Genomic DNA, 115,343 nt, shown 5'->3' on the forward strand with positions numbered 1-115,343 from the left:
GTGACTGAAGCACAGTATGAGAAGCTGGATAAGCGTTTTATCATAAAAAGGAAGAGAGAAGGGTACGGCTACAGCTGCCTGACAAATGAAAAACAGTTTTACCTGGATAATTATCCGGATGCCACAATTGAACGCGGTAATATTGATGAAACAATAGCAATGATGATACGAGGTGAAGGAAAATGAAAGGGCTAATAATTAAAGATCTCTGTTTACTAAAAAATCAGCTGAATTTCTTTTATATTATATGTATTGTTGGTATCATGATGGCATTTACTAATATGAATCTGCTATTTATCATGAATTATATTACAATCATTTTCACAATGTTTATACTGACCACCATAAGTTATGATGAACTTGACAATGGAAGAGCGTTTTTATTTACGCTTCCCATTACCAAAAAAGGGTATGTCATCGAGAAATATGTGCTGGGGATTTTGATCGCTGCTGCGGCATGGGTGGTTTCAGGTGGAATCGTATTAGTATTTACCGTACTCCGGCATCCTGGGACAGATATTACGGAAAGCTTGATAAGCATGATATTTTATCTGATCATTGCAATTGTATTTCTGGATTTCACACTGCCTGTCCAGTTAAAATTCGGAGTTGATAAAAGCAGGATAGCAATTATCGGAGTGGTGGGAGCTGTATTTTTGGTGGTATTTGCCGTGGTGAAGCTTTTGGGGATGATGGGGATAGACCTGGTTCTTATAATTAACAGCCTCCCATCTGCAAGCCTTGCAGGGGCGGCGCTGTTTGCAGGCGTTGGGTGTATCCTGTTGACTGCGGTTTCCTATTTCGCGTCCTTAAAGATTATAGAGAAAAAGCAGTATTGACAAAGGTGGATGGCGGCTATTCCTTACTTTTGCTGGGTACATCCAATCGGTAGTTACTATGCATGGCATGGATCATAGGCCATGCATAGTGATTTGACTTTTGATAAATTTTCAAATATATGTTGACAATCAGACTAGGTTTAGTGTATATTAATATCGTTGCGTAAGTAACGCGCACAGGCTGTCGTGGCTCAGTCGGTAGAGCGTCGCCTTGGTAAGGCGGAGGTCGGCGGTTCGATTCCGCTCGACAGCTTTTCATTCTTTTCAACAGACTCCCTATCGGGAGTATTTTTTTTGCAGTAATTCCCGTACCACCAAACGAATCAATACGCTGCTCCCATCCCCCGTAAGTATAAGAAATAGTTTACAAGAAAAAACAGGGGACTCAGTACGTCATATTCCCCTGAAAGATATCATCTGTTTTGAGACGTCCTCCCGGACTCACCGGATTGTACTCTATACAGAAACGAAACGCCTGGATTTTATTAATTCCTCTGGGCATGTACCTGCTTGCAACGGCGCTTGCCAGTATTACAAGCTGCATTCTGGGCATGCTGCTCGGCATTCATCCCTTCTCTGGGAAAGATCTCAAAGTTCCTTTACACAGGAGTCGTCTCTGAGATGGTGTACTCCTATGCAGCCGGAACCGCATTTACCATGAAGGCCCTCCACATGATCGTTCTGGTTGGGGAAATTTTGCTCGCTTTTGTACTGTTCCTCGTTTGCTATAAAAAGAACGGGTATGAGAAAGAATAAGATTCGCGAACCGGGAACATCCTTGATGTATCAGCAAATATTAAGCGGCAGGAGTATGCTACAGATCCTCTGAATCCAAAATAATAGTAAAGGGACCGTCGTTGACGAGGCTGACTTTCATCTCTGCCCCAAAACTTCCGGTCTGCACATTGGGTACGGATGCCCTGCATTTTTCTATGATATATTCATAGAGGGCATTCGCCCTGTCAGGCTGGCCCGCTTCTATGAAGCTGGGGCGGTTTCCTTTTTTACAGTTCGCGTACAGCGTGAACTGTGAAATCAACAGAAGGCTGCCTTCCACGTCGGCCAGCGAGAGGTTCGTCTTACCACTCTCATCCTCAAATATTCTAAGTCCCGTCATCTTGCGAACCAGCTTGTCCGCGGTCGTCTCGGTATCTCTGTCGGATACTCCAATCAGTACAAGATATCCCTTTTCAATAGAACCAATTACATTGCCATCCACTGCTACTGATGCCTCAGATACTCTCTGTATCACAAATTTCATTTTTTTATTCCTCCGTTTTTACAAATCATCCAGTATTTATTCTATACTGAAGGCCGGATAAAGTCCAGACGGTATTGAAAAAACCTACGTGTATTTTACAGCGGCACATGAGACCCGTTTTCTAACCACTTGCCTTCCCTTTTTTACCACATGCGATATTTATATTTACAGGCCGGCTTATTTATGGTTAGATAAATGCGTGGAGAGGGAAATGAGATGAAAATACGAATTGAAATTGATGAGAACTTAACAGAGGAAGAGGTCATTATCAGAAGCAGCAGCCTGAATGACCAGGTACAGAAAGTGCAGAAGGCGCTGAGCGAAATCTCCAGGCAGGAGCAGCGGATCGTATTCTACAAAGAAGAAACAGAGTACTATCTGATGCTTACCGATATCCTTTTCTTCGAGACTGACGGAAAGGCAATCCATGCACATACGGCGGATGACATTTATAAAATCCGGCACCGTTTGTATGAACTGGAGGAAATTCTGCCGGGATATTTCATGAGAGTATCCAAGTCTACGATATTGAACACGAAAAGCATCTATGCAATCAACCGTTCCGTATCCACTTCCTGTGTGGTCCAGTTTAAGGAAACACACAAACAGGTATATGTATCCAGATATTATTACAAGCCGCTTCGCAACCGGCTGGAAGAAAAGAGGTAAAGACATGAAAAAAGAGCGATTATTCTGGGGAATATTTTTTATCATTGGGGCGGTGCTTCTGGTCATCAGCAGGCTGGGGATCCTGAATACGGGGATCAGTATCTGGATGCTGCTTCTGTCTGTGATCTTTGCAGCGACACTGATTAAGAGCGCGATCCACAGAAGCATACCGGGAGTATTGTTTTCACTGGCGTTTCTCTGCATTATCTATGCAGAACCACTGGGAATTACGGCGCTGACCCCATGGACGGTTCTGGGCGCGGCTCTTCTCGGAAGTATCGGTGCGGCATTTTTGTACCGCCCGGAGCGGAGCTGGCATCAGCACAGTACCTACTTTGACGACAGCTTCAGTGAGGTGGAGACGATAGACGGGGATGCGATGAGGATGGAAAGCTCCTTTGGCTCCAGTATTAAGTATATTAACTCCGAAGACTTCAGGGGAGCCGGTATCCATTGTTCCTTCGGCGCCATGAAGGTGTACTTTGACCATGCAGAAGTCCCCCAGGGGCAGGCAGCTGTTAAGCTGGATGTTTCCTTTGGTGGAGTGGAACTCTATATTCCACGCAGCTGGCAGGTAGTAAATCACTTGAGCGCAGCATTCGGTGGAGTTGACGAGAAGGGAAGATGCCAGCCGGACGGTACTGTTTCCCTGGTTCTCAATGGGAAAGTGAGCTTTGCCGGAGTTACAATTATTTATATTTAGTAAAGGCACATGAGAGGAAGTCAGCGAAAGCTTATCCGAATTGGAGAAGCTTTCGCTGGCTTTCTCCTTTTCATGCTGAGGGATGGGATTCCCAAAGAAGACCGAATCAGGAGGGGGGAACGAACAGGCCGGCTGCAGGAGGGTAATAAGTGAAGATGAGAAAGCATACGCCTGTTATCAGGACACATATGAAATAGAAAAAGGCAGGGCCCGACAGTCCGCGGCACTTCGTCCCTGGTTTTGTTTTGAATATTTTATCAAAAAGGGTATGTTCTATATGTCCGGGCAATAGAAGGGAGTGGCAGCGCACATAAAATGCGGTTAAGACGCTGAAGAGAAAGGTCAGTATATCCAGTGTCAGCGTATGGAAGCCCAAAATCCCTGTGTAAGTATAAAAGGCGACAGGAATCAGCCATGTTCCTGCCAGTATGCCGGCCAGATCCGCCCGGATCAGCCGTTGATAGTGTCCCGCCAGGAAGAAGTATTCCGCGGCACAGTATAACAGCATTGGGAAATAAAGCAGCTTCATATGTTCCCAGGTGGATTCATTTACAGGGGCAAAGAGCCCTACAATGAAGTGATTCCCTGTCCAGCCGTAGACGAAATGAAGCAGCGTTCCTGCTGCAGAGACAAAGATGGCTCCGATGATTGTACTTATATAAAGCCGCTTATTTCTTTTGTTAAAAGGTTTCATTAAGGCACCCTCCAAAAGGATATTTTTTCTAATAGTATGTACGGAATAACTGGATATATACGTGGTTTTTCCCGGACGCCACATTTTGTCGATTTTTGTTATAATATGTCGGAAAGTAGAGTGATTTCCATGAGATTATGCTATAATACAAAAAGATTCAGGGGTGATTTTTCGGTGCAGGCTTGAATGAGGGGGGTAATACCATGAAGAGCCTGGACAGAGAAGATCTTGTTCCGTTAAGAAAATGCCTTGATGAACTGTTGGATTTTATTCGTGAACTTCAGATGGAAGAGATTCCATATTTTTACAGGTGTCTTGAAAATATGAAATACAATCTGGAGATCTGTTTTCTTGTACAGTATGAGGGATGGGAACAGATGGAACAGATTTTAATACGGGACTGGAGCGCTGCAAATCATGTGCTGATTGGTATTCCAGGATTCGATTTTGCTGCAAAGAGTGCGGCGGAAAAGGCAGAATTAGACTGCCGGTTTATAGAACTGCTTGCCAACATTGAAACTTTTTTGGCATAGTTAAGCAAGAGTTCCCTGACTTCCAGGGGGAGGGTTCCTGTGTGCCATGGTCTGCAAGAGCCGTCCGGATCATATTATGCCGGTCTTCTGTAGGTCTGTGAGAACCAAGATCGAGGAGCAGAGAGAAAAGACAGGAGACTGGCAGAAACCAATGATGTCATAGGCTATAGTCTGCGGCAGGTGTGGAAACACCCACTTCAGAAGCTGAGGATTTAATTGGGGGATGTTACGGAAGCAGCAGTTTTTGTTTATATTCGGTAGGTGTCATGCCGGTATAATTCCGGAAGAGGGAGGAAAAAGTGTTAGGCTTTTGAAAACCGCACAGCAGGGCGATTTCCTTGATGGAGTAATTGGGATTCTCCAGCAGCAGCTGCGATTTGGCGATGCGCAGTTTTAAAAGATAATTGTAAGGCGTTTCCCCGACTGCTTTCTTGAATGCAGTTATAAAATAAGTGCGGGAAAGGCCGCACATGGCCGCCAGTGTTTCTACCTGCAGGTCATCCGCATAGTGCTGGTTCATATAAGAGACTATCTGATAGATTCCCTTTTGATACTGCGGGGGAGCTTTCAGGCGGTCTCTTTTTTTACTAAATTCGCAATCTGTGAACACAGAAGCAATAAGGGCCGAGAGATGAATCAGCTTGGAGAAATCTCGGTCATTTTGTTTAGAAAATTCCTCTTTAAAATAACGTATGTAGGTTCCGGCTTCTTTCGTAAGTTCAAAGCTCATATCAAACTCTTTTCCATAGCAGCCTTTTTCCTGCAGGATCTGTTCAAAAAAGTCCTTTTCAATTACAATATTATCATGGGCAATACTGGAATTGCGGTACCTGTATGCGTGCATCCGGCCGCTCTGCACGGGATATACACAGCCAGCCTCCCCGATATACACAGCGTCTTCATATATGATGAGTGGAAGAGGGCTGTATGGAATCATGAATTCGTAAGCATGGTGTGAATGGCAGAACGGACTGGAAAGATACTCAGTCGATTCCCCTGCGGAAGCAATCGATAGGACATCGCAGTAATAATGCTGACAGTTTCTGTTCAGAAAATTTCTATCTCCATAATGTGCACTGAACAGGCTTTCTAATTTATCGTTCATAACGGCATCCCCCTTTTTTATAGAATAACATGAATACGAACTAGCAAACATTGGAAGATAATCGAAATGTTAATGTTGTTTCGTAATATTACGATAAATTTCAGAAATTATTTGTTTCTTATTTATAAATTTTTAGCGGCAGTCTGAAACTATTTGCTGTCCCGGTACGTCTAATAAGTGAAAGACAATCATGCCGGCATTGATGAGGGGAAGGAGGTCTTCTGTTGAAATACCTTATTAAAAGAGCACAGAAGCACGACGATCAAGCTTTTGTGGAACTGATCGAACTGGTAAAGCAGGATATGTACAAGACTGCAAGAAGCTACCTGCATAAACAGGAAGACATTGCAGATGCCATACAGGAAACGATTATTACATGCTATGAGAATATCGGCAGGCTGAAAGAGCCCAAGTATTTTAAAACATGGCTGATACGTATTCTGATCAACAAATGTAACGACATTTTGAGAGCCGGAAAACGGGAATATCTCTCAAATACTGTTCCGGAACAGGAGGGTACATGTATGGCGCTTCAGAATTATGAATTTGAAGAACTGATGAACCAGATGGATGACAAGTATCGGATCGTTTTGCTTTTGTATTATTCGGAAGGTTTCAAGATCAGAGAAATTGCACAGATACTGGAACTGGAAGAGAGTACGGTCAAGACAAGGCTGGTCCGGGGGCGCAGGCAGTTTGAAAAAGTATATGGGCTGGAAGTGGCAGTTCAAAGGAGGTAGCAAAGTTGAAGAACGAATATTCAAAAAAGGAAATAGAACGAATTTTACGGCAGGATGTTGAAATCCCGGAGAATATAGAGGCACGGATTCAAGATACCTATGAGCAGCTCGGAATTGGAAAAAAGGTTACGATGAAGTATACGAAGAAGCGCCGTACCTGGGTAGCGGTAGCTGCAGTTGCGGTGATGGCAGCGGGGATGTCAGTTGTTACCCTGGCGGCTAATAAATTTCTTTCTGCAAACCTTGTGGAAAAGGAAGACACTGTGAACTATAGTTTTCATGTGGACCGGGAAAAGGAGGCACATATGATTTCTGTGGAGCCTACCTATATACCGGATGGGTATACGCTGTACGGAGAGGACAGCCCATACGGGGGCAAGTGGCATAATGAGGACAATGGCGGAGCCATCTCCATTATTTCGTATAATGCAGCGGATCTGGACAGTTTGGAGCGCACGGGCGGCGCGGATTTCATGTCCTATGCAAAGGATTCCCACATAGAATCTCTGGATATCAGTGGAATGAAGACCGATGTATTCGTCAATGACAGTTTTTACACAGACAGCGAGGAGACGGTAAAGCGTATTTATCTGTTTAATGAAGAGTATGGATACGGCGTGATGGTGTGGAGCGAAAGTGACCTTCCGGCGGAGGAAGTAATCAAGGTTGCAGAAGGGCTGAAGATTGAGGTTCTGGATGAGACGGTTGCCTATATGACAGACGAAGAACTGAAAAAGTTAGAAGCTGATCAGGAAGCTGATAAACAGAACAGTACCCGGACCTATCAGGCCGGAGTGGCGGCGGACGATATTTATGAAATCGGACAGGAAATCAAAGATCCTCTTGTTATGGGAGCCGACGGAGAGGAACTGGTACAGCAGGGTATAGTGGATGATGTCCGCTTTACGGTGCAGGATGTGGAGATCCTGGACGCGCTGCCGCTGTCAGAATATCCGGCGGAGAATTTTGCACGCTACGATGAAGTGTCTCCGTGGATGCAGGAAGACGGGACGCTGAAACCCCATGAAAGATATCGGTATACGGTTGGTGAAGGTGGTTTAGAATCTCAGGACGGTGTGCTTGAAACCGTACAGTCCAAATATGTTGTTGTTAAGATGAAGGCAAAGAACTGTTCAGATACGCAGTCAGAGAGCAATCAGATGATGGGCATTCCAATCGCCCCGGATCTGACCACACTGATTCCGAGAGAAGACGGCAGCTGTGCTTATCCGGCAGATAGTTTCAGAGCGGCGAATGAAGGGTATGGCATGCAGTGGATGTCCAATAATGGCAGCAGCTTCCCGTTCTATTTTGACGATATTTATTATACAGAAGGGATTCAGAGGCTGAAATCTGCATTTTTCCGGCCTATAGCAGCAGGCGAAGAGATAGAATATACTCTTGTCTATGTTGCAGACGAAGATCAGCTGGACCATTTGTACCTCTGGTTCTTCGGCGGCACCAGCGGTGTGAATCCGGACGGCAGCATAATTGCATCCCCATACGTAAAGATCGGCTAGAGCATGTCCGGAGAATGAATGAAGAAAGCAGCTGTTTACAGAAAGCATAAAATCTCATATAATAGAAAGACGGGACGGGGAAACATCCTCGTTCCGTCTTTCTATTACAGCTCAGAGTATATCACCTGAATGAACAAACTAATTATATGAGACAGGCAAATGCAGCAGGAGGAGAAACAGATGCCAACATTTTTGGAAGATATCACACCATTTTACGGGACCCATGATAAAAATCCGGCGGGACAGACGCTGGAGGACTTTCTGGAGGACTATGATCCTTATAAATATGAAAAACCAAGCTGTACAACGGATGCGGTTGTATTTTCTCACGACGGTGCGCTGTCGGAATCCCTCGAAGGGCTCAAGATCCTGATGGTGAAGCGCAGCAACCATCCCAGCATTGGCTTCTGGGCACTGCCCGGAGGTTTTATAGAGATGAAGGAGGATCTGGAGGACACGGCGAAAAGAGAGCTTATGGAGGAGACAGGTCTGAAAAATCCTGTCATGGAGCAGTTCGCTACGTTTGGAGCCTATAACAGGGATCCGCGCACCAGAGTCATAACGACAGCCTACATGGCAATGGTGGATGAAAAAGATGTCAATATAAAGGCCGGAGACGACGCGGCCGATGCGGCCTGGTGTAACGTGGAGATGGAACTGGCAGCAGAGAGCAATGAAAAAGAAGCAGTCAGAAGGACCTATATTCTGCATTTTGTGAACAAAGAGAAGTGTCTTGATACAAGGGCCGTGGTAGAACACACGCTGAGGCGGGGCCTGATCAGAGAAGAGCATTTTACAGTCTCCGAGCAGGGGATGATCGCAGTGGACCACGCAGGAATCGTGGCCCAGGCCATGACGATTCTGCGTGGGAGGCTGAAGGAGTAACCATGCGCGGTATAAACGGTGCCGGCACTGCCAATATGCCGGCATCGTTTACCTGTCGTTCCCCTTTTTCTTCCTTTTGCCCGTAACAAACAGTATCATTGCGAGGAAAGCTACCGCTATAAGCATCCAAATCACAAAGATAGCCGTGCTTTGTTTACTGAACATATCATAGTAGCCCTTCAGGTATATGATGACTACGATCCAGGGAAGGATGTAGGTCATGTAGCCCCGGACTTTTTCAGGAAACTTCATTCCCTGGCCGCTGTTGGCCTCCTGAATGAAGTTTTTCCATCCCCAGCCGTTTTTATGGGTACAGAAGAGCAGATAGACAACGGAACCCAGCGGCAGGATATTGTTTGATACAAGGAAGTCTTCCAAATCCATGATGTTTGTTCCGGTTCCAAGAGGCTGGAAGCCGGACCATACGCTGAATCCAAGGATACATGGAATACTTAAGGCAGCGATCAGCAGGATATTGATCCCGACCGATTTTTTCCTGCTGAAATGAAACAGATCCATTCCAAAGGACACGATATTTTCAAAAACGCCCACAATCGTAGAGAGTGCAGCACAAAACAGAAACAGGAAGAACAGGGACCCCCAAATTCTGCCTCCTGCCATCTGTGTGAAGATATTAGGCAGCGTGATGAATACAAGTCCGGGACCTGCGGCGGGCTCTACGTTAAACGCAAAGCATGCAGGTATAACGATGAGCCCGGCCATCAGCGCTACAAAAGTGTCCAGGATTACGATACTCAGCGATTCCCCTGTCAGAGAACGGGACTTGTCCAGGTAGCTGCCGAAGATAGCCATCCCGCCCATTCCGATACTGAGCGTGAAGAATGCCTGGCTCATGGCGCCGAAAATAACATTTCCGATTCCGTTTTCCACCATTTTATGAAAATCCGGCACGAGATAGAAGCGCAGGCCTTCGCTGGAACCGCTCAGAGTAACAGAACGGACTGCGAGAACCACCATAATAGCCAGCAGGCAGATCATGGTTACCTTCATAATCTTTTCCACGCCCTTTTGAAGTCCGATACTGCAGATTCCGAAAGCAATCAGAATGACAATGACGGTCCAGAGCATCAAAGTTCCCGGAGACGCCAGCATTTGGTCATAGTTGGCAGTCACCTGTTCCGATACGATACCGGAAAAATCACCTCTGGCCATGCGGAAGCAGTAGTAGAGCATCCAGCCGCCCACCATGGAGTAAAACATGACAAGTATGTAATTGCCGGCGATTGCGAACCAGCGGGTAAAATGCCACCTTGTGCCGTCCGGTTCCAGGGCGTTATAGGAAGTGGCGATGCTTTTCTGGCTGGCTCTTCCAACACTGAACTCACACACTATAATAGGAAGACCCAGGATCGCCAGGAATATCAGATAGATCAGAATGAATGCCGCTCCCCCAAACTTACCGGCCATGTACGGGAATTTCCATACGTTCCCCAGTCCGATGGCGCATCCAGCCGATACGAGAATAAAGCCAAGACGGGACCCAAATTTTTCTCTTTTCATAAACAACCTCCCAAATTATCTGAAAAAGGAGTGCAAGGGGGTCAGACCCCTCTGCAGAGGGGTCTGACCCCCTTGCACTCCTTTTTCGCTTTAAACCATAACAGTATATCATATTTCCGATGAAAGTGAAATGAAAATATTGGGCGGCAGTCCTTGTCGCGGTATACATTTTATGGTAAGATAATTGGCAGAATGTTACTACTTGAGGAGGAAACTATGGAAAACGAGACAGTTTCAAAGAATTTTATTGAGCAGGAGATAGACAAGGATCTGGCCGAGGGTGTGTATGACCATGTCTGTACGAGATTCCCGCCGGAACCAAACGGTTACCTGCATATCGGACATGCCAAGTCTATTCTTTTAAATTACGGACTGGCGCAGGAATATGGCGGACAGTTCAATATGCGCTTTGATGACACAAACCCTACAAAGGAAAAGGTCGAATTTGTGGATTCTATCAAGGAAGATATTAAGTGGCTGGGGGCAGACTGGAAAGATCATCTGTATTTTGCATCCGATTACTTTGAACAGATGTACGAGTACGCGGTTAAGCTGATTAAAAAAGGAAAGGCCTATGTCTGTGACCTGACACCGGAAGAGATCCGCGAATACAGGGGAACCCTGACCGAACCCGGCAAGGAAAGCCCTTACAGGAACCGTTCGGTGGAGGAGAATCTGGAACTTTTCCAGAATATGAAGGACGGCATGTATGCGGATGGGGAGAAGGTCCTTCGTGCAAAGATTGATATGGCATCACCGAATATAAACATGAGAGACCCGATTATTTACCGTGTCGCCCGTATGAGCCATCACAACACAGGAGATAAATGGTGTATTTATCCGATGTACGATTTTGCGCATCCGCTGGAGGATGCGATCGAGGGAATCACCCATTCCATCTGTACGCTGGAGTTTGAGGATCACCGCCCGCTCTACGAATGGGTGGTAAAGGAATGTGAGTTTGAACAGCCCCCGAGACAGATTGAGTTTGCAAAGCTGTACCTTACAAATGTCGTGACCGGCAAGCGGTATATTAAGAAGCTTGTGGAGGACGGCATAGTAGATGGCTGGGATGATCCGCGTCTTGTGTCAATCGCAGCTCTGCGCAGAAGAGGATTTACACCGGAGTCCCTTAAGATGTTCATTGAGATGTGCGGGGTATCCAAGAGCCAGAGTTCTGTGGATTATGCGATGCTGGAATACTGTATCCGTGAGGATCTGAAGATGAAGAGGCCGCGTATGATGGCTGTGCTGGATCCGATTAAGCTGATCATCGACAATTACCCGGAAGGACAGGTTGAATACCTGGACGTGGCAAATAATCTGGAAAACGAGGAGCTTGGAAGCAGGAAGGTTCCCTTCTGCAGAGAACTTTATATTGAAAGAGATGACTTTATGGAGGAACCTCCGAAGAAGTATTTCCGGCTGTTCCCGGGCAATGAAGTCCGCCTGATGCACGCTTATTTTGTAAAATGCGAGAGTTTTGTGAAGGATGAAAACGGAAAGATTACGGAAGTCCACTGCACCTATGACCCGGAGACAAAATGCGGCAGCGGTTTCACGGGCAGGAAGGTCAAGGGCACGATCCACTGGGTTCCGGCTCCCTATGCCGTGAAAGCCGAAGTGAGGTTATATGAGAATCTGGTAGACGAGGAAAAGGGCGTTTACAATAAGGAAGATGGTTCACTGAATCTGAATCCGAATTCTCTCACTATAGTGAAAGACTGTTTTGTAGAACCAAGTTTTGAAGATGCGGCACCTTATGACAGCTTCCAGTTTGTCAGAAACGGGTATTACTGCATAGATGCAAAAGATTCCAAGCCGGAAGCTCTTGTATTCAATCGTATAGTTTCGCTGAAAAGTTCTTTTAGATTACCAAAATAAACAGGAAAGGGGCAGGTCTATTAATCAGACCTGTCCCTTTGGCAATAGGGATTTCCGGGGAGCCCCGGTGTTGGAGGCATGATATGAACGAACTAACAATAAATCTTCAGAGTAAATCGAATATACCGCTGTACGAGCAGATTTACAGCTATATAAAAAAGGACATCCAGAGCGGCCGGATACAAAGCGGGGAAAAGCTTCCGTCCACCCGTTCCCTGAGCCGTTATCTGGAAGTAAGCCGGAGCACGGTAGAACTGGCATACGAACAGCTTCTCTCGGAAGGGTATGTGGAATCGGAACCGTACCGGGGCTTTTTTGTAGCGCAGATTGAGGAATTATATCAGTTGAAACAGAGCCAAAAGAGAATCCCGGGAGGACCCGTACGTGAAGAAAAGCGGTATTTGTATGATTTTACCCCAAACGGCGTTGATCTGAACAGCTTTCCTTATAATGCCTGGAGGAAGCTGTCCAGGGACTGCCTGATGGATGACCGGGCGGAGATGTTCCGTCTTGGTGAGCCGCAGGGGGAATACGGCCTTCGGGAAGCGATCTGTGACTATCTGCATCAGGCAAGGGGCGTGAACTGCCAGCCGGAACAGATTATCGTAGGGGCTGGAAATGACTACCTGCTTATGCTTCTCACGACGGTCATCGGCCATGAACACAAGGTGGCGCTGGAAAATCCCACTTATAAGCAGGCATACCGGCTGTTTAAAAACCTTTCCTATGAGGTCTGTACAGTTGATATGGATTCCAGGGGAATGGAGATCACAAAACTGACGGAATCTAACGCGGACATAGCTTTTGTCATGCCTTCCCATCAGTATCCCCTTGGAATCGTCATGCCGATCAAACGAAGGCTGGCACTTCTGAAATGGGCGAATGAGCAGGAGGGGCGCTATATCATAGAGGACGATTATGACAGTGAATTCCGCTATAAAGGTAAGCCGATCCCGGCGCTGCAGGGATATGACAGCTGTGATAAGGTAATATATATGGGCACCTTTTCAAAATCCATTGCTCCCGCAATCCGAATGAGCTACATGGTGCTTCCCAAATCCCTGTTGGTCTTGTATCAGGAAAAAAGCAGTTTTTTAAATTCTACCGTTTCCAAGGTAGATCAGCTCATTCTTCAAAAGTTTATCGAAGAGGGATACTACGAGCGGCATCTGAATAAAACAAGGGCCTTGTATAAGAGCAGACATGACACGCTTTTAGGGTGCCTGAAAAGCCTCCAGGACCGCTGTGAAATATCCGGGGAGAATGCCGGCGTGCACCTTCTGCTTCATTTTCATAATCATATGACAGAAGAAGAGCTGACAGCTCGGGCGGCCCAAAAGGGCGTCAGGGTTTACGGGCTGACGGAATATTATATAGAACCGCAGGCGGGAAAACAGGCGACCATCCTGCTGGGCTATGCCAATATGAATGAGGAGAAGATACAGGAAGCGGTCAGGATACTGGATGAGGCGTGGAAATAGAAAAAGAACCTGCGACAATAGTCCAGGTTCCGTGAGATATGAAATCTATTTTTTTTCTTCGACAGGAGCTTCGGCAGATCCTTTTTCTTCCTTGTCAGTTCCTTCCGATTTGTTGTCGGAAGCAGCATCAGATGTTCTGTTCAGCGGAACATATTCCCTGTCAGGAACGGGCTCCAGATCGCTGTCCAAGTCAAAATCATCCTCTTCTGTATCATCCTGGCTGTCATCACAGCTACCGTCACAGCATCTGCCTTTACAGAAATAAGCTATGATAAGGCCAATTGCAGAACCAATAGCTGCAAGACTTATGAACCATTTTAAAAACTTTTTCAATGTATAAGTCTCCTTTCTATGGGATAATAACTAAACTCATTTTCTATTGTAATACTTTTTGGACGCAATTACAACAATGTACTCAAAATTGTGCTCAAAAAATAAACTGCTGCAGACGTATTAATCATTACGATTCACAGCTATGAATAGTAACTATTAATCTACCATTCGTCCGTAGAATGTGTTAAACTGTTAAAGTATAAGCCAATTGAGGAGTGTGTGAGGGATTATGGAAAATAAAACTGCAGAAAAGGCGAAGAAAGGGGCGCTCAGTATTGTATTCAGCCGGACGGCTTTGATCCTGCTGCTCGTAGTGGTACAATTTTTGCTGATGCTTGGGATAGCAACGTATCTGAGAGATTATGTCGTATACGTATACAGTGCCATGAATATTCTGGGCGCCGTGATTGTGATATATATTATCAACCAGAGAGGGAATCCGGCATTCAATATGACCTGGGTGCTTTTGATCCTGATTTTTCCGGTGTTCGGATGCCTGTTCTATCTTTATGTCAAGTCCCAGCTGGGTACCAGATATATCGGAAAACGCCTCGGCAGGCTGAAACTGGATACATGGCAGTATATGGAACAAAAGCAGGAGATCATAGACGATCTGCGTCTGAGCAAGCCTGCCAATGCGAATCTGGCACACTACATGAAGCACCAGCTTGGGTTTCCTACATACAGAAATACAAAAGCAACTTATTTTGCATGCGGGGAAGAAAAGTTTTCCGTTTTATTAGAGCGTCTGGAGAAGGCGGAAAAATTCATCTTTTTGGAATACTTTATTGTAGAAGAGGGATATATGTGGGATTCTATACTCGATATTCTGAAGCGTAAAGTGCAGGAGGGCGTAGAAGTACGTTTCATGTATGACGGAATGTGCAGCATTTCCCTTCTTCCCTATAATTATCCTAAAACGATAAGAAAGTATGGCATCCAATGCAAGATGTTCAGCCCCATACGTCCGGTGCTGTCTACCACGCAGAATAACAGGGATCATCGGAAGATCTGTGTGATAGATGGAAAAACCGGTTTTACAGGAGGCATCAATCTGGGAGATGAGTATATCAACCGGAAAGTTCGTTTCGGGTATTGGAAGGACACTGCGGTCATGCTGGAGGGGGATGCAGTGCAGAGCCTGACCATGCTGTTTCTTCAGATGTGGAATGTGACCGAACTAAAGCCGGATCAGTATAAAAACTATGTAACACCCATGTCGGCCGAACTGCACCGCGAACTTGGCTTCATGATTCCATACGGAGACAGTCCCTACGACAACGAAGATGTGGGGGAAGAAGTCTATTTCCATATTCTGAATCATGCTAAAAAATATGTCCATATCATGACTCCGTACCTGATTCTGGACAATGAAATGCTCGATACATTGACAAGAGCGGCCAAGAGCGGGATAGAAGTATGCATAATCATGCCGCATATTCCGGACAAGTGGTATGCATTTGCAGTTGCCAAGACTTATTACCGGGAATTAATAGAAGCAGGCGTTCAGATCTATGAATTTACTCCCGGTTTTGTACATGCAAAGATATTTGTCTCAGATGACGACACGGCAACCGTGGGGACCATCAACCTGGATTATCGGAGCCTGTATCTGCATTTTGAGTGCGGCGTCTTTATTTACAACAATCCGGTTGTCAGAGAGATAGAGTCAGATTTCCAGAAAACTCTGGAAAAATGCCAGAGAATTTCCATAGCGGACTTGAACAAGACCGGCCCGCTTATGGCCATTTGCGGAAGAGTACTCCGGCTGATTGCGCCTTTAATGTAAAGTATTGCCGGGCAAAAAGGGATAGACCTCGATGTAAGAGGGGCTGTCCTTTTTTTCTGTCCTTTTTTGGTAAAATAATAATTTACATATTGGGAAAAATATAGTATAATTCATTAGGTGGTTCATTTATAAGGATTGCTAATGGTGACTTATAAGCAATAATACACACAGGAGGGTTTGACATGGTAAAAGCAGTAGTAGGTGCTAACTGGGGTGATGAAGGAAAAGGCAAGATTACAGACATGCTTGGAAAAGAATCCGATATCATTGTCCGTTTTCAGGGAGGAGCAAATGCAGGCCATACGATCATAAATGATTATGGGAAATTTGCACTGCATACGCTGCCATCCGGAGTATTTTATAACCATACAACCAGTATCATCGGCAATGGCGTTGCACTGGATATTCCAGTACTGTTTAAGGAAATCCAGTCAATTGTAGACCAGGGGGTTCCGAAGCCGAAGATTCTTGTGTCCGACAGAGCACAGATTATTATGTCCTATCACAAAAACTTCGATTCATATGAGGAGGAGAGGCTTGGCGGGAAATCGTTTGGCTCCACAAAGTCGGGGATTGCGCCGTTTTATTCTGACAAATACGCAAAAATAGGCTTTCAGGTAAGCGAATTGTTTGATGATGAACTGCTCAGGGAGAAGGTTGAGCGTGTGGCGGAACAAAAGAATGTTCTGCTGGAGCACCTATACCACAAACCACAGATCAATCCTGCGGATATATATAAGGAACTGAAAGAATATAAAGAGATGATAGAACCTTATGTGTGCGATGTCTCTCTGTATCTTTACAATGCTATGAAAGACGGGAAAAATATACTGCTGGAAGGACAGCTGGGATCACTCAAAGATCCTGACCACGGAATCTACCCAATGGTCACTTCCTCTTCCACGCTGGCGGCATTTGGCGCCATAGGGGCAGGTATTCCGCCTTATGAGATCAAACAGATTATCACGGTATGCAAGGCTTATTCCAGCGCAGTCGGAGCGGGTGCATTTGTCAGCGAGATTTTTGGAGATGAGGCAGATGAGCTGAGACGGCGCGGCGGTGACGGCGGTGAATACGGTGCAACCACAGGACGTCCGAGACGTATGGGCTGGTTTGACTGTGTTGCCTCCAAATATGGCTGCAGACTGCAGGGAACAACAGATGTGGCCTTTACCGTACTGGATGTCCTGGGCTATCTGGATGAGATTCCAGTCTGCGTGGGGTATGAGATCAACGGTGAGGTTACAACAGATTTTCCGGTAACCCATCTGCTTGAAAAGGCAAAACCGGTGCTTAAGACACTGCCGGGATGGAAAACGGATATCCGCGGAATTAAGTCATATGAAGATCTTCCGGAAAATTGCCGTAATTACATTGAGTTTATTGAGAAAGAGATTGGCTACCCGATCACTCTGATCAGCAATGGGCCGGGCAGAGAAGACATCATTTACCGTAATATAATATCAGAGTAGCAGTGCAGCAGGATTTTATTTTTTAAAATCCTGCTGTATTTTATGATATAGGTAATTCCTCTGGAATTTCCTATATCATAAAAACCCTTCGGGGGATGCACACGCTGCGATAAGGTATATAGCCGCAAAGCGGCATCGCGGCGGCGCCAAAGCGTGCAAGCCCCTCATGAGTGAGGGGGGAGTTGAGGTGGGCTTGCCCACTTTGTTCTAGTCAGGCAGATTCCGCAGAAGACCGTTATATCGAAAATTAACTGCATAGTTGTACAATTTCTTATAAGAATTAGATAATAAAATCTTTATATTTCTGCCATAACTCTGTCACATTTACACAGTAGAATATACATATGCCAAAAGGGGTGATGTATACCGGTAAAGCAGCCGCAGAAATTCGTTCTGAAGTAAGCCCCCGGATTACATTATTTGGCATATTTAAGGGTGAGTATACATATAATAATAAGGCTGAGGCTTATAAGAAAAGGAGGTATTTTTATGCGTCAGAGCAACAATGAAAGAACTCAAGAGATAATTTCGATGGAAGAATACCTGGAGAGAAGACAAGAAAAAAGAAGAACAGAATTCATGAAAGAACCGCAAAAAAGAAGAGCAGCAGAATGGAGCGCTGCCCTGGAAATTGCAACATTATTCGTGTAGAGGACTATTGATCCTCATCTGAGTCATCCGGTTTTTTCTTTTGGGATAAACGATAAACTAAAGTGTAGGCATACAGCAGAACCGGCAGTAATATCGTAGCAGCAATGGAAGCTTTCAGCAGGCCCGAGGATGCAGAACGGTCAACAAAAGCGAAAATCAAAGTACTGCCATACAGACATAGGAGAAGAACGGCACCGATTAGTGCTAAAATACGTTTCGATTTTTTCATTATAAATCCTTTCTATCATACATAATAAGATAGTTTTATTATAAGCGAAACAAAGACGTATTTCAAATAAGATTTCGGCAGTTGGTGCTTTTTGTGAAAAGCATCAATGTGAAATGTGAAACGGGATGTCCAGGCAGGCGTATCTGCCCGGAATGTCCCGTATTTTGTTTTTACTGTATAGGGGGCAATTGGGGAACAGTTCTGGCCTGCCCGAACTATTACATAATTGAAATTGAAATCCTGTAGTAGAGGATTGACCATAAATTCTTTACTAACCGTAAATTTTGTTATATAATGGGGACACGAGCGAAATTTTGAAAAAAGGAGTTATATACAATGAGTGAAAAAAGTTTACTGGATCAATGGCGGGATATAGCCTATAACAAGGAGCTGACAAAAAACCAGCTGGAAGAGTTCTGGGGCGGCTATTTTGATATTGAAAAGGGAATTTATGAACAACTTCTGGAGACACCGGATGAGGAAGTAAAGGGAACTGTAGAAGAGCTGGCTGCAAAATATGGACAGGACGTTATGACGATGGTTGGATTTTTGGACGGCATCAATGACAGCCTGAAGGTACCGAATCCGATTGAGACGATGACAGAAACAACAGAAGTCAGCTTGGCTTTTGATAAGGAAAAGTTATACAAGAACATGGTGGATGCAAAGGCAGATTGGCTGTACGAGCTTCCCCAGTGGGACAAGATCTTCGATGAGGAGTCAAAAAAGCGTCTGTTCCGCGAACAGAAACAGTCAGGAACTGTCCGTAAGGAAAAGAAGATTGGAAGAAATGATCCATGTCCATGCGGCAGTGGCAAGAAATATAAAAAGTGCTGTGGTAAGAACGCCTAGACTATGAAGAGGGGCGGCATACTTCGGCAGTATATTGTAAAAGAAATCCTCTGGGCACGGAAGCCGGAGGATTTTTGAATATCTGATTATAACTGGGAGAACTTAATGAGAATTTATTATTTGATAACCGGAGTTTTTTGCATCATGTATTATCTGGTGATGTATCTGTACACAAGAAAATGGGCCTCAACCTTTTCTCTGTTCTGGCCTGCTGCCGGGGCGCTGCACCTGTTACTGGCCTATCTTGATCCGGGAGAAACCGCCGGACAGCTTTTGTCCGTCATTGTGCTGATCTGCTGGGCTGTCTTTCTCTATACGGAGGCCTGGATCTGCAGGGCCATGCTGAGAAGGACCAAAGAAGAGGTGCCCTGTATTATCATTCTTGGAGCACAGGTAAGAGGAACCCAAATTACAAATTCCCTGAAACGCAGACTGGATGCTGCATTGGTTTACCTGGAGCAGTATCCGGAGACAAAGGCAGTTGTATCCGGAGGGCAGGGGAAAGGCGAGGACATAACAGAAGCGGAGGCAATGGCCGTGTATCTGGAACAGCAGGGGATTGACAGGAACAGAATTTTTCAGGAGGACAGTTCCACATCCACCTGGGAAAACATGAAAAACAGCGGCAGGATGATTGGAGATCTTGAACAGCCGGCTGCAGTTGTGACTAATAATTTCCATCTGTACCGCGCGCTGTTGATTGGGAAAAAGGCAGGTTTCACAAACCTTAAGGGAATCGCAGCAGGCTCAAATCCGGTTCTGCAGCTGAATTATCTTGTGAGGGAATTTTTTGCAGTTCTCTGGATAAAGATACGGCAGTAACATAAAAAGCATTGGATCCAAAACAATAAAAAATTAAAACAGTGCTTTGACAAAATAAAAAAATCTGTTAAAATAGAAATGGAATGAAGAAAAAGGCCATAATCCCCATATTCGTATATATGGCATATGATACCAATAGAAATAAGTCTTTAAGGCGTAGTCTATGAGTGTAAATTCAAAGATTATACGCCTTTTTCTTATATCTGCAGAATAATGCAGGACAGCAAATATGAGAAGGAGGGCTTATTATGCCAAAAACAAAATTTCAGCGGATTCTATATGGGGCACTCATGTCCATAACCATGGCTTATGGTATGGAAGTATACAATGTTGCAATTAAACAGGGGTATCATACAATGGCAGGCAGTTTCAGTAATATGACAAATCACGTTTTTCTGGAGGCGCTTATAGAAGTTTCGTATATGTGGATCCTTGTGTTTATCTTTTCAAATCTGTGGGGAAACAGAGTTGGACGCAAGCTCGCCGGAAAAATCGTTCGTCCTGAAATCGATAATCCATTTTATATGACACTTATGATGTCCGGATGTACAGTTTTGATTATGTGTCCTACCATGAGTTTGGCGGCATCCATACTGTTTAATATTATCCTGGGGCATGCGCCCGTGAGCCAGCTGCCGGCCATCTGGGCAGGGACACTGCTGAAGAATTTTCCCATGGCACTGCTTTGGAATCTGTTTGCAGCAGGACCGCTGACAAGGCTGCTATTCGGAGCATTCATGAAAATCAGGCACCCGAAAATTGCTGGAAATACGGCCGGATTAGATATAGAAAATATGGTTGACAAAAATAACCGTGATGTTATAATGAGTTTAGATTCAACAAGATAAGCCCACCTCTATAGGGGAGAGATGAATCACGAAAAACAAGATTAACGGCAATGGCGGGCGGAGAGGAATTGGTATCTCCCACAGACATTGTAGTCGTACTTTGTGAAATTACCTGACATGGATGGAAACATAATAATAACACGCAGACGAGACGAGTAGAGTGTGGAAGAGCGCCAGAGAGGGGAGCCAAGGCTGAAAACTCCCTGTTTCGGAAGCATTTGAAAACTACCTCCGAGTGGCTGAAAACAGTCCGGTGATTCCGTTATCATCATGAATAAAGTGGTTCTGGTATCAGTATACCAGCACAAATAGGGTGGAACCGCGAGAACTTTATAGACTCGTCCCTTTCTGCAGTTTTCTGTGGAAAGGGATTTTTTATATTCTATAATAAAAAATTTTAAATAATGTATTAGGAGGAAAAGAAAATGAAGATTTCTTTAAAAGACGGTTCAGAGAGAGAATACGCGGGCAGCAAGTCCGTGATCGAAATAGCCTCTGATATCAGTGAAGGGCTTGCACGCATAGCAACAGCCGGAGAAATAAACGGAGAAACAGCAGACCTGCGGACTGTGGTTGACAGTGACTGTGATCTGAATATTCTCACGTTTCAGGATGAGAAGGGAAAAAGTGCATTTTGGCACACCGCTTCACATATTATGGCACAGGCCGTTAAAAGATTATATCCGGATACAAAGCTGGCAATCGGACCTTCCGTGGCAGACGGTTTTTATTATGATATTGACCGTGAAACACCGCTCACAGCGGATGATCTTGATAAAATCGAAGCGGAAATGAAAAAAATTGTGAAAGAAGCGCTGCCTATCGAACAATTTACAAAACCGAGGGCAGAAGCAATCGCATATTTTAGAGAAAAGGGAGAACCATATAAAGTAGAATTAATTGAAGATCTTCCGGATGATGCTGTGATCAGTTTTTATTCCCAGGGCGAGTTTACAGACTTGTGTGCAGGACCGCATCTGATGACGACAAAACCGGTAAAAGCTTTTAAGCTGACAAGTCTGGCCGGAGCTTACTGGCGGGGCAGCGAAAAGAATAAGATGCTGCAGCGGATCTACGGAACCGCATTTCCGAAGAAGGCAGAGCTGGATGAGTATCTTACCATGCTGGAGGAAGCGAAGAAGCGTGACCACAGAAAGCTTGGAAAAGAGCTGGGCCTATTTATGATGAGGGATGAAGGCCCTGGTTTTCCGTTTTTCCTTCCAAAAGGAATGGTTCTGAAGAATACACTTTTGGATTACTGGCGCGAGATACATCAAAGGAACGGCTATGTGGAGATATCCACCCCGATCATGCTCAGCCGTCATCTTTGGGAGACTTCCGGCCATTGGGACCATTACAAGGATAATATGTACGCAACGGTGATCGATGAAGAAGATTTTGCGATCAAACCGATGAACTGCCCGGGTGGAATATTGGTCTATCAGTCGGAGCCGCGGTCTTATCGTGATCTGCCCCTGAGGATGGGAGAGCTGGGTCTGGTTCACAGGCACGAAAAGTCCGGGCAGCTCCACGGTCTGATGAGAGTACGCTGTTTTACCCAGGACGATGCTCATATCTTTATGATGCCGGAACAGATACGTGATGAGATTAAAGATGTTGCCAGGCTAATCGACGAAGTATACAGTCTGTTTGGGTTTAAGTACCATGTGGAACTTTCCACACGCCCGGAAGACAGCATGGGCAGCGATGAAGACTGGGATATGGCAACGGATGCGCTCAGGGGCGCACTGGATGATCTTGGCCTTTCCTATGTGGTGAACGAGGGTGATGGTGCGTTTTATGGACCAAAGATCGACTTCCACCTGGAGGACTCCATAGGAAGGACATGGCAGTGTGGAACCATTCAACTTGATTTCCAGCTGCCGCTGCGCTTTAACCTGGAGTATACCGGCGCTGACGGCGAGAAGCACAGGCCTATTATGATCCACCGCGTTGCATTTGGCTCCATAGAACGGTTCATTGGGATTCTGATCGAACATTTTGCGGGCGCATTTCCGACATGGCTGGCTCCGGTTCAGGTTCGGGTACTTCCGATATCCGACAAATATATGGATTATGGCAGAAAAGTACTTGAGGTTCTTAATAAATCCGGGATCCGGGCTGAAATTGATACCCGGGCCGAAAAAATTGGTTATAAAATCCGGGAAGCCCAGATGCAGAAGATTCCTTATATGCTTGTGGCAGGCGCAAAGGAAGAAGAGAACGGGCTTGTATCTGTGAGAAGCAGATTTGCCGGCGACGAGGGTCAGAAGAGCCTGGATGAATTTGTTGCTTCTATTTCCAGTGAAATTGCCGAAAAGACAGTTCGCGAGGCAGTAAAACAGGAATAATCTAAAGGGAGGCAGGGCATAATGATACTGATTTTATTATAAAAAGGAGGTATGATCATGCCAGAATTAAAATGTACCGTGCAGACATGTGTGCACAATAAGCAGTTTTTATGTGATCTTGACAAAATCGAGGTAGGCGGAAGCAACGCAAAGACACCCAGAGAAACATGCTGTGACAGTTTTCAGGAGAGAAAGAATGACAGCTCTACTAACAGTTATTCCAACAGTTATTCAAACAGCTACAGCGATGTAAACGGAAAGGCTTCAGATCGCAGCAATATCGATTGCAAGGCAGTAGAATGTATGTATAACTGTAACTGTGAATGCCACGCAGGAAAGATCAGTGTAGAAGGCAGCAATGCCTGTCATTGCGAGGGTACAGAATGTGCCACATTCAAATGTAAAGGTTGAGAAAATTAAACGCCGCACTTGGAAAAAGTGAAGCAGGAAGAGCAGGTATCCGGGTTAGAAACCGGTATACCTGCTCTTCTTGGTTGACTTGAGTACCTGCTAGGCGTTATAATCATAATATCTGCATAAAAATTGGAAGGACTCTGATGTGAATGAGGAAAGAAAAACAGAATCAGGTGTATAAAAAAACAGAAGAAAGCAGCGGATATTACGCAAAACGGCCTTCTTTCGGACAAAACGGACCATCAAAACTGAGGCAGAAGTTCAGCCGGGGGATGACTATTTTTGTAGTGATCGCTGCCTGTATCCTCTTTTATTTTGCGCTGTTAAGGCTGCCCGCGATTTCAGAAGTCCTAAAAGAAATATTCAGGGTCTTAAAACCAATTGTTTATGGGCTTGCAATTGCATATCTTCTGAATCCGATCGTCAAGTTTGTTGAGAGGCATTTAAAACCTTTTCTGGAAAAGAAATTACATGATCAGAGACGGATTCATGCGCTTTCAAGAGGCGCAGGAATCTTTGCGGCGGTTCTGGTGCTGCTGTTTATTATTGTCGCATTATTTAATATGATGATACCGGAATTATACGGAAGTATCAGGGATATGATTCTCACGGTACCAAGCCAGCTGAACCAGCTGGTGGACAAGGTTATGGAGATGAATTCACAGGATTCCACACTCGGCCAGCTTTTGAGCAATGTCTTAAAGGAAGCCACAGACTTTATACAGAACTGGATGCGCACCGACCTCCTGAATCAGATTAATGTCGTTATGTCGAATCTGACCGTAGGAGTCATCAATATTGTCAGCGAACTTCTGAATCTGGTCATCGGAATCATCATATCCATCTATGTACTGTTCAGCAAAGAAAAGTTCGCAAGACAAACCAAAAAACTGGTCTATGCAGTTTTAAAACCCTCTCACGCAAACATGCTTCTGCATCTGACCATTAAGAGCAACGAGATATTCGGGGGATTTATTATTGGTAAGATTATTGACTCGGCAATCATAGGAGTCCTTTGTTTTGTAGGGCTTTCCATGCTGAAGATGCCATATACGCTTCTTGTCAGTGTGATTGTTGGCGTTACGAATGTGATCCCGTTTTTTGGGCCTTATATCGGCGCAATACCGAGCGCAGTACTGATTATGCTCTCAGATCCAAAGATGGGGATTTATTTTATTATATTTGTACTGGTTTTGCAGCAGCTGGACGGAAATGTAATCGGGCCGAAAATACTGGGCGATTCCACAGGGCTATCCGCGTTCTGGGTCGTATTCGCAATCCTACTGGGCGGAGGCCTGTTTGGTGTCATCGGCATGATTTTGGGCGTGCCTACTTTTGCGGTTATCTACTATATAATAAATATGCTGATCAACCATATGCTTGAGAAAAAGAAACTGCCCACTGATACCGCGGCGTACGGAGAAATGAGCTATGTAGAAGCCGACGGGACTTATGTACATTCAGACGATAATGAAACAAATAAAGAAAAAGGGGAATAAAATATGCCAATACGAGTACAAAATGATTTACCGGTAAAAGAGATTTTAGAGCAGGAAAATATATTCGTGATGGACGAATCCCGTGCGGCGCACCAGGATATCCGCCCGATCAGTATCGGCCTTCTGAACCTGATGCCGCTCAAAGAGGATACAGAACTGCAGATCCTGCGCTCGCTTTCCAATACGCCTCTGCAGGTAGACGTGACTTTTGTGCGGGTGAGCAGCCATGTGTCCAAAAATACGTCCACCAGCCACATTTACAAGTTTTATGAGGCGTTTGAGACGATCAAAAGCCAGAAATTTGACGGTTTTATCATAACAGGCGCACCGGTGGAACAGATGCCTTTTGAGGATGTGGACTATTGGGAAGAATTGAAGGAGATCATGGACTGGACCATGACCAACGTTACGTCTACGCTCCATCTTTGCTGGGGAGCCCAGGCGGGACTCTATCACCACTACGGGATCAATAAAGTGCAGCTTCCTGAAAAGATGTTCGGCATATTCCCGCATCATGTCAGGAACCGTAAGATTCCTCTCCTCAGGGGGTTCGATGATGTGTTCTTTGCACCACATTCCAGACATACGACGGTTCCAAGAGAGCTGCTTGAGAAAGACGACCGGATTACGATTCTGGCAGAATCGGAGGAGGCCGGTGTATTTCTCTGCATGGCAAAGGAAGGACGCCAGATTTTTGTAATGGGGCATCCGGAATACGACAGAGTGACGCTGGATGCGGAGTATAAGAGAGACAGAGCGAAGGGGCTGGATATAAAAGTGCCTGTGAACTATTATCCAAACAACGATCCGGACAATAAGCCCGAACTGCTTTGGCGGTCCCATGCAAACAATCTTTATACGAACTGGCTCAATTATTATGTCTATCAGCTGACCCCTTACGACCTGTATGGGACGCCTTTTGAAGCTGGTGAAAAAGATTGGAATAATATGGAATAATTATCAGGCTTGTACATATACTTTAATATAGTACTATTAAAATACAAGATTTGACGATAGGAGAGAAGTATAATGGCAAGACAGAGAAAATCACTGGAAACACAAATTCATAATTTGGACGAGCAGATTAACAAACTGCAGGAAAAGCTGGATTCATTAGTACAGCAGAAGAAAGAACTATTGAATAAGAAGAGGGACGAGGAACTGAAGGAACTTTACGATTTTATGACAACAAATAATATGTCCATTCAGGATATATATAATCTGGTGGGGCAGGAAGAACATACAGAGCAGCAGACTGCTTAACCAAAGGAAAAAGCAGGGGTTCGGTTATAAAAGCCGGACCCCTTTCTTTGTTGCATCTGGGCGTAATATTTCCTCTGATCTGTTCACCGGTCTGATTCCGAAAGCTGACTGATTTCCTTCATAATGCGCTGATAGATTACATCCTCTTCCAGGTCGGCGGCTTCGTTGTTATTCAAATAATCACTCAGAAAATCAGGCGTCTCTTCAAAGAATCTTATCTGTTCCTCATCAGACAGATCTGCGATAAACTTATAAAAAAACTCGAAATCATCCATATACACAAAGTTCCAGAATTTCTTTTTTTGTTCATAATTCATATCAGGCAACAAAACGAATCCCTCCTTTGTGCTTATTATAGTCGCTTTATAGACTATAGTCAATTAAAGAACTGCATACTATCCTATAAAAAAGGAGAGATTGATATGATTGACTACAGTCCTTTCTGGATGACTCTTCAAAATTCGGACGAATCCACCTATACATTAATAAAAGATTACAAAGTATCCGGTTCTACAATAGACAGATTGAGAAAAAATGCACCGATCAGCACAGTCACACTAAATGATTTGTGCACGATTCTGGAATGTAACGTGCAGGATGTTGTACAGTACATAATGACGCCGGAGGATAAGCAGCGTTTTAAGAAATGATCGGAAACACCTGGCTAAATTTCAAATATTTCAAATCCCGTTGCCGCAGGCGGCGCGAATGCAAATGTATTCGCGCCAGCTGCGGCAAGTGCATTCACATATGCTGAAATACATGTTATAATACCTATATTGCAAAAGAGGAGGCACAAAGAATGGATCGTTTTCATTTTTCAGAAAAAGTCAATCATATTCAGCCCGGAATCTTTTCTGCGCTGAATCAGAAAAAGAATGAACTGCTTGCCCATGGGCGCAGGATATATAATTTATCGATCGGGACTCCTGATTTTAAACCGGCCCCGCATATCATGCAGGCGATGCAGGACGCCTGCAAAGATCCGGAGAATTACAAATACTCCCTTACGGATCTGCCGGAGCTGATAGAGGCGGTACAGTACAGGTATGAAAAAAGATTCGGGGTGCAACTTGAACCAGATGAGGTGATGTCGGTCTACGGGTCGCAGGAGGGGATGGCCCATATTGGCCTGGTCCTTTGTAATCAGGGGGAATCAATCCTGGTGCCTAATCCGGGGTATCCTCTGTTTGAGATGAGCGGTATCATGGCCGGTGCAACTGTTGAAACTTATAAGATAGAAGAGCGGAACGGTTATCTGCCTGATTTGGAGAGAATTCCGGAGGACGTGCTGGAAAGGACGAAATATATGGTCGTTTCCTACCCGCTCAATCCGGTTTGTGCGTGTGCGCCGGATGAATTTTATGAAAAGCTGATTGTGTTTGCCAGAAAACATCAAATCATTATTCTGCACGATAATGCTTATTCGGATATTATTTATACCCAAAAACAGGGACGATCCTTCCTTTCCTTTGAGGGAGCTAAGGAGGTTGGCATAGAGTTTTACTCTCTTTCAAAGTCCTATAATCTCACAGGCGCCAGAATTTCGTTTGTGGTGGGAAACAGGGAGATTGTAGAGAAGTTTAAGACGCTGCGCTCACAGATTGATTATGGGATATTCCTGCCTGTGCAGTATGCGGCCATCGCCGCACTGACCGGACCGGATGATTTTATCGAAGAGCAGCGTTTGGAGTATGAGAGAAGGAACAAAACGCTGTGCGCCGGATTGAGACGGATCGGCTGGGATGTACCAGACAGTGCGGGAACGATGTTTGTCTGGGCCAGGATACCGGAAAAATATGAGTCTTCATTAGCATTCTGTATGGAGCTGATGGAACGTACAGGACTGATTGTGACGCCGGGCAGTGCTTTTGGCAGCGAAGGGGAAGGATATATCAGAATGGCCCTTGTTGCAGGATCCCGGGAGATCGGGGAAATCCTGCAGGCTGTAGAAGCAGCGGACTTATTTTAAGAAGGATATGAGCGTGATTGAAACGGCTTGCGGCAAGCAATTTTCAATCACGCTTTTGACTTTATAATCTTCTCCTTAAGACGCATTTTATGTTGACTTCTAATTGGTATTATAATATAATACCAATTAGAAGGAGTACTATTTCTGACAGAAAAGAAAGGGCAATGTTATGCGGATATTTCAGAAAGGGTTTAACTATTCCCAGGATGGATACGGAAATAGGCTGGTCTATCATTTACAAGGGTGTAATATGAATTGCCCCTGGTGTTCGAATCCCGAAGGAATGAAGCGGGAAGGCGTACTAATAACAGAGGAAGAATGGCTCCTGGATGAAGTCTGCCCGCATCATGCGGTTCAAAACAAGAGGCTCGACAGGACGATATGCCGGGAATGCAGGGAAAAGGAATGTGTAACAAAGCATCGGACGAAGGGGATACGCCTTTCCTATGAAGAGATGGAGGTAGATGCTGTTGTAGAAGAGGTTACAGCGAACCGCCCTATGTTCTATGACGGAGGCGGGGTTACATTTACCGGGGGAGAGGCAACGCTGCAGTTTGATGAGCTGCTCGAGACCCTGGAACGCCTGCATGCAGCGGGAATACACACAGCATTGGAAACGAATGGCGCCAGTCCTCGCCTGAAGTTATGTCTTCCCTATATCGACCAGCTGATCATGGACTGCAAGCTGTGTGATGATGAAAAACACAGAATGGCAACCGGTATTTCCAATAAGCAGACCCTGGAGAATATAAGGCACGCTGCCAGAGTCCATCCCTGCCTGCATGTACGGGTTCCGCTGATCGGTGAAGTGAACGACAGCGAAGCGGATATCAAAGATTTTCTCGAATTCTTTCAAACCATCGGGGGAGATAATGTAACGTTTGAGATCTTGGCCTATCATGCGTTTGGAAAAAAGAAATGGGAACAGTGCGGGTGGGAATACCAGATGCCGGAAACGGCACATGTAAAAGAGGAGACAATCCAGCAGTTCAGGGAGAAAATCATGGAACTTGGCCTGAATTATATGCGTACATAAATTGATTTGCATATAAAAGTGTGTTTGAAAAGAGAGAAAGGAGCATCGGTTATGATGGCAGAAAAAGCATTAACGGCAGAAAAAATTACGGAACTTGCGAAAAAAAGATTTCAGGAGGAACGAAGCATAGACCATCTGGAAGGGTGGTTTCTGGCAAAAGAAATCATGAGAAGATGTGACAGTGAATTTAGGGAAGATCCGGATTCCATCCGCATTGCCAAAACTCTTGTGGAGATTGCCAGGGAACTTCCGCTGTGGATCAGCGACTATCACCTGTTTGCCGGAACCCAGGATGATTCCTTTGCGCGTTCCTACGCACTGATCAATCCGGCGTTCACGGTGGACTCTTTCAGCGGATACTGTGATCCGGTAGCTGTATTCGGAGATATCGACCCCATTGGTGATATCACCAGAGAAAGAATTGAGGATCTGCGGGAATATAACAATCACACGCAGTTTGCAGATGCTTTGCGCCGGGCCTATGATATAGCGGGTGACAGCACGAGTGAAGCCATATTTTTTATCGAACAGGTAACAGGACATCTGATTCCGGACGTACGGCCTATGCTGAAAGAGGGGATACATGGCGTTAAGGAGCGGATCCGGGAGCAGATGGCATCCGAAACAGACGAGGAGAAGAAGGTTTATTATACCGCAATGAATACGGCACTGGATGCGGCTCTCGTTCTTGCAGGCCGCTATGCGGATCTTGCCCATGAAAAATGGGAAAGTGCAGGGGAGGAGGATAAGCCAAGGTTTGCGATGATGGAAGATGCTCTGAGAAAGGTTCCGGGACGCGGGGCTGAGAATCTGTACGAGGCGGTTCAGTCCTTTATTCTAATATGGCAGACCATGTGTCTGGAGCAGACACCGAACCCCTTTGCATTTTCCGTGGGCAATGCGGACCGGATTTTCGAACCCTACCGGGCAATGGAAGGGACTGACCGGGAGACGGCAGCCGCTTTATTCAAGCATCTGCTTGTATTTTTCAATGTTGCGGACAGAAGCTGGGCGATCTCTCAGAATCTGATGATAGGCGGCAAATCAAATGAAGGGGAGGACCTGACAAATCCATCCTCTTATGCACTTCTGGATGCCTACTACGATATGAATCTGCCGCAGCCTATCCTCTCTGTTAAGCTTCATAAAAATACGCCCCAGGAACTATATGAGAGCATGGGCAGATTTTTCTTCACGCCGGGCTGCCTGACCCCATCGCTGTTTAATGACGATGCAGTATTCTGTGTCCTGAAAAACCAGAGCGGCGTGGAAGAAAAAGACCTGCAGGATTACTCGGTAGCCGGCTGCCAGGAGCCTTTGATCATGGGGAAAGACAATGGCAATACGACGAACAGCTGGCTGAATCTTGGCAAGATATTGGAGCTTTCCCTGAACGGAGGTGTCTCCACGATCACCGGCAGAAAGCTCGGTAAAAGCGACGAGGAGCTGGGATATGGGAATAAACGCGAGATTCTTGAAAATATCCGTTCCATATTTTATAGCAATCTGGAAGAATATACAGATAAGATGGTGGAATGTGCGAATGCGGCGTCAGAGGCGATTGGCCTGCTCCAGGTTCCATTCTTATCTTCTATGATGGGCGGAGTGGAGAGCGGGATCGATGTCAGAGACACGAAGCGCCAGGGAACAAGGTACAACGGAAGCGGCTGTCTGATTCACGGTCTGTCCGTAGTGGCGGATGCATTCACCGCCATTGACACACTGCTGGAGGAATGCCCCCAGGATGCGGACCGGCTGATCGAAGCGCTGCGCACGAATTATGAACAGGATCCGGAGATGCAGCAGTATCTTCTGACAGCGCCTAAATTCGGCAATAATATTGCAAAGGTGGATAACGAGGCCGCAGAGATCGCGAACCGTGTCAGTGACCTGATTGCATCCAAAAAGAATTATCTCGGCAACCCATTCCGGCCTGACTGGTCAACTCCGTCGACACATCTGCTTTATGGATACTGGGTAGGAGCCACGCCGGACGGCAGGAAGTCCAGAGAACAGCTGGGATACGGAGTGGATCCGCTGTATGGGGAAGCGCACCAGGGGCTTGGATTCAGGATGCTTTCTAATATGAAGCTTCCCTTCGATAAAATGAACGGCGGTTATGCTTCCCATCTGGGGATCAATCCGAATTATTTTAAAACCCAGGCGTTTGAGCAGAAAGGGAGGGAGTTCCGGGATAAGATAATATCCCCATTGTTCTATAATCCGCAGAAGGAGGGTGTATCTCCATTTTATCTGTACGTGAACGTAACAACACCCGACATGCTGCGCAAGGTACTGGCAAATCCGAAAAAATATGCCCCCAGCGGCGTATATATTATGAGAATCCATGGTACATTTGTTAACTTCCTGGATCTTTCACCGGATATTCAGGAGGATATTATTAAACGTCTGGATCTGGAGTCGACGAGGATGTAAAAAGGAGGTAACAGTTCAGACCTGTCTGAACGATTACAAAAGGAGGATCATATGCAGTATTATATAGGGATCGATCTGGGAACCTCCAGTGTAAAGTCTCTTCTTATGGAGGAAAATGGAAGGGCAGTGGAGACTGCACAGGAGGGGTATGAAATTATAAAACGGGAACAGCAGTATGCGGAGCAGGATATAGACCTGCTCTGTGATGCGGCCCTGCGTACGGTCAGGACACTGCTGGAGAAACATCCGGATGCGGGAGAGTGTATCAAAGGCGTGGGTTTTTCCGGACAAATGCACGGCCTGGTTGTAATTGGCAGAGACGGAAAACCCCTGAGAAATGCGATTATATGGGCCGATCAGCGCTCGCAGGAGGAGATTCAGAATCTATACTCCATCATACCAAAGGAGGAATATCACCAAATCTCGCTGAATTCCGTGAGCACCGGTTTTTTAATCAGCTCGCTGATGTGGGTGAAAGCGCATGAGCCGGAAGTCTATAATTCGATTGATAAGGTGATGCTGCCCAAGGACTATCTGCGTTACAGAATGTGCAAAGAACTGGGCACGGATATGTCCGATGCCTCTAGCACCGTTATTTTTGACACAAAAAGCAGGCACTGGGCCTGGGATTTCATAGACCGGCTGGGATTGGAGAGAGACTTCTTCGTACCGTGCCGCGAAGCCTATGAGACGGCAGGGGAATCAACTGCTGCGTGCGAGAGACTGACGGGACTGAAGGCAGGAACAAAGATCGTATATGGCGGAGGCGACAGCCTGATGCAGGCTGTGGGAAATGGAATTATATCACCGGGAACTTTATCGGCCAATATCGGGACGGCCAGCCAGCTGGCTTGTGCGGTCCGTACACCGTTGTATGACAAACTTTACAGGACAAACACATTTTGTCATGTACGAGAAGACAGATGGATGCTCATGGGTGCAAATCTGAGCGGAGGCGTGGCTTTGAAGTGGCTGATGAAAAATATTCTGGATATGCAGTCCTTCGATGAGATGACAGCCCTGGCTGAGACAGTTCCCGCCGGGAGCAGAGGCATTCTCTTTCTCCCCTATCTGAGCGGAGAGCGAACACCCTATAATGATCCGGATGCAAAAGGCATCTATCATGGCCTGACACTGAGTCATACTAAGGCAGAACTGATACGCAGCACAATGGAGGGGATTATCTTCGGACTGAAAAATTCTTTGGAAATCTTTCAGGATATGGGCGTTGAGTTTCAGCGTATCCTTGCATCCGGGGGCGGAGCAAGAGGCCGCCTCTTCCGGCAGATCCAGGCGGATATGTTCGGAAAAGAAATCTATACAAGCCTGATTCAGGAACAGGCTTGTATGGGGGCTGCCATCACGGCAGCAGTGGGCACGGGCGGCTATGCGTCATTTGAGGAGGCATGCGGCCGGATCGTCCGGCTCAGCAGCGATGTTGTGGTTCCGGATCCGGAAAATCAGAAAGTCTATGAGGAAAGATATCAGATCTATAAAGAGCTGTATCCCAGAAATAAAGAGCTGTTTTAACAATTTTCAGAATCAGGGGCAGAAAACAGGAATTTCCGGTATTGCATCGAAAATGCAGAAGGGCTATAATTGTTTGCATGAGTGAAGAAAATTTATACATCAACGTAAAAAACAGAATATGTGACATGATCTTTAACGGAACCTACCAGGAAGGGGAGCGGATACCTTCCGAACGCATACTGGCGGAGACCCTGGATGTGAGCCGGGTGACTGTGCGGAAGTCGCTGGACCTTTTGGAAAGTGAGCATCTGATTGTCAGGGAAGTCGGAAGCGGGACGAGAGTCTGTTTCCATAATTATGGCACCGCCAGCAGTATGGATATGATCGTACTGATAGCCCCTGCTAAGAATCCGTTTTTTGCAGAGTTTATCGCACATTTCCAGACCTATGCGGAACAGGAGGGATCCATGCTTCTCTATGTGGAAAAGCCGCGCACGGAAACCCTGGAGAACTGTCTCTACCGCCTTTATAAGCGGGGGCTTCAGAACACGGTGATATGGCTGGAAGATCTGCCGGTGGACATGGAAAAGCTGAAACGCCTCCGTGCGCTGGGCATGAACATGGTTTTCTTTGATACAGACAAAGGTCTTCCTTTCGCGGACTGTGTAGCGCTGGATAATGACGAGGCAGTGCGTACGCTCTGCGGCGAGCTGCAAAAAGAGGGCTGCAGGGACATCCGTTATGCAGGCTGGGACCGCCGGGACATATACAGCATCGCATGCCGTGAAGCGGCATGTCTGAAAGAAACAGGTGAAGAGGTACCTTTTCTTCATCTTCCGTGGGAATGCAGGCACAATGTAAGTGAATTTGTCCTGAATTATCTAAGGAGTTACAACAAACCCCTGCCTGACGCCATTGTCTGCGGTGACCGGGAAATCGCGGCGGCCGTGTCCTATTCGGTCCGGCGGCTGAAGGCGGTGCAGACCAAGGTGGCGGGGATTGATGATTTCCCGGAGGCCGGGAGGAGGCAGGTTGTCACATACAGGCAGAACCTGGAGGAGAGCGTGAAACAGATTTTTTACTGTCTGGCTATGCAGAACCAGAAACAGACTGAGTGGAAGGCAGCGCTCTGTAAGGTGGAAGGAACGCTCACTTGTTATTGATGAATAAATCCAGAAGTGCTATACTATAACGTGTTTGAAAATTCGTACCCGCAGGGCATTGCGCAGCATATGCTCTGCGGGTGTCTCTGCGGATGGCCGCAGAATTCTATCAGAATGGGAGAAAATGAATATGGAGTACAGTGAAGTAATCAAAAATGCAAGATCATGTATGGGCCCTTACTGCAAGGCATGTAATATCTGTAATGGAGCTGCCTGCAGAAATACAATGCCGGGACCGGGCTCCAAAGGAGTCGGTGACCTCGCAGCACGAAATTACCAGAAATGGCAGGAGATCCGTATCAATATGGATACCCTCTGTGAGCAGAAGCAGGTGAAGACAGAGACCGAATTGTTCGGAAAAGAATTCTCCGCCCCGTTTTTTGCCGGCCCGGTGGGCGCTGTGAAGCTGCACTACGGCGATAAATATTCGGATCAAGAGTATAATGATATATTGGTTTCCGCCTGTGCACAGAATGGAATAGCGGCGTTTACGGGGGATGGGACAGATTATAATGTCATGATAGAAGCCACAAAAGCGATCACGAAACTTGACGGCATGGGCATTCCCACTGTTAAACCGTGGGATATGGGAACAATCAGAGAAAAGATGGAGCTTGTGAAGAAGTCAGGTGCATTTGCGGTGGCAATGGATATCGATGCGGCCGGTCTTCCTTTTTTGCAGAATCTGAATCCTCCTGCAGGAAGCAAGTCTGTGGAAGAATTGAAAGAGATCGTGAAGATTGCAGAGATCCCGTTTATCTTAAAGGGCATTATGACGCCCAGGGCTGCTCTTAAGGCAAAGGAAGCCGGAGTCCGGGGTATCGTCGTATCCAACCATGGGGGACGCGTGCTGGATCAGTGCCCGGCGACGGCGGAGGTCCTGCCGTCTATTGCCGAAGCAGTGAAGGGGGACATGACGATTTTTGTTGACGGTGGAATCCGGACAGGGATCGATGTATTTAAAGCACTTGCACTCGGGGCAGACGCGGTCCTGATTGCCCGTCCGTTCGTGACCGCGGTATACGGCGGGGAGGAAGACGGTGTCAAAGCGTATATCAACAGGATTGAAGCAGAACTAAAAGATACCATGTCTATGTGCGGGGCGTTCACTCTTTCAGATATCCGGCGTGATATGATCTGGAACTAAACATTGTTTCCAGAAGTTACCAGTTTATTTTTTAACAAAATTTCATTCGTTATGCTCCTCCTTTTTTGTGAAAGATTTTGTATTGACGATGCAGGCTGTATGGTGGTAGTATTGTTTGTACGGCACAGGATATAGTTTGTGAATTGCGCAGTGAATACTAAATATAGAATAAATGACAACAGGAAAGGAAGAAGACAGCATGATGCATGTAGTAAAAAAGGACGGAACAAAAGAAGATTTTAACGTGCATAAAGTGGTTGTTGCGGTGAACAAATCGGCCTACCGCGCACTCATCAAGTTTACGGATGAAGAACTGGATTATATCTGCCGCTTTGTGGAAGAAAAGGTACAGTCCATGGCTATAACGGACATCCCGATCGCTGAGATGCACAATGTAGTGGAGGGAGCGCTGGAGAAAGTGAATCCGGTCGTTGCGAAGAGCTACAGGGATTACCGGAATTATAAGCAGGATTTTGTACAGATGCTGGACGAGGTTTATAAAAAGAGCCAGTCCATTATGTACATTGGAGACAAAGAGAACAGCAATACAGACAGCGCCCTTGTTTCCACAAAAAGAAGCCTGATTTTCAACGAGCTGAATAAGGAGTTATATAAGAAGTTTTTCCTGACCGTTGAGGAGATACAGGCGATCAGGGAAGGATACATCTACATACATGATATGTCTGCCAGAAGAGACACCATGAACTGCTGCCTCTTTGACGTGAAGAGCGTGTTAAACGGCGGGTTTGAGATGGGAAATCTCTGGTACAATGAGCCAAAGACACTGGATACGGCTTTTGATGTGATCGGAGACATCGTGCTCAGCGCCGCAAGCCAGCAGTACGGCGGTTTCACAGTGCCGAGTGTGGACGAGATCCTGGAGCCCTACGCGGAAAAATCACACAATAAACTGATTGAAAAGTATAGAAATCTGGGGCTTCCTGAGGATAAAGTGCAGGAAGTTGCCTGGAAGGATCTTGAAAAAGAGATGGAGCAAGGTTTCCAGGGATGGGAATATAAGTTTAATTCCGTATCCTCAAGCAGGGGGGACTACCCGTTCATCACCGTGAGCGCGGGTACACGAACCAGCGAATACGGGAAACTTGCCACAAAGAAGATGCTGGAAGTCCGCCGGAAAGGGCAGGGAAAAGAGGGGCATAAAAAGCCAGTGCTGTTCCCGAAGATTGTATTTCTATACGATGAGAACCTGCACGGGCCGGGAAAACCGCTGGAGGATGTTTTTGAAGCGGGGATTGAATGTTCCAGAAAGACGATGTATCCCGATTGGCTCAGCCTGACAGGCGAGGGATATGTTCCAAGTATCTATAAAAAATATGGCAAGATCATCAGCCCGATGGGCTGCCGCGCATTTCTGTCACCCTGGTATGAAAGAGGAGGAATGGAACCGGCCGATGAGAACGATTCACCGGTGTTTGTGGGACGGTTCAATATCGGAGCCATCAGCCTGCATCTGCCGATGATTTATGCAAAGGCACAGCAAGAGAGCAGAACCTTCCATGATGTGCTGGATTATTATATGAACCTGATCAGAAGGCTTCATCAGAGGACTTACGCTTATCTGGGAGAGATGAAGGCGTCCACGAATCCGCTCGCATACTGTGAAGGCGGCTTCTATGGCGGACATCTGGGACTGTATGATAAGATAAAGCCACTGTTAAAATCTGCCACCGCATCATTTGGCATAACTGCCCTGAATGAACTGCAGCAGATCCATAACAAGAAGTCTCTTGCAGAAGACGGTGCATTTGCGCTGGAAACATTAAATTACATTAATGATAAGGTCAATGAATTCAAAAAAGAAGACGGGCATCTGTACGCCATTTACGGAACGCCGGCAGAGAATCTCTGTGGGGTGCAGGTACAGCAGTTCCGTAAAAAATACGGAATTATTGAAAATGTTTCTGACAGGGAATATGTAAGCAACAGCTTCCACTGCCATGTCAGCGAAGAGATCACTCCGATTGAGAAGCAGGATCTGGAGGGACGCTTCTGGAATCTGAGCAACGGCGGTAAGATTCAGTATGTGAAGTATCCCATCAGCTACAATACGGAAGCAGTGAAGGCGCTGGTCAGAAGAGCGATGGCAAAAGGATACTACGAGGGCGTCAATCTGTCCTTATCTTACTGCGATGACTGCGGCCATGAAGAACTGGATATGGATGTGTGCCCGGTGTGCGGAAGTAAGAATCTGACCAAGATAGACCGGATGAACGGTTATTTATCATACTCCAGAGTGAAAGGCGACACAAGACTTAATGATGCCAAGATGGCGGAGATTGCGGAAAGGAAAAGTATGTAACATGCAGTATCACAATATTACAAAAGATGATATGCTTAACGGTGATGGACTGCGGGTCGTCCTGTGGACAGCGGGCTGCACACACGGATGCAGGGAATGCCACAATCCTGTTACATGGGACCCGGACGGCGGGCTCCCCTTTGAAGAAGAAGCAAAGCAGGAATTATTTGAACAGCTGGAAAAAGATTATATCAGCGGTATTACATACAGCGGCGGAGATCCGCTGTTTCCAGCCAGCAGGGAATGTATTACAGCGCTAGCAAAAGAAATCCGTGCAAGATTTCCGGACAAAACCCAGTGGCTTTATACCGGTTTTGAATGGGAAGAGGTCAAAAACCTGCCTGTAATGCAATATCTGGATGTTATCGTAGATGGAAAGTTTGAAATCGACCAAAAGGACACGCAGCTGCACTGGAAGGGCAGTGCAAACCAGAAAGTGATTGACGTTCAGGAAAGCCTGAAAAAGCAGCAGATTGTGCTGCACGACTCATAACCAAAGGGCGCCGCGCAATACATATGCAGCGGCGGGGGCTGCGGCAGAGCAGCAGATTAAGGTTAACAAAGGAGAAAGAACATGCAGAGAATTGCCAAGTTTCATAAAGTGAGCCTGGAGCAGTTTAAAAAAGACTGGATCGATACATTCGGACTGGAAGACGAAGCAGATATCCAGGAAATATATGACGGAATCAAGCTGCCAAGAAGAGCGACAGCAGGTTCTGCGGGCTATGATTTTTATGCCCCTGTCCGCCTGGTGCTGGAGCCGGGACAGACGATCAAGGTTCCTACTGGTATCCGTGCAGAGATGGAGAACTCCTGGGTTCTCAAGTGTTATCCGAGAAGCGGCCTGGGTTTCAAATATAGGCTGCAATTGAATAATACGGTAGGAATTATAGACAGCGATTACTTCTACTCTGATAATGAAGGACATATTTTTTCAAAGATAACGAATGATACGAAGGAAGAAAAAGTTGTCGATATAGGCAGAGGTGAAGGCTTCATGCAGGGGATCTTCATCGAATACGGCATTACTGTCGACGATGATGTCACAGAGACCAGGAACGGGGGTTTTGGAAGTACAACAAAGCAAAGTCTTTGATAAAAAAGCAGATATCAAGAGCACGTTTTATGATGGGAGACCATTTCATAGGACGTGCTCTTTTTAATCGATTGCATAATTCAGGAAGAACCGGGGATTCTAACCATAGAGATTATCTGTTTCCAAAGGACAGTAAAAGAGAAAGGGTAGAGATTCCATGATTGAGAAAAATACGAAAAAAGTCAGTAGCTCCTTCCAGGAAAATATAGAATATATGAATCAGGTTCTGCCGGTTCAGGAAAGCTTTGATGTGATTCAGCGGGATATGCTTATCGGCGGAAAAAAGGCAAGCTTTTATTTTATAGACGGATTTACCAAGGATGAGACCATGCTGAAGATCATGACATCGTTTTTCGGTCTTCAAGCAGATGCTATGCCTGAGGATGCTACCTCATTTGCCCAGCAATGCATCCCATATGTGGAGGTTGACATCATTGGAGACTTTGACCAGGTATTGCGGAACATTTTGTCAGGGGTTACGTGCCTGTTCATTGACGGATATGAGGTGTGCATTGCAATCGACTGCCGCACTTATCCGGCCAGAAGCGTTGAGGAACCGGAGAAGGATAAGTCCCTCAGAGGTTCAAGGGACGGATTTGTAGAGACAATCGTGTTCAATACAGCCCTGATGCGCAGGCGTATCCGCGATCCGCACCTGATTATGGAGATGGTGGAGGCCGGTCAGACAAGCAGAACAGATATATCGCTCTGTTACATGTCTGACCGTGTGGATCAGGAACTGCTTAAGAATGTACAGGAGAGAATCAAGAACCTAGAGCTGGACGATTTGAGGATGAACACGCAGAGCCTGGCAGATGCCATGTTTAAGCGAAAATGGTTCAATCCATTTCCAAAATTCAAGTTTACGGAGCGGCCGGATACAGCAGCAGCGTGCCTGCTGGAGGGAAAGGTTGTAATACTGGTGGACAATTCGCCTTCCGCGATGATACTGCCCACTTCTATATTTGATATGATAGAGGAGGCAAATGATTACTATTTTCCTACGCTTACGGGGGTTTACCTCAAAATATCCCGGGCGCTGATCACCATACTCACGGTGTTTCTGACTCCTGTTTTTCTGTTGTTTATGCAGAACCCGAACTGGCTGCCGGATGTGTTTGCGTTTGTTGCGGTAAAAGATACGGTCAACATTCCGTTAATATTCCAGCTATTGATACTGGAACTATCGATTGACGGCTTGCGGCTTGCGGCCCTGAATACGCCGAGTATGCTCAGCACGCCGCTCAGTGTAATAGCGGGTCTTGTCATGGGAGAATTCTCGGTAAAGTCTGGCTGGTTTAATTCGGAGGTGATGCTCTATATGGCCTTTGTTGCGGTAGCAAACTATACGCAGCCCAACTTTGAACTGGGGTATGCACTAAAATTCATGCGGCTTTTACTGCTGATACTGACTGCCTGCTTCAACGCCGTTGGATTTGTGATCGGATGCATTCTGATCGTATGCTTCCTGGCATTTAATAAGACGTTATCCGGAAGAAACTATCTAAATATAAAACTTCAGTAGCAGAATCAGCGGTAAAGCATCCTGAAAATCAATGCCCTGTTCTTCCCAAAGCAATATGGGAAGGACAGGGCATGCCGTTTTATCATCTTTGCGCTGTCTCTCTCATATCAGCTCCCTTTTTATACAGGCGCAGCCCGGCGGCTGTCAGAAGAACCGCCGCAGCTGCCACCATAATAAAGAGAAGGGGGCTGCTTGTGTAAACAACTAAAAAGTTCAGATAGCTGCCGAATAGATTGAACAGGATATGAAACAGAATAGCAGGATAGATGCTTCTCCCTAATTTTAAAATGCATCCCAAAATAATTCCTATTAAAAATGCATAAATCCCCTGTATCAGATTCATATGATAGACGCCAAAGAGAACTGCCTGTAACAAATTGGCGGCCCAGAAAGGGAGTGCCTTCCGGAAAAAATGAAGCATCAATCCACGGAAAATCAGTTCTTCACAGACAGGCGCAAGAATTACAGCGTAGACGGTCAGAAGCACCGTCATATCGTTCATGCCGGCGCTCTCAAACAGCTGGTTATAGCTTTCGTACCAGTCAGGCCGGAAATTAGCCACCACAATAATCAGATATGAAGCAATGTACTGCATGGAAACCATCAGGATGAAACACGCCAGCAGCATCCTGGCGTTGAAAATCTGTCCCGGCCGGCGCTTCCGCATCCCTTTGGGAACCGCTGCGATGCGATACCAGGTTCCTAGAAGCAGGATGGTCACCGCGCTGTATAAGAACATAATTTTAGTATTAAAACCGGAATCGAGTAAGATGTTACCAAACGCGTATATGTCAAAACCCCCTGAAGAAAATAAACACATATAAAGAGCTTGGAATAAGGAGCAGATCAGACTGGCTAAGATCTGGATTGCGAATGCAGCTGCCAGCGGAAGCAGCGCCATAAGAAAGTAACCGGCCTTTTTGAGTATGTTTTTAATTAGAATCGACCTCCTTTTAAAGCAAATCTTAAAATGATTCATACTGTATACCCAAAGGGCATCCCGTAACACATACCCCTTCGGGTATAAAAAAGACTGTTGTTTTAGATTTCAGTATATCACAGGTAAATAAGAAGTTCCATATAGAATCCGGAATGTTAGTGTGTTATACTATATTCATTGTTCCGGTTTACAGCACAGCTTCACAACCGGAATCGGCCTGGCCCTATAAAGCCGGTTTGAAGGGGCAGGGTTATATAGAAAATTAAGTGAAGAAAAGAGGTAGTTTTAGTTGGAAGAGAACAGGGAAATTGAAAAAGCAGACAGTGCGGGAAATCCGGGAAAGGATGAGAGACTGGGCAGTGCGCCGCTTGGAAAATTGATCGCCGAGATGGCGGTTCCGGCAGTGGCAGCCCAGATTATCAATGTACTCTACAATATCGTAGACCGTATTTATATAGGGCATATTCATGGTTACGGCGACATGGCGCTGACAGGAGTGGGGGTAACCTTTCCGATTCTAATGGTGATCGCGGCCTTCAGTGCATTTGCAGGCATGGGCGGCGCACCGCTGGCATCCATACAGCTGGGAAAGAAAAATTACGAAGGTGCCGAAAAGATTCTGGGTAATTGCGTAGGATTGCTGCTGATTTTTTCGGTGATTCTGACAGTCGGATTCTTGATATTCAAGACTCCCATACTATATGCATTTGGCGCCAGCGATACAACCATAGTCTATGCGGAACAGTACATAAGTATTTATTTGATCGGAACCATATTTGTACAGTTCGCCGTGGGGCTTAATACGTTTATTAGCGGACAGGGGAACGCCAGGATCGCCATGTTTTCCGTGCTGATTGGGGCCGTGATTAACATCGTGCTGGATCCTATCCTGATCTTTGCAGCAGGAATGGGCGTACGGGGCGCGGCGCTGGCGACGATCATTTCCCAGGCGGTAAGCGCCCTCTGGGTGATATGGTTTCTGACTTCAAAGAAAAGTGTCATCCGTATCCGCAGAAAGTATATCCGCCTGAATGCGAAAACAGTGGGGAGCATAGCGGCGCTCGGCGTATCTCCTTTTATCATGCAGAGCACGGAGAGCCTGGTTATGATTACCCTGAATTCCGGGCTTCAGAAATATGGAGGAGATCTGTACGTGGGCACCATGTCCATTATGTCGAGCATCATGCAGCTGATCGTAATTCCCGTGCAGGGCGCGGCCCAGGGAGTACAGCCGATCATGAGCTATAATTACGGCGCCGGCAAACTGGAAAGGGTAAGAGGTGCTTTTGCACGTATGGTTGTGATATGTTTGACTGCCACGGTTGTATTGGCCGGACTTGCCGTCATAAAGCCGGCAATATATGCCAGACTGTTTACAAGCAATCAGGAATTGATCGCGCTGACCTGTAAGGTAATGCCGGTATATTTCCTGGGAATCACGGTGTTTGGAATCCAGATGGCATGCCAGACCACATTCCTGGCGCTGGGCCAGGCAAAAGTCTCGCTGATCATTGCACTTTTGCGTAAGGTGATTCTGCTGATACCACTTGCTATTATCCTTCCGAAGTTCATGGGAGTCATGGGAATCTACAGAGCCGAGCCGATAGCTGATTTTACTTCCGTGGCTGTTTCAGTGCTTCTCTTTTTCCTTACGGCCAAAAAGATTTTGCGTTCTGACGAAAAAAATGATATGATAGGAAAAGCTTAAATTACAGGAGGGAAGGATATGAGAGAATTTATAGTTACAGTTAACAGTACGGTAGACTTGCCAAGGGAATGGGTAGAAGAGAGGAATGTACCGGTTGTTCCTTTAAAATATACAATCGACGGCGAAACCTATACAGATATGTATGGTCTCACCGGCAAAGAATTTTTTGCAAAGTTGAGAGAAGGGCATATGTCCGTGACCTCCCAGGTGAATCCGGATGAGGCCAAGGCAGCCCTGGAGCCATATTTAAAAGAAGGAAAAGACATACTCCACCTGGGATTTTCATCAGGCCTCAGCGGCACATACAACAGCATGAGGATTGCAGGGGAAGAGCTGGCCGAAAAGTATCCGGAAGCCAAGGTCATCATCATAGACACGCTCTGCGCATGTCTGGGAGAAGGCCTTCTCCTCTACAAAGTGCTGCAGCAGAAAGATGCAGGCAGAAGCATCGATGAGATCGCACGGTGGGTAGAAGAGAACAAGCTGCATATCTGCCACAACGTAACCGTAGACGACCTGCATCATCTGCACAAAGGCGGACGCGTATCAAAAGCCACGGCAATCGTAGGCACCATGGTCAAGATCAAGCCGATCATCCACGTAGACAACGAAGGCAAGCTGCAGGTAATCGCAAAAGAGCGGGGCCGCAAGCGTTCACTGAACAAGATCGTTGAAATGGCCGCAGAGAGAGCAAAGGGCTGGGACAACGACATTGTCATGGTCACACACGGAGACTGCATCGAAGAAGCAGAATACGTGGCGGAACTGGCCAAAGAAAAACTTGGGGCCAAGGAAGTCCTGATCAACAACATCGGAACCGTAATTGGAAGCCATACAGGACCTGGAGTCGTAGCCATCTTCTACATGGGGGAAGAGCGGTAGTGTGAGGGGGTGTGGCTGGTATGGGGACGCCTGCCTATGCCCACCCTCTAGGGAATGGTCTGTCTTCCGGCAGGATGCGCCCAGCTAAGTGAAAGACGGGCATGGGGGACGGCGGGGGTATGTATGCCGTATCAGATGGCTCAAAGTGCGTGTTAGAAGCCGTTAGAGAAAAAACAGGGAACATGGAGGGCAGAATTTGTTTTACCAAAACAAATTCTGTTGCCGCCGGCGGCGCGAATGCATCGGCATTCGGGCCAACTGCGGCAAGTACCTCCATGTTCCCTGTTTTTTCTCTTACGGCTTCTTCACAAACGGCCGCCAACTGAAACGGCATACATACCCCCGCCGTCCCCCATGCCCTTCTTTCACTTAGCGCCCCTTCTGGATCTCCCTCCCCTAGAGACTCATAATCCCTAAGGCATTCATTACGGAGCTGATCAGGATAAGCACCAGTAAGATAGGCGCGATCCATTTTATCATGATTGTAAAAAGTTTTTTACTCTTAAAGGCTGCGCCTTCTGCGGACGCCTCTTCGATGATGGTTTTGGGTTTGATGAAAAAACCAACAAAGATACAGGTGAAGAGCGCTACGATCGGCATTAGGACGCTGTTACTCATAAAGTCCCAGAAGTCCAGTATGGACATTCCGATTGGCTGGATGAAATCCCAGACTCCGAATCCGAGGGAGGAAGGGATTCCCATCAGCAGTACGTAGATTACTACGATGATACAAGTGAATTTTCTTTTCCATTTGAACCGGTCCATCAGGATGGAGACGATTGTTTCCATCAAGGAAATGGCTGAGGTTACTGCGGCAAAGAATACCAGTATAAAGAATACGGTTCCTACAAATCCTCCCATTGGCATGCTCGCAAATACTTTGGGCAGTGTAATGAACATCAGCCCTGGGCCTGCGCTGAGGGCGGACTGGTCCCCGCCGGAGAAGATAAATACGGCAGGAACGATCATGAGCCCGGCAAAGAATGCAATACCGGTATCGAATATTTCAATCTGCCGCACGGAGCCTTCCAGGCTGGTAGACTTTTTCATATAAGATCCATAAGTAATCATAATGCCCATTGCCAGTGACATGGAATAGAAGAGCTGCCCCATGGCCGCAAGCAACGTCTTGACCGAAAAGTCGGACATGTGGGGCATGATGTAATATTTGAGGCCTTCTATGGCTCCGTCCATTGTTAAAACGTAGATAGAGATCCCGATGGTGAGGACTACGAGTACCGGCATCAGGAACTTACTGACAGTTTCAATTCCCTTTTCAACACCTAAAATCACTACAACCGCCGTGAAAACAACGAATAATGCAAACCATAGTATGGGGCTCCTGACTCCGCCGATAAATGTGGTGAAATAGTCATCTCCTGCGGCTGCTTTTGTTCCCCCTGTTACAAACGTAGCAAAATACTTGATCACCCATCCGCCGATAACGGAATAGTAGGGTAGTATGATGATCGGTACCACAGCGGCCAGGACTCCGAGAAATCCAAAGCGTTTATCAAGCTTTTTAAAAGCTCCGATTGCACTCAGGCCTGTCTTGCGGCCGAGGGCAATTTCGGCAACCATAAGGGTAAAACCGAAAGTTATGGCTAGGATAATATAGCATAATAAAAATGTTCCTCCGCCATATTTGGCTACGAGATATGGGAAACGCCATATGTTTCCGAGACCTACAGCAGAACCGGCGGCAGCCAGAATAAAGCCGATTTTACTGGTGAAATTACTTCTGTTTTCGTTCATTTGATAAAAAAACCTCCTCATTTTGACCCGTAATATTAGACACTAATGGCTATATTATGACATGAAGCCCGGCTGTTGACAAGTGAAATTAACCAATTCCACCGTAAAAAATTCCAAGAATATATACAAGAACGGCAACACCGCAGAATACGTATTTGGTCATGGGCTCGAACCATTTGCCGACCATTTTCTTTCTGCCCGTCTGAACGGATTCCCGGGCAAAACCTCTGCGGCAGACCCAGAACATCGTGATTCCTGCCAGGAGGGCGCCGAGCGGAATAACATAGATCGATATGGTATCCATCCAGATGCTGAGCAGGTCACCTTCTACAAAGATACCGATGCCGAGTGTAATCACTCCGATGATGGCAATCGACTTTACACGGGAAAGTCCAAAACGGCTCTGCAGAGCTTCCACGGGGCTTTCCAGAAGGTTCATCAGGGAGGTAACCCCTGCACAGAGCACCGCAAAAAAGAATACCACGGCAAACAGGCGGCCGAAAGGAAGGCTCCTGATGACCGCCGGGATCGTAACAAACAGAAGCCCGGGACCGGAATCGGGAGACATGCCGTAAGCGAAAACTGCCGGGATAATAACGATTCCGGCCAGAAGCGCGGCCAGCGTATCAAAGACAGCCACATTTTTTGCACAGCTGATGATGTCCACGTCCTTTTTCAGGTAGCTTCCGTATACAACCGTGCCGCTGCCTGCAAGGGAAAGGGAGAAGAATGCCTGTCCCATTGCAAAAACCCAGGTCTTTGGATTGGCCATGGCTCCCCAGTCCGGTTTGAATAAATAAGCATACCCCGAAAAGGATCCTGGCAGCATGGCAACGCGTACTGCCAGAAAGATAAACAGTATAAAAAATGCAGGCATCATGACCTTATTGATTTTTTCGATTCCGTGTGAGATGCCAAAGGACATACAGACCAGGACAATCAAAAGCCCCAGAAAATGCCAGGGTATACTCCCGAAATCCTGCGCCAGCGCTCCGAAGACCTCTCCCGGTTCCCGGGAACCCAGAATGTCCCCTGTTATAGAAGAGAAAAGAAAACGCAGGATCCATCCGATGACAACACTGTATCCAATGGCAATCCCAAGGGAGCCGATGACTGGAATCAGCCCCACCAGGCTTCCAAGACCCGGTGCATTTCTCTGCGCGAATCCTTTTTTGAAAGCGCCCAACGGCCCGGACTGCATTGCGCGCCCGAAAGCCATCTCACCAATCACGCCGGTCAGGCCGATCAGCACAACAAACAGGATATAAGGAATTAAAAATGCAAATCCGCCGAATTCTCCGATTCGATAGGGAAAGAGCCAGATATTGGCCATGCCGACGGAACTCCCGATACAGGCAATGATAAATCCCCATTTATTTTTGAATTTGTCTTCTGACGGCTTGCTCTTTGCCCCATTTTGCTGTAAACTACTCATAGTTATTCCTCTTTTCTGTAAAAGTAGCAATATTATAACATAGTTTATCGGAAAAATTAAGAGGAAATCTATTGACATTCACCTGAAAATGTGATAGATTATAACCTGCGTGAGGCAAAAAATAAAGTAGAGTATCCACTCTCACCATAGCACAATCGGGTGACTATTGGTTTGATATTGAAACATTTACACGGTCATTGGCTGTGTATGTCAATATGCGGGTGGAGATGTTCACTCGTTTTTTTAATTTTATAGGAAATCAGATCCTATGAAACGGTTTGCTTTCGCGGAAGAACCTGAAGGAAATTCATTTGATGGAGGTATACAACAATTAGCGATTTAATGATTAATGAGCAGATCAGAGACAAAGAAGTTCGTCTGGTTAGTGAGGATGGGGAACAGTTAGGAATTATGTCATCCAGAGAGGCCCTGAAGATGGCCATGGATGCGGAACTTGATTTGGTGAAGATTGCACCGATGGCGAAACCGCCGGTCTGCAAGATTATTGATTATGGCAAATTTAAATACGAGCAGACACAAAAAGACAAGGAAGCTAAGAAAAAGCAGAAGACTGTTGAGTTAAAGGAAGTGCGTCTGTCACCTAATATCGATACGAATGACCTGAATACAAAGGTTAACAATGCAAAGAAGTTTATCGCAAAAGGTAACAAAGTCAAAGTGACACTGCGTTTCCGTGGAAGAGAGATGGCTCATATACAGCAGAGCAGACATGTTCTGGACGATTTTGCACGGATGCTTTCAGATATTGCGGTTATTGAGAAACCTGCAAAACTTGAAGGAAGAAGCATGAGCATAGTTTTAACTGAAAAACGTTAAAAATATATTATTACGGGTGTTTATACACTCAGTAAACGCACAATGAAGGAGGAAATACATCATGCCAAAAATCAAAACGAATAGAGCGGCAGCAAAGCGCTTCAAAGTAACAGGTACAGGGAAACTGAAAAGAAATAAAGCATATAAGAGCCATATCTTAACAAAGAAGTCTACAAAGAGAAAAAGAAATCTCAGACACCCGGCTATCACAGATGCTACAAATGTAAAAAACATGAAGAAAGTATTACCATATCTGTAAGATTTGGAAGTTGATGAAGGAGGATTAAGAAATGGCAAGAGTTAAAGGCGGTATGAACGCTAGAAAAAAACATAACAGAACCTTAAAGTTAGCAAAAGGATACAGAGGAGCACGTTCCAAACAGTACAGAGTTGCAAAACAGTCTGTAATGAGAGCGCTTACATCATCTTATGCAGGAAGAAAACAGCGCAAACGTCAGATGAGACAGTTATGGATCGCTCGTATCAATGCTGCAGCAAGAATGAATGGATTATCATACAGCAAGTTCATGCATGGACTGAAACTGGCTGAAGTGGATATGAATAGAAAGATGCTGGCTGAACTGGCAGTAAGCGACAAAGAAGGTTTCGCTACACTGGCAGAGGTTGCAAAAGCAAAGATTGCATAGTAAAATAATACTATGAAGCCCGAACCCCCTAGGGACTCGGGCTTTTTTCATTTTCTATGTGGGATTTGGATGGACAGGAGATGTTTGTATGAGAAATCATGAAGTTACAACAAAGCAGCCTTTATTAAATGAAGACGGAAGCCTGAGGGAACCAGGATGGTCCAGGCAGCTTATCCAGGAATATAACCGAAACCAGATTAGAGCGTCCAGGCTTCGGATCAAAGAATGGGATTATTATTTGGTGCTGAACCAGGACTTCGCAGTGGCATTTACGCTATCGGACGATGGGTATATAGGCCTTCAGTCAGTCTCTCTTCTGAATTTTAAAGGAGGATGGGAACACACGGAGACAATTCTAAATAAATTTCCCATGGGGAAGATGAAGATGCCATCCACTTCGTCAGAAGGAAATATCCGTTACAAAGATAAACGTCTGAAGATGGAATTCTGCGTGGAACCCGGAAAGCGGACGATTATCTGTGATTTCAAGGACTTCTGGGACGGAAAGCCCTTATACTGTGAGATAACACTTTCCCAGCCACCGATGGACACAATGGTTATCGCCACGCCCTGGAAGAACAAAAAGACGGCCTTTTATTACAACCAGAAAATAAACTGTATGCGTGCCGAAGGATCCGTGACGTTTGACGGAACCACCTACTGGTTCAGCCCGGAGACGGATTACGGAACCCTGGACTGGGGACGCGGCGTATGGACCTATGACAACCGCTGGTACTGGGGGTCAGGAAACGGAACCGTGGGAGGAAGGCCCTTTGGTTTTAATATAGGTTATGGATTCGGCGACACGTCTGCAGCAACGGAAAATATGCTGTTCTATGACGGCGTATGTCATAAGCTGGATGATGTAACATTTCACATTCCAAAGGACGATTACATGAAGCCCTGGCGTTTTACATCCAGCGATGGCAGGTTTGAGATGGACTTCGAGCCGGTATTGGATCGGGCGGCCAAAATATCAGCGTTGGTAATTGCCTCTGACCAGCATCAGGTCTTTGGAAAGATGAGCGGCAGGGCTGTACTGGATAACGGGATGTTTATCGAATTAAAAGACTTTATGTGCTTTGCGGAAGATGTGCATAATCGCTACTAAATCGGGATTTAGCGACGAGCTTTAGTTTCGGCGCGGATGGGGACGCTCCATAAAGGGATAGCCGAAAACCTCCCGGAGAACATCCATGTCCTTTCAAAAACGCGGCCGCGGACCTAAGAAATTCTAGGCGGGAAACAGCCCTGAAAATGGAGCACCACTGACACATCACGAGAAATCCGATGATTTCTCGCGCTGGGTCAGCTGATTTTTGGATTCGGAATCCAAAAATCTCTCCATTTTCAGGGCTGTTTCCCACCAAGAATTTCTAAGGTTCGCTTTGAGCGTTTTTGAAAGGACATGGATGTTCTCCGGGAGGTTTTCAGCTATCCCTTCATGGAGCTGGTGCATCCGACCGGCAGGAAAAAGCTCGTTTCTAAGGAGGGGCCTCAAACGGGGGCAGCGTATGGATATAGAATTGGCTGTTTTTTTATGTCCCCAGTAGGTGTATATAAGTAAGGTGATACGGCTTCCAGTTCATACATATCTGGAAGATGAAAAGACACGCATAGCCAATCCACATCCGCTGCCCTGGTCCGGCCTCCCTGTCATGAAGCGTCCCCATCCGTCGACTAGGCTAAAGCTAGCCGACTAAATCCCGATTTAAAAAAAAGTATTGACATTTGAAAGTTCCCGTAGTAAAGTATTTATCAAACCTATGAGGAAGAGCAAGTACCTTTTGTACTTACCACACAGAGAGCTGCAGGCGGTGGGATTGCGGCAGGACAAGACAGATGGGAATGGGCTTCTGAGGGCGAACTGAAAGTTACAGTAGGTGAGCCGGAGAGAGTACTCCGTTAACAAAGTCAGCATATGTTAGTATGCATGAGAGGATGCGTTCGCCGCATCAAGCTGGGTGGCACCGCAGGAGTTTTGATGATTCATACTCTTGTCCCTGCAATAATTTATTGTGAGGGATAGGAGTATTTTTTGTGCAGATAAAAAGGCTTATCCCTAAAAGAAGAAAGGAGATTTATAAAATGAGTGAAAACAAAATTCCCTACAAGATTTATCTGGAAGAGAGCGAGATGCCGAAGGAGTGGTACAATGTCAGGGCCGATATGAAGAATAAGCCGGCCCCGCTTCTGAATCCGGGGACTTTAAAGCCTATGACCGCTGAAGAACTGGGGGTTGTATTCTGTGAAGAACTGGTGAAACAGGAACTTGATAATGACAACCGTTATATTGAGATTCCGGAGAAAATACGGGATTTTTATAAGATGTACCGCCCGGCTCCACTTGTCAGGGCATACTGCCTGGAGGAGAAGCTGCAGACTCCGGCGAAGATTTACTATAAGTTCGAGGGAAATAATACAAGTGGAAGCCATAAACTGAATTCTGCGATTGCGCAGGCCTTTTATGCAAAGGATCAGGGCCTCAAAGGTGTGACAACAGAAACAGGCGCAGGCCAGTGGGGAACAGCCCTCTCTATGGCTTGCTCCTATCTGGATCTGGATTGTAAAGTATACATGGTAAAATGTTCATACGAACAGAAGCCGTTTAGAAGAGAAGTGATGCGGACATATGGGGCAAGTGTAACACCGTCTCCATCCGAGACAACGGAGGTCGGAAGGAAGATCCTGGCCGAGCATCCGGGCACTTCAGGAAGCCTGGGATGCGCGATTTCCGAGGCTGTGGAAGTGGCAACACATTCGGAAGGATACAGATATGTGCTGGGAAGCGTATTGAATCAGGTACTGCTCCATCAGTCCATCATCGGTGTGGAAGCGAAGATTGCTATGGACAAATATGGAATCAAACCGGATGTTATCATCGGATGTGCCGGAGGCGGTTCCAATCTGGGAGGTCTGATCTCACCGTTTATGGGAGAGAAACTCAGGGGAGAGGCTGATTATCAGTTTATCGCTGTTGAGCCGGCATCCTGCCCAAGCCTGACCCGTGGCGTATTTGCATATGATTTCTGCGATACAGGCATGGTTTGCCCCCTGGCTAAGATGTATACTCTGGGAAGCGGCTTCATTCCATCTGCGAACCACGCAGGAGGCCTGAGATATCATGGAATGAGCTCCACTCTGTCACAGCTGTACCACGACGGATACATGGAGGCGCGTTCTGTTGAGCAGACATCCGTATTCGAGGCCGCAGAGCAGTTCGCACGGGTAGAGGGCATCCTTCCTGCACCGGAGAGCAGCCATGCAATCAAGGTTGCTATTGACGAAGCAATGAAGTGCAAGGAGACGGGAGAAGAGAAGACCATTCTGTTCGGACTGACTGGAACCGGATATTTTGATATGCTTGCATATGAAAAATTCCATAACAATGAAATGACCGATTATATTCCTACGGATGAAGATCTCCAGACAGGGTTTGATGGAATTCCCAAATTTGAGGGAAATATGGCATAAAAAGATTTTAACTCAGTAATCCCTCCAAGTCCCGTAAATACAGGGGTTGGAGGGATTACGTTAACAAATTTTCAAAATTATACAAAAAATTTACAAAAATCTGTTGACATTTGCGGAAATAAATAGTAAGATATCATTCGTAGCGCGGTTGAGATACAGCACTACAAAATGCGGAAGTGTCGGAACTGGCAGACGAGCAAGACTAAGGATCTTGTGAGCAATGCGCTCGTGTGGGTTCAAGTCCCATCTTCCGCAGTACATGGAAAGCCTTGCAGATGCAGGGCTTTTTGTTATTTACAGAAAGCTTTCCTGGTAGAGGGGGAAGCTCTTTTTATTTGGTTTGACATCAACCTTTGCTTAAGTGGATAATTCACATAAATGGGAGATTACTGTATCGTGTTAATAGGCGTATACTTAAGGAACAATTAGTAAAGGAACTTCCCAAAGCTCCTAATGCGCTTGGTCGCAAGATAAAGGCTTTGAAATCCTTATTTCTGAAATGTGGGATTATAATTGAAATAGGGACTATACCCATATTTCTTGAAGGGAACGTATAAATAAAAGGACAGAGTACTAAATGAAACTGCCCTGTACTTTTATTGAATTTCAGTCGGCAATGCGATATAATGTGATCAAAGAAATGTCTGACAAAATGGAGGTGATATGTTGAAAATTATATTTGAAAAGGACGCAGCAAAACATATCAGTAAAATGGATAAGCCTTCCAAAACCAGAATTAAACAAGCGATTGATAAACTGCCTGCCGGAGATGTGAAAAAGCTTCAGGGATTCGTACATGACTATCGCTTAAGAATTGGGGATTTAAGAGTACTATTTTCCGTTGAAGAGGATACAATAATTATTAAAGATGTGCTGCCCAGAGGACAAGTATATAAAAGAATATAAGAGGTGATGATTATGAGCAAAGAGATGCTAAAAGGCTTGATTGACTTAATAGATGAGGAAGATATGGAGACGATTTTTCGTGTACTGGTAAGATTCGTACCGGCGGATAAGCCGATGCCCGATGAAGTCGAAGCAATTCAACGGGCAAATAATAGTATTGCCGAACAAGGCACCGTATCCTATGACGAGATTGATTGGAATTGACAAGGGTGTGATATATATCATGATTAGAGAACCGTTTGACTATACAGAGTGGCAGGAAGGTTTATTCAGTGGTATGTCTATACATCAACAATGTCATCAACGAGCAACTGTTGGAATAACATGTACAGGAAACATGGGACTAAGGATCTTGTGAGCAATGCGTTCGTGTGGGTTCAAGTCCCATCATCCTCATTAAAGGTGAATAGCTGAAAGTCTTTGTTTATTAGGGCTTTTGGCTATTTTATTTTGCATAAAAACCAGGATATTTTGATTACACTTGATTACACTTTCTGTCACTGCTGAATTTGACTGCTTCGCAGGAGATATCGTTTTTTTCGTTCTCACAGCTTCGGAAGAAACAGAGGCTATCTTTATAAAATCTTGAAAATTAGCTGTTACCATAGCAGTATCAAGTCAGAAACCCGCCGTAAGCCGTGGGTTTTTGTCCGCCGCGCTACCCGCCTAATATCCATGTATGCATGGCGGCACTGATCGGTGGCTGCGGGAATCAAAAGGGAGGTATAACTATGGAACAAACAAGTTACAAACCGGTTGACAGAGATGAGATGGAGGATGTTAAGATGCAGGAGTACGTAATAAGGACAAAACAAGTCTCTAAAAAGTTTAAAAATACCTATGCGGTGAAAGACCTGTCTATGTCTGTAAGAAAAAATACAGTATACGGATTATTAGGACCTAACGGTGCTGGTAAATCCACATTATTAAAAATGATTACAGGAATCATCAGACCGACTTCAGGTGAAATTTTATTCGAGCATCATCCGTGGACCAGAAAAGATTTGATGAATATAGGTTCATTAATCGAATCCCCGCCGCTGTATGAAAATTTAACGGCATTCGAAAACCTAAAAGTGCGGGCAACTCTTCTGGGGATTGGGGAAAATAAATGCGAAGAAGTCTTGCGGAAAATGGACTTACTGGATGCTGAAAATAAAAAGACATCCGATTTTTCTCTGGGAATGAAGCAAAGGCTGGGCATTGCATTGGCGCTGCTTAATCGCCCGAAGTTGTTGGTTCTCGATGTAAACTGGGGCAGGGGTTTTGGCTGTGTATCTTGTGCATAGAGTGATAAAGGATGGAATATGGGAACGGTATACACAGATGATATGAAAATATGTGTATGACGTAAGTGAGCAATTTGGATATCTGGTATGGGATAAAAGAATCTTAATACCAGTTTTTTTATTTCAGATATAGCTATACAAAGATAAAGTTGGAGTTCTATGAATCAATTATTAGATTACTTTATCAAAATCAAAGGTCTAGACTTAGGGAAATGAATAGTTGAAAACTAGATATATTGATGAAATGCATAGAGAACACTACAAGATTTAAGATAGTATCCATATTAGAAATATGTTATAATTACATAAAATATTAGTTGAGGTAATAAATATGGAGGAAATATCATTTATTCACTTGTCAGATATTCATTTTCGTAAGACTAGTGGAAATAGCACAGATATTGACAATGATTTAAGAAACGCTGTGCTGACTGACGTTAGATACAATGCAAAAGAACAGTTAAAAGATGTTAAAGGAATTTTAATTGGTGGAGATATTGCTTTTGCCGGACAAAAGGAAGAGTATGTGAATGCTAAAAAATTTCTGAAGTCATTAGTTAATTGTTTGGATATTGATGAAAAAAGTATTTATTGTGTTCCTGGAAATCATGATGTGAATCAACAAATGGTAAAAGATAGCATTAGTATATATAGTGCACAGCATGCGATTGAAGAAGCAAAATCAATTGATGATGCAGATTGGTTTTTAGACAAACATATGCAGGATATGGCAAGTCCGAACTTATTGTTTAGAACAATGGAGGAGTATAATGACTTTAGTGCACCATTCGGTTGTAATATAAACTCAAGAAATACGTTTTGGACAGCAAGTTTTCAACTAGATTACAATATGAAATTGAAAATACGTGGAATGAATTCTTGTATCATATCTAATCATGAGGATCATAAAGTTGAAAATGAAATCAGAAAAATGGTTGTAGGGCAAAGCCAAATTCCATTATATGAAGAAGACACAGTATGGGTATCCCTTTGTCATCATCCAGTTGAATTCTGGAAATTTTTAAAGGATATGCAGAATAGATTGGACAAACGTTTTGATATCCAGTTATATGGTCATAAACACGAACAAAGTGTTAACATAAATTCAGAAAGACTTGTCGTTAGTTCTGGTGCAACACAACCATCAAGGGGAAAAGATTGGGTACCAAGATATAATTGGATTAGCTTTAAGTGCTATAAAAAGGAAAACGATAGATACATAAAAGTTAAGGTATTCCCAAGAATTCTTTCGCCTGATAGAGACAGATTTATAGCAGATTATGAAAATTGTGATTCGGGTAAAAAATATTTTCAGTATGATTTAAATATCGATGAAAAGAGGCGGAAGAATTTATCAGATTCTGAAAAACGAGTAGACGAAAAAAAAGTAAATGTTTTGGCAGATAAACCAATAAAGGTGGGGGTAGAGAAAGATATAATTTATTACTTCTTCGAACTATCATATATTCAGCAACAAGAAATTTTATCAACCGTGGGGTTACTTAAAGAAGAATATCAAGGGAAAAGATATGCAGAGGTTATTGAAGAAATATTATCTGATGCAGAGGATAAAGGATGTTTAAAAACACTATCTGAAATGATAAAAAAAGCTGTTTCTAAGTAAACAAATTGGAGGGAGTTATTATGGATTTAGAAAAAATGTTTTATAAGTGGTATAAAATGATAAGTTTAGATACACCGACAAAACAAATTGAGGACAGATGGGAAGGAATTAAGGTTGCTGTCGATTATTACCGAAATGAAGAATTAGTATCTGACTTAATTAAATTATATTATAAGATACCTTCTAATATAGAGACAAAAACTGAATTCACAGAGTTCTTTAGTAATATAGACAAAGGATTTGATGAAGATAATGACGAAGAAATTTCTATATTAGTAGGAAGTGTATTGGCACACTTGCTACAAGAGGATAATGCCGTATTTATAGCTTTTGCTTTACAAGTATTGGCACCATATTATGAAAGTAAATTAAAAGAGTTATTGGATTTAGCAGATGCAAAAATAGCTGAAATGTCAAAGGAATTTAATGGTAATAATTTTGAACAGAAAAAAATTAAAAAACTTGATCCAGAATGGGAGACTGAATTGACAGACGATGGACAACTTTCTGAAACGGCTGCTGTTGTCTTAATTGATATAATTAAATTATTACAAAATAATTTGGAAATTGTATATTCAAAAAATGAAGCATTGCAGGAAGAAAATGAGCGCTGTCAGGAAAAAACACAAATACTTAGTTGGATAATGGGAGAATGGAGCGATATTATAGGAGGTCCCCTTTCAGAGATTTTTGATATTGATGCCGCAATAGTATTGGGAGTAGAATTGGCTGATTTGGTAAAAGTTTATCCAGGACCTTATGCTGCTGAAGCGTTTTTAACTAAGATGTTGGGAAAATGTAAAAAAAGTGAAGGAGGGGAGACATTAATCTCCTTAACGGATTTAATAGATAGTCAGGAAATAGCTTTAAAGGAAGAAATAATTAAACGTTATGGTGATAATTGTGACATAAGGAATCTACCAATTTTAGCTGCTTTAAAATGTTCGTTAGGGGTTGACGAGAAAAAAGCATGGGTTCCATTTTACAAAAAAGCATGGAAAATTAATCCGGATGAAGTAAAAGTTGAATTATCTAAATGGACAAGATTAGTATATTTAGAATGTATGACCAGTAATTACTAAAACATGGGGAAATAATATGAGCGATGTAAGTATAGATGAGAAACAACATGATATTGATGAAATCTTAAATGATGATATTGATGTTGAGAGTAATGAACAAGAGGAAACAGATGATACAGAAATTACAATTGAAAACAACAGTTATCAAATATGTTCAGGCGAAACATTAAATTGTAAAGAAGTATACAAGATTGCTGCTAAAGAGAACACAAAAGTAGTTGTTTTTGTAGGACCGGCTGGGAGTGGTAAAACAACCATTGAGACCAGTATTTATCAGTTGTTTCAGAATACTCCAATTGGAAACATGTATTTTGCTGGTTCCACGACACTACAAGGATATGAACAAAGGTCTTTTTATACTAGAACAAAATCACAAAGAGATTCACCAGCAACACTGCGTACTAATTTAGAATCAGATAACCCTTTCTTACATTTAAGGGTTTGGCAAAGTGAGAGAGATATGATACATAATTTTATGTTTGCAGATTTATCAGGTGAAGTTTTTGAAGCGCATATTGGTCGGATAAATGATGTTAAAAAAGATTTTTATTATATGGATAGAGCTAATTACATTATTGGGGTGTTAGATGGGAAACGTTTACAAAATAAACGAAAAATACAGAGTACAGTGTCAGGTATAATTGAACTGATAAGGACATTTTGTGATGCTGGTCTGATTAACGAAGAGTGCATCTTACAGATTGTTTTTAGTAAATACGATTTGTTGAGTCAAATTACTGATGTAGAACAAGTCATAAGTAAGGTTAAAAAGCAAATAGAAAAGCGTTTGGATGGATTGTTTATCAATATTGAATATTTTAATATTGCTGCAATGCCAGAAGTTACAGATTCGTTTGCAGTAGGTTATGGACTTCAGGATTTGATGTATAGTTGGATTAAAAATCGAAATTCTAAATCTGTTAGAAAAAAAGTGGAATTAGTGGAATTGTCTGAGTTTGATAAATTATATAATAAATTTTTGGGAGTTAAAGAATGAATAAGAATTTTTTTATTATGGGGGCTCCTAATGCAGGTAAAAGTACTTATTTAGCTGCATTATGGTATAGTATTAATCAGAAAGAGGTTCCGACCATGCTAACATTAAATAAAATGATTGGAGATGTACAATATCTTTATCGGTTAGAAGAGAAATGGTTGGATGTAGAACAGCTAGAGAGAACAGTTATAGGACAAGAAGTCCCTAAACTATCTGTTTCGTTAGCAGATAATAATAATAATATTTTAAAGTTAGAATTTCCAGATTTGTCAGGGGAAACATTTCAAAATATATATGAGTTGCGAGAAATGTCTCAAGAATTGCATGATCTAATAAGTAAATCAGATGCCATATTGTATTTTATTAATATTGTTAATATATATCCACTACAATTTATATCTGAGATACCTGAACATTTGCGTAATAAACATGAAGAAATAAAGGAAAGAAAGCCTAGTCAACATGATCCAACACAAGTGCAGATTATTGATTTATTACAAGCAATATCGGAAATTAAGCATAAAAAAATCAAGTTAGGAATTATATTTTCTGCATGGGATTTACTTGGTGCTGATGAGACAATGAATCCTAAGGAGTTCTTAAAACAACATATGAATATGTTATGGCAATATATGGAAGCTAATACTAATAAATTTGAAGTCAATATTTGGGGAGTAAGTGCATTAGGGGGGAAAATTGAAGATTACGAGAAGTTAATTAATATAGAAGATCAGGTAAATAGAATTAAGGTTGTTAATGAAGAAAATATAAATTCTCATGATATTACATCAATAATTGCAGAAATGTCAGGTGAATCGTATGACAATTGAAAATCTCTATATAAATCAAACATTGCATGGCTATTCAAATGGACATAGGTTAATTTCCTCTTCAGAAAAAATGAATGATAACGATGCAAAAAAAATGACCATTTTGAGTGATTTATCAGGAAATGAATTTGTTACCGGATTCGAAAAATATTATACGGGTTATAGTTTAGAGAATAACAAGATAGTTATAGCTTGCACATGGTATGCTGATGAGATGAGTAGACCGGGTTGTGTCTGGACTCATTCACTTATATTTGATAATACAGCTTTTCAAAAATATAATAAAATAGGTGATATTTTTTCATTATTTAAAAGACCATCTGTATATGAGAAGTTTACTTATTATGAAAAACCATTAGTAATGCATTTTGATAAAGAATTAAATATAAATGATGAACAATTGAAGTATATTATTTGGTGTATATGGGGGAATAAAAAACCAATTATCATTTTTAATAATGATTCAGCTGAGTATGAAAATGAAATAGTATATTTATTTTTGACTCAAAATGATCTATTAGGCTTGAATTTTTCATTTTGTACAGGATCTATATCATTAAGAAGTTATGATAATCAGATATTACAGTTACAGATATCTCCCTATAAAATTTCACGGAGTAGGTTATCTATCGGTGATAAGGCATTTGAGGCGAAGGATAGAAAGATAATAAAAAATTATCCAATGTGGGTGAATAAGGTATTAGAATATATGTTTTTTGATAATATGAAAGATTTTAAAAAATTTAGAGCAGGTTTTTCTTCAAAATATAAGCAGGTCGATTACTTTTCGGCATTTGTAAAGTTATATGTTGGTTCAAAGGCAGATTGCGGAAAATTAAATTTAAATAACCTGTTGAAAATGGCAACTGCAATTTTTCAGGATAAAAAAGGTATTTGCGATGAAATATTGAAATTACATAAACAGGGATATTTTACCAACTGGATGGGAAAAGAAGAATATATTGAAACGATAGAATTCTTATTAAATAATCAATGGTTAGATACATCTTTATTTGATTTTAGTGCAATGTTAAATAAGGGATTTGGTACTGACTACTTTGGAGCTAAAAGACTGTTTAAAAAAATAATAAAGCTAGATGAAAATCCTGTGGTTGAAGAGGTTTTAAATATATATTCTAAAATCATACCAGAGGATAAATTTGTTGATTTTACTGATTTAGAATATGCTGGTTGTAGCGCACTTGTTACTTTAAATTCTAACTATGCTACATGTCCTAGACTTTGGAATCAAAGTAAAGGATATCAGCAAGGAATTATAGGATGTCTAGACAAATCTTTTAAAACGGAAAGCACTATTAACAGAATTATAGAGGGTATTCTGCATACAAGTAAATATGATCTTTCATCTGAATTATATAAAGTATATGGTAAACATTGCTTTAAATCATTTTGGGAGTACCTTTTACTTAATAGATCAGGGGACAAAGCCAACGGGATTAAGAATATAGTAAAAAAAGATGTAATTGGCGGGGTTCAAAAAATAAAGAATAATTTAAATGATAGGGCAACATTATTATTTTTAATAGATATTGTTGACTCTTACGATTTATCAATTCAACAGTTAAGTAATGAGGATTATAAGATATTGTTCTCGACAGTTAAAAGCCAAAAATGCAGTCAGGGAGAAGAAGAGACATTAGCCAGCTTTTTCATTCCAATCTGTATTACAGGAGAATATTTATTGCCTGTAGATATAGCAGAATATTCTTTTTCCATTGTTAATAGTTTACTTGCAACACAATCATTTCCAGAAGAAAAATGGGAAAAATTGGAGAAGTTATTACCACAAGTGGCATACTACAATAATTGGGATAAATGTAAAAGGTTAAGAAAAGGATTTAAGAAAAAAGGCTATCAAATTAAAGATTCAAAAGTTGATAAATTACCAGTGCATCTCCTATAATATAAATTGAGATACAAATTATATGGTAATTTTAAAAATAAGAGTTTTGCTCTCCCTTAAAGGGCAATCCAATTTATTAATAATCTTTAATCACGGCAATCCTCTATGGAAGTATATAGGATGTAAGGTTACTGTATTAAAAAACAGGTAGTAGGGTAATGATAGCTAAATATATTTATTACAGTTGTAGAGTCATTTCTTATGTTGCTCTTGAGTTTGTGTCAAATTAAATATTCGTAAAAGCGGTCGATATTGAGTATTAAAAACTCAGAATCGGCTGTTTTTATATATACTTGACAATGTGCTATGAATCTGAAGATAGTAAGTGTATAGACATCATACTATAGATTTAAGATAATAGCCTCACCAAGTTGAAAAAGTTGAGCATCAACTGTTTATACATCTCAGGGAGGGTATAATCTTTTGGTATCCACAACATCTTTAGTTGCACGTCAGTATCGACTTCGTGAATGGGCGGAGTAGATTTACAAATGCAACAACAGTCCAGCAATCTTAGTGTTAAGGAATGGTGGAGTCAACATCATACTACTGTTGCTAATTCAGATCCTGCTATTGTCCTCCCCACTGCCGTCAATCAGGTATTCATATGATACATCAAAAATCTCAGACAGGGCCTTCAGCTCCAAATCAGTGACATACCTTTTGTTCGTTTCAATCCGGGTAATCACGTTTTTATCCATATCATAACCAGCCAACTGCAGTTTTTCCGCTAAATCCCTCTGGGAGAGGCTGTTCTCTTTACGGAGCGCAATCAAACGCTGGCTGATTAGATTTTTTTCACCGGTCTTTGTACGTGGTTTTGGCATAAGTGCCCCTCCTGTAAAATGAATTAAGACATATTGTCTCATTTTTTGCACTTTTCTATTGATTTTACACGTGAAAGAGGGTAGAATCGGTTGTAAAAGTGATACAAACCAGAAACTCAAGTGAAAGGATGCTGGATAAGGGGGCATAAAAATGACAATTGCCGCATAAAGGGGCAATCAGAGTTGGAGATATTATTGCAGAAGGAAGTAAGAAGATCAAAATAAGTTTTGATAGATTTTTTCGTAGTAGGTATTATGGGAAATTATCTGATACATAAGAAGGGGAAGAGTATAAAGAAAGAACAGGCTTAAAAGCATTGAATATAAAGCTATGTACATAATAAAGAAGATATCTATAAAAAGAATGCTCAAGAAATAAAATACCGTATCGGAGCAGACGGATACCTCCAGAAATGTTATGGAGTAAGATTACAGCAGGCCACCGAAAAAGGCGTTGATGTCTGTACCGAATATTTTAGACAGGGCAACCAGTTCGCTGACTTTTATGTTCATTCGGTTGGTTTCTAACTTTGCGTATGTACTTTTGGATATTTCTATACCCATCATGCCAAGTTTTGCTATTACCTCATCCTGTGTAAGTTTGCTCTGATAGCGCAGTGCCTGAATATTTTGTCCAATGTCCATATCTGGTCTTATTTTCTGCATAATTTACCCCTTTCATAAGAAAAATGTTTCGCAATAAGGAAACTTTAATATTGATTTTACGGGTTTTATTATCTATAATGTTTCGTAATAAAGAATTATTAGCAGCAGGGAGGAAAAATATGCAGCGGACGGATATGGAACGGTTTGCATTCCTGTATCTATGCGGTTCAAAAGATGAGGCGATTCTGACAGGAAAGGAAAAGATGGCTTATTCAGACTTTGACAGGCTGACTTATCTGACGGATTTTTTTGGATTTACATCTTATAACCTGGAAATCTGGAATCAATATGTTGGGCTGTTCTCGGAGCAGTTTGAGGTGCTGACACAGCTCATCAGCGAAGATTATCCGGAGGAATTGAATTTCTCAGGAGATGATAGCATATACCGGCTTCATGATATGTGGATTTATGATTTCTGTAAGAATGCTTCGACAGAGGATCTGCAGGAATGGTTGACTCAATATACGAAAGAAATATACGAAGAAAGTGGATTGGAATATAATGAAACAGAGTCAGAGGGCTGACAATAAGAAATGAGAGGACAGGCAGGCATATGGTTGAAAAAACCAAGTGCCGTGCCTGTTTTTTGCTATAGATTCGAGGGGAGGTGAGGATGCTGGAAAGGAAAGAAATAAGCGTATACGAATTGCTGGCAGCTGCCAGAGAGGCTCAGGGAACTAACTATGTGAAAGGGGATGGGATACTCTGTGAAAAACGGTTCCGAAAAGAAACAGCCCATATGGTTGAATTCTTGATCAGGGAAGGGCAGGATGTTTTTGAAGGGAAGGGGGAATACCACAGGAAGTTCCTGACAGAAAAAGAATATCAAAACATACTTCTTCAGGTGAAACAGGGAAAAATCAGGATAAAAAGACATGCACAGATACAAGGACCTTTCCTTTGCTATACCCCGATCCCTGATTCCCAAAATATTGGGAAGAACACTCCAAAAAGAATCACCAACTGGGAAAAAAGATGATGACTTCGTACGAAGAACACGCCCATCATCCGGTAGGAAATCTTAAATATAATTATAACCAGGACATTAAAAAAGAAGAGAGGATGTGATGCTTATCATTATAGGAATCGACCACGGATATTATGCCATAAAAGGAAGCCATGTGTGTTTCCCAACAGGACTTGAAGCGTATGATTATGAGCCGTATACCATGCAGAATGTCCTGCAGTACCAGAACAGCTATTATGTCTGCGGTACAGGACGTCAGACGCTTTTAAAAGACAAGACGGCGAATGACAATTATTATCTGCTGACTATGGCAGCCATTGCACAGGAAATACGTTATCGGAAAGCGGAAAAGAAAACAGGGGTTGTTCTTGCAGCCGGTCTTCCCCTTGCCAGTTTTGGCAGGGAAAAGCAGCTGTTTAGGGAATATCTGTTTCGGAAAGAGCAGCCACTTTGTTTTCGATATGAAAATGAAAACTATGTGATTCAGATAGAGGATGTGAAGCTGTTCCCCCAAGGCTATTCTGCACTGGCGCTTCACCCTGAATTCATCAATGGGGAGCCTTCTGTCCTTCTGATTGACATCGGGGGATGGACGGTGGACCTGATGCGGCTGGACAATGCTGTTCCAAATGCGGGAACCTGCCGCAGCCTGGAGTTAGGTGTCATACGGTGTATTGACGAAATTATGGAGCAGGTTCGAAGGAAGACAGGACTGTCTGTGACGGATGTTCAGATTGAGCGTGTTCTGGGCGGCAGCTCCTGCAGCATGGAGCAGGAGGCGAAAGAAATCATCCAGCGGCACGGCAGGCTGTATACTGAACGGATACTGTCTTCTGTGATGGAGGCCGGTTTTGATTTAAGGGCAATCCCGTCTGTATTCATGGGTGGGGGAGCCGCTATCGTGAAGCGCCACGTGACGCCGCAGGATGGGCTGTGCCGGCAGATTTTCCTTACAGACGTCCATGCCAACGCTTCCGGGTATGAACGGATTGTAGGGCAGATGTGGGCACAGTGAAACGTCCCGTTTTTTCATTCCGCCCCAACATGGACCATGCGGATCACAGGCAGGCATGGGACATATTGTCACGTGTCCCGGAAGGGCAGAAGAACCAATACCTGGTCAAGGCAATCCTTGAGGTGCAGGAAAGAGATTATCTGGAACGGGTCATCCGGGAAACTGTTCGGGAAGAACTGAAAAGTGGCGGTATGCCACGCTCTGAAGCACCTGTGACAGAAACAATCCCAGATCAGATGTTGGATTTTTTATCGAATCTGGAAAGCAGTGGGTAAAGGAGGTGATGCCGATTGAGGGGGTAATTGTACCATTTTGAATCTGCCCGGTTCTACATAGATACATGGTTGTATATGCTTCGTTTCCTGGACTTTCAAGGGCTGATATTTGTTGGGTATTGTGAATAGCTTTCCATACATCTTTGGAGTATGTTGTGTATAGCAAAAGAAAGGAGAGATACAGATGCCAGAGATGAAGAACATATGCGGAAAAATCCCTCTGGACCTGCATGAGAAGGTTCGGCAGGAGATTGAGCAGACGGAGAGCAGCACACAGAAATTTATACTTCAGGTCATTGAAGAGCATTTCAGCAAAGGAGAGATGGGCATGGAAATGAGGACAGTAGCAGTACAGGTATCGGAGGAGCTTTTTGGAAGGCTGAAAGCAGTCATCGTGAAGAAAGGGTGCAAACAGAAAGAGTTCCTGCTTGCCATTATCCAACAGGCTATCGAAGCCGAGGAAGCAAAATATGGGCAGGCAGAGGCACATGAGCCGGAGGCAGGAGAAATACCGGAAGAAAGCGCAGAATGTCAGGAGGAGCCGGAAATGGAAGCGTCAGAGGACTGTGCCGGAGCATCAGAGGACAAGGAGCCAGTGAGGGAGGATTCGGATGCGGAAGCAGCAGAGGAGGACGGGCTTCCAGAAGTAACAGGGGATTCATGGCAGGAAGAAACAGAATAACAGAAACGAAGGAAGAAACGGTGTGGAGCGATCCATGCCGTTTCTTTCGTCAAATCACAAAGTGAAGGAGGCTGATAAACGCAACCATACGATTTTTTGATTTATTCAGCGGAGTCGGGGGATTCCGCGAAGGCCTGAGAAGAGCCGGAGGATTTACCTGTGTGGGGCACTGCGAAGTGGATGCCCATGCGGATAAGAACTACCGGGCACTGTTTGATACGGAAGGGGAGTGGTTCTGTAATGACGCAAGAAACATTGACACCGGAGAAATGCCAGATTTTAATCTGCTTTGTGCGGGATTTCCCTGCCAGTCATTTTCAATCGCTGGAAAAAGGGGAGGCTTTGCAGATGCCAGAGGGACTCTCTTCTTTGAAATTGCAAGACTGCTTAAAGACAGGCGGCCTGCATATTTTCTCCTTGAAAACGTACCCGGTTTGCTATCACATGACAAAGGGAGGACGTTTTACACCATCCTCAGTACGCTTTCAGAACTGGGGTATCTTGTGGAGTGGAAAGTGCTTAACAGCAAGGATTTCGGAGTCCCACAGTCAAGAAAGCGGGTGTATCTTGTCGGATATCTTGATGGAAGATGTGCCGGAAAAATATTACCTTTCCCAGAAACAAACGGAGCAGCTCTTATACAAGTCCGTGCAGGAAAGCAGGGGGAAAGGGTCTACCACCCCTCCGGCGTAAGCTGTACCCTGACTGCCGGGGCAGGAGGGATGGGGGGAAAGACTGGACTGTATGAGTTTGGCGTGCCTATCAAGGAGAATACGAAAAAAGGATATAAGATTGCATATCCCGGTGACAGCATTGACCTTGGGTATGCTGGAATGAATACGAGGAGAGGCAGGGTGGGGGATGCAATCGCCCATACATTGACAACCGGAAGCTCACAGGGAACACTGGACTTTGAGGATGAACTCCTATCCCATAAAATAGCGGGACCAGACCAGCGTCTGGCAATGAACCGGAATAATGGCATAAACAGCCAATCAGGGGAACATTTCGGATTATTGGAGGAAACAGAGCCAAGGGCGGTACTGACCCCGGCAAAAGAAAATCCAAGGCAGAGTGGCCGCAGGATGAGGGAACCAGAGGAACCTATGTTTACAATTACAGCTACAGACCGGCATGGTGTCATCCACCACGGGAGGATCCGGAGGCTGACACCGCGGGAGTGTCTGCGGCTGCAGGGTTATTATGATTCCCAGATTGACCGGATGATGAAAGAAACCTCAGATAATCAGCTATATAAGCAGGCAGGAAATGGTGTCACAGTAAATGTGATTGAAGCCATTGGAAAGCGGCTTCGGGAAATGGACATTCAGTTGGGACAGAATCCAGACAATGAGGAAAGGTAGTGACTGTTTATCGATATACAGGGACAATATTTCGGAACAGAGATTGAGATGACCGGGATCACAAGGAATGAGGCGGCAGAGGCTGTGGGGGAACTGTTTGGAACCATACCATATTATATTGGTACTTATTACAGAACATGGGGAGTAGAAGACCCGGAGGGGAAGGAATGGAAATTCACGTATGACAGCAGCATCCATGCCCAAAGGCGGGAAGGTGACCGCTATATCAATGCAGGAAAAGACTACAAGACAGAGATGGTCAGCCCAAAGCTTGAATACTCCGAGATGGAAAAACTGCAGAACGTTGTGCGGTGTCTGCGGCAGCATGGTGGGAAGGTGAATTCTTCCTGTGGGATGCATGTCCATGTGGATGCGGCGAACCATACCCCGAGGAGCCTCAAAAATGCCCTGACGATTATGTATTCCAAGGAAGATATCCTGTTCAAGGCATTAAAGGTCAATCCATCAAGGGTGGAGCAATGGTGCAAGAAAGTAAGGGGAAATGTGTTGGCAGACATCCGTAAGATGCCATCTGGCACCATGTCTATGGAACAACTCCGTCGGCTCTGGTATGAAGAACAAAGAAACGGCGGATACTCCCACAGCCATTATGACCAGACAAGATATTATGCTTTGAACCTCCATGCGGTCTTCGACAAAGGGACTGTAGAATGGCGGTGTTTTAACAGCACCCTGCATGCAGGGAAGGTACGGGCGAATATTACGCTTGCCCTTGCCATATCTGCACAGGCAATCAACCAGAAATGTGCCCACATGAGAAAAACGGAGATTACAGAGAATCCCTGCTTTACATTCAGGACATTCCTGCTGCGGCTGGGTCTGATTGGACCAGAATATAAGAATGTCCGGGAACATCTGCTTGCAAATCTGGAAGGGGACAGGGCATGGAGGTATGACAAAAGCAATTATGAGTGTCTCAGGAAAAACGTGGAGACACGGTAGGAGGTGTTTGAGATGGAAGAAAGATACTATTTTGCCTATGGCAGCAATATGAATTTGGACCAGATGGAGTTCCGATGCCCGGATGCCGTAGTAGTGGATAACGTCCGGCTGGAGGATTACCGGCTGGCATTCTGCGGAAGAAATCCGGGAAACGGCGTGGCAACCATCTTGCCGGAAAAAGGAAGCCATGTGGACGGGGTGATGTGGAAGATTACTCCACGCTGTGAGGAAAGTCTGGACCATTATGAAGGATATCCCCATTTATATGGAAAAGAGATGGTGAGTGTTCGTAAACAAGGGGGTATGCAACAAGAAGTGGCAGTTTATGTCATGAATGCCCCTTATAAGGACTGCCCGGCAAGACCTTCGGATTTTTATCTGAAAGGGATCTTAGAAGGGTGCAGGCAGAACCAGCTTCCCGTGGAGCCAGTCATGGATGCTGTGAAACGCACAAAACAGGAGCTGGGGGAAGCGAAACAAAAAGGTAGAAGCTGCAGTGAGAAGTGGATGGGCAGATGACCGCAGGGAAGAGAGTTTCCCTGCGGTTTTGCAATACGAAAAAGGACACCACGTAACAGTGGATGGGAAGGAGCATGATATGGAAACAAGAAAAATGAAAAAGAGGGCTATCGCATTGGGACTTGCCCTGTTGATGGGAATAAGTCCCTTTGGCAGTGCCGCAGCTTATGCCTCGGAAAACAGTACAGAGTCAGTGGAATCAGAAGCGGAGGGTATTACATTTACTGATACAGCAGGAACAGAAATGATAAATTCCGTAACGGCAGAAGATATCACAAAAGATGTATCGGACGATACCTTCGTGGTAGAAGACTGCATGGAGGGAATCATTTACGATGCCTCCACGGAAGAGGTGACACTTGCCGGCATCGAAGCAGAGGGCGGCGATGCATATCATCCGGATCGGGCAGGAACGTATATTGCGAACTATATGGTAGTGCCCAAAGACCAATCAGATGTTTATTATATCACCCGTAAGGTCGTACTGACTGACACAGAGGGAGAGGCACATGGGGAAGCGAATGGTGGGGACAGGCAGAAGGAAGACACTGCTTCTGAAGAGGACTCGGAGAATGCTTCTGCGATGGAACCAGAAGTCAAAGTTGTCAGTAGTGCTGAAGATGTGACACTGGAAACAGTGCAACAGTTAGAAGAAAAGATTGAATCTGGAAATGTCATGGTATTTTCAGGTGCAGCTAACAATTTTTCAGCCAGATCCAGCGTCACATTAGAAAAGGGAGAAGACATCTATTACCCTGATTATATTGGAAATTATCTGACCAGCTGGTTCTGGGTGAATGGGAAGATTGCATATTGTCTGGAATCCCACAAGGCAACTCCCCCAAGTGGTGATTATGTTGCCGAAGTACTGGATTCCAATAAGGCATTACAGAAGATTTTATATTATGGGTACGGCGGCGCCGGGGATGTGACAGGCAGTTATCTGTCAGGAAAGAGTGCGGAAGAAAAAAATGTCTATACCCATATTGCAGCAAGCTACTCTTATGCAGGGGAAGCAGCGTTCACCGGCTGTGATTATAATGACTTGGTCAATGCAGGCGTTATCGCCTATATTGACTATCTGACTGGGCTGGAAGAGCCGCCGAAAGGAGAAATCTCCCTTTCGGGGACAAGCGTGAAAGCTGTCAGAAGCGGGGATGTGCAGAGAACACCGGATATCAAACTGAATGGGGATTACCGGAATTATATTTCCATTGATATCCCTAAGAATGTGACCGGATATAATAAATCAAAAGGGACTTCGGCAACGAACGGAAAACTTCAGGTTTACGGGGGCGATACCTTTTATCTGGAAGCGAAGATGACCGTATCGGGTGCGTATTCTTCCGGCAGTCTGAAAGGCTCTGTGGGAGAAACCTGGAGAACCCTGGTACTTACAACAGGGGAAGCCGATCAGGATATCGGTGTCTTTGAATCAGAAAACGCACAGCCGGTAAGCTTCAGGGTGGACTGGCTGGAGATGGCAAGGATTGAACTGGAAAAGAAGGATAAGGAAACCAGCCATCCTCTATCTGGGGCAGTTTACGGCATCTATACAGACTCTGCATGTAAAAACAAGCTGATGGAGATGCCGATGACCGATGGAAACGGAAAGGCGGTCAGTGATTATTTTGATGCAGGTCTCAAGAAGGTATATGTAAAGGAAATTACACCCCCTACACACTATGCCACAAATAAGACGGTGTACCCAGTTTCGGTAACAGCTGGAAACATAGTAAAGGTCGAGGCAGTCGACCAGCCCATTAAGGGAGAAATCACGCTGAAGAAGATTGACGTGGAGACACAGGCATTTCTGGCACAGGGTGATGCAGAACTTACCGGGGCAGTCTATGGACTGTATGCAAAGGAAGATATTCAAAAACCGGATGGAACGGGCATCTTACATAAAAAAGGCACCCTGATCCAGCAGAAAACCATAGGAGAAAGTGGGGAAATAAAGTTTCAGGACCTGTATCTGGGTGCGATGTTCATCCGGGAGATAACAAGTCCGGTGGGTTATCTGCCAGATCCAGTTGAAATTGATGCAACACTTACGATGGAATCACCGAAAAAAGAAGTGGTCGTAAAAGCAGTCACTTCCAAAGAACAGGTCATGAAGCAGGCATTCCAGATTATCAAGGTTTCCGAGGACGGGGAGCAGACGGAAACGGATTTAGTGGAAGGTGCAGAATTCACAGTTTATCTGATCAGCGATTTATCTAGAGTAAAGAACGGCAGCCTGAAACCATCCAATGGTTCCGGGTATACAGCGGAAGACTTTACTGCTTATGATTTTACGAAAGAAACACCGGCCGTCACCTATGAAAATGGCAAGGCAGTGAAGGTGCCTGTACTTGTGACGGATGGGAAAGGGTATGCCAAGAGCGTGGAGCTTCCCTATGGAGCCTATATCTGTGTGGAAACTAAGACACCGGCTAATTTAAAACAGGTAAATCCTTTTGTGGTCACAGTAAGCAAGGACAGCCGGGAGCCACAGCAATGGAGAATCTTTGATGACAGACCCTTTGATTTTCTTCTGAAGATTGTAAAGAAAGATGCCCAGACCAACCAGCCGGTTCTCAAGAATTCCGCTGTTTATAAAATTTATGACTGTGAGAAAGAGAAATATGTGGAACAGGTCATCCAGTACCCGGAGAAAGGGAAAATCTCAGAATTTTCCACCAACAGTCAGGGGTTTCTGGTGCTGCCACAGGCACTGAAAGCGGGACACTACCGGATTGAGGAGATTTCTGCCCCTGATTCTTATGTAAGGCAGGGATATGAAAAGAGCCTGAATGATGCGGAAACAGTGTTTTCTCCGCTGGATGTAACCGATAAGGGCATCTACGAAGAGAATCCAAAGGAAGGAATCGAGCTTATAATCAATACCGATACCCCGCATCAGATAGATCCGGATACGGGCGCATACCTTGTGGAGGTGACGCAGTACAACGATGAGCAGGTGGGAAGCCTGACGCTGAGAAAAGTGGGCGGGCAGTTAAAAACCGTCAAAGGAGAATCCGTTCTTGAAAAAGTAGCAGGATTTTTCTCTGACCTGAAGGATGCAGTTACCGGATCAGGTACAGACGAGACAGGAATCCGACAGGAATTTGTTTATGAAGAGGGCAGCGTGGAAGGAGCCGTTTTCGAGCTCCATGCAAAAGATACCATCTATTCTCCAGACGGTGCGGTAGATGAAGCAGGGAAGCCGGTTGTTCGTTATCAGAAAGATGACTTGGTAGCGACTTTAACAACGGATGCCGAGGGAATCAGTATCGTCAATAACCTGCCGCTGGGCACGTTTTATCTGAAAGAGACGAAGGCAGGCGAGAATTTTGTCCTAAATACGGAACAGAAAGAATTCACGCTGTCTGCCGGGGATGATACGGCGGCAGTTGTCTATGAGGGAGTCACTTATAAAAATGAACGTCAGAAAATAAAAATCTCCATCCATAAGAAGGACAGCATATCCGATAAACCGCTGGAGGGCGTGACGTTTGAATTGTATGCGGGGGAAGATATCTTATCTGCACAGGGCAAAATTCTGATTCCGAAGGATACCCTGATTGAAACGAAAGCAACCGATGAAGAGGGAAACCTTATCTTTGACAGCGAGGTATGCCACGGAAAATATTATGTAAAAGAACAGCATCTGCCGGGATATCTTCCAAATGAGGAAATCTGGGAATTTGAAGCTGCCTATGAAAATCAGGAGGAGAGCCTGGTTGAGATTACGAAAGACATAGAGAACCAGCCAACGGAATCCCATTTTACCAAGACGGACCTGACCACTGGAGAGGAACTGGAAGGGGCATCCTTACAGATTATCGACAGTGAGGATAATATCGTGGAGGAATGGATCAGCACGAAAGAAACTCATGTGGTATATGGACTGCCGGAGGGTGACTATATTCTGCATGAAGAACTTGCTCCTCTTGCAGATGGCTATGTGTCTGCAGCAGACGTGGAATTTACGGTGCTGGAAGATGGAAGTGTCGCAAAGGTGGAGATGAAGGATGAATATTCTAAAGTGGAGATATCCAAGACAGATATCACAACCAGAAAAGAACTGAAAGGGGCAAAGCTGCAGGTCATTGACAAGGACGGAAAGGTTCTGGAAGAGTGGGTAACCGATGGAAAGCCGCATCAGATAGAAAAGCTCCCAGTTGGGACAGAACTGACCTTGCGTGAAATCACAGCTCCGGAGGGGTATGTAACTGCGGAGGATGTAAGATTTACGTTGGAGGATACCAGAGAAATACAAAAGGTAGAAATGAAGGATGAATGCTCCAAAGTGGAGATATCCAAGACGGATCTCACAACCGGGAAGGAGCTGGAAGGGGCAAAACTGCAGATTCTGGACAAAGACGGAAAGGTTCTGGAAGAGTGGATGACCAACGGAAAGCCGCATCAGATAGAAAAGCTTCCGGTAGGCATAGAACTGACCTTGCGTGAGATCACAGCCCCGGAGGGCTATGAGATTGCGGAAGATGTGAAATTTACATTGAAAGATACCACAGAGGTTCAGAAGGTAGAGATGAAAGATGCAAGGATCCCGGAAAAACCTGTGGCATCTGTACCGAAAACAGGGGATGACCCGTTAAAGCCTATTCTACTGCTGGCCCTCTGTGCCGTAACGGCGGTGGCTTGGATTGCAGTCACTATCCGCAGGAGAAAGAGAAGGAAAGCAGATGAGAAGGAATAAGGGCAGAATACTGCAGGTTATCCTATTCCTAAACTTTGTGGTCAGCAGCGGAATTCTGATGTATGATTTGGTGATATCCCCAAAACAGAATCAGGAAATGGCAAAACAGCTAAAAGAAGAATTTGGGAACAATATGAATAGCGGCGCTATGTTCGGCAATTTGGGCAGATTTGCCGCCGCGGATTACTGAAGGGAACACAGAAATATCGTTTTCCAGACGCTTCATGGAACTTTGGAATATGAGATTGTGTCTGTAATGAAAGCAGATCTGTCTATGTTCCCGTTCCAGCAAGTACATTTAGTTGGGGAGGGAAGTCTGGAGGCGTATGTCGGGAAGGCAAAAAGCCTGGGACTGTTCGAGACGGGGGAGTTATGCAACGTTTCGGCACCTGTTTTGACGCTGGTCACCTGCACTTATGAGTGGGAGGATGCCAGGACAGTGTTGGTGGCGGGAAGAAAGGCGGAGGTTTCCGTTGACTTGTAAGCAGGAGCAGAAACTGTATGCAGAGATGTTGAAAGATATTATCTGACCGGTCATAAAAACCCGGAATACAAAAACCAGATCCCGACAAAGAGAGGTAATCAGCAAAGACATTTTATCCTGAAACAAAGTTAAGGGATGGCAGAGAAAACAATAAATTATCAAGAAGATGAATAGCAGGGGAATTCCGTAAAAAGATGCCCCTGTTATTTTTTAAGAGAAAGAAGGGATGTATTTATGAAACGATTCTATACAGCAGAAGCAGTAACAGAGGGGCATCCGGATAAACTGTGCGACATCATCGCAGACAGTATCCTGGATGCGTGCCTCACAGAAGACAGGGATTCCCATGTGGCATGTGAGGTGCTTGCCACAAAGGGGAACATTCTTGTAGCGGGAGAGATTACGTGCCAGTACGAACCGGATGTGTTTGGGATTATCCGGACGGTTTTGGAGGATGTGGGCTATCCGGCAGACGGAATACAGATGGATGCGCTGATACACAGCCAGAGTCCGGATATTGCCAAGGCAGTGGCATGTTCCATAGAAAAAAGAAAAAGCCGGTCAGACAATGCGGCTGAATGGGAGCGTGGAGCCGGGGATCAGGGTGTGATGATTGGCTATGCCTGTGATGAGACGCCGCAGATGATGCCCATGCCGGTGGTGCTGGCAAACCGGATTGTCCGGGAGCTGTCTGCCTGCAGGAAAAGTTCCTACATTACAGGAATCCTGCCGGATGGAAAAGCGCAGGTGACGGTGGAATATGAAGAAGGCAAGCCTGTCCGTGTGGAATCTGTTGTGGTGTCCTGCCAGCATGAAGCAGATAAAAATACGAAGAAACTAGAGCATGAAATCCGGGAAAAGGTATTACGTCCGGCTCTGCGTCCGCTTCCGGCAGATGAGAATACCAAGATTATGATTAACCCTTCCGGACGTTTTGTCTGCGGGGGCATGGACGCAGATACGGGACTGACCGGCCGAAAACTGATGGTGGATACTTACGGAAGCGTAGTGCCGCATGGGGGTGGGGCGTTCTCAGGGAAGGACTGTTCCAAAGTGGACCGATCAGCAGCGTACATGGCGCGTTATATTGCAAAAAATATGGTAGCTGCAGGTCTTGCCAGCCGGTGCCAGGTGTCTCTTGCCTATGCCATTGGTGTTGCCCAGCCAGTCATGGTTCAGGTAGATACCTTTGATACCGGGAAAATCTGTGCCGATGACTGTCTTGCGGCAGTAATCCCTTTGATATTCGGGCTGGCACCAAGCCAGATCATGGACTGTCTGCGCCTGGACCGCCCTATTTTTAAGCGGACAGCGGCTTACGGGCATTTCGGCAGAAAGGAATTTCCGTGGGAACGGGTGGATAAGGCAGCAGCATTGAAGGATGCGGTAATCTGATGCCCTGGGTAGGTGAAGAGGAAATCGAAGCCGCCAGGGCTATGTCCTGCATCGAGTACCTGAAGCGGTTTGAAAGCACCAGACTGGAAAAAGCCAGTGCCAGGAATGAATGGCAGCTAAAAGATCATGACAGTTTCAAAATCAATGAAATCACAAGCGCATGGCATTGGAAATCCAGAGGGATTGGCGGATATAACGCGCTGCGTTTTTTAACAGAGGTGGATGGGATGGGTTTCGTGGAAGCAGTCCAATTTCTGAGCGGACAGAATCCCTCTTATATCCCCCCGGAACATGTGGAAAAAGAAAAAAAGCCTTTTGTTTTGCCGGAACGCTATCAGGATTGTGGGCGTGTCCGGCAATATTTACTTGGCAGGGGAATCAGCAATGAAGTCATTACTTACTGCATACAGAAAGGGATCCTTTATGAGAGTGCCCCATACCACAACGCTGTTTTTGTTGGGCTGGATAGGAATCAAGAACCTAAGTATGCGTTCCTTCGGGGCATCTATGACAGACCGGGAAAGCGTTTCCGGATAGAGCAGGAGGGTAGTGACAAGACCTGCTCTTTCTGTATTCCGCCATCAGAAAAAAGTGTCCGGGTGGCACTTTATGAAGCAGCCATTGACGGGATGGCACATATGACACTGGAGCAGAACCGGGCAGACAAGTACCGTCTGTCCCTCGGGGGAATCAGTGCGCCGAAGGAAGGAGAGCAGAGAAAGGGATTTAAGAACCCTCCTGTGCTGGCACAATTTTTAGAACAGCATCGGGATATTAAGGAGATTGAAATCTGTACGGATAATGATTTTGCAGGAAGGTGGGCATGCGATCACATCAGGGAAGCCTATCAGGGACAGTACCGTGTTATCGTGAATCTGCCAGCATTGGAAGGTGCAGATTATGGAGATATGGCAAGAGAGGCAGCGAAAAAGACTGCACGCGCGAAGGAACTGGAAGACAGAGGGAGGTGACTGGAATAGGAAAAGAAGAAATGAATGTATTGCCAATTGAATTACTGACACCCCTTACCGCAGAATTTTATCCGGATGATGCCGGAGACGGCTTTGACGAGGAAGAGGACGGTGTTGAAAACATGGATGGGGAGGATTTGGCCCAGTATGAGGAAACCATACAGAAGATGGTGGAAAAGGAAAATTCTTATGGTGCGGAAGATGGAAAGGTCTGCAACCTGATGGATTACTTTTATGGAAGCAGCTCCGTCCGGGAAAAAGTGGAACAGGCAGAAGTCTCTGTGCGGAAGGTGGAGGGAATCTTATATGGCTGTACCACGCTGAAACTTAAAGAATATCTGGACACACAAGAATTCAGTGAACTGTGCGAATTCATCACCGGACAGTATAGTGACGGCTGGGGTGAGGGATTTGAGCAGAGAGAAATTCCGGTAGAGGGAGGAAACCTGTATGTCCATTTCTGGCAGGGACATGAGACAAAGTTCCGGCAGAGGACGAAGCTGCAGGAAGAACATAAAACAATTCTGCCAGAAAGAAAGCCTAAATTAAAGCTGCTTGGTCATGACGGAAATATCTTTTCCATTTTAGCGGATGCCAGAAGACTGTTAATCCGCAATGGGCAGGCAGAAAAGGCGGAAGAGATGTATGGGAAGGTGCGGAAATCCGGTGACTATTATCAGGCACTGGGGATTATCAGTGAGTATGTAGAAACAGAACTGAGTCCTTCACGGGACACGGATAAGAGCAGGAAGAAAACAGAGAAGGGGGAATGCCGATGATTTATCAATTAAAGATGCCAATGCAGGGTAGATTCCAGATGGATGAGCCGTTTTATGAAATGGATGATGATCCTAATTTACTGGAACCTCCTCAGGAGCAGTACATACCCGATGATGTTCTGTTGTCTGAAGGGGAGCTGGCAGCATATGAAGAGGAGGTGCAGTCATTTCTGCAGCAATGGACCAGCGGGAATGAACCATTGGATAAAGGCGGACTGTTTGAAGATTTGGCGGAGAACGGCAGACTGCGGAACAAATTAGAATGTGTGGAAGTTACTGCAGCAGCAGAAGCGTGCTGCCTTCAGGGGAGAATTACGATACGGACAAAAGAAAAGCTGACGGATGAAGAACAGTATATATTAGAGAGCCATGTAAGGTTACAGATGGAAAATGGCTGGGGCAGCAGCTTCCCGAGTATAGAGGTTCCGGGAGGCAGTCTGCAGTTTTTTATGGAGGAACCGGATTCCTGCTATTTTAAGGCTCAGAAGAAATATGAGATTACCAAGATCCCACACCCCAAATACCCCTGGCTGCACCGGATACGTTCTCTTGTCACTATTAATGAGCGTGTTCCGGCAGGCACGCTGGGGGGATTTGTCCAGAGTGAGAAGAACCTGTCTCAGGAAGGAAAATGCTGGATTTACGACAATGCACTCTGCTGTGAGACGGCAGTGACAGAAAAAGAGGCAGGTCTCTTTGATGGCGCTGTTGCAAGAGGGGGTGCACTGGTGACCGGGGATGCATGCCTGTATGACCGGGCGGTTGCAGAAGGGCGGTGCGTGATCCGAAATGGGGAAGTCAAGGAAGATGCGAGGATTGCAGGGAATGCAGTTCTCTCAGAGGGTGCAATAGACGGATTGTCTCCGCTGGTTGCGGGACACAGCAATGTATATGGGGAAGTCTGGGGATTGTTTGTAATTAAGGACATTGTACTGCCGAAAGAAGAACTGATCAATCCAACAGAGGATCTGTTTATCATTGAAAACGGACAACGTGACGTACTTGTAAAACAAAAGAAGCTGGAACCGCCAAAGAGGTATGTCATGCAGCAAGAGAAACAGAAAAAAGCAGGAAAGAAACAGCCAGAGCGCTGAAAAGAAAGGATGATGCCTATTGGAACATAGCCTGAAACTGGAAAACATGATGAATGAGGGGGATATCCCGAAAGAACACACAGGAGGTGAGAATTGGGAGATTCTTCACGGGGATACCCTGAAGCTGGTAAAAGCATTTAACCCCGGAATATTTGATGCGGTAGTCACGGATCCGCCTTATGCTTCGGGAGGCACGAAGCAGAATGAGAGGAACCGCACGACCAACCAGAAATACAGCAGCATGAAAAGTGGGAATGCCCTGCCGGATTTTGACGGGGACAATAAGGACCAGCGCTCCTGGACCCACTGGATGGCAGAGTGGCTGTATGATGTGCGGAAAGCCTGTAAAGCAGGTGCTCCCATCTGTCTGTTTATTGATTGGAGACAGTATCCGTCCATTACGGATGCCCTGCAGTGGGCAGGTTGGATCTGGCGGGGGACTGCTGTGTGGGATAAGGGCAACTCCCGTCCGCAGAAAGGGCGGTTCCGTCAGCAGGCAGAATACATTGTGTGGGGCAGTAACGGACCAATGCCAGTGAGCCGCCCAGTGTCTTGCCTTCCGGGGGTATTCCGCTATGGGAATCCCCAGAATCGTATTCATGTGACGGAAAAGCCTTTGCAGCTGATGAAGGATGTCATCCAGATCTGTGAACCGGGCGGGATCCTCTTAGACCCCTTTGCAGGAGCGGGAACAACGATTTTAGCGGCAGCACAGGAAGGCTACCGGGCAGTGGGTATTGAAGTGACAGATACTTATTATAAACTGGGTACAGACCGGGTACGGTTTGCACTGAATGCGGCAGATGAGAAAAAGGAGGATGGCAGCAATGGAGAATAATTTATCATATCGGGATTTTCAGGAAAGCCTAATGCAGTCAGTCAGCCAGAACCTGAACAGAAATGGAACATATCACTGTGAACTGACGCAGGCACAGAAAAATAATGTAGTCTTGTCAGGCCTGTCTATCAGGCAGGGTGGCAGCAAGTCAGCACCTATCATTTATCTGAATGATTATTATCAATCTTACCTTGAGGGAAAGCCTCTGCACCAGATCAGCAAGGAAATGGTGGAATTTTATCAAAGCCAGGAAATCCCTGAATTCGACCATGCCGACTTTGCTGATTATGGAAGGATGAGAGATAAGCTCCGGGTACGGCTGGTCAATAAAGAAAATAACCAGACATACTATAAGCGGGGACCCTATAAGATACATCCGATGGGGGCAGAAATCCTGTTTTTGGAGTTGGAGAAAAATGAGTCAGGGAGTATGTGCGTGCAGGTGACAGATGCTATGGCAGAGTTATGGAGGGTACCCAAAGCAAAATTATTTAAAACAGCATTAGAAAATACGCAGAATAGCGATAAAGTAAAATTCCAGTCGATGAATGAGGCGATGAATGAAATTGTGTCAGGAGATGCAGGGAAGGAATTTGATGTAGGGGAGGATTTTGATGCACCGATGCATGTTTTGAGTAATGAAAGTAACCTATATGGGGCAACAGTGGCATTATATCCGGATGTGCTTCGGCATATTTGCAAACAGCTTGGAAGTGATTATTATATACTCCCCTCCAGTATCCACGAACTTATAATTATGAGAAAGAAAGACTGTGATATGAGTGAAAAGGAGCTGCGGAGTATGGTCAGGGACATTAACCAACAGATAGTAACGCCGGAGAAAATCCTGGCGAACGAAGTGTATGAGTACAGAGCTGATGTGGATAAGGTGAAAAAGTGTGTAAAAGAAGACAAAGAACGGTAGCAGGGTATCCAAATGGATGCTCTGAAATAATGTTCAGGGAAATGGGAGCATCCACATGGATGCCCAAAGGAGGGATGTGTATTGGAACAGGCGTTGGCTTATGTATGCTGTTCGGCAGAGGAGAGCCGGACAAAGCTGCAGAAATACTGCCGTAAGATTTTTGAAATGGGGTATGTGCCTATCTGTCCTCAGTTTAGCTTTTCGCCATTTTTAGATGAAAGTGAAGCGGAGGATCAGCAGGCTTTCAACCGGATGGCACACTTAGTCTTAAGGAGATGCCGTATGGTAGTGGTCTGCGGTCGGGAGGTAACAGGAACAATGAACACGGAAATCAGCATGGCAGACCGGCTCCATATCATTTGCACCACGTTGGATGGGCTGATTAAAATCAAGGAAAATCAATAGTCAGCAATACTTATCTGATAGTTATGGCTGACTATTTGGTGCGACTGGTTTTGCAAGCATAGCGTTTGGATATCCAAACGCACTTTGGGGAGAACCCCAAACCCCCAGTAATCGATTGGAAAGGAGAGATGCGGTTGGAGGCAGATGCAAAAAAATGTGAGTTCCTTCCTGTGCTGATCTTTGGCAGGCAGGGGCTCTTTTGCGGTGTGCGGATAGAACGTGCCAGCGTACCCAAAGGGTGGCATATGTATGAGATCCGGCACCACCCGGAAAACCCCAAGCGTCCGGTACAGATCGGGAAGATGGCGGTGAACCATTTTTATGGCACTGTCCTGACACTCAAGGCAATCCGGTTTCCGGAAGGGGAATGGGATTTCCGGGAAATAATCGGGAACAGGGATCTGCGCTTTTTAGGAGAGCGGGCAGCTACCCTGAAGGAATATGAAAAGCAGAAACAACGAAAAAAGCATGGAAGATAAGGAGAAAAAAGAGATGTTATTAGCAGGTTTTGTAGGTTTGGTGGCAGGAAACATCATGGGAGTGGTTCTGATGTGCCTTATGGTAACCGGAAAGCGGGAGGACCAGATGATGGAGCAGTACCGCCGGCAGATGCAGAAGCGCAGGAAGAAGATCCGCTTTCTGGATAGCTGCAGCCAAGAAGCCTTTACCATTTTGGATGGGGAGAGCATTGAACTGATTGCGCCTAATGGGGAGAGCCAGACCGGTGTCTGCCGTTACGTGGATGAGGAACATACAAGTATCAACGGCAGGGAGTGGGACCTGCGGGACTTTGCAGGAGAGATGGAGCAAAGGGGGATTCATTATCACCCGGTATAAAAGAAAGAAGGTGATGCCATGAAAAGAAGGCTCATAGCAGGGATGGCGGCAGCCGCCATCCTTACAGGAATATATTTACTGGTGAGGAAAGGGGAGGTGTGATGAGGAAACGAAACCATATCGTTCCGGTACGCTTAAATGCGAAAGAACTGCGCTATCTGGACGAGCAGGTAGCCAAAAGCGGTTTCAGCAGGGAGGAATACCTGCGTTCTCTGATCTGCGGTGCGGAGGTAAGGGCAAAGCCCTGTGAGCATCATGCGGACCTGCTCCGGAAGATCGCAGGGCTCTGTAACAACGCCAACCAACTGGCCCATGTGGCGAATGCCTCAGGCACGGCGGGTCAGGAGAGCATCCGGGAAATGCTCCGCATCTCTAAGGAGACGTGGCAGACCGTTAAGGAGGACTGGTGACAGCTTATGGCCTATACCAGCATCATCCCCGTCCACCGACTGGATAATTCCATTGATTACATCCGGGACAAAGAGAAGACTGTGGAAAAGCCGGAGACGGCAGGCTCCCTGGCGGGAGCCATCGATTATGCCTTAAACCGGGAAAAGACAGAGCAGACGGCGTTTGAGAATTCCATCGGCTGTACCTGTGAAACGGCCTATCAAGACATGGCAGCCACGAAAAAGCGGTTCCGCAAGACAGGGGGTGTGCAGGGGTACCACCTGATCCAGAGCTTTGCCCCGGGAGAGGTATCCCCGGAACTTGCACACCTCATCGGCCAGGAACTGGCAGAAGAACTGTTAAAAGGGCAGTTCGAAGCAGTTATCACGACCCATTTAAATACGGCCCATTACCACAACCATCTCGTGTTCAATTCGGTAAGTATGACGGACGGGCATAAATACCACAGCAACAGCAGGAGCTACTATGAAGAGATCCGGAAGATTTCCGATGGACTGTGCAGGAAATACGGCCTATCCGTCATCCGGGCAACAGATGGAAAAAGCATAAGCTATGCCCAGTGGAAGGCACAGCAGGATGGAAAACCTACATGGCGGACCGGGATCCGCATGGATATCCGGGAATCGGTGCAGGGCAGCTTCACATGGAGGCAGTTTCTGTACCAGATGGAACAGAAAGGCTATGAATGGAAGCTGAACCGGAAATACATAGCCTTGAAAGCGCCGGGGATGGAGCAGTTCGTCCGGCTGAAAAGCCTTGGGGAAAATTATACGGAAACCCATATCCGGGAATGGATCCTAACACCCAAGACATCCCGAAAACAACCGGCTGGGAAGGAAAGCGCAGGGGCAGGGAAGGGACGGAAAAAGTATGCTGGGCTGCAGGCCCTTTATTATTCCTACCTGTACCGGATGGGGGTATTAAAAAAACGGCCGGCAAGAAGTTCTTTTGCCATCCAAGCGGATATCCGGAAGATGGACCGGCGGATCGCGCAGCTTGATTTTTTACTGAAGAACGGAATCTCCACCCGGGAACAGCTGGCGGTACACAGGAAGCCGCTGGAGGAACGGATGCTGGCGCTTACAAAGGAGCGCCAGCACTTGTACCGTGCAGCGCCTGATGACGGACGTATCCGGGAGATCACGGAAGCATTGAAGCCCCTGCGAAAAGAGGTGCGTCTGTGCAATCAGATAGAACAGCATTCTAAAGAGATGGAGGCAAAGCTCCTTGAGACAGAGAGACTGGAAACCCAAAGCACCCAAAAGCCTGAGGATGCTGGAAAAGAGGATCGAAGGGGCGAAGAGCAGGAGGCGAAGAAAAACGGGCAGGATGCCTGGAAACGATAGGAGGTGGCAGTATGAACTATGGAGGCGATGCGGCGGACCAGCTTGTCCGCTATTCTATGGACGGGCTGGATCATGGCATCCGTCTGTCCGGAACGCTGGCGAAAAATCTGGCTGTATTCCTTGCTGCGGTCTTAAAGAGCCAGGGAAAGACACATGGGCGGACACGCATGATCCAGATGCTGAAGGACGGAAGGCCGTTGAAATTTTTTACCGTGCCCGCTGACAGGCTGAGAGAGTTCTGTCAGGAAGGGAAGAGGCACGGGCTATTGTATGTGGTCATCCGCGACCGCAAGAATCCGGAAATCTGTGAACTTATGGTATATGCCGACGATGCGGCGAAGGTCAACCGTGTCATGGAGAAGATGAACCTGGATTTCGTGAAATCCGAGGTAGGGGAAGCCGTCCACGAAATCGTGCCGGAAACGGGACAGGATAAAGCGGGCAGGACTAAGACCGTGGAAATGCCGGAGGGTGAGATCCAGTTTGAGATCCATGACGAAGATCAGGACTTCAACTTTGATGTGGTGCAGGCTGAAGCAGAAAATTTTACGCAGGCGCAGGATCCCGGGGCAAAGAATCCGTCCGGACATTCCTTGCGCAGCAGCGGTATTTCTTCCGGGCAGGAAAAGGAGAATGAGAAGCCTTCCGTGCGCCGGGAATTAAACCAGATCAAAGAAGAACAGAAGGAGTCCGCAAGTAAGAAGAAACAGAGAGGCAGGAACCGGAATACAAGCAGACGTAAGAAGAAAGCAAAGACAAAAGGGAGGTAATGCGTATGGATTTATCGAAATATCTGAATCAGGAGACAGAGAACCCGGCAGAGGGCGGCCAGAGGATGTCAAAGGAAGAATATGCCGCCATGAAAAAGCAGGAGCGGGAAGAGGTATGGACAGAGATTGACTCCAAGGCACAGGATGTGTTCAAGGACAGTGAGTCCCTGAAAGGATTCTTAACCTTCATGGCACAGTGTACGCCCCAGAGGACACCGAACCTGCTGCTGTTATACAGCCAGAACCCTGAGATCCGGCAGATTAGGACTTATGAGAGAATCCGGTCAGAGGGGCATTCCATCAAACCGGAGGCAAGGGGGAAAGGCTATAAATTCCTCGCAGGAAATGAGTACGAAAAGGACGGCGTGACCATGCAGGGCTATTCCATCGCCAAGGCATATGATATCAGCCAGATTCGGATGAAGCAGCCGGAGCCGCTGCCGCCAAAATCTATGGAAGAACTGATGGGTGCCCTGCTGACAGATACGGATGTGCGGGTGCAGATCGCGGATAACCTGCCGGAAGGGGTACAGGCCCAGTATATCCCAAACCAGCGTTCCATCTATGTAAGGAACGGGATGCCGGAGACGATTACCTTCCATGCCATCAACCGGGAGCTGGCGTGCGCGTCTATGGACATACACAACGGGACCTACAGCCGGGCAAAAGCCTCTGCCCCGGCTTTCTGTGCAGCCTATGTGGTGGCACAGAAATATGGGGTGGAAAATACAGGATTCAGCTTTGACAAGGTGTGCCAGATGCAGGAAAATGGAAATAAAGACCCAAAAGACCTCCGGGATTTCATTAATGATGTGAAGAATGCCGCCTATACCATAGAAAAGCATATGGATAAGAACTTAGGTCAGCCGGAGCAGGAATTTGTCCCGGATGAATTCAATGTAGGGGAAGCCAAAAAAGGGAAAGGGGCAAAGGCAAAAAGCCAGCCGGAGCGCTGATAAAACGGCCGGGATTTGCTGAAAAACAGTAGATATTTCCACAAAGATGTGGTATGTTGTGGGTAGGTAAACAGCAGAAACGGAGGACAGCTTATGGAGAAACAAAGATGTGTAAAAATGGATGATATCATGAAGAACATGCTGATCCATTCCCTGCGGATGGTATTCCGGGAGGAAAAAGAAAAAGGGCTTTCCACGGACGTGACCAGAGACTTCGTGCTGAAGCTGGCCTACTATGAACAGCCCAGGCTTTTCCTAACGGATGTGGAGCATAAAAAAGCGATCGAAGCGCTGAACATGCTACGGAACAGCTTCATTGCCGCAGGCCGGTACACGGATGGGATAGACACCATCTTCTTAAAGATCCTGCAGGCAAAATATAAAAGGTGCAAAGTCAGGTAGCATGTGCTGCCCCACGAGTAAAGCAGCTTAATAAAGTCAGGGGCGGTCAGGACTGCCCTGCCTAAAAAGAATCAGATACAGCTGGAAATGGACACTAGATCCCGTTTCCGGCTGTGTTTTTACAGGATACTATAAACCTGCAGATTGTTCTGAATAACAGGATCATCTGGCTGGAGATAAAAAGGAGGGATGCGTCTGAAACAGGATGCGAGAAAAATAGAAATGCTGAAACAGAGATATCAGCCGGGGACAAAGGTCTGCCTGGACCATATGGATGGGGAAGGGCAGATGCCCGCCGGGCTAAAGGGAACGGTACTATTTGTGGACGATATCGGCCAGATCCATGTCGGGTGGGAGAATGGGAGCTCCCTCGCACTCAATACGGATGTGGACCGGTTCCACAGGATAGGTGCGCCAAAGAAAAAGAGAGAGAAGGGTGAGCCTTCCCGGTAGCAAATGGCAGGAAGACGGAGTGGGTGGTCTGGCTTCTTGCCCTGCCGGTCGTATGGTGGGCGGCTGTCCTGATTGCAGATTCCGTAAATCCCGGGCAGAATCTGATGGAGATACTGGAGGCACTGACCAAGCGGCTGGAGCAGCCCTTTTCCCTGCATATGACAAAATATACCGTAAAGTCGGTTCTGGTCTGTACGCTTTTGTACGGGATGGGTATCGGCATTTTTTATGCCAACAGGAGAAATTACAGAAGAGGGGAGGAACACGGCTCCGCCAAATGGGGGGATGTGTTCCAGACCTGCAAGAAATACCGGGACCGCCCATATTCCCAGAACCTCCTGCTGACCCAGAACTTCCGCATGGGGCTCAATGTCTATAAACACAAGCGGTGCCTGAATGTATTGGTCACGGGCGGTTCCGGGGCGGGAAAATCCAGAACCTATGCCATCCCCAACATCATGCAGTGCAACTGTTCGATGGTCATCACGGACCCGAAAGCCGAGTTGCTCCGAAAGACCGGGGGGCTTTTGAAAAAGCAGGGGTACGAAGTCCGGGTGTTTGACCTGATCAACCCGGACACCTCCTTTTGCTATAACCCATTTCAGTATGTCCACGATGATAAGGATGTGCTGCGCCTCATCTCAAACCTGATAAAAAACACCACGCCGAAGGGGTCGCAGTCCCAGGACCCGTTCTGGGGTGCGACACGTTCCGTAGTGAAAAGCTACGGCATAAGAACGCACATGATTTGATATATAAAATTGAATCAATTCTTAGAGAACTGATATTCCGACAGGTGGAATGGAGGGGTAACGCCCGGAAACGCCTGCTCTGATACTCCGGTATGCGTCTGGAAGTGCAGCCTTCCAGTGGTATAACGCCCGGTAAAGTCGGCTGTATGCACCCGCTGTAGCGATTACGCACGTTACGGCAAACCAAGCCAGAGGTGGCTGTGGGTGATAGGCCGGGAGTCTATAAAATGCTCATGGTGAGGATTCCATGCTGGACGCATGGATGACGAACAACTGAATGTACGAGTCTATAAAGGGAATCGGGAGAAAAGCCCGATGCTACGTCAAGTAGCGTATGTGTGGTAGAGTAAGTTTCCCAGAGATGAAATACCATGATGTATTACAGGTACATCCAAGCATACAGGCTCATAGGGAGCACCTAAAAGCATATGCAAAGATAGGAATATCGGAACGTGGAAAGGTCGGGACACATGATAACCCGTTGCAGGGGTGTGTTGTCAAGGAAACAAATCTAATTGAAGAAAGGAATTTGAGGGAACTTGACTTTATCCGGCTGAGAGCGACGGCACAGTACCGTTGAAACCGTGGATAACACGGTGGAGGGATAGCCGTTAGTCCGTATGTAACTTAAGTACAAGAATTACACAATCAACAAAGGTTCGAGTATGACTAACAGAGGCAAACTTCATCAATAAATCGAATTGATATTAAGGAGGTAGCCGACTTTGTCAGCAAATGAACAGATAGGAAAAAGGCAGAAACTCCGTAATGCGGAATATTACAGCCTTCAGAAATCTTTTGACAGACTGTATGCAGAGAGTCTGGATGGCAGGAAATTCAAGAAACTGCTGTCCCTCATCCAGTCGGATGAGAACATCAAACTTGCATATAGGAACCTGAAAAAGAACAAGGGAAGTAAGACACCGGGTACGGATGGAATGACAATCTCCGATATTGAAAAATATCCAGAGGAAAAACAGATTTTCACAGTAAGGAAACGGCTGGAGAATTATATACCACAGCCAGTAAAACGTAAAGAGATACCTAAGCCAAATGGCGGAGTTCGCCCGTTAGGTATACCAACTATCCTGGACAGATTGATACAGCAGTGCGTAAAGCAGGTGCTGGAACCAATCTGTGAAGCAAAGTTCCATGAACGGAGCAATGGATTCAGACCAAACCGGAGTGCGGAAAACGCACTTGCACAATGCTATAAAATGATGCAGCAAATGAATCTGCACTATGTTGTAGATATTGATGTGAAAGGATTCTTTGATAATGTAAGCCACGGAAAACTATTAAAGCAGATGTGGACGTTGGGAATCCGGGACAAGTCATTGATATGCATTGTGAGTAAGATGTTAAAAGGAGAGGTTGCTGGAATCGGCTTTCCAGATAAAGGTACACCGCAGGGGGGATACTTTCTCCACTATTATCCAACATAGTCCTGAATGAGCTGGACTGGTGGGTAACAAGCCAGTGGGAAGGGATGAAGACACGGAAAGAATTTGCAAAATATATCTGTCCGAATGGTACAGTGACGGACAATGGCAGGATAGCATCACTTAGAAGGTCTTCTAATCTAAAAGAATGCTATATCGTGCGTTACGCCGATGATTTTAAGGTGTTTTGCAGAAACTATGAAGATGCCAGACGCATGTTTATCGCTATCAGGAAGTGGTTGAAAGACCGGCTGGATTTATCCATTTCAGAGGAAAAATCAAAGATAGTGAACCTGCGGAAAAATTACTCTGAATTTCTCGGATTCCGGCTGAAAGTCAGGAAGAAAGGGAAAAAGAGGGGAGTCACATCCCATATCAGCCAGAAGGCGAAGGAACGCATCAAAGTGGAAGTCAAAGAACTGGTAAAGGATTTACAGAACCCGAAAGATATGGAGGAATCCTATCGGAAGGTGTGCAGGTATAATGCATATATTTTGGGAGTCCATAATTATTACCGGTATGCAACAAACATACAAGAAGATTTAGACCCGATTGCCTTTAATATCAGAAAGAACCTGGAAATACGACTAAGAACAAGATTAACGAAATCAACAAGACGAATGGTGCCACGATACATAGCAGTCCGCTATGGAGACAGTAAGCAGTTACGATTTGTGGACGGACTGCCAGTAGCACCACTTGGATATGTACAGCATAAAAGTCCAATGTACAAGCCAAAAGCCGTCAATAACTATACGAGAGAGGGCAGGGCACTGATACACCGTAATATTCGGACAGTCAGTGCGGAAAAAATAGAATATTTAATGCAGCACCCGATACCCGAAGCCACAATAGAAATGAACGATAACCGTTTATCTTTATATGTAGCCCAGCAAGGAAAATGTTTTGTCAGTGGTGTTGAACTGAATGTTAAAAACTGTGTCCTACATAGGAAAAAGAATCTGCCGGCTGGAATGAGGGATAAGTATCAAAATCTGGTACTTGTCACTCCACAGGTGGAAAATTTGATTTCTTTAGAAGGAGCAGAGCCGGGAATCTATAGGAAAGCGGTGAAAAAACTGAAATTGGACAGTAAAGCAGTAGAAAAGTTGAATAGGTTAAGAAGATTCAGAAATCGTGAACAGATAGCAACAACTGTCATTTGTTGAGAATTGTGTACTAATTAGAAAAAGAAACATATGGATGGAAAGCCGTGTGATGGGAAACTGTCACGCACGGTTTGGGGCGGGGGAAAACTTGGAGATGACATCAAAGAGTTACCTATCGTTAAAAGTGTCTACCCCACAGGTGACTGTGGGGGTGGCATACATAGAAAAGTGAGACAGCCCTGTTGCAGGCGCTGATGCTGTACCTTTTACATGAAGCGCCGGCCGAGGAACAGAACTTCTCCATGATCATGGAAATGCTGGGATCGGCACAGGTAAAAGAGGACGATGAGAGTTATGAGTCACCCCTGGATATCCTGTTTGAACGTTTGGAAATGCGGGAGCCGGACAGCATAGCAGTGAAGCAGTACCATATTTACAAACAGGCTGCAGGAAAGACCGCAAAATCCATCCTTATCAGCGTGGGCGTGCGCCTTGCCGCCTTTAACCTCCAGCAGATCGCAAACCTGACCTGCACGGATGAACTGGACCTTGCCAGCATCGGGGAGAAGAAGGTGGCGCTGTTCTGCTGTATTCCGGATGCGGATACATCCCTGAACTATCTGGTGGGTATGATCTACAGCCAGCTGTTCCAGACACTTTATTATGTGGCGGACCGCAAACACGGCGGGAAACTGCCTGTGTCCGTCCACTGCCTCATGGATGAATTTCCCAACGTGGCCCTGCCCGATGAGTTTGAAAAAATCCTGGCAACCATGCGATCCAGAGGGATCTCCTGCAGCATCATCATCCAGAACATGGCGCAGTTAAAGGCGCTGTTCAAGGACAGCTGGGAGAGCATAGTAGGCAACGCTGATGAATTTCTTTATCTGGGCGGCAACGAAAAAGAGACGCATAAATATGTGTCAGAGCTGCTCGGGAAGGCGACCATCGACACGAATACTTACGGGCAGACGAAAGGGAAATCCGGCAGCTATTCCACTAATTTCCAGCAGAGCGGCAGGGAGCTGCTGATGCCGGATGAGGTGCGGATGCTGGACAATGCCAATGCTCTGCTGTTCATCCGCGGGGAACGCCCCATCCTGGACCAGAAATATGACTTAATGAAACACCCGAATATCAAGTATACGGAAGACGGTGGTGCAAAGCCCTATAATTATGCAGAGGCGCCTCTTGCACACGACAGCTTCCCGTTTGATGAAAACCGATATGAAGACTATGAACTGCTCTCCGGGGAGGATATCCTCGGGGAGCCTTTTTAAACTGCACAGATGTATCGAAACGACTGCACAGTGAAAGATTGGAGGAATGCCTATTGACCAAAACGTTTTTTAGGAAATGGAAACAAAAAGAAACAAAGAAACAACAATTCAAACCAACACCGGCCCAGAGGCTGCAGAAGGGGATTTCTTTCTGTTATGTGGGAGCCGTGTGTTTCTTATGTCTCGGTAACATATCTGTCTATGCCGCAGGGGATCCCCTGTCGGTTGTCAATAACCTGTCCACTTTTATTTTTTCCCTCATCCGCGCCATCGGCTTGATCTTGCTGGGATTCGGCATTGTTCAAGTGGGGTTAAGCCTGAAAAGCCATGACCCAAGCCAGAGAGCCAATGGGTTCCTGACACTGGCCGGCGGGCTGATCATCACCTTCGCAAAAGAGATCCTCGACCTCATCATGGGGTAAGGAAAAAAGATGCCTGGGGGATGCCGGGTACGGCATTCCCATGCGGCAAAAAAGCGAAGGAGGTGAGAGGAACTGAGCGATAACTGGATCGTGCAGAACTTAAATTCTGCACTGGAAACTTGGAGTGAAAAACTGGGGGAGATCTGGACGCTGCTGACGCAGGACCCGGAGACCTTCAAGGGCGGGCAGATCTGGAGCGTCATGGTCAATGTCAACGATGCGCTGAAAGCCATCGGATACGGGCTTTTGGTACTGTTTTTTGCGGCAGGGCTCGTCAAGACCTGCGGCAGCTTCACAGACCTGAAAAAGCCGGAGCATGCAGTGAAAGCATTCATCCGATTTGCTCTGGCACAGGGAGCCGTCATGTACGGCATGGAACTGATGACAGCGATCTTTTCCATCATACAGGGGATTGTCTCCACCATCATGTCTGGATCCGGAATGTCCGGAGGAAGTGTAACGGAGCTGCCGGGAGAGATCGTGGAAAAGATCGAGTCCGTGGGCATGCTGGAGTCCATACCCCTGTGGATCGTCACCCTGCTTGGAAGCTTGCTGATCACGGTACTGTCTTTCGTCATGATCATGAGCGTCTACGGCAGGATGTTCAAGCTGTATATGTATACGGCGCTGGCGCCCATCCCTATTGCTGCTTTTGCAGGGGAGCCGTCCCAGTCTGTGGGAAAGAATTTTATCCGTTCCTATGCCGGGGTCTGCCTGGAAGGGGCGGTCATTGCACTGGCCTGCATCATTTTCTCTGTTTTTGCAGCCCGCCCGCCGGCCATCAGTGACAGCAGCCTGTCGGCGGTGACCATTGTATGGAATTACGTGGCAGAACTGGTATTCAACCTGTTAGTTCTGGTAGGGGCGATCAAGGCTTCTGACCGGATCGTGAAAGAGATCATGGGATTGTAGAGAAGAGACAGAGATCCGATATGAAGATAGAAAGAAAGGAGGACCAAATAGAAGAAAGAAAAACATTAGGATATGACTGGGAATTCGGGCATGAGGAACTGATGCTTGAAGTGGGTTCCTACACATATGGAGACAGGCTTTATATCGGGCTTTTGCATGAGGTGGAGGGACAGACGGAGCCTTTTGGGGCTTTGACGATCAACCTGCCTTATTCACCGGCAGAAGCCAATGAAGCATATCTGGACGATTTTTCCCGGGAGAGCAAGCTGGCATTCATCAAAAAGCACCGGCTTGGGAAAGTGCTTCCCGAAGAGGGATATTCCGGGTATGGAAGGTACAGCAAGGTGGCATTTGACCTGAACCGGCTGGCAGAGCTGGATCCCAAGGGCGCAGAGACCTACCGGCGCCTCCGGGGGATGTCCGGGCAGGAGCCGGGAAAAAGAAAAAAGAGGGCAAAGAAAGGACGGGAGCGTTAAATGGAAGTAAAAATGAACAAAGAGATCAGGGAGTACCAGGAGTCCATGTTCTTCGGGCTGGATTTCCGCCAATGCGTGTTCTCCCTGCTGGCAGTTGCGGCAGCCATTGGCATATATTTCGGACTGCGGGATGTGACAGGGGATGAGGTGACCGGATGGCTGAGCATGCTTGGGGCTGCGCCCTTTGCAGCCTGTGGCTTTTTTAAATACCACGGCATGACAGCGGAGAAGTTTTTGTGGGCAGTCATCAAGTCCGAGCTGCTGTACCCAAAGAGGCTGGCCTTCCAGTCCGAGAACCTCTACTATAACTGTCTGGAAGAACATATCCGGATGGGAGAGCGGAAAGGAAAGGACGGGACAGAAGCACTGCTGAAAAAGAAGAGACGCAGAAAGAAAAAAGGAAGGGGGGATGCGGTTGATTAAAACACTCAATCAGGCAATAAAAATGGATCGGGAAAAGTTCAAAGTCCCGAAATCTGTCCAGCAGGCAATCCCCATCCGCAGAATCTGGCCGGATGGGGTCTTTCAGGTGGAACATAAATTTTCCAAGACATTCCGCTTCTCGGATATCAACTATGCGATTGCCAGCAAGAGCGACAAGACAGAGATGTTCCTGGACTATTCAGAACTCTTAAATGCACTGGATTCCGGCACATCCGCCAAGATCACCTTAAACAACCGGAGGATCAACAAAGAGGAATTTGAACAGTCCCTGCTGATCCCCATGAAACAGGACGGATTGGATGAGTACCGCAGGGAATATAACGAGATGCTGCTGTCCAAAGTCAGCGGCACCAACAACAGCATTTATCAGGAGCGGTACCTGACTATCAGCGTCCATAAGAAGAATATTGATGAGGCGAGGACGTATTTTGCCCGTGTGGGAACGGATATCATCACCCACCTTGCGAAGCTGTCCTCTGTTGGGGAAGAACTGGACGCAGGGGAGCGCCTGCAGATCTTCCGGGACTTCTTCAAAGCGGCTGAACCGGCCAGTGTCCCTTTTGACCTGAAGGCATTTGCCAGAAAAGGGCATAGCTTCAAGGACTGGATCTGCCCGTCATGCATGGAATTTTCCAAGGACTGCTTCCAGATCGACGGACGGTACGGGAGAGTCCTGTATATGCAGGATTACGCCAGTTATGTGAAGGATGACATGGTATCGGAGCTGTGCGACTTAAGCCGGGACCTGATGCTGTCCATTGACATCCTTCCTGTGCCCACTGATGAGGCGGTGCGGGAGATCCAGAACCGCCTGCTTGGCGTGGAGACGAACGTGACCAACTGGCAGAGGCGGCAGAACGCCAACAACAACTTTTCTGCTGTGGTGCCTTATGACATGGAACTCCAGAGAAAAGAGACCAAGGAGATGCTGGATGACCTGACCACCCGTGACCAGCGGATGATGTTCGGGCTCCTGACCCTGGTGCATATGGCAGATACGAAAGAACAGCTGGATTCGGACACGGATACCCTGCTCTCAACAGCCAGAAAACACCTGTGCCAGTTATCCACCTTAAAATGGCAACAAGTGGACGGGCTGAACACTGTCCTGCCTTACGGGCTGAGGAAGATCAATGCCCTGCGGACGCTGACCACGGAATCCACCGCTGTGCTGATCCCTTTCCATACGCAGGAAATCATGCAGCCGGGAGGCATTTATTATGGGCAGAATGCGGTCAGCAAAAACATGCTGGTGGCAGACAGAAGGAAGCTGTTAAATGGAAACTCCTTCCGGCTTGGCGTCAGCGGTTCCGGAAAAAGTTTTTCCGCAAAAGAAGAGATCGTGGACCTGGCGCTGTCCACCGAGGACGATATCCTAATCTTGGACCCGGAGTCGGAATTCACCTCACTGGTAGAGGCCCTGCAGGGGGAAGTCATCCGTATCTCCGCCACCTCGGACACCCACTTAAATGCGCTGGATATGGATGCGGCATACGGCGATGATAAGAACCCCCTGATCGAGAAGTCGGAATTCATCCTGTCCCTGTTTGAACAGCTGGTAGGGGCAGGGAACCTGTCCGCAAAGGAAAAATCCATCCTGGACCGCTGTACGGCAGACGTTTACCGGGATTATATCCGCAATGGATACAAAGGGGAAGTGCCGACCCTGAAGGATTTATACCGCCAGCTTATGCTCCAGCCGGAAGATGAGGCCAGAGGTCTGGCATTGTCCTCGGAACTGTTCATCAACGGAAGTTTAAATACCTTTGCCCAGAGGACCAACGTGAATACCAAGAGCAGGATCATCGACTATGACATCCGGGAACTGGGCGAGCAGCTGATGCCCCTTGGCATGCTGGTGACACTGGATTCCATCTTCAACCGTGTGATCCAGAATTGGAGGCAGGGGAAGACCACGTGGATCTTTGCGGATGAGTTCTATCTGTTATTCCGTTACCAGTACAGTGCCGACTTTTTCTACCGGCTGTACAAGCGGATCCGGAAGTATTACGGCTTCGTGACCGGGCTGACACAGAACGTGGAGGAACTTTTGAAATCAGATACGGCGCGGCTCATGCTTGCCAACAGTGAGTTCCTGATTTTACTGAATCAGGCAAGCACGGACCGGGAAGAGCTGGCAAAGATCCTGAACATTTCAGACAACCAGCTGTCCTATATCACTAATGTAAGCGCCGGCCACGGGCTGATCCGCTGTTCCGGGAATATCGTGCCTTTTGAGAACACCTGGCCCTGCTCGACAAGGCTGTATCAATTAATGTCCACAGCACCGGGGGATAAGCCGGGTACAGGGAAAGGATAGCCGGTCTTACAGGGTATAAACGGCATATATTCCCGCGAGCAACGAGCCAAGCGGCCATGCTTGCATGGACATTTGGCGACTGCCGCGAGGGTCAAATACCCCGTAGCTTTGCTGCGCAACAAGCTTGCTGCAGGGTATTTGACTTCCGTAGGGTATTTGACTTTGTGACACTGCACCCAGTTAAGTGGTGCGGTGTTTTTTTATACGAAAGGAGTGACAGTATATAAATACAACACTGAGTGTTCCGTTGATGGAACAGGAACAATTGCAGGAACTGCTCCGGATCTTAGAGGATCATGGCATGAAGGAAGAGAAAAAGCAGGTCATGGACCTGGCGCAATATCTGGATGTGATGGATACACAGCTGGGAGCGGTTCTGCAGGAATTAAAGGACGTGAAAGAGCAGTTGGGGGAAATCCGGGAAAGTGGTGTGAAGGCGGCGGCCGTCCGGGTAGTTTCCAAAGTGGAAGGGAAGCTGCAGGACGCCAAAAATCAGGTGCGTGCCTTAAAAGAACGGTTCATGGAAGGAATCCAGAAGACGGTGGCAGCCTTCCATGAGAAAGGAATTGTGGCACTGGCAAAGACGATGGACTTCCTCGGCATCCAAAAGGGCATGCAGAAACTCCATACCCATCTGGAACAGGCTATCCTTGCGGCTGACCGTGGGATGGACCGCCTCGGGAATATCGCGGATGAGATGCATGCGGCCGCTGCCCATATCGGGAATATCGGAAGGGAACTGACGGGGAAAGAGGCAAAAGATGTTCCTGCCCGCGATGTGGAAAAAGGAGCCGTGTTCCAGATACAAAAGGGCCTGTACCACGCGATCGGGATGATGCGGGGCATGAAAGAGCAAACAGAATCTGCCCTGCAAAAGACGGGAGGGCTGATTGAGAAGGCAGGGAAACCGTCTGTCCGTGAAAGCCTGAAATCCCTAAAGGAAGAAAAAAATGCAGACCGGGAGCTAACAGGACAGCCGGGGCTTCATCAGGACCCCCAAATATCCTTTTATGCTGCCGAGTGCATGGAATTTACCAACTACGGGGAAATGAGGGAGGACCTGACGCTGCCTGAAGCGGTAAAAGCGTACAAAAGCATCCGGAAAAGAAATGCCTCAAGCGGGCCCGGCATCGGCTTCGTCCTTCAGGATAAGAGTATACCTGACTATACAGGCATCCCGTGGCCGTTGTTTCAAGGGAAAGAGGTCGCACAGGAATTAATCGACCTGGTTCCGGCCTACCGGGAGCATCCGCTGGTGAAACAGGCGGCGGAACAAATAGGGCAGTATCTTCCAGAACTTACAAAAGGCACAAAACAAAAGAAAAGCCCGGCGCGTTGAGCCGGGCAGGAGCCATGCATGTGAAGGGGGTGAGCTATGCGGGATATCAAGATGAAAGAGCATGGACAAAAGCCTAAGACCAGAAACCCTGCGGCAAGAAAGCCAAAAGAGCTTGTCCGGGCGGCAGTGCTGGAGGCGAAGACTAAGTCCGGCCGGGCAGCCGATGCGGCATCTGCCGGGGAAAGCCAGATATCCCCCACAGAGTATGCAGGGGAAAGACTGGCTTCTGCAGAAGAGTGGGCGGCAGGGAAAGCCGGGGATTCTGTGGTTCTTGCAGGCAGGAAACTTGCAAGGAGATCCCATGAAAAGATCAGGGTGCGTAAAAAGGAAGCGGAAACGGCAGAAGCCGCAGCAGAAGAGGCGGCAGGGGATGCGGCAAGAGAGACTGCACAGGGAGCAGGGGATACGGCAGTGGGCACAGAAAAGTCCCGGCATCCGGCCGGCAAACAAAGAGATGGGAGCCTGCAGGGACAAAAGGAAACGCTTTCCCCCAGCCAGATGGCATCTCAGGGAAAGGTAAAGGTCAAGCCGGAATCAAAAGAATTTATCCGGACTGCCGCAGGCAGGGATGTGAAAACAGCGCCAAGGGTTGTGCGGACTTCCCCAATGTCTGCTGATAAGATCAAGACCGGGCAGACGGTGGCAAAGCAGAAACAGGCACTGCATGCCATGCGCTCTGCGAGGCGTGCTGCGGCGAAGGCGGCAGAGAGCGCAGGAAAGACTAAAACAGCGGGAAAAACAGCAAAGACTACCATCCGGGGGATGAAAGCAGCTATTCGGGGGGCTGTAACCTCAGTAAAAGCGCTGGGAACACTTTCGGCATCTGCCGGAGGCTTTCTGGTAGTATTCTTTGTCATTGTAGGTGTCATCGCTGGCGCTGCGTTCTCCGGCAGTTCCCAAAGCGCGGAGCCGCTCAGCCAGGAGGTGCTTTCCTATACTCCAACAATTCAAAAATATGCCGCGGAGTATGGGATCCCGGAGTACGTTTCCGTCCTGCAGGCAATCATGATGCAGGAATCCGGGGGCAGGGGGACAGACCCCATGCAGTCCAGTGAATGTCCTTATAATACCAAATTTCCCAACAGTCCCAATGCCATCTCAGAGCCAGAGTATTCCATTCAGGTGGGAGTACAGTATTATGCCAGCTGTGTGGCAGAGGCTGGGTGTGAAAGTCCCTCTGATATGAACAAGCTGAAGCTCAGCCTGCAGGGATACAATTACGGGAATGGATACATAACATGGGCGATACGAAACTACGGGGGATACAGTGAAGCAAATGCCCTGCAGTTTTCGCAGGAACAGGCGGCTTCCCACGGCTGGGCAAGGTATGGAGACCCGGAATATGTGCCTCATGTGCTGCGTTACTATTCCGGGGGTGGCAGTCTGTTTGCCGGATTGTTTGGAAATGAACAGATTGTGACGATTGCAAAGACACAGCTTGGAAACGAGGGAGGGCAGAAGTTCTGGTCATGGTATGGATTCGTCCGCCGGGAGCCGTGGTGTGCATGCTTTGTCAGCTGGTGCGCTGAAAAAAGCGGCCTGATTGAATCAGGGAGTATACCGAAATTTGCTTACTGCCCTGCCGGGATCGACTGGTTTAAAAGTAAAGGGCGGTGGAAAGACAGAGGGGATTATACCCCGGTGGCTGGAACACTAATTTTTTTTGACTGGCCGGAAGAGGGGGTTTTTGATGGGGTGAGTGACCATGTGGGAATCGTGGAAAAGTGTGAGAACGGGATTGTTTACACGGTCGAAGGAAATTCCGGGGATGCCGTGAGGGAGAGGCGTTATCCCATTAATTCTGAATCCATTTTAGGATATGGGATAATTTACTAAAAATCTATTAAGAATTATTTAGAAGTAGTTAAGGATTTAGCTATATTATATGATTTATACTAACTGCATTAATTTAGGAAGGAGTAATATTATTATGGAGCGTAATATAGAGTTAGTTCCGATTAAAGAAGATGACAAGGAATGGTTTATCAGAGACTTGCAGAAAGCATTTGCATTTGCAGTTGTGGAAGAATTTGGAAATCAGGAGGATGAGATCATTCCACGAGAAGACATTACGGAGGCGATGGATACTAAAGGAGCAGAAACTTACCACATTATTTCTAACGGAAAGATTGTGGGAGGTGTTGTTGTGTTTATTAATGCAAAAACACAGCGAAACTCTCTGGCATTACTTTTTATTAACCAGACATATCAAAGCAAGGGAATTGGTCTGGCTGTATGGAGAAAAATAGAACAAATGTATCCGGAGACAAAAGTGTGGGAAACAGTCACACCATATTTTGAAAAAAGAAATATCCATTTTTATGTAAATAAGTGCGGTTTTAAAATTGTTGAATTTTTCAATTCACGTCATGCAGATTCCAATGAAGGTGGAGGGAATGTACAAGAAAATGAGTGTATGTTCCGATTTGAAAAGGTTATGAGTAAATAGCAAAAGAGATACATCATAATTATAAATAATTTGTATATTGAAGAACTAAATTTAGACCATAATAAATAAATCTAAAACCATCACTTATAGTTAGGTGATGGTTTTAGGTTTATTTAGATTTCTTTCAGAATCTATTCAGCACCTTCTGAGATAATGTCAATTATCTTTGAAATAGGGAGGTGATTGAATCAGTAAAAAAAGGAAATTTCTGATATTAGCAATGCTGGTCATGATGAACTTTACAGTTAATATCCAAAACAAATTCACTCAAAATGCAGGGGAAAGCAATTTGGAAAACTATAATTTTTCTATTGTACAACATAGCGTACCCTATGATTCGGTAACGGAAGATAGAGAAAATGCCACGCCAATAAAGAAAAAAGGAGGCCCCGGAATAGGCCAGATATTAAAAGATATCAAGAGATCTGGCAGAAGAGATTATATCTCTGAATTGAAAATGAAGCTTTAGATTTGTTTAGAATTCATTTAGAAATGGATAAGATATTGCTGCCATAATGAAACTATCAAAAGAAACAGCTTTTGAAATTTACGGAAAGGAGTAAAAGCAGGAGGTCAGATGCTATATTTGTCTGACGGAGAAGCTATCAACAGTAAAAAAAGTAGTACATAGTAAAATACCCATAGGGTAAACGATATGGCATGAGTGAGATACATGTCATAATTTAGAAGGGAGATAATCATGAATAATTCGCAGAAAAGGTCATGGAAGGGATTTGCAAAAAAAGGACTTATATTCTGTATAATCGGCGTGATGGCACTGGGCATGGTAGCCTGCGGTGGAAAGGATAAAAAATCTGATTCCAAAGAACCGAAAACACAGACAGAGCAGTCTACAGATAAAAAGACAAAAAAGAAGCCGTCTTCTAAAATACAGGAAAAAAATGATGCAGATACTGCAGATACACAAAACAAGACCGGTGAGGAACAGAACAAAACAAATGGTGCCGAGGTGCAGGATGGAACAGAACAAAAGTCTGATAAAAAGAATTCCGCGGTAAACAATTCTACAAAAAGGAATTCTACAAAAAAGAATTCCACAAAGAAAAACAGCACAGCGCAGAAACCTAATAAAAGCGGTTCCACAACAAAGGAGAAAAAGAATAATTAAGCTGAATGGGCTGTATGGGAACATGCAGCCCATTTTTCCTGAAAGGACTAAAGCATGAAGAATATACTGGAATATTTAGAGAAAACAGAACAACAATACCCCAGTCATACAGCGCTGGATGACGGAAAACTTGTTTTTACATGGAGGGAACTGGCGAATTTGTCCAGACAGATGGGGACAGCATTTGCACAAAAAACGGAGCATGGGAAACCAATTATTATATTTTTAGAAAAAAGTTCAGTCACGTTGGCAGCCATGTTCGGTGCAGTGTATGCCGGGTGCTTTTATGTCGTGGTTGATCCGTCGCAGCCAATACAGAGGATACAGGGCATTCTGAATGTACTGGAGCCGGGACTTATTGTGGCAAATGACAAAACAGGGGAACTTTTAGTACAGATGGATTATAAAGGTAACACATGCCTGTTAAATGACGCCATGAAGGAACCAGCGGACAGACAGATGCTTCAGAAAATCCGGAAGGAAAGCCAGGATACAGATATATTATATGGAATCTTCACTTCCGGTTCAACTGGTACACCCAAGGGAATTATAGTCAGCCACCGGGCGGCGATAGATTTTATCACACATTTTGTACGGACATTCAGATTCACAGTGCATGACCGGATTGGAAATCAGGCACCCTTCGACTTCGATGTATCGGTAAAAGACATATATACCAGTATGTTTACAGGAGCAGAACTTGTCATTATTCCAAAAGAAATGTTTTCCACGCCTCCGGTACTACTCGATTATCTCTGCAAAAAAGAAGTGACTGCGCTTATATGGGCAGTTTCAGCTCTAAGTTTGGTGGCGGCGTTAAAAGGGCTTGACTATAAAGTTCCCCTGACAGTAAAAAAAATTCTTTTCAGTGGTGAAGTTATGCCGGTAAAACAGCTTAGGATGTGGCAAGCGGCACTGCCGTGTGCGGAATTTATCAATTTATACGGACCTACAGAGATTACCTGTAACTGCACTTATTATCGGGTTAAGGAAATGCTGCCGGATGGAGAAAAAATCCCCATTGGGAAGGCATTTCCGGGAAGGATTGTGTTTTTGATGGATGAATGCGGAAAAGAAATTGCATCTCCGGGAAAGATTGGGGAAATTTGTGTTTCCGGTGAATCATTGTCAGAAGGGTACTACCACAACCCCGAAGAAACAAAAGAAAGATTTATTTCCTGCAGTAAAAATAGTGATAGGAGCGGGCGTTATTATAAAACCGGCGATTTGGGATTCTATGGGAAGTGTGGAGAACTTTATTTCTCCGGACGGAAAGATTTCCAGATCAAGCATATGGGCCATCGAATCGAATTGGAGGAAATCGAGCATGCGATGGAGCAGATTGTAGGTTTAGAAAGGGGGCTGTGCATATTAGATGAAAAGAGAAACAGATTGGTGGCCTTTTATCTGGGGGATATAAGTAAGGAACAAATTCAGGAGAAGATAAAGGAAAAACTTCCGGCTTATATGATACCCCATAAGCTGGTAAAAACAAATTTGATGCCTTTGAACAAAAATGGGAAGACAGACCGGGAGTATTTCCGGCAGAAACTGAGGTGATGAGATGGATATGGAATGTCTGGAACATGGAATTGTGAAATATGGTACGCCGCTCTATGTGTTTAATATAGATGAGACGCGCGAGACGGTGTCACTCTTTCGGAAGAAACTGGGAGGAAAGGCAGGGCTTTGCTTTGCTATGAAAGCCAATCCTTTTTTGACAAGGCAGATGGCGGCGATAACAGATCGGATTGAGGTCTGTTCTATGGGAGAGTTTGAAATTTGCAGGAAACTTAAAATCGAACCTGAGAAAATACTGATATCAGGGGTGCTGAAAGAAAGAGAGGATATTTATTCCATACTGAGCCATTATCGTGGTGCATGTACCTATACCATTGAATCCCTGAATCAATTTCATGCTATGGCGGAGTGGTGTGATGCGAATAATGAAGTAATTCATGTATATCTCAGGCTTACCAGCGGAAATCAATTTGGCATGGATGCAGAAACTATTCAGAATATGGTTTCCAAAAGAAAGATGTGTCCGTTCCTGAAAATTCAGGGAGTTCACTATTTTTCCGGCACACAGAAAAAATCAATGGAGAAGGTAAAGAAGGAGTTCGCATATCTGGATAATTTTTTAAAGAAATTGGAAGAAACATCTGAATTCCAAATAGAAGAATTGGAGTATGGTCCCGGAATCCCTGTTCCATACTTTGAAGGGCAGAAGGATACGATAGAGGAAAATATCCAAATAATTACTGATGCAATCCTGTCTATGCAATGGAAAGGAGGCATTATATTGGAGATGGGGCGTGCCCTCGCAGCAAGGTGTGGCTACTATCTGACCAGCGTAAAGGACATGAAGCAGAGTGATGGAAAAAATTACTGTATTGTTGATGGCGGGATTCATCAGATTAATTATGACGGGCAGATCAGGGGTATGTACCTTCCGAAGTTTCAGGTAAGCCCAGAGCATCATTGTGGAGCAAAACGGGCATATACTGTCTGCGGATCCCTCTGTACAGTTAACGATATATTAATGCAGAATGTGGAAATTAAAAATTTAAAAATTGGAAACGTGCTGATTTTTGAATGCGCAGGCGCTTATGCAATGACTGAAGGAATGGCATTGTTTTTAAGTCATGATTTACCGCAGGCTGCGTTTTACAGTAAAGAAATGGGATGGAAGCTGGCAAGAAAAAAACAGGGATTATACAAATACAATATGGAGGATGAGATAGACGATGGAAACATTGATGAATATTTTAATGGAAATAGATGAGAGCATCCAATGGGAAAAGGAAAAAGCATTAATTGACGACAGAATTCTGGATTCCTTTGGAGTCATTTCCCTTATCTCGGAACTTGAAGAAGCGTTTGATATTGAAATAGAGGCGGCTGAAATGATTCCTGAGAACCTGAACTCTGTGGAGGCTATGTGGAAAATGGTGCAGCGGTTAAAGGAGAAATAAAATGGCATATCATACGTCAGTATATTTATTCCTGTTTCTTCCGGCGGCGCTTCTCGCCTACCAGTTAACCCCTAAAAAGGTACGTTGGGTGACATTAGTGCTATGCGGATATGTGTTTTTCTGGACTATCAGTGGAAGGCTGGTTCTTTACCTGATGGGTGTGACGTTAGTGACTCATTACATAGGCATATGGATATCTTACAACAAACTTCAGTGTGGTATGAAGATATCAGGATTGTCCAGAGAAGAAAGCAGTGACATCAAAAAACAGTATAAAAAAAGGGAAAAAAGAATACTGGCAGGCGGCATTTTTATGCTGGTGTCTGCACTTGCATATTTGAAATACTATAATTTTTTCGCTTCTAATGCAAATATTCTGCTGCAGGGTGCAGGGAGTCAATTTGCATTAGAAGCAAAAACATTGTTACTTCCCATTGGAATCTCCTTTTATACCTTGCAGGCCATTGGTTATATGGCAGATGTCTATTGGGGAAAAATCGATGGACAGCAGCATCCGGGTAAGGTGGCGTTATTCCTTGGCTTTTTTCCGCAGATTATGGAAGGGCCGATCAGCATGTATTCCCAGACTGCAGATACGCTTTGGGCAGGAAATTCCTTAAAGGGCGAAAATCTGTCCAGAGGGAGTGTCAGGATCTTATGGGGATTATTCAAGAAAATGGTAATTGCAGACCGTCTCTATGTGTTGGTTCAGGCGGTATTTGAGCATTATGAGAATTATCATGGTGTAATTATAGCGGTTGCAGCTGTGGCCTATACCATACAGCTTTATATGGAATTTTCAGGGTGTATGGATATTATAATAGGAAGCGGCAGAATGTTCGGTGTGACCCTTCCTGAAAATTTCTGTCAGCCCTTTGCCTCAAAAAATGCGGCAGAATTTTGGAGACGATGGCATATTACGCTGGGCGTATGGTTTAAAACTTATATTTTCTATCCGGTATCGGTGTCAGTAACAGTAAAAAAATGGAATAAATTTGGAAAAAACCATCTGGGAAAGTACCTCACAAAGCTTGGTGTTTCCGCACTTTGTCTATTTCCGGTATGGTTGTGTAACGGTCTGTGGCATGGTGCAAGGTGGAGTTACATTTTCTATGGGATGTATTATTTCGTGATTCTTCTTGCAGGAATTGCGCTGGAGCCAATACGGAACAAAATAATACAATACATTCATTTAAATGAACAGGCGTTTGGCTATCGAATTATACAAATTTTAAAGACATGGCTTATTATATTTATTGGAGAATTGTTTTTCCGGGCAAATGGCCTGCTCGCCGGGTTTCGGATGTTTGGCAGTATGTTCCGGGATTTTGAGATACAGAAGTTATGGGATGGGACGCTGCTAACCTTTGGACTGGATCAGGCGGACTATTATGCCATCATAGCCGGATGTTTGGTTGTGGCTGTAGTTGGAATGATAAAAGAAAGGAATCTGCTGGGTGAAGAGGGGATGGGGAAACTATATTGTCCGTTCAGATGGGCAGTCTATTATGGACTCATTCTGGCGGTGGTAATTTTTGGCGCTTACGGAAGTGGTTATCAGCAGGTGGATATGATTTATGCGGGATTTTAAGAGTATTCAAAAAAGAGCAGGTCAGACGATTTTATTTATGGCCATTCTGATTGTAATTTTAACTGGAGTATCAGAAAGAATAGAATTGGCCTGCATAGAAAATGATAATCTGGTTCAGAGCAGGAATAAAAGTACCTTTCGGATTTTAAGGGAGCCGGATAACAGCATAGATGTAATCGTTGTGGGCGATAGTCTGAGCTATTCATCAGTGTCGCCAATGGAATTATGGAAAGACTATGGGATTACTGCTTATGTATGTGGGCAATCAGGACAAAAGATACAGGAAACATACCATATGCTGGAAAATGCTTTTGCCACCCAGTCACCAAAGCTGGTTATATTGGAAACAAATACTATGTTCAGGGGAAGGATGGAACAGGAATTGACAAATCTAAAAGAAACACTGGAGGAATGGGCGAACAACTATATCCCGATTTTCCGAGGGCATGATATTTGGAAATCTTTTGTGATGGATAAGGAGTATCCGGAAGAAAATTTTAAAGGCTTTGCTCTGCGGTGCGGCATACAGGCGTATGAAAAAGGGGACTATATGCTGGAGACAGAGCAGAAAGAAGAAATGCCGCCCACAGTAGTAAATTATATGGAGAATATTATAAAACTTTGCGAGGAAAATGGAGCAAAACTCCTTCTTTTGGGAACGCCGTCCCCAGCAAATTATAACTATCGCAGGCACAACAGCATTGATGCATATGCGAAGGAACATAATCTGGAATATCTGGATATGAATATGAAACTAAGAGAAGTTGGGATTGACTGGAATACAGACACGCTGGATAAAGGAGACCATCTGAACCTGTCTGGTGCCAGGAAGGTTACACAATATCTGGGAGAATTTCTGGACAAACAGTATAGACTTCCTGACCACAGGGGAGAGAGAAACTATATTGCATGGCAGAAAGAAGCAGAAGACTATACAGAAAAAATGAAGAAATCTTTGAAGGTGATGAGAATTAATGAGGATAAAACAAACGGAAAACTGGAAAAAGTGGACAACAGCGATATTTCTGCTTGTATGTCTGGTCTTTTGCGCATTACTATTTAAAGCATATTTGGATGGAAAATTTGATTCCGTTGACACTCTGCAAAAATATATCGCAGGATTTGGTTTGATGGCTCCGGTCATTCTGACAGCGATACAGGCTGCACAAGTAGTTTTACCGATACTGCCGGGATTTTTAGGATGTGTAGTCGGAGCGGTTATGTTTGGCTGGATGGGCGGTTTTTGGTGCAATTATATTGGAATTTCGGTTGGTTCCATCATTGCCTTTTTACTTGCAAGAAAATATGGACACGGGATGGTCAGCAGAATGTTTCCGGGAGAGCGGTATGAAAGGTGGGCAGACTGGGCAGCTAAAAGCAAGTCCTATACTGCAGTTTTGTTTCTTGGTATGGTACTGCCTCTGTTTCCGGACGATTATTTTTGCTATTTTACTGGAGTTACGAATATGAACGCGCGCAAATTTGTGACAATTATTATTTTAGGGAAACCTTGGTGTATTCTGGCATACAGCTTGCTATTTTCCGGTTCGATTGGTTGATAAAATTGATATACAAATGGTGTTAATTCTGCGGTTAAGTAAAGGCACTCCATAAATGTTTAAGAGAGCTGTTGTTGTAAACCGCAGGGAAAGGTTTAGGAGGAGAGATGGAAGAAAGAAAAAAATTATGTGGGTATTATAATTATACGGTGATTTTGACTTATCTGGGAATGCTTATGGGTTTTACCGGAATTGTGCTTGTGACAGAAGGGAAATACCGCGAAGCGGTTATCTGCCTGATGGTTTCAGGAATCTGTGATATGTTTGACGGTACGGTTGCGGCAACAAAAAAAAGGGATTTAAGGGAAAAACAGTTCGGGATACAGATTGATTCTTTAAGTGACCTGATCTGTTTTGGCATCCTTCCGGCTCTGTTTACATACAGTATCAGCGGCAAGACATATTTTTCTTTTTTGGCAGCGGCTTTGTATGTGTTATGTGCGCTGATCCGTTTGGCATATTTTAATGTTATGGAAGAGGAAAGGCAGGAGAAAGAGGGAGGTAGGCGGACATGGTATCTGGGGCTTCCGGTTACTGCAGCGGCACTATTTATGCCCGTCTGCTATATGATGGAAAATAAATTGGCTTATGGAGGAACATTCCAGGCTGCGCTTGTCATGATGGCAGCTGCATTTGTATTGCCTTTTAAAATAAAGAAACCGTATCTGGCTGGAAAAATAGGTATTATATTTACGGGAGTAATAGAATTTGTTATCCTAGTATTGGGGCTGGGATTAGAAGTATGAAGAAAGACACGCTGTTTATCCGATTTTTATATCATACTGTTCCCGGACGGTGTATCTTGAAAATACTTATAAAACCGCAGATATCGAGAAAAATAGGGATTATACTTAATTCCAGATTTTCCAAAGGACTTGTGCCGCTGTTTGTAAGGAAGAACCGAATTAATCTCAAAGAGTATGAAGAGGACAAGTATACATCATTTAACGATTTTTTTACACGAAAACGGCGTGCAGCACGTATTGACATCACACCGGAACATCTAATCAGTCCATGTGACGGGTATCTGACCGTATATCCAATTGACAAAAGCAGCACTTATCGAGTTAAGCACATAGAGTATCAGTTGGAACAACTGCTAGAGAACAGGGAGCTGGCGAAACATTTTTCCGGAGGATGGTGTTTGATTTTTCGGTTAACGCCGAAGAACTACCATAGGTATTGTTATGTCTGTGAAGGAATTCGGCGGGAATGCCGGAAAGTAGAAGGGAAGCTACATTGTGTACGTCCGGCGGCATACACTTCGATACCGGTTTTTATAGAAAATTGCCGAGAATATGTGAAAATAGAATCTGACTTTTTAGGACATATAATACAGATGGAAATCGGAGCGCTTTTAGTAGGGAGGATTCAGAATCATCCCTGCAGTCCTAAAGTGCTTCAGGGACAGGAGAAAGGATATTTTGAGTTTGGCGGTTCCACCATTATTATACTTTTGGAAAAAAACCGTGTTAAAATAAAGAATGAAATGCAGGAACGTTCCCATAGGGATGAGGAAACAGAAGTATGTTTGGGAGAACAGATAGGCAGTATTCAAAAAGCAATGGGAGGTACAGTATATGAGTAAAGAACGTGTATTGCTCGTGGAAGATGATGCGGATATCCGGGAAGGTGTCCGCATTTTATTAGAAAGCGAAAATTACAGCGTTACAGAGGCGGAGAATGGCAGACAGGGGCTGGAACTTTTAGATGAAAATACGGATTTGGTTATTCTGGATGTGATGATGCCTGGCTTGTCAGGACTGCGCACCTGTGAAGAAATCAGGAAGATTTCTAATGTTCCGGTACTCTTTCTTACTGCAAAAGCACAGGAGTCAGATAAATTAATAGGATTGATGGCGGGAGGCGATGACTATCTTCCAAAACCTTTTTCCTATGCGGAGCTTCTGGGAAGGGTCAAAGCATTGCTGCGCCGGTACAACGTCTATATGGGCAGAAATGTGCCAGAAGCGGGAAAAGAAGAGCCATACTTGGAAAATGGCAGTATTAAGATACATGAAATATTTAATGAGGTGTACGTTGATGGTGAGGAAAAAGAAATGTCGGATATTGAATACCATATGCTTCTGCTAATGATGCAGCATCCGAGAAAAATATTTTCTGCACAGAACCTCTATGAAAGCGTGTGGGAAGAACCGTATTTTTATTCCTGCAACAGCACGGTCATGGTACACATCCGGAAACTACGGGTAAAAATAGAGAAAGATCCGAAATACCCGAAGTACATCAAAACTGTATGGGGAAAGGGGTATAAATTTGACGCGGGAAACGAATAGAAGAAATTCCATTTACACACAGCTGCTGCGTCTTTTGCTTGTATCAGCATTTACAGCACTAATTATGTTTTGTATTTTGGATTTTGTGGGACAAAGTTTGACTGATTATTATCTGGAAGAGACGGACTATATTAAAAAGAAGAATCAGGGATATGTGGAAAAACTTCAGAATTATGTTGAGGAAAAAGAACTTTCAACCAGAGATACCGGTAAATTAAATACGTGGGTAAAAAAGCAACAGCTATTGTTCCTCCGAGTGTATAAAGATGAAATATTGGTATTCAATTCAGAATATTCGGGGCAGGAAATCTGGGAGGAAGAGATTGCGGCGGATAACTATGCATGGGAAAGTTATTATAAGGTAGAATTTTCGGACGGTATGGCAGAAGTCATCATAACAGGTGCATATACTTATCAATTTTATAATTATGTCATGATAGGAGAGATGATACTTTCTTTTATCCTGTTTCTTTTACTTGTTCTTTTGGGCATTCGCCGGAAAATGGATTATATCCGAACACTAAGTGACGAGATTCAAATTCTGGAGGGCGGTAGTCTGGACCATAAGATTACAATAAAGGGTAAGGATGAATTATCTGAACTGGCGGAGGGTTTGGACAGTATGCGGCTGTCTTTTGGAAATCTGATACGGCAGGAAGCCGAGATGGTTCGGGAAAATCAGCGGATTGTTACAGAGATGTCTCATGACTTGCGTACTCCGGTAACCGCTATTATGCTGTATACTGAAATCCTGAAGAAGGAGAAGTATAAGAATGACATACAGTTTAAAGAATATCTGGATAAGATTGATCTGAAAGCTCATCGCATGAAGCAGTTGACAGACCATCTTTTTGAATATTCTCTGATTGCAGGGGAGGGAGAGATTGAGCTGGAAGAACCTGAGCAGTATGAGGTTTTGTTTTACGATTTGTTTTCAGAAACATGCAGTTTTCTTGAGCAGAAAGGTTTCCGCATTGTATTTCATGTGGAGTGGGTGGATTGTGTAGTGCAGATTTCAACAGATTATGTGATGCGGATTTTAGACAATGTGACTTCCAATATTGTGAAGTATGCCGATCCGTCAGCACCTGTGAAGATTTCTTCAGTAGAGGAAGGGAATATGGTCGGTTTTTCGTTTGAAAATAAAGTTCGGAGGTCGGAAGAAAAACCGGAAAGCACTGGGATTGGAATACAAAATATGAAGAATATGATGCAGAAAATGGGCGGAAGATTTGTTGTGGAAGAAGAAGGGGAGAGGTTCAGGCTAGTGGTGTTGTTCCCATGTTTGGAAAAGTAGGTGTCTGCAAAAATATATAATTATTTTAGAAAATTAAGAATACTTGTACCGTGCTATTCGGGTAGTCTCATTTGGAAGAATAACAAATTTTGTGGGTTTATAAAAGGATATATGATTTTTTAGTCAAACAAGAGGTGGTGATAAGTTAAAACGAAAGAATTATTTATAGACTGTAAAATACTAATGGTAACGTTAAGTAATGAAAGCCAACATACACTCAGAGACTGGTTGGGAGAATCAGTAAAACTATACTATGCTTCAAGTATACAGGATGCACTATCTCATTTGACAAGGTTTCCGTATCAGTTGATAGTAGTTCAAGCAGGAATATATAAGGAAAAAACACATCAATTGATACAGACAATGAGAAAGATAAGCCAAATTCCTATTTTAGTGATTATGCTTGAAGATGAAGACAAAAGTATATTTTATGTAGAGTCTGGAGCTGATATAGCTGTAAAAGTCTCCAGCTGTCGGGAAGATATTTTGGCAAATATATATGCCTTGATCCGAAGATACTTATCATGGGTTGAAAACAATAATAATACACAGGACATAATACAAATAGAACCGCTTCTGATTAATCAAATCTCCAGAAAGATGCTTTGGGATAATTATGAGGTTTCGCTAAGTAAGCATGAATTTGACTTTCTATATCTGCTTGTTACAGCTCCCGGCCGGGTATATACTTTTGAGCAGATTTATGAAACAGTATGGCACGAACATCCTCATGGTAATATCAATAATATTGTCTGGTGTATGGTACGCCGTTTGCGTAAAAAACTAAGAAAAAAGGATTCGAGGGCAGGTGATATAATCAGGAGCGTCTGTAACGTGGGATACTATTTTGAACCAATTAAAGATGAGAATACATAGACAGACTTAACTATTTTGACAGTTAGGTCTGTTTTTTTGCATATTTTATGAAAGTGACAGTTATTTGACTGGCAGTTGACAGTGATCTGACTGTTGCATTTAGTATACTGCTCCCATTGCGCTAAAAAACGGTTGGCGATTAAGGTACAAAGGAGCAGTATATTTGCAAGCAATTTCAACAAAAGCGGAGTTGGTATGTAAAATTCAATATGGTGTCATAACTCTTGGCGGGGTTATGGCATCTTTTTTTGCGACAAAATTCAACAATATACTACACGGGCTTCATAGTAACCCAACAGCCAGGTCACCGCCTCACTTCGATTTGATTTCTAAAAAATTCAAATTGGAGGCAGGAAGAAATGGCTTATAACAAAGCGAGGGAAGAAAAGAAGTGGAAACAATGGAAGGAAATCGAAGAAAAGCAGATGCGTGAGTTGGGAGTTGAAGAAGATGTAATCAGCAAATTGTGGGAACTGGACTGGGCAGATTTTAATGAGGAACGCAGGTATAGGGAACACCGGGCAGACTTTCCCGACTATGACCTGCTGTCACCCGTGGAAATGGAAGAACCGGAGCTAAATAATGTCCAAAGGCTTTTAGATACCATTGAAGACGAGCAACTGTTACATATCATGCTGGAGGCAGACAGGGAAACCCTTCAGCTGCTTTTACTGAAGATGATAGGGTTTTCCATATCTGAAATCTCAGAAAAACTTGCTGTGCCGGAACAGACCATCTATACCCGGATCAGGCGGCTGAGAGAAAAAATAAAAAAAATTCGTAAAGGTGAATAAAAAGAGAGAACTCCATCGGCTATTAAGTGTAGGGGGAATACTAACCCTTTTGCTCTTTGACAATCAAATATCAGCATTACAGGTACGTTCCCGCAAGTAGTAGCGTGACAAAGCAGACGCCATGACAGATGGAATCAGTACCTCATAGCAGAACATCGGACACAAAGATAATTTTAAGCAGTATAGACCGATGGGATGACCTGGGGCGCTGGTTTCGTTTCGAGCGATCCCCTGCATTTGAAATAAAGCCGCGGCTGGCTTTCCGCCATGATCACAAGTGGGGGATAATGATACACATTTCTTGCCAAAGAGCAGAAGATGGACTCCGGGTTGTAATCAGCAAGACCCTCAGGACATTTGTGAGCGGCATCTATTACAGTGCATAAGCAATTACCAGCGCCGTATCAGCCAGATGCCCGCCTGTAATGTTCCCCGCCACTGAATGAGTGGCAGGCTGCCGGGGGTGCGAGGCCAAATGCGGTGCCAAACAAAAACTAACCAAATAGAAATCAATAGAAGTGTGTCGTTGATATCAGATACATGCGGCCGTGGGAAAACCACGGCCGTATTCCTGTGGTATTAACGGCATACGTGAAAAGGAAATGTATGTGATGTTTTATAAAAATCAATTTCAGAAAAAAGCCCACGGGGAAGTGGAGACTATATTCCGGAAACTTCTCCCGGCAGAAGGGCTGAATGTAAGGGAAGAGCAGATAGAACTCTGCCATACGATGTTGGACTCTTTATTATATGGAAAGATTGCACTCTGCGATGCTGGGGTAGGGATTGGGAAGACCTATGCTTATCTGATAGCATGTATCCTGATGCGGAAATACGCCATATTAAGCGGGAAGTTTGTTCTCTGTGACAGCCGCCCGGTGGTGATCTCCACATCCAGTATCGCACTGCAAAAAGCAATCCTGTCGGAATACATCCCGTTTCTGTCCAAGATTCTGACAGAGCATGAAATCATCCAGACTCCCATCCGTGCCATCGTAAGGAAGGGGAAGGAACATTTTGTATGTGACAGCAGGCTGGAACAGCGCTTGGAGGCAATAATGGATAAAGCAAAGAATGCCGGACAGAAACAGGCGCTTTTATCCCTCCGGCATGTCTATGACTTAGACGAAGTCCGTGGATTGAGCGGGTTTGACCGGAGGCTTGTCTGTGTCCCAAAATTCTGCCCCAAGGATTGTCCGGGCAGGGAGGGCTGCAGATACCAGCGTTACCTGAAGACGGCAAAAAGTCCGGAGATCTTTATCCAGATCTGTAACCACAATTACCTGCTGGCAGACGCGTCCCACAGGGCAAAGGCATACCGCCCGCTGCTGGCGGACTACCGGGCATTGGTGGTGGATGAAGCCCACCAGCTGCCGGAAGCCGCAAGACAGATGTATGGCAGGAGTCTTGGGAGCGAAGAGGTCAGGGAAATCTGCACTTCCTTGGAAAAAGAGCATCAGAAGAAAGCAGCGGACAGGCTCCGGGAGGTTTTCCGCAGCCTGTTGGAAACATTAGAAGAGAACACAAGAGATATTGCAGCCAGAGAGGACGGGGCGTCTGTTCCGGAAATAGATACCGGAATCTTCAAGGCAGCCCTCATCCAACTGGAGCAGGTTACGGACAGACTCCGGGGATTTGTTCCCCGCTGGACCCTCAACAGGCTGGGAGAAGCAGAGGAAGTTCTGCGCCTTTTTTACAGACAGGATAGCAACTACATCCGCTATCTCCAGCACGACCGGGAACGGCTCCCGGTGCTGTGCGCCACCAGCAGGAGGGTGCCCAGGCTGCTTCAGGAAGCCCTCTGGAAACAGGGCTTTCCGGCTATCCTTACCAGCGGGACGCTAAAGGCCGGGGATAGCTTCGCGCGTACCAGACAGGTGACGGGCTTAAGCGGTACCGGGAATGTGCAGGAATACGTGGCAAAATCGCCCTTTGCATATAAAAAGAACTGTCTTTTGTACCTTCCGAAGACGCTTAAGCCGTGCAGGCGGGGCAGCAGGGAAGAGGTGGTCATGCTGGCAAAGCATATCCAGTCCCTCATCTGTTCCACATACGGGCACACACTGGTGCTGTTTACTTCTTATTCCCTGATGGGAAGCGTGTACCAGATGGTAAAAGACTCCCTGCCATTCCCTATGGTGGAGGTATGGCGGCATTCACAGGAGGAAATCGCAAGGTTTAAGACGCTGGAGAATGCGGTTCTGTTCGCAGCCGGTTCCTGCTGGGAGGGCGTGGACTTTCCGGGGGATATGGTGTCCTCCCTGATCATCGTGAAGCTGCCCTTTGCTGTTCCCAATCCAATCAGTGAGGCGGAGAAAGAGCGGTATGAGACTCTGGGAGAATATATCCAAGCTGTGATCGTGCCGGATATGCAGAAAAAGCTGCGGCAGGGATTCGGGCGGGCAATCCGGACGGAACAGGATACCTGCGTGGTGTCCATACTGGACAGCCGGGCAATCGCCGGAGGGCGGTACCATCAGGAGGTGCTGTGTGCCCTGCCGGACTGCCAAAGGGCAGAGAATCTGAAGGCGGTGGAATGCTTTATCCGCAGCCGGAAAGGAACGGAATATTATATGTAGAGACTTTACAGAGGGCTTGTTGGTTCTGCTGGGTTTTGGAAGAAAATCAGGAAGAAAGTTCAGTGGTATTTCAAGCCCCGTCTTGCACGGATTGTTGGTATTTGTGAATAGATATCTTGGCATGGGTTGGGTATACTGTGTATGACGTTAGAGAATAAGAAGAAAGGAAGGAAACACCAATGGGAAAGTATGCAGTTGTTATGGAAAAAGACGGTACAACAAAATATTATTTTATCCGTAATACGGAAACCTTTGGCATGGAACTCCTCCCCTCTAAATATCTGGCGCACAAAATACGGAGCAACCGGTCACCCAATACAGTACGCCGGTCAGCCTTCGCTATCTGCTATTATCTGGAGTATGTGGACGAAAAGCAGATGGAACTCAGTGAGGTGTATGGGCTTGATTATGAAGCGCAGTATGACTACTTCCTCGGTTTCCTGAACTGGCTGAAGCATGGGAACCATAAAGAAAAAACAGAAAAGTGTCCAAACAATGGGACCTGCAACGCATACTTAAAAGATGTGTTCAGGTTCTATCTTTTTTTAGAACTTACAGACAGCAGGTTCGGGCAGCTGTCAGTCTTATCCAGCAGCCTGATTACCATGCAAAATGCTGCCGGGGTAAAGAAAACGCTCCGGTTCAAGGCATTCAAAGGATACCTGAAAGAGGAAGAACGCAAGGTAAGGGCAGCAGAAAAGACAGAGATCATGGCAATCCTGGAAGCGTGTACGAACTGCCGGGACCAGCTGCTCATCCTGCTGACATCAGAACTGGGGTACCGGATCGGGGAAATCCTGGGCATTGATTATACAAAGGATATTGACTATGCAAACCACCAGATCAGGGTGGACTTCCGGGATGATAATGAAAATGATGCAAGGGCAAAGAATGCGGAGGAAAGGGATGGAAAGGTAAGTGAAGACACCTTTGAATTCCTGCTCTATTATCTCTCAGAATACTGGGATCTGCTTCAGCATCAGGACTACCTTTTTATAAACATCAAAGGGAAGACACAGGGAAAGCCCATGAAAGCAGACAGCGTATACGATATGTTCGAACGCATGGAAAAGAAAACACAAATCAAGGTTACCCCGCATATGCTCCGCAGATATTTTGCAAACACCAGGTGGGAGGCAGGCTGGCCGCTGGAACTGATCAGCAGGGCATTGGGGCATAAGCACCTGGACACCACCACACGATATTTGAAAATTATCGATGACCGGATGAAAACAGCAAGCAGGGAATTTTATGACCGTTATTCCAGCTTATATGGGGTCAATAAACTGCTGGATGGGAGGTGAAAAGTAGATGAGTGCATACCGGCTGCAGCTGGTACAGCCGCAGGAAGAATTTAAAGAAGAATATGAGAGGCTGAAAAAGCAGCTTGCGGATGAGATAGCAGACTGCACAGAAGTACGGGAAGCCTACCGGAATAAAGCAGAACGGTTCATGTCTGAAAATGCCATATGGAGCCTGGCGGATATCACTTATGAAACCAGATGCAGTTATGAAAATTATTTGAAGATGCAGATATCTGTAAACCCGGCTAAGCAGTATCTGTCCGAATTTGACCGGTTAAAACTGCATTCCTTAGAGCAGCAGGCACAGACGCTGGCCGGGAGGCAGGCAGCATGCAAATATCTGAACCGGCAGTTATTCCTGCTTTATCATCCGGATCCGGAGATAGCAAAAGCTTTTAAAAGGACTCCTGATAAAGAAAGTCTGGTATGGGATTTTGATAGAGAAGCACCGGAAGTCCTAAAGAGGCAGATATTCAAGATACTCCACAGAGAAATTGAACAAAACCGGCATAAAGCAGGGAATCATGCAAGGTTGGAGACACTAAAAAAATTTTATGACTACTGTGTGGATGCAGGAGTGGAAGATATTGAATATCTTGAAATGGAACAGATAAGTGAGTTTTACGGCAGGCTGAAATCTGCAGGGAAGGCAGCCCTGAAAAGAGGAAGAGGGATCGTGGAGGCAAGCAGGAAAATCCTGTTTAGGGAAACAGATGAGATCAACTGGAAAGCCAATGTCTGGTATCTGGAAAGATTCCATTTTGAAAGCACAAGGGTGAACCCTTCCAATCCGGTGATTACCCTTTCGTTTATAGAAATCCTGCAGAAAAAGAACCGGCAGCTTATGCAGGAATACATGAAGTATTGTCTTGGGACAACCAACCTGTCAATCAGTGTGATCCGGGCAGAGGCGTCTATACTGCGGCGGTTTTTAGTGAAGATGGGGGAGTATACAGAAGAAAATATCTGTTCTGTAACAACGGAAGAACTGGAACATTATTTTTCCTATCTGGAACAGCAGAAAATCCAGCCGGAGACTTATAACAAGACGGTTAAAAGCATCCTGCACTTTTTCGATTACCTGAAAGTCCGTGG

112 protein-coding genes, 2 tRNA genes and 3 pseudogenes (2 of these 117 running past the window's edge) are annotated in these 115,343 nt (G+C 45.3%); 104 read left to right on the forward strand and 13 right to left on the reverse strand.

What is annotated here, in order from left to right; genetic code table 11:
• The 3 genes from BN1938_RS19415 to BN1938_RS19425 all read left to right on the forward strand — a co-directional run.
• On the forward strand, positions 1 to 186 hold the final stretch of the coding sequence (locus BN1938_RS19415; protein ID WP_050642108.1) for an ATP-binding cassette domain-containing protein. The gene continues 666 nt to the left of window position 1, outside the view; only the last 186 of its 852 coding nucleotides appear in the window; its start codon lies beyond the left edge, outside the window; it ends in the stop codon at positions 184 to 186.
• Positions 183 to 839, forward strand: coding sequence for an ABC-2 transporter permease (locus BN1938_RS19420; RefSeq protein ID WP_050642109.1), 657 nt, complete (start codon positions 183 to 185; stop codon positions 837 to 839). Before BN1938_RS19415 ends, BN1938_RS19420 begins: the two co-directional genes overlap by 4 nt.
• A 180-nt stretch (positions 840 to 1,019) precedes the next feature.
• A tRNA-Thr gene (locus BN1938_RS19425) sits at positions 1,020 to 1,092 on the forward strand.
• A gap of 132 nt (positions 1,093 to 1,224) precedes the next feature.
• Here BN1938_RS19425 and BN1938_RS19430 read toward each other — a convergent pair.
• Positions 1,225 to 1,404, reverse strand: coding sequence for a hypothetical protein (locus tag BN1938_RS19430; protein ID WP_050642110.1), 180 nt, complete (start codon positions 1,402 to 1,404; stop codon positions 1,225 to 1,227).
• Between the two features lie 56 nt (positions 1,405 to 1,460).
• Here BN1938_RS19430 and BN1938_RS24100 point away from each other — a divergent pair, with 56 nt between their 5' ends.
• Positions 1,461 to 1,595, forward strand: a complete 135-nt coding sequence (locus BN1938_RS24100) for a hypothetical protein (protein ID WP_255350421.1) — start codon at positions 1,461 to 1,463, stop codon at positions 1,593 to 1,595.
• A 58-nt stretch (positions 1,596 to 1,653) separates the two neighbouring features.
• Here the strand turns inward: BN1938_RS24100 and dtd are convergent, their stop codons facing one another.
• Entirely contained in the window at positions 1,654 to 2,100 is a 447-nt protein-coding gene (gene dtd, locus BN1938_RS19435) for a D-aminoacyl-tRNA deacylase (RefSeq protein ID WP_050642111.1), read from the reverse strand.
• 216 nt (positions 2,101 to 2,316) lie between these two features.
• On the opposite strand from dtd, the gene BN1938_RS19440 reads away from it, so the two are divergent.
• Together BN1938_RS19440 and BN1938_RS19445 are read left to right on the forward strand one after the other, a co-directional pair.
• Complete coding sequence (locus BN1938_RS19440; protein WP_050642112.1) at positions 2,317 to 2,769, forward strand: LytTR family DNA-binding domain-containing protein; 453 nt, start codon at positions 2,317 to 2,319, stop codon at positions 2,767 to 2,769.
• A gap of 4 nt (positions 2,770 to 2,773) precedes the next feature.
• Entirely contained in the window at positions 2,774 to 3,472 is a 699-nt protein-coding gene (locus BN1938_RS19445) for a LiaF transmembrane domain-containing protein (RefSeq protein WP_050642113.1), read from the forward strand.
• 106 nt (positions 3,473 to 3,578) lie between these two features.
• Here BN1938_RS19445 and BN1938_RS19450 read toward each other — a convergent pair whose 3' ends face one another.
• The gene (locus BN1938_RS19450; RefSeq protein ID WP_050642114.1) at positions 3,579 to 4,166 is read right to left on the reverse strand and encodes a DUF6512 family protein; all 588 of its coding nucleotides are present in this window, start codon (positions 4,164 to 4,166) and stop codon (positions 3,579 to 3,581) included.
• A gap of 203 nt (positions 4,167 to 4,369) precedes the next feature.
• Here BN1938_RS19450 and BN1938_RS19455 point away from each other — a divergent pair, with 203 nt between their 5' ends.
• On the forward strand, positions 4,370 to 4,699 hold the full coding sequence (locus tag BN1938_RS19455; protein WP_050642115.1) for a hypothetical protein: 330 nt from the start codon (positions 4,370 to 4,372) through the stop codon (positions 4,697 to 4,699).
• A 226-nt stretch (positions 4,700 to 4,925) separates the two neighbouring features.
• Here the strand turns inward: BN1938_RS19455 and BN1938_RS19460 are convergent, their stop codons facing one another.
• Positions 4,926 to 5,804, reverse strand: coding sequence for an AraC family transcriptional regulator (locus tag BN1938_RS19460; protein ID WP_050642116.1), 879 nt, complete (start codon positions 5,802 to 5,804; stop codon positions 4,926 to 4,928).
• A gap of 224 nt (positions 5,805 to 6,028) precedes the next feature.
• Between BN1938_RS19460 and BN1938_RS19465 the strand changes: the two genes are divergently transcribed.
• The 3 genes from BN1938_RS19465 (at position 6,029) to BN1938_RS19475 (ending at position 8,949) form a co-directional block, all read left to right on the forward strand.
• Complete coding sequence (locus BN1938_RS19465; RefSeq protein WP_050642117.1) at positions 6,029 to 6,544, forward strand: RNA polymerase sigma factor; 516 nt, start codon at positions 6,029 to 6,031, stop codon at positions 6,542 to 6,544.
• 5 nt (positions 6,545 to 6,549) lie between these two features.
• Positions 6,550 to 8,064 (forward strand): DUF4367 domain-containing protein, encoded by a 1,515-nt coding sequence (locus BN1938_RS19470; protein WP_050642118.1) that lies wholly within the window; start codon positions 6,550 to 6,552, stop codon positions 8,062 to 8,064.
• A gap of 180 nt (positions 8,065 to 8,244) precedes the next feature.
• Positions 8,245 to 8,949: an NUDIX domain-containing protein gene (locus BN1938_RS19475; protein ID WP_050642767.1), complete on the forward strand. Its 705-nt coding sequence runs from the start codon at positions 8,245 to 8,247 to the stop codon at positions 8,947 to 8,949.
• 48 nt (positions 8,950 to 8,997) lie between these two features.
• Here the strand turns inward: BN1938_RS19475 and BN1938_RS19480 are convergent, their stop codons facing one another.
• The gene (locus BN1938_RS19480; RefSeq protein WP_050642119.1) at positions 8,998 to 10,470 is read right to left on the reverse strand and encodes a sodium-dependent transporter; all 1,473 of its coding nucleotides are present in this window, start codon (positions 10,468 to 10,470) and stop codon (positions 8,998 to 9,000) included.
• A gap of 216 nt (positions 10,471 to 10,686) precedes the next feature.
• Between BN1938_RS19480 and BN1938_RS19485 the strand changes: the two genes are divergently transcribed.
• Both BN1938_RS19485 and BN1938_RS19490 read left to right on the forward strand, forming a co-directional pair.
• Positions 10,687 to 12,354, forward strand: coding sequence for a glutamine--tRNA ligase/YqeY domain fusion protein (locus BN1938_RS19485; RefSeq protein ID WP_050642120.1), 1,668 nt, complete (start codon positions 10,687 to 10,689; stop codon positions 12,352 to 12,354).
• 83 nt (positions 12,355 to 12,437) lie between these two features.
• Positions 12,438 to 13,835, forward strand: a complete 1,398-nt coding sequence (locus tag BN1938_RS19490) for a MocR-like pyridoxine biosynthesis transcription factor PdxR (RefSeq protein WP_050642121.1) — start codon at positions 12,438 to 12,440, stop codon at positions 13,833 to 13,835.
• A 45-nt stretch (positions 13,836 to 13,880) separates the two neighbouring features.
• On the opposite strand, the gene BN1938_RS19495 is transcribed toward BN1938_RS19490, so the two are convergent.
• Entirely contained in the window at positions 13,881 to 14,168 is a 288-nt protein-coding gene (locus BN1938_RS19495) for a hypothetical protein (RefSeq protein WP_070102496.1), read from the reverse strand.
• A gap of 229 nt (positions 14,169 to 14,397) precedes the next feature.
• Here BN1938_RS19495 and cls point away from each other — a divergent pair, with 229 nt between their 5' ends.
• From cls to BN1938_RS23530, 3 genes are all read left to right on the forward strand, one after another.
• Positions 14,398 to 15,957, forward strand: coding sequence for a cardiolipin synthase (gene cls, locus BN1938_RS19500; protein ID WP_050642122.1), 1,560 nt, complete (start codon positions 14,398 to 14,400; stop codon positions 15,955 to 15,957).
• 182 nt (positions 15,958 to 16,139) lie between these two features.
• The gene (locus BN1938_RS19505) at positions 16,140 to 17,429 is read left to right on the forward strand and encodes an adenylosuccinate synthase (RefSeq protein WP_050642123.1); all 1,290 of its coding nucleotides are present in this window, start codon (positions 16,140 to 16,142) and stop codon (positions 17,427 to 17,429) included.
• A gap of 489 nt (positions 17,430 to 17,918) precedes the next feature.
• Positions 17,919 to 18,080, forward strand: coding sequence for a hypothetical protein (locus BN1938_RS23530; protein ID WP_153920911.1), 162 nt, complete (start codon positions 17,919 to 17,921; stop codon positions 18,078 to 18,080).
• Between the two features lie 4 nt (positions 18,081 to 18,084).
• Here the strand turns inward: BN1938_RS23530 and BN1938_RS19510 are convergent, their stop codons facing one another.
• Positions 18,085 to 18,309 carry a hypothetical protein gene (locus BN1938_RS19510; protein ID WP_025657329.1) on the reverse strand — a complete coding sequence of 75 codons (225 nt, stop codon included), beginning with the start codon at positions 18,307 to 18,309 and terminating at the stop codon, positions 18,085 to 18,087.
• Between the two features lie 336 nt (positions 18,310 to 18,645).
• Here BN1938_RS19510 and BN1938_RS19515 point away from each other — a divergent pair, with 336 nt between their 5' ends.
• The 8 genes from BN1938_RS19515 (at position 18,646) to BN1938_RS19550 (ending at position 26,358) form a co-directional block, all read left to right on the forward strand.
• Positions 18,646 to 19,161 carry an SEC-C metal-binding domain-containing protein gene (locus tag BN1938_RS19515; protein WP_050642124.1) on the forward strand — a complete coding sequence of 172 codons (516 nt, stop codon included), beginning with the start codon at positions 18,646 to 18,648 and terminating at the stop codon, positions 19,159 to 19,161.
• 105 nt (positions 19,162 to 19,266) lie between these two features.
• A complete protein-coding gene (locus BN1938_RS19520) occupies positions 19,267 to 19,983 on the forward strand; it encodes a YdcF family protein (RefSeq protein ID WP_050642125.1) in 717 nt (238 codons plus the stop codon).
• Between the two features lie 248 nt (positions 19,984 to 20,231).
• Positions 20,232 to 20,831 (forward strand): DUF2798 domain-containing protein, encoded by a 600-nt coding sequence (locus tag BN1938_RS19525; protein ID WP_050642126.1) that lies wholly within the window; start codon positions 20,232 to 20,234, stop codon positions 20,829 to 20,831.
• Positions 20,832 to 21,256: 425 nt separating this feature from the next.
• Positions 21,257 to 23,182, forward strand: coding sequence for a threonine--tRNA ligase (gene thrS / locus BN1938_RS19530; protein WP_050642127.1), 1,926 nt, complete (start codon positions 21,257 to 21,259; stop codon positions 23,180 to 23,182).
• Between the two features lie 57 nt (positions 23,183 to 23,239).
• Complete coding sequence (locus tag BN1938_RS19535; protein ID WP_050642128.1) at positions 23,240 to 23,593, forward strand: DUF1540 domain-containing protein; 354 nt, start codon at positions 23,240 to 23,242, stop codon at positions 23,591 to 23,593.
• Between the two features lie 152 nt (positions 23,594 to 23,745).
• Positions 23,746 to 25,095: an AI-2E family transporter gene (locus BN1938_RS19540; RefSeq protein ID WP_050642129.1), complete on the forward strand. Its 1,350-nt coding sequence runs from the start codon at positions 23,746 to 23,748 to the stop codon at positions 25,093 to 25,095.
• Positions 25,096 to 25,098: 3 nt separating this feature from the next.
• Positions 25,099 to 26,052, forward strand: a complete 954-nt coding sequence (gene metA, locus BN1938_RS19545; RefSeq protein ID WP_050642130.1) for a homoserine O-acetyltransferase MetA — start codon at positions 25,099 to 25,101, stop codon at positions 26,050 to 26,052.
• A gap of 72 nt (positions 26,053 to 26,124) precedes the next feature.
• Entirely contained in the window at positions 26,125 to 26,358 is a 234-nt protein-coding gene (locus BN1938_RS19550; protein WP_050642131.1) for a hypothetical protein, read from the forward strand.
• Between the two features lie 83 nt (positions 26,359 to 26,441).
• On the opposite strand, the gene BN1938_RS19555 is transcribed toward BN1938_RS19550, so the two are convergent.
• The gene (locus BN1938_RS19555) at positions 26,442 to 26,687 is read right to left on the reverse strand and encodes a hypothetical protein (protein WP_050642132.1); all 246 of its coding nucleotides are present in this window, start codon (positions 26,685 to 26,687) and stop codon (positions 26,442 to 26,444) included.
• A 93-nt stretch (positions 26,688 to 26,780) separates the two neighbouring features.
• Between BN1938_RS19555 and BN1938_RS19560 the strand changes: the two genes are divergently transcribed.
• The 11 genes from BN1938_RS19560 to BN1938_RS19610 all read left to right on the forward strand — a co-directional run bounded on the left by BN1938_RS19560 (position 26,781) and on the right by BN1938_RS19610 (position 40,523).
• Positions 26,781 to 27,008: a helix-turn-helix domain-containing protein gene (locus tag BN1938_RS19560; RefSeq protein WP_050642133.1), complete on the forward strand. Its 228-nt coding sequence runs from the start codon at positions 26,781 to 26,783 to the stop codon at positions 27,006 to 27,008.
• A 152-nt stretch (positions 27,009 to 27,160) separates the two neighbouring features.
• Positions 27,161 to 28,330: an aminotransferase class I/II-fold pyridoxal phosphate-dependent enzyme gene (locus BN1938_RS19565; protein ID WP_050642134.1), complete on the forward strand. Its 1,170-nt coding sequence runs from the start codon at positions 27,161 to 27,163 to the stop codon at positions 28,328 to 28,330.
• A gap of 169 nt (positions 28,331 to 28,499) precedes the next feature.
• A complete protein-coding gene (locus tag BN1938_RS19570; protein WP_050642135.1) occupies positions 28,500 to 29,366 on the forward strand; it encodes a glycyl-radical enzyme activating protein in 867 nt (288 codons plus the stop codon).
• A gap of 51 nt (positions 29,367 to 29,417) precedes the next feature.
• A complete protein-coding gene (locus BN1938_RS19575) occupies positions 29,418 to 31,802 on the forward strand; it encodes a pyruvate formate lyase family protein (RefSeq protein ID WP_050642136.1) in 2,385 nt (794 codons plus the stop codon).
• Between the two features lie 51 nt (positions 31,803 to 31,853).
• The gene (xylB, locus tag BN1938_RS19580; protein WP_050642137.1) at positions 31,854 to 33,332 is read left to right on the forward strand and encodes a xylulokinase; all 1,479 of its coding nucleotides are present in this window, start codon (positions 31,854 to 31,856) and stop codon (positions 33,330 to 33,332) included.
• Between the two features lie 77 nt (positions 33,333 to 33,409).
• Positions 33,410 to 34,435, forward strand: a complete 1,026-nt coding sequence (locus BN1938_RS19585; RefSeq protein WP_050642138.1) for a GntR family transcriptional regulator — start codon at positions 33,410 to 33,412, stop codon at positions 34,433 to 34,435.
• 130 nt (positions 34,436 to 34,565) lie between these two features.
• On the forward strand, positions 34,566 to 35,582 hold the full coding sequence (locus BN1938_RS19590) for an alpha-hydroxy-acid oxidizing protein (RefSeq protein ID WP_050642139.1): 1,017 nt from the start codon (positions 34,566 to 34,568) through the stop codon (positions 35,580 to 35,582).
• A 199-nt stretch (positions 35,583 to 35,781) separates the two neighbouring features.
• Positions 35,782 to 37,902 (forward strand): anaerobic ribonucleoside-triphosphate reductase, encoded by a 2,121-nt coding sequence (gene nrdD, locus BN1938_RS19595; protein ID WP_050642140.1) that lies wholly within the window; start codon positions 35,782 to 35,784, stop codon positions 37,900 to 37,902.
• A gap of 1 nt (position 37,903) precedes the next feature.
• Positions 37,904 to 38,395, forward strand: coding sequence for an anaerobic ribonucleoside-triphosphate reductase activating protein (gene nrdG / locus BN1938_RS19600; RefSeq protein ID WP_050642141.1), 492 nt, complete (start codon positions 37,904 to 37,906; stop codon positions 38,393 to 38,395).
• An 81-nt stretch (positions 38,396 to 38,476) separates the two neighbouring features.
• Positions 38,477 to 38,998, forward strand: a complete 522-nt coding sequence (locus BN1938_RS19605; RefSeq protein ID WP_050642142.1) for a dCTP deaminase/dUTPase family protein — start codon at positions 38,477 to 38,479, stop codon at positions 38,996 to 38,998.
• A 157-nt stretch (positions 38,999 to 39,155) separates the two neighbouring features.
• A complete protein-coding gene (locus tag BN1938_RS19610) occupies positions 39,156 to 40,523 on the forward strand; it encodes a spore germination protein (protein ID WP_050642143.1) in 1,368 nt (455 codons plus the stop codon).
• Between the two features lie 82 nt (positions 40,524 to 40,605).
• Here the strand turns inward: BN1938_RS19610 and BN1938_RS19615 are convergent, their stop codons facing one another.
• Positions 40,606 to 41,502, reverse strand: a complete 897-nt coding sequence (locus tag BN1938_RS19615) for a type II CAAX endopeptidase family protein (protein WP_050642144.1) — start codon at positions 41,500 to 41,502, stop codon at positions 40,606 to 40,608.
• A 250-nt stretch (positions 41,503 to 41,752) separates the two neighbouring features.
• On the opposite strand from BN1938_RS19615, the gene BN1938_RS19620 reads away from it, so the two are divergent.
• Together BN1938_RS19620 and BN1938_RS19625 are read left to right on the forward strand one after the other, a co-directional pair.
• Complete coding sequence (locus tag BN1938_RS19620) at positions 41,753 to 43,171, forward strand: MATE family efflux transporter (protein WP_330377736.1); 1,419 nt, start codon at positions 41,753 to 41,755, stop codon at positions 43,169 to 43,171.
• 18 nt (positions 43,172 to 43,189) lie between these two features.
• Positions 43,190 to 44,053 (forward strand): DegV family protein, encoded by an 864-nt coding sequence (locus BN1938_RS19625; protein ID WP_050642145.1) that lies wholly within the window; start codon positions 43,190 to 43,192, stop codon positions 44,051 to 44,053.
• Positions 44,054 to 44,449: 396 nt separating this feature from the next.
• Here BN1938_RS19625 and BN1938_RS19635 read toward each other — a convergent pair whose 3' ends face one another.
• The gene (locus BN1938_RS19635) at positions 44,450 to 45,808 is read right to left on the reverse strand and encodes a sodium-dependent transporter (RefSeq protein WP_050642147.1); all 1,359 of its coding nucleotides are present in this window, start codon (positions 45,806 to 45,808) and stop codon (positions 44,450 to 44,452) included.
• A gap of 88 nt (positions 45,809 to 45,896) precedes the next feature.
• A complete protein-coding gene (locus tag BN1938_RS19640) occupies positions 45,897 to 47,243 on the reverse strand; it encodes a sodium-dependent transporter (RefSeq protein ID WP_050642148.1) in 1,347 nt (448 codons plus the stop codon).
• A 342-nt stretch (positions 47,244 to 47,585) separates the two neighbouring features.
• Between BN1938_RS19640 and infC the strand changes: the two genes are divergently transcribed.
• From infC to BN1938_RS19715, 14 genes and pseudogenes are all read left to right on the forward strand, one after another.
• Positions 47,586 to 48,080, forward strand: a complete 495-nt coding sequence (gene infC, locus BN1938_RS19645) for a translation initiation factor IF-3 (RefSeq protein ID WP_025657354.1) — start codon at positions 47,586 to 47,588, stop codon at positions 48,078 to 48,080.
• 61 nt (positions 48,081 to 48,141) lie between these two features.
• On the forward strand, positions 48,142 to 48,339 hold the full coding sequence (gene rpmI / locus BN1938_RS19650; protein ID WP_009004123.1) for a 50S ribosomal protein L35: 198 nt from the start codon (positions 48,142 to 48,144) through the stop codon (positions 48,337 to 48,339).
• A 31-nt stretch (positions 48,340 to 48,370) separates the two neighbouring features.
• Positions 48,371 to 48,727, forward strand: coding sequence for a 50S ribosomal protein L20 (gene rplT, locus BN1938_RS19655; protein WP_025657355.1), 357 nt, complete (start codon positions 48,371 to 48,373; stop codon positions 48,725 to 48,727).
• An 88-nt stretch (positions 48,728 to 48,815) separates the two neighbouring features.
• Entirely contained in the window at positions 48,816 to 49,838 is a 1,023-nt protein-coding gene (locus tag BN1938_RS19660) for a DUF2804 domain-containing protein (RefSeq protein ID WP_050642149.1), read from the forward strand.
• Between the two features lie 977 nt (positions 49,839 to 50,815).
• On the forward strand, positions 50,816 to 52,201 hold the full coding sequence (locus BN1938_RS19665) for a TrpB-like pyridoxal phosphate-dependent enzyme (RefSeq protein ID WP_050642769.1): 1,386 nt from the start codon (positions 50,816 to 50,818) through the stop codon (positions 52,199 to 52,201).
• Between the two features lie 170 nt (positions 52,202 to 52,371).
• A tRNA-Leu gene (locus tag BN1938_RS19670) sits at positions 52,372 to 52,456 on the forward strand.
• Between the two features lie 408 nt (positions 52,457 to 52,864).
• The gene (locus BN1938_RS19680) at positions 52,865 to 53,107 is read left to right on the forward strand and encodes a type II toxin-antitoxin system RelE family toxin (protein ID WP_187376328.1); all 243 of its coding nucleotides are present in this window, start codon (positions 52,865 to 52,867) and stop codon (positions 53,105 to 53,107) included.
• Between the two features lie 12 nt (positions 53,108 to 53,119).
• Positions 53,120 to 53,311, forward strand: coding sequence for a hypothetical protein (locus tag BN1938_RS19685; protein WP_050642151.1), 192 nt, complete (start codon positions 53,120 to 53,122; stop codon positions 53,309 to 53,311).
• 581 nt (positions 53,312 to 53,892) lie between these two features.
• Positions 53,893 to 54,354, forward strand: a pseudogene (locus tag BN1938_RS19690) (ATP-binding cassette domain-containing protein); the annotation flags it as partial.
• A 373-nt stretch (positions 54,355 to 54,727) separates the two neighbouring features.
• Positions 54,728 to 56,020: a metallophosphoesterase gene (locus tag BN1938_RS19695; RefSeq protein WP_050642152.1), complete on the forward strand. Its 1,293-nt coding sequence runs from the start codon at positions 54,728 to 54,730 to the stop codon at positions 56,018 to 56,020.
• A gap of 20 nt (positions 56,021 to 56,040) precedes the next feature.
• The gene (locus tag BN1938_RS19700; protein WP_050642153.1) at positions 56,041 to 57,102 is read left to right on the forward strand and encodes a GTPase-associated system all-helical protein GASH; all 1,062 of its coding nucleotides are present in this window, start codon (positions 56,041 to 56,043) and stop codon (positions 57,100 to 57,102) included.
• A gap of 16 nt (positions 57,103 to 57,118) precedes the next feature.
• Positions 57,119 to 58,099, forward strand: coding sequence for a TRAFAC clade GTPase domain-containing protein (locus tag BN1938_RS19705; protein WP_050642154.1), 981 nt, complete (start codon positions 57,119 to 57,121; stop codon positions 58,097 to 58,099).
• Positions 58,096 to 58,929, forward strand: a complete 834-nt coding sequence (locus BN1938_RS19710) for a TRAFAC clade GTPase domain-containing protein (RefSeq protein ID WP_050642155.1) — start codon at positions 58,096 to 58,098, stop codon at positions 58,927 to 58,929. Before BN1938_RS19705 ends, BN1938_RS19710 begins: the two co-directional genes overlap by 4 nt.
• A complete protein-coding gene (locus BN1938_RS19715) occupies positions 58,919 to 60,853 on the forward strand; it encodes a GAP1-N1 domain-containing protein (protein ID WP_050642156.1) in 1,935 nt (644 codons plus the stop codon). Before BN1938_RS19710 ends, BN1938_RS19715 begins: the two co-directional genes overlap by 11 nt.
• A gap of 560 nt (positions 60,854 to 61,413) precedes the next feature.
• Here BN1938_RS19715 and BN1938_RS19720 read toward each other — a convergent pair.
• Both BN1938_RS19720 and BN1938_RS19725 read right to left on the reverse strand, forming a co-directional pair.
• On the reverse strand, positions 61,414 to 61,680 hold the full coding sequence (locus tag BN1938_RS19720) for a helix-turn-helix domain-containing protein (RefSeq protein ID WP_050642157.1): 267 nt from the start codon (positions 61,678 to 61,680) through the stop codon (positions 61,414 to 61,416).
• A gap of 429 nt (positions 61,681 to 62,109) precedes the next feature.
• Positions 62,110 to 62,346, reverse strand: coding sequence for a helix-turn-helix domain-containing protein (locus tag BN1938_RS19725; protein ID WP_050642158.1), 237 nt, complete (start codon positions 62,344 to 62,346; stop codon positions 62,110 to 62,112).
• A 119-nt stretch (positions 62,347 to 62,465) separates the two neighbouring features.
• On the opposite strand from BN1938_RS19725, the gene BN1938_RS19730 reads away from it, so the two are divergent.
• From BN1938_RS19730 to BN1938_RS20005, 54 genes and pseudogenes are all read left to right on the forward strand, one after another.
• Positions 62,466 to 62,870, forward strand: coding sequence for a hypothetical protein (locus BN1938_RS19730; protein ID WP_050642159.1), 405 nt, complete (start codon positions 62,466 to 62,468; stop codon positions 62,868 to 62,870).
• 89 nt (positions 62,871 to 62,959) lie between these two features.
• A complete protein-coding gene (locus tag BN1938_RS19735) occupies positions 62,960 to 63,325 on the forward strand; it encodes a DUF5720 family protein (RefSeq protein ID WP_050642160.1) in 366 nt (121 codons plus the stop codon).
• Positions 63,326 to 63,413: 88 nt separating this feature from the next.
• Positions 63,414 to 64,328: a ParM/StbA family protein gene (locus BN1938_RS19740; RefSeq protein ID WP_330581591.1), complete on the forward strand. Its 915-nt coding sequence runs from the start codon at positions 63,414 to 63,416 to the stop codon at positions 64,326 to 64,328.
• On the forward strand, positions 64,316 to 64,603 hold the full coding sequence (locus tag BN1938_RS19745; protein WP_330581592.1) for a plasmid segregation centromere-binding protein ParR: 288 nt from the start codon (positions 64,316 to 64,318) through the stop codon (positions 64,601 to 64,603). The genes BN1938_RS19740 and BN1938_RS19745 overlap by 13 nt, the downstream gene beginning before the upstream one ends.
• 184 nt (positions 64,604 to 64,787) lie before the next feature.
• Positions 64,788 to 65,285: a hypothetical protein gene (locus tag BN1938_RS19750; protein ID WP_025654247.1), complete on the forward strand. Its 498-nt coding sequence runs from the start codon at positions 64,788 to 64,790 to the stop codon at positions 65,283 to 65,285.
• A gap of 71 nt (positions 65,286 to 65,356) precedes the next feature.
• Positions 65,357 to 66,649 (forward strand): DNA (cytosine-5-)-methyltransferase, encoded by a 1,293-nt coding sequence (gene dcm / locus BN1938_RS19755; RefSeq protein WP_050642162.1) that lies wholly within the window; start codon positions 65,357 to 65,359, stop codon positions 66,647 to 66,649.
• A 9-nt stretch (positions 66,650 to 66,658) separates the two neighbouring features.
• Positions 66,659 to 67,612 carry an amidoligase family protein gene (locus BN1938_RS19760; protein ID WP_082203085.1) on the forward strand — a complete coding sequence of 318 codons (954 nt, stop codon included), beginning with the start codon at positions 66,659 to 66,661 and terminating at the stop codon, positions 67,610 to 67,612.
• A gap of 12 nt (positions 67,613 to 67,624) precedes the next feature.
• Positions 67,625 to 68,131 carry a gamma-glutamylcyclotransferase family protein gene (locus BN1938_RS19765; protein WP_050642164.1) on the forward strand — a complete coding sequence of 169 codons (507 nt, stop codon included), beginning with the start codon at positions 67,625 to 67,627 and terminating at the stop codon, positions 68,129 to 68,131.
• Between the two features lie 79 nt (positions 68,132 to 68,210).
• Positions 68,211 to 72,836: a SpaA isopeptide-forming pilin-related protein gene (locus BN1938_RS19770; RefSeq protein ID WP_050642772.1), complete on the forward strand. Its 4,626-nt coding sequence runs from the start codon at positions 68,211 to 68,213 to the stop codon at positions 72,834 to 72,836.
• Positions 72,823 to 73,026 carry a hypothetical protein gene (locus tag BN1938_RS24025; RefSeq protein ID WP_050642165.1) on the forward strand — a complete coding sequence of 68 codons (204 nt, stop codon included), beginning with the start codon at positions 72,823 to 72,825 and terminating at the stop codon, positions 73,024 to 73,026. The genes BN1938_RS19770 and BN1938_RS24025 overlap by 14 nt, the downstream gene beginning before the upstream one ends.
• A gap of 57 nt (positions 73,027 to 73,083) precedes the next feature.
• The gene (locus BN1938_RS24030) at positions 73,084 to 73,320 is read left to right on the forward strand and encodes a sortase family protein (RefSeq protein WP_242843892.1); all 237 of its coding nucleotides are present in this window, start codon (positions 73,084 to 73,086) and stop codon (positions 73,318 to 73,320) included.
• Positions 73,321 to 73,554: 234 nt separating this feature from the next.
• A complete protein-coding gene (gene metK / locus BN1938_RS19785; protein WP_050642167.1) occupies positions 73,555 to 74,715 on the forward strand; it encodes a methionine adenosyltransferase in 1,161 nt (386 codons plus the stop codon).
• A complete protein-coding gene (locus BN1938_RS19790; RefSeq protein WP_050642168.1) occupies positions 74,715 to 75,686 on the forward strand; it encodes a DUF3991 and TOPRIM domain-containing protein in 972 nt (323 codons plus the stop codon). Before metK ends, BN1938_RS19790 begins: the two co-directional genes overlap by 1 nt.
• A gap of 20 nt (positions 75,687 to 75,706) precedes the next feature.
• Complete coding sequence (locus tag BN1938_RS19795) at positions 75,707 to 76,465, forward strand: hypothetical protein (protein ID WP_050642773.1); 759 nt, start codon at positions 75,707 to 75,709, stop codon at positions 76,463 to 76,465.
• On the forward strand, positions 76,462 to 77,559 hold the full coding sequence (locus BN1938_RS24035; protein WP_242843893.1) for a hypothetical protein: 1,098 nt from the start codon (positions 76,462 to 76,464) through the stop codon (positions 77,557 to 77,559). Before BN1938_RS19795 ends, BN1938_RS24035 begins: the two co-directional genes overlap by 4 nt.
• A gap of 46 nt (positions 77,560 to 77,605) precedes the next feature.
• On the forward strand, positions 77,606 to 78,397 hold the full coding sequence (locus BN1938_RS19805; protein ID WP_369794808.1) for a DNA-methyltransferase: 792 nt from the start codon (positions 77,606 to 77,608) through the stop codon (positions 78,395 to 78,397).
• Entirely contained in the window at positions 78,387 to 79,322 is a 936-nt protein-coding gene (locus BN1938_RS19810) for a DUF5688 family protein (RefSeq protein WP_050642170.1), read from the forward strand. The genes BN1938_RS19805 and BN1938_RS19810 overlap by 11 nt, the downstream gene beginning before the upstream one ends.
• 81 nt (positions 79,323 to 79,403) lie before the next feature.
• Entirely contained in the window at positions 79,404 to 79,727 is a 324-nt protein-coding gene (locus BN1938_RS19815; protein ID WP_050642171.1) for a DUF7768 domain-containing protein, read from the forward strand.
• A gap of 134 nt (positions 79,728 to 79,861) precedes the next feature.
• Positions 79,862 to 80,206, forward strand: coding sequence for an LPD28 domain-containing protein (locus BN1938_RS19820; protein ID WP_050642172.1), 345 nt, complete (start codon positions 79,862 to 79,864; stop codon positions 80,204 to 80,206).
• 13 nt (positions 80,207 to 80,219) lie between these two features.
• Positions 80,220 to 80,564, forward strand: coding sequence for a hypothetical protein (locus BN1938_RS19825; RefSeq protein WP_050642775.1), 345 nt, complete (start codon positions 80,220 to 80,222; stop codon positions 80,562 to 80,564).
• 101 nt (positions 80,565 to 80,665) lie between these two features.
• Positions 80,666 to 80,974, forward strand: coding sequence for a plasmid mobilization protein (gene mobC, locus BN1938_RS19830; protein ID WP_050642173.1), 309 nt, complete (start codon positions 80,666 to 80,668; stop codon positions 80,972 to 80,974).
• 6 nt (positions 80,975 to 80,980) lie between these two features.
• Positions 80,981 to 82,321 carry a relaxase/mobilization nuclease domain-containing protein gene (locus BN1938_RS19835; RefSeq protein WP_050642174.1) on the forward strand — a complete coding sequence of 447 codons (1,341 nt, stop codon included), beginning with the start codon at positions 80,981 to 80,983 and terminating at the stop codon, positions 82,319 to 82,321.
• A gap of 11 nt (positions 82,322 to 82,332) precedes the next feature.
• The gene (locus BN1938_RS19840; protein WP_050642175.1) at positions 82,333 to 83,091 is read left to right on the forward strand and encodes a PcfB family protein; all 759 of its coding nucleotides are present in this window, start codon (positions 82,333 to 82,335) and stop codon (positions 83,089 to 83,091) included.
• 5 nt (positions 83,092 to 83,096) lie between these two features.
• The gene (locus tag BN1938_RS19845) at positions 83,097 to 84,047 is read left to right on the forward strand and encodes a hypothetical protein (protein WP_050642176.1); all 951 of its coding nucleotides are present in this window, start codon (positions 83,097 to 83,099) and stop codon (positions 84,045 to 84,047) included.
• Positions 84,048 to 84,140: 93 nt separating this feature from the next.
• Complete coding sequence (locus tag BN1938_RS19850) at positions 84,141 to 84,449, forward strand: hypothetical protein (protein WP_050642177.1); 309 nt, start codon at positions 84,141 to 84,143, stop codon at positions 84,447 to 84,449.
• A gap of 189 nt (positions 84,450 to 84,638) precedes the next feature.
• Positions 84,639 to 84,902: a DUF4314 domain-containing protein gene (locus tag BN1938_RS19855; protein ID WP_050642178.1), complete on the forward strand. Its 264-nt coding sequence runs from the start codon at positions 84,639 to 84,641 to the stop codon at positions 84,900 to 84,902.
• 23 nt (positions 84,903 to 84,925) lie between these two features.
• Positions 84,926 to 85,654, forward strand: a complete 729-nt coding sequence (locus BN1938_RS19860; RefSeq protein WP_330581593.1) for a type IV secretory system conjugative DNA transfer family protein — start codon at positions 84,926 to 84,928, stop codon at positions 85,652 to 85,654.
• A gap of 725 nt (positions 85,655 to 86,379) precedes the next feature.
• A pseudogene (gene ltrA, locus BN1938_RS19870) lies at positions 86,380 to 88,265 on the forward strand (group II intron reverse transcriptase/maturase).
• Positions 88,266 to 88,444: 179 nt separating this feature from the next.
• A pseudogene (locus BN1938_RS19875) lies at positions 88,445 to 89,485 on the forward strand (VirD4-like conjugal transfer protein, CD1115 family); the annotation flags it as partial.
• A gap of 53 nt (positions 89,486 to 89,538) precedes the next feature.
• Positions 89,539 to 89,907 carry a hypothetical protein gene (locus BN1938_RS19880; RefSeq protein ID WP_050642180.1) on the forward strand — a complete coding sequence of 123 codons (369 nt, stop codon included), beginning with the start codon at positions 89,539 to 89,541 and terminating at the stop codon, positions 89,905 to 89,907.
• A 72-nt stretch (positions 89,908 to 89,979) separates the two neighbouring features.
• The gene (locus BN1938_RS19885) at positions 89,980 to 90,819 is read left to right on the forward strand and encodes a VirB6/TrbL-like conjugal transfer protein, CD1112 family (protein ID WP_050642181.1); all 840 of its coding nucleotides are present in this window, start codon (positions 89,980 to 89,982) and stop codon (positions 90,817 to 90,819) included.
• A 20-nt stretch (positions 90,820 to 90,839) separates the two neighbouring features.
• On the forward strand, positions 90,840 to 91,295 hold the full coding sequence (locus BN1938_RS19890; protein WP_050642182.1) for a DUF4313 domain-containing protein: 456 nt from the start codon (positions 90,840 to 90,842) through the stop codon (positions 91,293 to 91,295).
• Positions 91,296 to 91,718: a PrgI family protein gene (locus tag BN1938_RS19895; protein ID WP_050642183.1), complete on the forward strand. Its 423-nt coding sequence runs from the start codon at positions 91,296 to 91,298 to the stop codon at positions 91,716 to 91,718.
• A complete protein-coding gene (locus BN1938_RS19900; protein WP_050642184.1) occupies positions 91,705 to 94,059 on the forward strand; it encodes a VirB4-like conjugal transfer ATPase, CD1110 family in 2,355 nt (784 codons plus the stop codon). Before BN1938_RS19895 ends, BN1938_RS19900 begins: the two co-directional genes overlap by 14 nt.
• 250 nt (positions 94,060 to 94,309) lie before the next feature.
• Positions 94,310 to 95,398, forward strand: coding sequence for a DUF6674 family protein (locus BN1938_RS19905; RefSeq protein ID WP_148487256.1), 1,089 nt, complete (start codon positions 94,310 to 94,312; stop codon positions 95,396 to 95,398).
• A gap of 36 nt (positions 95,399 to 95,434) precedes the next feature.
• Positions 95,435 to 97,234, forward strand: a complete 1,800-nt coding sequence (locus BN1938_RS19910) for a lysozyme family protein (protein WP_050642186.1) — start codon at positions 95,435 to 95,437, stop codon at positions 97,232 to 97,234.
• Between the two features lie 94 nt (positions 97,235 to 97,328).
• Positions 97,329 to 97,847, forward strand: a complete 519-nt coding sequence (locus tag BN1938_RS19915) for a GNAT family N-acetyltransferase (RefSeq protein ID WP_050642187.1) — start codon at positions 97,329 to 97,331, stop codon at positions 97,845 to 97,847.
• A 229-nt stretch (positions 97,848 to 98,076) separates the two neighbouring features.
• Positions 98,077 to 98,316, forward strand: a complete 240-nt coding sequence (locus BN1938_RS19920) for a hypothetical protein (RefSeq protein WP_148487258.1) — start codon at positions 98,077 to 98,079, stop codon at positions 98,314 to 98,316.
• A 231-nt stretch (positions 98,317 to 98,547) separates the two neighbouring features.
• Positions 98,548 to 98,976 carry a hypothetical protein gene (locus tag BN1938_RS19925; RefSeq protein WP_050642189.1) on the forward strand — a complete coding sequence of 143 codons (429 nt, stop codon included), beginning with the start codon at positions 98,548 to 98,550 and terminating at the stop codon, positions 98,974 to 98,976.
• A 54-nt stretch (positions 98,977 to 99,030) separates the two neighbouring features.
• Complete coding sequence (locus tag BN1938_RS19930) at positions 99,031 to 100,536, forward strand: amino acid adenylation domain-containing protein (RefSeq protein ID WP_050642190.1); 1,506 nt, start codon at positions 99,031 to 99,033, stop codon at positions 100,534 to 100,536.
• A 4-nt stretch (positions 100,537 to 100,540) separates the two neighbouring features.
• Entirely contained in the window at positions 100,541 to 101,761 is a 1,221-nt protein-coding gene (locus BN1938_RS19935) for a diaminopimelate decarboxylase family protein (protein ID WP_050642191.1), read from the forward strand.
• Positions 101,724 to 101,951: a phosphopantetheine-binding protein gene (locus BN1938_RS19940; RefSeq protein ID WP_050642192.1), complete on the forward strand. Its 228-nt coding sequence runs from the start codon at positions 101,724 to 101,726 to the stop codon at positions 101,949 to 101,951. Before BN1938_RS19935 ends, BN1938_RS19940 begins: the two co-directional genes overlap by 38 nt.
• Before the next feature lies 1 nt (position 101,952).
• Positions 101,953 to 103,542 (forward strand): MBOAT family O-acyltransferase, encoded by a 1,590-nt coding sequence (locus BN1938_RS19945; protein ID WP_050642193.1) that lies wholly within the window; start codon positions 101,953 to 101,955, stop codon positions 103,540 to 103,542.
• Positions 103,529 to 104,605, forward strand: coding sequence for an SGNH/GDSL hydrolase family protein (locus BN1938_RS19950; RefSeq protein ID WP_050642194.1), 1,077 nt, complete (start codon positions 103,529 to 103,531; stop codon positions 104,603 to 104,605). Before BN1938_RS19945 ends, BN1938_RS19950 begins: the two co-directional genes overlap by 14 nt.
• A gap of 67 nt (positions 104,606 to 104,672) precedes the next feature.
• On the forward strand, positions 104,673 to 105,101 hold the full coding sequence (locus BN1938_RS19955; protein ID WP_242843894.1) for a TVP38/TMEM64 family protein: 429 nt from the start codon (positions 104,673 to 104,675) through the stop codon (positions 105,099 to 105,101).
• Positions 105,102 to 105,208: 107 nt separating this feature from the next.
• Entirely contained in the window at positions 105,209 to 105,847 is a 639-nt protein-coding gene (locus BN1938_RS19960; protein WP_050642196.1) for a CDP-alcohol phosphatidyltransferase family protein, read from the forward strand.
• Positions 105,844 to 106,689, forward strand: a complete 846-nt coding sequence (locus BN1938_RS19965) for a phosphatidylserine decarboxylase (protein ID WP_050642197.1) — start codon at positions 105,844 to 105,846, stop codon at positions 106,687 to 106,689. Before BN1938_RS19960 ends, BN1938_RS19965 begins: the two co-directional genes overlap by 4 nt.
• Positions 106,682 to 107,398, forward strand: coding sequence for a response regulator transcription factor (locus tag BN1938_RS19970; RefSeq protein WP_050642198.1), 717 nt, complete (start codon positions 106,682 to 106,684; stop codon positions 107,396 to 107,398). Before BN1938_RS19965 ends, BN1938_RS19970 begins: the two co-directional genes overlap by 8 nt.
• On the forward strand, positions 107,379 to 108,695 hold the full coding sequence (locus BN1938_RS19975) for a sensor histidine kinase (protein WP_050642199.1): 1,317 nt from the start codon (positions 107,379 to 107,381) through the stop codon (positions 108,693 to 108,695). The genes BN1938_RS19970 and BN1938_RS19975 overlap by 20 nt, the downstream gene beginning before the upstream one ends.
• 228 nt (positions 108,696 to 108,923) lie before the next feature.
• Positions 108,924 to 109,571 carry a response regulator transcription factor gene (locus tag BN1938_RS19980; protein ID WP_187376329.1) on the forward strand — a complete coding sequence of 216 codons (648 nt, stop codon included), beginning with the start codon at positions 108,924 to 108,926 and terminating at the stop codon, positions 109,569 to 109,571.
• A gap of 359 nt (positions 109,572 to 109,930) precedes the next feature.
• Positions 109,931 to 110,365 (forward strand): RNA polymerase sigma factor, encoded by a 435-nt coding sequence (locus BN1938_RS19990; protein ID WP_050642202.1) that lies wholly within the window; start codon positions 109,931 to 109,933, stop codon positions 110,363 to 110,365.
• A gap of 611 nt (positions 110,366 to 110,976) precedes the next feature.
• Entirely contained in the window at positions 110,977 to 112,944 is a 1,968-nt protein-coding gene (locus tag BN1938_RS19995) for an ATP-dependent DNA helicase (protein WP_050642203.1), read from the forward strand.
• A 179-nt stretch (positions 112,945 to 113,123) separates the two neighbouring features.
• Positions 113,124 to 114,248 carry a tyrosine-type recombinase/integrase gene (locus tag BN1938_RS20000; RefSeq protein WP_050642204.1) on the forward strand — a complete coding sequence of 375 codons (1,125 nt, stop codon included), beginning with the start codon at positions 113,124 to 113,126 and terminating at the stop codon, positions 114,246 to 114,248.
• 7 nt (positions 114,249 to 114,255) lie between these two features.
• Positions 114,256 to 115,343: the 5' portion of a tyrosine-type recombinase/integrase gene (locus BN1938_RS20005; RefSeq protein WP_050642205.1), read on the forward strand. The gene runs 673 nt beyond the window's last position; the window shows 1,088 of its 1,761 coding nt (coding positions 1-1,088); the start codon lies at positions 114,256 to 114,258; its stop codon lies beyond the right edge, outside the window.

It is taken from the genome of Eubacterium sp. SB2 (assembly GCF_001244405.1).
In the GTDB taxonomy this organism is placed as follows: domain Bacteria; phylum Bacillota; class Clostridia; order Lachnospirales; family Lachnospiraceae; genus Faecalicatena; species Faecalicatena contortus_B.

What these genes read in the sequence shown, in the direction of transcription:
- BN1938_RS19700 (WP_050642153.1), top strand. Translation starts at nt 56,041, where the DNA reads ATGGATTTAGAAAAAATGTTTTATAAGTGGTATAAAATGATAAGTTTA.
- BN1938_RS19915 (WP_050642187.1), top strand. Translation starts at nt 97,329, where the DNA reads ATGGAGCGTAATATAGAGTTAGTTCCGATTAAAGAAGATGACAAGGAA.
- BN1938_RS19455 (WP_050642115.1), top strand. Translation starts at nt 4,370, where the DNA reads ATGAAGAGCCTGGACAGAGAAGATCTTGTTCCGTTAAGAAAATGCCTT.
- BN1938_RS19515 (WP_050642124.1), top strand. Translation starts at nt 18,646, where the DNA reads ATGAGTGAAAAAAGTTTACTGGATCAATGGCGGGATATAGCCTATAAC.
- BN1938_RS19925 (WP_050642189.1), top strand. Translation starts at nt 98,548, where the DNA reads ATGAATAATTCGCAGAAAAGGTCATGGAAGGGATTTGCAAAAAAAGGA.
- BN1938_RS19805 (WP_369794808.1), top strand. Translation starts at nt 77,606, where the DNA reads ATGATGAATGAGGGGGATATCCCGAAAGAACACACAGGAGGTGAGAAT.
- BN1938_RS19550 (WP_050642131.1), top strand. Translation starts at nt 26,125, where the DNA reads ATGGCAAGACAGAGAAAATCACTGGAAACACAAATTCATAATTTGGAC.
- BN1938_RS19960 (WP_050642196.1), top strand. Translation starts at nt 105,209, where the DNA reads ATGGAAGAAAGAAAAAAATTATGTGGGTATTATAATTATACGGTGATT.
- BN1938_RS19485 (WP_050642120.1), top strand. Translation starts at nt 10,687, where the DNA reads ATGGAAAACGAGACAGTTTCAAAGAATTTTATTGAGCAGGAGATAGAC.
- BN1938_RS19635 (WP_050642147.1), bottom strand. Translation starts at nt 45,808, where the DNA reads ATGAACGAAAACAGAAGTAATTTCACCAGTAAAATCGGCTTTATTCTG.
- BN1938_RS19605 (WP_050642142.1), top strand. Translation starts at nt 38,477, where the DNA reads ATGCAGAGAATTGCCAAGTTTCATAAAGTGAGCCTGGAGCAGTTTAAA.
- BN1938_RS19625 (WP_050642145.1), top strand. Translation starts at nt 43,190, where the DNA reads ATGAGAGAATTTATAGTTACAGTTAACAGTACGGTAGACTTGCCAAGG.
- BN1938_RS19505 (WP_050642123.1), top strand. Translation starts at nt 16,140, where the DNA reads ATGGTAAAAGCAGTAGTAGGTGCTAACTGGGGTGATGAAGGAAAAGGC.
- BN1938_RS19965 (WP_050642197.1), top strand. Translation starts at nt 105,844, where the DNA reads ATGAAGAAAGACACGCTGTTTATCCGATTTTTATATCATACTGTTCCC.
- infC (WP_025657354.1), top strand. Translation starts at nt 47,586, where the DNA reads ATGATTAATGAGCAGATCAGAGACAAAGAAGTTCGTCTGGTTAGTGAG.
- BN1938_RS19590 (WP_050642139.1), top strand. Translation starts at nt 34,566, where the DNA reads ATGGAGTACAGTGAAGTAATCAAAAATGCAAGATCATGTATGGGCCCT.
- BN1938_RS19725 (WP_050642158.1), bottom strand. Translation starts at nt 62,346, where the DNA reads ATGCAGAAAATAAGACCAGATATGGACATTGGACAAAATATTCAGGCA.
- BN1938_RS19940 (WP_050642192.1), top strand. Translation starts at nt 101,724, where the DNA reads ATGGAAACATTGATGAATATTTTAATGGAAATAGATGAGAGCATCCAA.
- dtd (WP_050642111.1), bottom strand. Translation starts at nt 2,100, where the DNA reads ATGAAATTTGTGATACAGAGAGTATCTGAGGCATCAGTAGCAGTGGAT.
- BN1938_RS19740 (WP_330581591.1), top strand. Translation starts at nt 63,414, where the DNA reads ATGCTTATCATTATAGGAATCGACCACGGATATTATGCCATAAAAGGA.
- BN1938_RS19935 (WP_050642191.1), top strand. Translation starts at nt 100,541, where the DNA reads ATGGATATGGAATGTCTGGAACATGGAATTGTGAAATATGGTACGCCG.
- BN1938_RS19610 (WP_050642143.1), top strand. Translation starts at nt 39,156, where the DNA reads ATGATTGAGAAAAATACGAAAAAAGTCAGTAGCTCCTTCCAGGAAAAT.
- BN1938_RS19660 (WP_050642149.1), top strand. Translation starts at nt 48,816, where the DNA reads ATGAGAAATCATGAAGTTACAACAAAGCAGCCTTTATTAAATGAAGAC.
- BN1938_RS19795 (WP_050642773.1), top strand. Translation starts at nt 75,707, where the DNA reads ATGAATGTATTGCCAATTGAATTACTGACACCCCTTACCGCAGAATTT.
- BN1938_RS19490 (WP_050642121.1), top strand. Translation starts at nt 12,438, where the DNA reads ATGAACGAACTAACAATAAATCTTCAGAGTAAATCGAATATACCGCTG.
- BN1938_RS19440 (WP_050642112.1), top strand. Translation starts at nt 2,317, where the DNA reads ATGAAAATACGAATTGAAATTGATGAGAACTTAACAGAGGAAGAGGTC.
- BN1938_RS19890 (WP_050642182.1), top strand. Translation starts at nt 90,840, where the DNA reads ATGAAGATAGAAAGAAAGGAGGACCAAATAGAAGAAAGAAAAACATTA.
- BN1938_RS19970 (WP_050642198.1), top strand. Translation starts at nt 106,682, where the DNA reads ATGAGTAAAGAACGTGTATTGCTCGTGGAAGATGATGCGGATATCCGG.
- BN1938_RS19840 (WP_050642175.1), top strand. Translation starts at nt 82,333, where the DNA reads ATGAACTATGGAGGCGATGCGGCGGACCAGCTTGTCCGCTATTCTATG.
- BN1938_RS19845 (WP_050642176.1), top strand. Translation starts at nt 83,097, where the DNA reads ATGGATTTATCGAAATATCTGAATCAGGAGACAGAGAACCCGGCAGAG.
- BN1938_RS19510 (WP_025657329.1), bottom strand. Translation starts at nt 18,309, where the DNA reads ATGAAAAAATCGAAACGTATTTTAGCACTAATCGGTGCCGTTCTTCTC.
- BN1938_RS19790 (WP_050642168.1), top strand. Translation starts at nt 74,715, where the DNA reads ATGCCCTGGGTAGGTGAAGAGGAAATCGAAGCCGCCAGGGCTATGTCC.
- BN1938_RS19930 (WP_050642190.1), top strand. Translation starts at nt 99,031, where the DNA reads ATGAAGAATATACTGGAATATTTAGAGAAAACAGAACAACAATACCCC.
- BN1938_RS19615 (WP_050642144.1), bottom strand. Translation starts at nt 41,502, where the DNA reads ATGAATCATTTTAAGATTTGCTTTAAAAGGAGGTCGATTCTAATTAAA.
- mobC (WP_050642173.1), top strand. Translation starts at nt 80,666, where the DNA reads ATGAGGAAACGAAACCATATCGTTCCGGTACGCTTAAATGCGAAAGAA.
- BN1938_RS19750 (WP_025654247.1), top strand. Translation starts at nt 64,788, where the DNA reads ATGCCAGAGATGAAGAACATATGCGGAAAAATCCCTCTGGACCTGCAT.
- BN1938_RS19835 (WP_050642174.1), top strand. Translation starts at nt 80,981, where the DNA reads ATGGCCTATACCAGCATCATCCCCGTCCACCGACTGGATAATTCCATT.
- BN1938_RS19720 (WP_050642157.1), bottom strand. Translation starts at nt 61,680, where the DNA reads ATGCCAAAACCACGTACAAAGACCGGTGAAAAAAATCTAATCAGCCAG.
- BN1938_RS19560 (WP_050642133.1), top strand. Translation starts at nt 26,781, where the DNA reads ATGATTGACTACAGTCCTTTCTGGATGACTCTTCAAAATTCGGACGAA.
- BN1938_RS19945 (WP_050642193.1), top strand. Translation starts at nt 101,953, where the DNA reads ATGGCATATCATACGTCAGTATATTTATTCCTGTTTCTTCCGGCGGCG.
- BN1938_RS19855 (WP_050642178.1), top strand. Translation starts at nt 84,639, where the DNA reads ATGCGTCTGAAACAGGATGCGAGAAAAATAGAAATGCTGAAACAGAGA.
- metK (WP_050642167.1), top strand. Translation starts at nt 73,555, where the DNA reads ATGAAACGATTCTATACAGCAGAAGCAGTAACAGAGGGGCATCCGGAT.
- BN1938_RS19950 (WP_050642194.1), top strand. Translation starts at nt 103,529, where the DNA reads ATGCGGGATTTTAAGAGTATTCAAAAAAGAGCAGGTCAGACGATTTTA.
- BN1938_RS19475 (WP_050642767.1), top strand. Translation starts at nt 8,245, where the DNA reads ATGCCAACATTTTTGGAAGATATCACACCATTTTACGGGACCCATGAT.
- BN1938_RS19905 (WP_148487256.1), top strand. Translation starts at nt 94,310, where the DNA reads ATGGAACAGGAACAATTGCAGGAACTGCTCCGGATCTTAGAGGATCAT.
- BN1938_RS19480 (WP_050642119.1), bottom strand. Translation starts at nt 10,470, where the DNA reads ATGAAAAGAGAAAAATTTGGGTCCCGTCTTGGCTTTATTCTCGTATCG.
- BN1938_RS19955 (WP_242843894.1), top strand. Translation starts at nt 104,673, where the DNA reads ATGGCTCCGGTCATTCTGACAGCGATACAGGCTGCACAAGTAGTTTTA.
- BN1938_RS19575 (WP_050642136.1), top strand. Translation starts at nt 29,418, where the DNA reads ATGATGGCAGAAAAAGCATTAACGGCAGAAAAAATTACGGAACTTGCG.
- BN1938_RS19810 (WP_050642170.1), top strand. Translation starts at nt 78,387, where the DNA reads ATGGAGAATAATTTATCATATCGGGATTTTCAGGAAAGCCTAATGCAG.
- BN1938_RS19735 (WP_050642160.1), top strand. Translation starts at nt 62,960, where the DNA reads ATGCTGGAAAGGAAAGAAATAAGCGTATACGAATTGCTGGCAGCTGCC.
- BN1938_RS19535 (WP_050642128.1), top strand. Translation starts at nt 23,240, where the DNA reads ATGCCAGAATTAAAATGTACCGTGCAGACATGTGTGCACAATAAGCAG.
- BN1938_RS19680 (WP_187376328.1), top strand. Translation starts at nt 52,865, where the DNA reads ATGTTGAAAATTATATTTGAAAAGGACGCAGCAAAACATATCAGTAAA.
- BN1938_RS19420 (WP_050642109.1), top strand. Translation starts at nt 183, where the DNA reads ATGAAAGGGCTAATAATTAAAGATCTCTGTTTACTAAAAAATCAGCTG.
- rplT (WP_025657355.1), top strand. Translation starts at nt 48,371, where the DNA reads ATGGCAAGAGTTAAAGGCGGTATGAACGCTAGAAAAAAACATAACAGA.
- BN1938_RS19900 (WP_050642184.1), top strand. Translation starts at nt 91,705, where the DNA reads ATGCGGTTGATTAAAACACTCAATCAGGCAATAAAAATGGATCGGGAA.
- BN1938_RS19585 (WP_050642138.1), top strand. Translation starts at nt 33,410, where the DNA reads ATGAGTGAAGAAAATTTATACATCAACGTAAAAAACAGAATATGTGAC.
- cls (WP_050642122.1), top strand. Translation starts at nt 14,398, where the DNA reads ATGGAAAATAAAACTGCAGAAAAGGCGAAGAAAGGGGCGCTCAGTATT.
- metA (WP_050642130.1), top strand. Translation starts at nt 25,099, where the DNA reads ATGCCAATACGAGTACAAAATGATTTACCGGTAAAAGAGATTTTAGAG.
- BN1938_RS19445 (WP_050642113.1), top strand. Translation starts at nt 2,774, where the DNA reads ATGAAAAAAGAGCGATTATTCTGGGGAATATTTTTTATCATTGGGGCG.
- BN1938_RS19730 (WP_050642159.1), top strand. Translation starts at nt 62,466, where the DNA reads ATGCAGCGGACGGATATGGAACGGTTTGCATTCCTGTATCTATGCGGT.
- BN1938_RS19705 (WP_050642154.1), top strand. Translation starts at nt 57,119, where the DNA reads ATGAGCGATGTAAGTATAGATGAGAAACAACATGATATTGATGAAATC.
- rpmI (WP_009004123.1), top strand. Translation starts at nt 48,142, where the DNA reads ATGCCAAAAATCAAAACGAATAGAGCGGCAGCAAAGCGCTTCAAAGTA.
- BN1938_RS19565 (WP_050642134.1), top strand. Translation starts at nt 27,161, where the DNA reads ATGGATCGTTTTCATTTTTCAGAAAAAGTCAATCATATTCAGCCCGGA.
- BN1938_RS24025 (WP_050642165.1), top strand. Translation starts at nt 72,823, where the DNA reads ATGAGAAGGAATAAGGGCAGAATACTGCAGGTTATCCTATTCCTAAAC.
- BN1938_RS19540 (WP_050642129.1), top strand. Translation starts at nt 23,746, where the DNA reads ATGAGGAAAGAAAAACAGAATCAGGTGTATAAAAAAACAGAAGAAAGC.
- BN1938_RS19920 (WP_148487258.1), top strand. Translation starts at nt 98,077, where the DNA reads ATGATGAACTTTACAGTTAATATCCAAAACAAATTCACTCAAAATGCA.
- BN1938_RS19665 (WP_050642769.1), top strand. Translation starts at nt 50,816, where the DNA reads ATGAGTGAAAACAAAATTCCCTACAAGATTTATCTGGAAGAGAGCGAG.
- BN1938_RS19850 (WP_050642177.1), top strand. Translation starts at nt 84,141, where the DNA reads ATGGAGAAACAAAGATGTGTAAAAATGGATGATATCATGAAGAACATG.
- BN1938_RS19570 (WP_050642135.1), top strand. Translation starts at nt 28,500, where the DNA reads ATGCGGATATTTCAGAAAGGGTTTAACTATTCCCAGGATGGATACGGA.
- BN1938_RS19995 (WP_050642203.1), top strand. Translation starts at nt 110,977, where the DNA reads ATGTTTTATAAAAATCAATTTCAGAAAAAAGCCCACGGGGAAGTGGAG.
- BN1938_RS19910 (WP_050642186.1), top strand. Translation starts at nt 95,435, where the DNA reads ATGCGGGATATCAAGATGAAAGAGCATGGACAAAAGCCTAAGACCAGA.
- BN1938_RS19825 (WP_050642775.1), top strand. Translation starts at nt 80,220, where the DNA reads ATGTTATTAGCAGGTTTTGTAGGTTTGGTGGCAGGAAACATCATGGGA.
- nrdG (WP_050642141.1), top strand. Translation starts at nt 37,904, where the DNA reads ATGCAGTATCACAATATTACAAAAGATGATATGCTTAACGGTGATGGA.
- nrdD (WP_050642140.1), top strand. Translation starts at nt 35,782, where the DNA reads ATGATGCATGTAGTAAAAAAGGACGGAACAAAAGAAGATTTTAACGTG.
- BN1938_RS19710 (WP_050642155.1), top strand. Translation starts at nt 58,096, where the DNA reads ATGAATAAGAATTTTTTTATTATGGGGGCTCCTAATGCAGGTAAAAGT.
- BN1938_RS19685 (WP_050642151.1), top strand. Translation starts at nt 53,120, where the DNA reads ATGAGCAAAGAGATGCTAAAAGGCTTGATTGACTTAATAGATGAGGAA.
- BN1938_RS19640 (WP_050642148.1), bottom strand. Translation starts at nt 47,243, where the DNA reads ATGAGTAGTTTACAGCAAAATGGGGCAAAGAGCAAGCCGTCAGAAGAC.
- BN1938_RS19520 (WP_050642125.1), top strand. Translation starts at nt 19,267, where the DNA reads ATGAGAATTTATTATTTGATAACCGGAGTTTTTTGCATCATGTATTAT.
- BN1938_RS23530 (WP_153920911.1), top strand. Translation starts at nt 17,919, where the DNA reads ATGCGTCAGAGCAACAATGAAAGAACTCAAGAGATAATTTCGATGGAA.
- BN1938_RS24035 (WP_242843893.1), top strand. Translation starts at nt 76,462, where the DNA reads ATGATTTATCAATTAAAGATGCCAATGCAGGGTAGATTCCAGATGGAT.
- BN1938_RS19715 (WP_050642156.1), top strand. Translation starts at nt 58,919, where the DNA reads ATGACAATTGAAAATCTCTATATAAATCAAACATTGCATGGCTATTCA.
- BN1938_RS24100 (WP_255350421.1), top strand. Translation starts at nt 1,461, where the DNA reads ATGGTGTACTCCTATGCAGCCGGAACCGCATTTACCATGAAGGCCCTC.
- BN1938_RS19765 (WP_050642164.1), top strand. Translation starts at nt 67,625, where the DNA reads ATGGAAGAAAGATACTATTTTGCCTATGGCAGCAATATGAATTTGGAC.
- BN1938_RS19430 (WP_050642110.1), bottom strand. Translation starts at nt 1,404, where the DNA reads ATGCCGAGCAGCATGCCCAGAATGCAGCTTGTAATACTGGCAAGCGCC.
- BN1938_RS19450 (WP_050642114.1), bottom strand. Translation starts at nt 4,166, where the DNA reads ATGAAACCTTTTAACAAAAGAAATAAGCGGCTTTATATAAGTACAATC.
- BN1938_RS19525 (WP_050642126.1), top strand. Translation starts at nt 20,232, where the DNA reads ATGCCAAAAACAAAATTTCAGCGGATTCTATATGGGGCACTCATGTCC.
- BN1938_RS19695 (WP_050642152.1), top strand. Translation starts at nt 54,728, where the DNA reads ATGGAGGAAATATCATTTATTCACTTGTCAGATATTCATTTTCGTAAG.
- BN1938_RS19895 (WP_050642183.1), top strand. Translation starts at nt 91,296, where the DNA reads ATGGAAGTAAAAATGAACAAAGAGATCAGGGAGTACCAGGAGTCCATG.
- thrS (WP_050642127.1), top strand. Translation starts at nt 21,257, where the DNA reads ATGAAGATTTCTTTAAAAGACGGTTCAGAGAGAGAATACGCGGGCAGC.
- BN1938_RS19990 (WP_050642202.1), top strand. Translation starts at nt 109,931, where the DNA reads ATGGCTTATAACAAAGCGAGGGAAGAAAAGAAGTGGAAACAATGGAAG.
- BN1938_RS20000 (WP_050642204.1), top strand. Translation starts at nt 113,124, where the DNA reads ATGGGAAAGTATGCAGTTGTTATGGAAAAAGACGGTACAACAAAATAT.
- BN1938_RS19460 (WP_050642116.1), bottom strand. Translation starts at nt 5,804, where the DNA reads ATGAACGATAAATTAGAAAGCCTGTTCAGTGCACATTATGGAGATAGA.
- BN1938_RS19770 (WP_050642772.1), top strand. Translation starts at nt 68,211, where the DNA reads ATGGAAACAAGAAAAATGAAAAAGAGGGCTATCGCATTGGGACTTGCC.
- xylB (WP_050642137.1), top strand. Translation starts at nt 31,854, where the DNA reads ATGCAGTATTATATAGGGATCGATCTGGGAACCTCCAGTGTAAAGTCT.